The 110,765-nt window shown below is 69.4% G+C and carries 103 protein-coding genes and 5 pseudogenes; 49 read left to right on the plus strand and 59 right to left on the minus strand.

The features are described from left to right. Positions 1 to 61 precede the first annotated feature (61 nt). Positions 62 to 1,354, minus strand: a complete 1,293-nt coding sequence (locus ACFWU9_RS21875; RefSeq protein ID WP_384321049.1) for a phosphoribosyltransferase family protein — start codon at positions 1,352 to 1,354, stop codon at positions 62 to 64. 234 nt (positions 1,355 to 1,588) lie between these two features. Between ACFWU9_RS21875 and ACFWU9_RS21880 the strand changes: the two genes are divergently transcribed. Next, positions 1,589 to 2,686, plus strand: a complete 1,098-nt coding sequence (locus ACFWU9_RS21880; protein WP_384321051.1) for a CapA family protein — start codon at positions 1,589 to 1,591, stop codon at positions 2,684 to 2,686. Positions 2,687 to 2,750: 64 nt separating this feature from the next. Here the strand turns inward: ACFWU9_RS21880 and ACFWU9_RS21885 are convergent, their stop codons facing one another. The 4 genes from ACFWU9_RS21885 to ACFWU9_RS21900 form a co-directional block, all read right to left on the minus strand. Then, the gene (locus tag ACFWU9_RS21885) at positions 2,751 to 3,791 is read right to left on the minus strand and encodes a vWA domain-containing protein (protein ID WP_384320847.1); all 1,041 of its coding nucleotides are present in this window, start codon (positions 3,789 to 3,791) and stop codon (positions 2,751 to 2,753) included. 112 nt (positions 3,792 to 3,903) lie between these two features. Beyond that, positions 3,904 to 5,118 carry a metallophosphoesterase gene (locus ACFWU9_RS21890; RefSeq protein ID WP_384320849.1) on the minus strand — a complete coding sequence of 405 codons (1,215 nt, stop codon included), beginning with the start codon at positions 5,116 to 5,118 and terminating at the stop codon, positions 3,904 to 3,906. 364 nt (positions 5,119 to 5,482) lie between these two features. Next, positions 5,483 to 7,729 (minus strand): MMPL family transporter, encoded by a 2,247-nt coding sequence (locus ACFWU9_RS21895; RefSeq protein WP_384320851.1) that lies wholly within the window; start codon positions 7,727 to 7,729, stop codon positions 5,483 to 5,485. A 172-nt stretch (positions 7,730 to 7,901) separates the two neighbouring features. Beyond that, complete coding sequence (locus ACFWU9_RS21900; protein ID WP_384320853.1) at positions 7,902 to 8,771, minus strand: SDR family NAD(P)-dependent oxidoreductase; 870 nt, start codon at positions 8,769 to 8,771, stop codon at positions 7,902 to 7,904. A gap of 58 nt (positions 8,772 to 8,829) precedes the next feature. On the opposite strand from ACFWU9_RS21900, the gene ACFWU9_RS21905 reads away from it, so the two are divergent. Further along, positions 8,830 to 9,282: a MarR family winged helix-turn-helix transcriptional regulator gene (locus ACFWU9_RS21905; RefSeq protein ID WP_384320855.1), complete on the plus strand. Its 453-nt coding sequence runs from the start codon at positions 8,830 to 8,832 to the stop codon at positions 9,280 to 9,282. A 195-nt stretch (positions 9,283 to 9,477) separates the two neighbouring features. Here ACFWU9_RS21905 and ACFWU9_RS21910 read toward each other — a convergent pair whose 3' ends face one another. Continuing rightward, positions 9,478 to 11,019 (minus strand): MFS transporter, encoded by a 1,542-nt coding sequence (locus ACFWU9_RS21910; protein WP_384320857.1) that lies wholly within the window; start codon positions 11,017 to 11,019, stop codon positions 9,478 to 9,480. A gap of 258 nt (positions 11,020 to 11,277) precedes the next feature. On the opposite strand from ACFWU9_RS21910, the gene ACFWU9_RS21915 reads away from it, so the two are divergent. Both ACFWU9_RS21915 and ACFWU9_RS21920 read left to right on the plus strand, forming a co-directional pair. Beyond that, the gene (locus ACFWU9_RS21915; RefSeq protein WP_384320859.1) at positions 11,278 to 11,793 is read left to right on the plus strand and encodes a carbonic anhydrase; all 516 of its coding nucleotides are present in this window, start codon (positions 11,278 to 11,280) and stop codon (positions 11,791 to 11,793) included. Positions 11,794 to 11,945: 152 nt separating this feature from the next. Further along, on the plus strand, positions 11,946 to 12,761 hold the full coding sequence (locus tag ACFWU9_RS21920; protein WP_384320861.1) for an enoyl-CoA hydratase/isomerase family protein: 816 nt from the start codon (positions 11,946 to 11,948) through the stop codon (positions 12,759 to 12,761). Positions 12,762 to 12,838: 77 nt separating this feature from the next. Here ACFWU9_RS21920 and ACFWU9_RS21925 read toward each other — a convergent pair whose 3' ends face one another. Next, positions 12,839 to 13,780 carry an NmrA/HSCARG family protein gene (locus tag ACFWU9_RS21925; protein WP_384320863.1) on the minus strand — a complete coding sequence of 314 codons (942 nt, stop codon included), beginning with the start codon at positions 13,778 to 13,780 and terminating at the stop codon, positions 12,839 to 12,841. 275 nt (positions 13,781 to 14,055) lie between these two features. On the opposite strand from ACFWU9_RS21925, the gene ACFWU9_RS21930 reads away from it, so the two are divergent. Then, the gene (locus ACFWU9_RS21930) at positions 14,056 to 14,334 is read left to right on the plus strand and encodes a GlsB/YeaQ/YmgE family stress response membrane protein (protein ID WP_384320864.1); all 279 of its coding nucleotides are present in this window, start codon (positions 14,056 to 14,058) and stop codon (positions 14,332 to 14,334) included. A gap of 321 nt (positions 14,335 to 14,655) precedes the next feature. On the opposite strand, the gene ACFWU9_RS21935 is transcribed toward ACFWU9_RS21930, so the two are convergent. The 7 genes from ACFWU9_RS21935 to ACFWU9_RS21965 form a co-directional block, all read right to left on the minus strand. Then, the gene (locus ACFWU9_RS21935; RefSeq protein WP_384320866.1) at positions 14,656 to 15,180 is read right to left on the minus strand and encodes an acyl-CoA thioesterase; all 525 of its coding nucleotides are present in this window, start codon (positions 15,178 to 15,180) and stop codon (positions 14,656 to 14,658) included. Positions 15,181 to 15,214: 34 nt separating this feature from the next. After that, positions 15,215 to 16,114: a spirocyclase AveC family protein gene (locus ACFWU9_RS21940; protein ID WP_384320868.1), complete on the minus strand. Its 900-nt coding sequence runs from the start codon at positions 16,112 to 16,114 to the stop codon at positions 15,215 to 15,217. Positions 16,115 to 16,185: 71 nt separating this feature from the next. After that, positions 16,186 to 17,583, minus strand: coding sequence for an NAD(P)/FAD-dependent oxidoreductase (locus ACFWU9_RS21945; protein WP_384320870.1), 1,398 nt, complete (start codon positions 17,581 to 17,583; stop codon positions 16,186 to 16,188). Beyond that, positions 17,580 to 18,170: a hypothetical protein gene (locus ACFWU9_RS21950; protein ID WP_384320872.1), complete on the minus strand. Its 591-nt coding sequence runs from the start codon at positions 18,168 to 18,170 to the stop codon at positions 17,580 to 17,582. Before ACFWU9_RS21950 ends, ACFWU9_RS21945 begins: the two co-directional genes overlap by 4 nt. A 192-nt stretch (positions 18,171 to 18,362) precedes the next feature. Then, positions 18,363 to 23,168 carry an SDR family NAD(P)-dependent oxidoreductase gene (locus ACFWU9_RS21955; protein ID WP_384320874.1) on the minus strand — a complete coding sequence of 1,602 codons (4,806 nt, stop codon included), beginning with the start codon at positions 23,166 to 23,168 and terminating at the stop codon, positions 18,363 to 18,365. Further along, positions 23,165 to 24,595, minus strand: a complete 1,431-nt coding sequence (locus ACFWU9_RS21960) for an acyltransferase domain-containing protein (protein WP_384320876.1) — start codon at positions 24,593 to 24,595, stop codon at positions 23,165 to 23,167. Before ACFWU9_RS21960 ends, ACFWU9_RS21955 begins: the two co-directional genes overlap by 4 nt. A gap of 41 nt (positions 24,596 to 24,636) precedes the next feature. Further along, on the minus strand, positions 24,637 to 24,870 hold the full coding sequence (locus ACFWU9_RS21965; protein ID WP_384320878.1) for a DUF5988 family protein: 234 nt from the start codon (positions 24,868 to 24,870) through the stop codon (positions 24,637 to 24,639). 505 nt (positions 24,871 to 25,375) lie between these two features. Here ACFWU9_RS21965 and ACFWU9_RS21970 point away from each other — a divergent pair. Continuing rightward, positions 25,376 to 26,428, plus strand: coding sequence for an aldo/keto reductase (locus tag ACFWU9_RS21970; RefSeq protein WP_384320880.1), 1,053 nt, complete (start codon positions 25,376 to 25,378; stop codon positions 26,426 to 26,428). Between the two features lie 109 nt (positions 26,429 to 26,537). Here ACFWU9_RS21970 and ACFWU9_RS21975 read toward each other — a convergent pair whose 3' ends face one another. Further along, positions 26,538 to 26,936, minus strand: coding sequence for a GNAT family N-acetyltransferase (locus tag ACFWU9_RS21975; RefSeq protein WP_384320882.1), 399 nt, complete (start codon positions 26,934 to 26,936; stop codon positions 26,538 to 26,540). Positions 26,937 to 27,075: 139 nt separating this feature from the next. Between ACFWU9_RS21975 and ACFWU9_RS21980 the strand changes: the two genes are divergently transcribed. Next, entirely contained in the window at positions 27,076 to 27,441 is a 366-nt protein-coding gene (locus ACFWU9_RS21980; RefSeq protein WP_384320884.1) for a nuclear transport factor 2 family protein, read from the plus strand. A gap of 78 nt (positions 27,442 to 27,519) precedes the next feature. Here the strand turns inward: ACFWU9_RS21980 and ACFWU9_RS21985 are convergent, their stop codons facing one another. Next, positions 27,520 to 28,086, minus strand: coding sequence for an NADPH-dependent FMN reductase (locus tag ACFWU9_RS21985; protein WP_384320886.1), 567 nt, complete (start codon positions 28,084 to 28,086; stop codon positions 27,520 to 27,522). 85 nt (positions 28,087 to 28,171) lie between these two features. On the opposite strand from ACFWU9_RS21985, the gene ACFWU9_RS21990 reads away from it, so the two are divergent. Continuing rightward, positions 28,172 to 28,684, plus strand: coding sequence for a MarR family winged helix-turn-helix transcriptional regulator (locus tag ACFWU9_RS21990; RefSeq protein ID WP_384320888.1), 513 nt, complete (start codon positions 28,172 to 28,174; stop codon positions 28,682 to 28,684). A 142-nt stretch (positions 28,685 to 28,826) separates the two neighbouring features. On the opposite strand, the gene ACFWU9_RS21995 is transcribed toward ACFWU9_RS21990, so the two are convergent. From ACFWU9_RS21995 to ACFWU9_RS22005, 3 genes are read right to left on the minus strand one after another with little or no spacing between them, the layout of a single operon-like run. Further along, positions 28,827 to 29,579 carry a PIG-L deacetylase family protein gene (locus tag ACFWU9_RS21995; RefSeq protein ID WP_384320890.1) on the minus strand — a complete coding sequence of 251 codons (753 nt, stop codon included), beginning with the start codon at positions 29,577 to 29,579 and terminating at the stop codon, positions 28,827 to 28,829. Beyond that, complete coding sequence (locus ACFWU9_RS22000; RefSeq protein ID WP_384320892.1) at positions 29,576 to 30,325, minus strand: DUF1796 family putative cysteine peptidase; 750 nt, start codon at positions 30,323 to 30,325, stop codon at positions 29,576 to 29,578. Before ACFWU9_RS22000 ends, ACFWU9_RS21995 begins: the two co-directional genes overlap by 4 nt. Positions 30,326 to 30,333: 8 nt before the next feature. Beyond that, positions 30,334 to 31,494, minus strand: coding sequence for a hypothetical protein (locus ACFWU9_RS22005; RefSeq protein ID WP_384320894.1), 1,161 nt, complete (start codon positions 31,492 to 31,494; stop codon positions 30,334 to 30,336). 346 nt (positions 31,495 to 31,840) lie between these two features. Between ACFWU9_RS22005 and ACFWU9_RS22010 the strand changes: the two genes are divergently transcribed. The 4 genes from ACFWU9_RS22010 (at position 31,841) to ACFWU9_RS22025 (ending at position 35,397) form a co-directional block, all read left to right on the plus strand. After that, on the plus strand, positions 31,841 to 32,692 hold the full coding sequence (locus ACFWU9_RS22010; protein WP_384320896.1) for an aldo/keto reductase: 852 nt from the start codon (positions 31,841 to 31,843) through the stop codon (positions 32,690 to 32,692). Between the two features lie 73 nt (positions 32,693 to 32,765). Next, positions 32,766 to 33,005, plus strand: a complete 240-nt coding sequence (locus ACFWU9_RS22015; RefSeq protein WP_384320898.1) for a DUF2630 family protein — start codon at positions 32,766 to 32,768, stop codon at positions 33,003 to 33,005. Between the two features lie 111 nt (positions 33,006 to 33,116). Then, positions 33,117 to 33,995, plus strand: coding sequence for an amidohydrolase family protein (locus ACFWU9_RS22020; RefSeq protein WP_384320900.1), 879 nt, complete (start codon positions 33,117 to 33,119; stop codon positions 33,993 to 33,995). Positions 33,996 to 34,191: 196 nt separating this feature from the next. Then, positions 34,192 to 35,397, plus strand: coding sequence for a cysteine desulfurase-like protein (locus ACFWU9_RS22025; protein ID WP_384321053.1), 1,206 nt, complete (start codon positions 34,192 to 34,194; stop codon positions 35,395 to 35,397). Positions 35,398 to 35,493: 96 nt separating this feature from the next. Here the strand turns inward: ACFWU9_RS22025 and ACFWU9_RS22030 are convergent, their stop codons facing one another. Continuing rightward, the gene (locus tag ACFWU9_RS22030) at positions 35,494 to 36,174 is read right to left on the minus strand and encodes a CGNR zinc finger domain-containing protein (protein ID WP_384320902.1); all 681 of its coding nucleotides are present in this window, start codon (positions 36,172 to 36,174) and stop codon (positions 35,494 to 35,496) included. Positions 36,175 to 36,189: 15 nt separating this feature from the next. On the opposite strand from ACFWU9_RS22030, the gene ACFWU9_RS22035 reads away from it, so the two are divergent. Beyond that, positions 36,190 to 36,882, plus strand: a complete 693-nt coding sequence (locus ACFWU9_RS22035; RefSeq protein WP_384320904.1) for a haloacid dehalogenase type II — start codon at positions 36,190 to 36,192, stop codon at positions 36,880 to 36,882. A gap of 208 nt (positions 36,883 to 37,090) precedes the next feature. Beyond that, entirely contained in the window at positions 37,091 to 38,236 is a 1,146-nt protein-coding gene (locus ACFWU9_RS22040; protein ID WP_384320906.1) for an AI-2E family transporter, read from the plus strand. A gap of 158 nt (positions 38,237 to 38,394) precedes the next feature. Here ACFWU9_RS22040 and ACFWU9_RS22045 read toward each other — a convergent pair whose 3' ends face one another. Together ACFWU9_RS22045 and ACFWU9_RS22050 are read right to left on the minus strand one after the other, a co-directional pair. Beyond that, positions 38,395 to 39,171: a MerR family transcriptional regulator gene (locus tag ACFWU9_RS22045; RefSeq protein WP_384320908.1), complete on the minus strand. Its 777-nt coding sequence runs from the start codon at positions 39,169 to 39,171 to the stop codon at positions 38,395 to 38,397. 4 nt (positions 39,172 to 39,175) lie between these two features. Next, positions 39,176 to 39,334, minus strand: coding sequence for a hypothetical protein (locus tag ACFWU9_RS22050; protein ID WP_384320910.1), 159 nt, complete (start codon positions 39,332 to 39,334; stop codon positions 39,176 to 39,178). A gap of 179 nt (positions 39,335 to 39,513) precedes the next feature. Here ACFWU9_RS22050 and ACFWU9_RS22055 point away from each other — a divergent pair, with 179 nt between their 5' ends. Further along, positions 39,514 to 40,671, plus strand: coding sequence for a serine hydrolase domain-containing protein (locus tag ACFWU9_RS22055; RefSeq protein ID WP_384320912.1), 1,158 nt, complete (start codon positions 39,514 to 39,516; stop codon positions 40,669 to 40,671). A 15-nt stretch (positions 40,672 to 40,686) separates the two neighbouring features. Here the strand turns inward: ACFWU9_RS22055 and ACFWU9_RS22060 are convergent, their stop codons facing one another. Next, complete coding sequence (locus ACFWU9_RS22060; RefSeq protein WP_384320914.1) at positions 40,687 to 41,334, minus strand: DUF998 domain-containing protein; 648 nt, start codon at positions 41,332 to 41,334, stop codon at positions 40,687 to 40,689. A 200-nt stretch (positions 41,335 to 41,534) separates the two neighbouring features. Between ACFWU9_RS22060 and ACFWU9_RS22065 the strand changes: the two genes are divergently transcribed. From ACFWU9_RS22065 to ACFWU9_RS22075, 3 genes are all read left to right on the plus strand, one after another. Beyond that, positions 41,535 to 42,095 carry a DinB family protein gene (locus tag ACFWU9_RS22065; RefSeq protein ID WP_384320916.1) on the plus strand — a complete coding sequence of 187 codons (561 nt, stop codon included), beginning with the start codon at positions 41,535 to 41,537 and terminating at the stop codon, positions 42,093 to 42,095. A gap of 93 nt (positions 42,096 to 42,188) precedes the next feature. Continuing rightward, on the plus strand, positions 42,189 to 42,752 hold the full coding sequence (locus ACFWU9_RS22070) for an exonuclease domain-containing protein (RefSeq protein ID WP_384320918.1): 564 nt from the start codon (positions 42,189 to 42,191) through the stop codon (positions 42,750 to 42,752). Between the two features lie 245 nt (positions 42,753 to 42,997). Beyond that, the gene (locus ACFWU9_RS22075; protein ID WP_384320920.1) at positions 42,998 to 44,005 is read left to right on the plus strand and encodes an NAD(P)/FAD-dependent oxidoreductase; all 1,008 of its coding nucleotides are present in this window, start codon (positions 42,998 to 43,000) and stop codon (positions 44,003 to 44,005) included. A gap of 167 nt (positions 44,006 to 44,172) precedes the next feature. Here ACFWU9_RS22075 and ACFWU9_RS22080 read toward each other — a convergent pair whose 3' ends face one another. After that, on the minus strand, positions 44,173 to 44,769 hold the full coding sequence (locus ACFWU9_RS22080; RefSeq protein ID WP_384321055.1) for a hypothetical protein: 597 nt from the start codon (positions 44,767 to 44,769) through the stop codon (positions 44,173 to 44,175). 307 nt (positions 44,770 to 45,076) lie between these two features. Between ACFWU9_RS22080 and ACFWU9_RS22085 the strand changes: the two genes are divergently transcribed. The 6 genes from ACFWU9_RS22085 (at position 45,077) to ACFWU9_RS22110 (ending at position 51,103) form a co-directional block, all read left to right on the plus strand. Continuing rightward, positions 45,077 to 46,621, plus strand: a complete 1,545-nt coding sequence (locus ACFWU9_RS22085) for a carboxylesterase/lipase family protein (RefSeq protein ID WP_384320922.1) — start codon at positions 45,077 to 45,079, stop codon at positions 46,619 to 46,621. 166 nt (positions 46,622 to 46,787) lie between these two features. Continuing rightward, positions 46,788 to 47,375, plus strand: a complete 588-nt coding sequence (locus ACFWU9_RS22090) for a hypothetical protein (protein ID WP_384320923.1) — start codon at positions 46,788 to 46,790, stop codon at positions 47,373 to 47,375. 196 nt (positions 47,376 to 47,571) lie between these two features. Beyond that, positions 47,572 to 47,997, plus strand: coding sequence for a hypothetical protein (locus ACFWU9_RS22095; RefSeq protein ID WP_384320925.1), 426 nt, complete (start codon positions 47,572 to 47,574; stop codon positions 47,995 to 47,997). Further along, positions 47,990 to 49,333, plus strand: a complete 1,344-nt coding sequence (locus ACFWU9_RS22100; RefSeq protein WP_384320927.1) for a hypothetical protein — start codon at positions 47,990 to 47,992, stop codon at positions 49,331 to 49,333. The genes ACFWU9_RS22095 and ACFWU9_RS22100 overlap by 8 nt, the downstream gene beginning before the upstream one ends. A gap of 100 nt (positions 49,334 to 49,433) precedes the next feature. Continuing rightward, a complete protein-coding gene (locus tag ACFWU9_RS22105; protein WP_384320929.1) occupies positions 49,434 to 50,345 on the plus strand; it encodes a hypothetical protein in 912 nt (303 codons plus the stop codon). Then, positions 50,342 to 51,103, plus strand: coding sequence for a hypothetical protein (locus ACFWU9_RS22110; protein ID WP_384320931.1), 762 nt, complete (start codon positions 50,342 to 50,344; stop codon positions 51,101 to 51,103). The genes ACFWU9_RS22105 and ACFWU9_RS22110 overlap by 4 nt, the downstream gene beginning before the upstream one ends. Before the next feature lie 78 nt (positions 51,104 to 51,181). Here ACFWU9_RS22110 and ACFWU9_RS22115 read toward each other — a convergent pair whose 3' ends face one another. From ACFWU9_RS22115 to ACFWU9_RS22145, 7 genes and pseudogenes are all read right to left on the minus strand, one after another. After that, positions 51,182 to 51,787 carry a DNA-binding response regulator gene (locus ACFWU9_RS22115; RefSeq protein ID WP_384320933.1) on the minus strand — a complete coding sequence of 202 codons (606 nt, stop codon included), beginning with the start codon at positions 51,785 to 51,787 and terminating at the stop codon, positions 51,182 to 51,184. Beyond that, positions 51,784 to 53,013, minus strand: coding sequence for a sensor histidine kinase (locus ACFWU9_RS22120; RefSeq protein ID WP_384320934.1), 1,230 nt, complete (start codon positions 53,011 to 53,013; stop codon positions 51,784 to 51,786). The genes ACFWU9_RS22115 and ACFWU9_RS22120 overlap by 4 nt, the downstream gene beginning before the upstream one ends. 32 nt (positions 53,014 to 53,045) lie before the next feature. After that, entirely contained in the window at positions 53,046 to 53,873 is an 828-nt protein-coding gene (locus tag ACFWU9_RS22125) for an ABC transporter permease (protein WP_384320936.1), read from the minus strand. Beyond that, a pseudogene (locus tag ACFWU9_RS22130) lies at positions 53,870 to 54,175 on the minus strand (ABC transporter ATP-binding protein); the annotation flags it as partial. The gene ACFWU9_RS22125 and the pseudogene ACFWU9_RS22130, both read right to left, overlap by 4 nt. Positions 54,176 to 54,357: 182 nt before the next feature. After that, positions 54,358 to 54,831, minus strand: coding sequence for a DinB family protein (locus ACFWU9_RS22135; RefSeq protein WP_384320938.1), 474 nt, complete (start codon positions 54,829 to 54,831; stop codon positions 54,358 to 54,360). 173 nt (positions 54,832 to 55,004) lie between these two features. Next, positions 55,005 to 55,595, minus strand: a complete 591-nt coding sequence (locus tag ACFWU9_RS22140; protein WP_384320941.1) for a TetR/AcrR family transcriptional regulator — start codon at positions 55,593 to 55,595, stop codon at positions 55,005 to 55,007. A 184-nt stretch (positions 55,596 to 55,779) separates the two neighbouring features. After that, the gene (locus ACFWU9_RS22145; RefSeq protein ID WP_384321057.1) at positions 55,780 to 56,643 is read right to left on the minus strand and encodes a DMT family transporter; all 864 of its coding nucleotides are present in this window, start codon (positions 56,641 to 56,643) and stop codon (positions 55,780 to 55,782) included. A gap of 427 nt (positions 56,644 to 57,070) precedes the next feature. Here ACFWU9_RS22145 and ACFWU9_RS22150 point away from each other — a divergent pair, with 427 nt between their 5' ends. Continuing rightward, positions 57,071 to 57,799, plus strand: coding sequence for a YoaK family protein (locus ACFWU9_RS22150; RefSeq protein ID WP_384320943.1), 729 nt, complete (start codon positions 57,071 to 57,073; stop codon positions 57,797 to 57,799). A gap of 76 nt (positions 57,800 to 57,875) precedes the next feature. Here the strand turns inward: ACFWU9_RS22150 and ACFWU9_RS22155 are convergent, their stop codons facing one another. Next, complete coding sequence (locus ACFWU9_RS22155) at positions 57,876 to 58,382, minus strand: Dps family protein (protein WP_384320945.1); 507 nt, start codon at positions 58,380 to 58,382, stop codon at positions 57,876 to 57,878. A gap of 404 nt (positions 58,383 to 58,786) precedes the next feature. Between ACFWU9_RS22155 and ACFWU9_RS22160 the strand changes: the two genes are divergently transcribed. Next, entirely contained in the window at positions 58,787 to 59,944 is a 1,158-nt protein-coding gene (locus ACFWU9_RS22160; protein WP_384320947.1) for a PP2C family protein-serine/threonine phosphatase, read from the plus strand. A 21-nt stretch (positions 59,945 to 59,965) separates the two neighbouring features. Here ACFWU9_RS22160 and ACFWU9_RS22165 read toward each other — a convergent pair whose 3' ends face one another. Beyond that, positions 59,966 to 61,003, minus strand: coding sequence for an aldo/keto reductase (locus ACFWU9_RS22165; protein WP_384320948.1), 1,038 nt, complete (start codon positions 61,001 to 61,003; stop codon positions 59,966 to 59,968). Positions 61,004 to 61,109: 106 nt separating this feature from the next. Here ACFWU9_RS22165 and ACFWU9_RS22170 point away from each other — a divergent pair, with 106 nt between their 5' ends. Continuing rightward, a complete protein-coding gene (locus ACFWU9_RS22170; protein ID WP_384320950.1) occupies positions 61,110 to 61,664 on the plus strand; it encodes a TetR/AcrR family transcriptional regulator in 555 nt (184 codons plus the stop codon). 208 nt (positions 61,665 to 61,872) lie between these two features. On the opposite strand, the gene ACFWU9_RS22175 is transcribed toward ACFWU9_RS22170, so the two are convergent. From ACFWU9_RS22175 to ACFWU9_RS22205, 7 genes are all read right to left on the minus strand, one after another. Continuing rightward, positions 61,873 to 62,289: an SRPBCC domain-containing protein gene (locus tag ACFWU9_RS22175; protein ID WP_384320952.1), complete on the minus strand. Its 417-nt coding sequence runs from the start codon at positions 62,287 to 62,289 to the stop codon at positions 61,873 to 61,875. A gap of 172 nt (positions 62,290 to 62,461) precedes the next feature. Continuing rightward, positions 62,462 to 64,087, minus strand: a complete 1,626-nt coding sequence (locus tag ACFWU9_RS22180) for an MFS transporter (RefSeq protein ID WP_384320954.1) — start codon at positions 64,085 to 64,087, stop codon at positions 62,462 to 62,464. Positions 64,088 to 64,499: 412 nt separating this feature from the next. After that, on the minus strand, positions 64,500 to 65,489 hold the full coding sequence (locus ACFWU9_RS22185) for a TIGR01777 family oxidoreductase (protein ID WP_384320956.1): 990 nt from the start codon (positions 65,487 to 65,489) through the stop codon (positions 64,500 to 64,502). 163 nt (positions 65,490 to 65,652) lie between these two features. Further along, on the minus strand, positions 65,653 to 66,018 hold the full coding sequence (locus ACFWU9_RS22190) for a DUF4440 domain-containing protein (protein WP_384320958.1): 366 nt from the start codon (positions 66,016 to 66,018) through the stop codon (positions 65,653 to 65,655). Between the two features lie 37 nt (positions 66,019 to 66,055). Then, entirely contained in the window at positions 66,056 to 66,883 is an 828-nt protein-coding gene (locus ACFWU9_RS22195; protein WP_384320960.1) for a tautomerase family protein, read from the minus strand. Positions 66,884 to 67,041: 158 nt separating this feature from the next. Then, positions 67,042 to 67,479: a cupin domain-containing protein gene (locus ACFWU9_RS22200; protein WP_384320962.1), complete on the minus strand. Its 438-nt coding sequence runs from the start codon at positions 67,477 to 67,479 to the stop codon at positions 67,042 to 67,044. Between the two features lie 200 nt (positions 67,480 to 67,679). Continuing rightward, positions 67,680 to 68,669, minus strand: a complete 990-nt coding sequence (locus tag ACFWU9_RS22205) for a helix-turn-helix transcriptional regulator (protein ID WP_384320964.1) — start codon at positions 68,667 to 68,669, stop codon at positions 67,680 to 67,682. Positions 68,670 to 68,761: 92 nt separating this feature from the next. Here ACFWU9_RS22205 and ACFWU9_RS22210 point away from each other — a divergent pair, with 92 nt between their 5' ends. Then, entirely contained in the window at positions 68,762 to 69,160 is a 399-nt protein-coding gene (locus tag ACFWU9_RS22210) for a VOC family protein (protein ID WP_384320966.1), read from the plus strand. Positions 69,161 to 69,518: 358 nt separating this feature from the next. On the opposite strand, the gene ACFWU9_RS22215 is transcribed toward ACFWU9_RS22210, so the two are convergent. From ACFWU9_RS22215 to ACFWU9_RS22225, 3 genes are all read right to left on the minus strand, one after another. Further along, positions 69,519 to 69,926 (minus strand): hypothetical protein, encoded by a 408-nt coding sequence (locus ACFWU9_RS22215; protein WP_384320968.1) that lies wholly within the window; start codon positions 69,924 to 69,926, stop codon positions 69,519 to 69,521. Between the two features lie 311 nt (positions 69,927 to 70,237). Beyond that, positions 70,238 to 70,465 (minus strand): DUF6480 family protein, encoded by a 228-nt coding sequence (locus ACFWU9_RS22220; RefSeq protein WP_384320970.1) that lies wholly within the window; start codon positions 70,463 to 70,465, stop codon positions 70,238 to 70,240. Positions 70,466 to 70,848: 383 nt separating this feature from the next. Then, positions 70,849 to 71,871: a PQQ-dependent sugar dehydrogenase gene (locus ACFWU9_RS22225; protein WP_384320972.1), complete on the minus strand. Its 1,023-nt coding sequence runs from the start codon at positions 71,869 to 71,871 to the stop codon at positions 70,849 to 70,851. Positions 71,872 to 72,304: 433 nt separating this feature from the next. Between ACFWU9_RS22225 and ACFWU9_RS22230 the strand changes: the two genes are divergently transcribed. Further along, the gene (locus ACFWU9_RS22230; protein ID WP_384320974.1) at positions 72,305 to 72,760 is read left to right on the plus strand and encodes a PGPGW domain-containing protein; all 456 of its coding nucleotides are present in this window, start codon (positions 72,305 to 72,307) and stop codon (positions 72,758 to 72,760) included. An 871-nt stretch (positions 72,761 to 73,631) separates the two neighbouring features. Here the strand turns inward: ACFWU9_RS22230 and ACFWU9_RS22235 are convergent. Continuing rightward, positions 73,632 to 74,174: a DUF6368 family protein gene (locus ACFWU9_RS22235; protein ID WP_384320976.1), complete on the minus strand. Its 543-nt coding sequence runs from the start codon at positions 74,172 to 74,174 to the stop codon at positions 73,632 to 73,634. Between the two features lie 735 nt (positions 74,175 to 74,909). Here ACFWU9_RS22235 and ACFWU9_RS22240 point away from each other — a divergent pair. Then, positions 74,910 to 77,579 (plus strand): hypothetical protein, encoded by a 2,670-nt coding sequence (locus ACFWU9_RS22240; protein WP_384320978.1) that lies wholly within the window; start codon positions 74,910 to 74,912, stop codon positions 77,577 to 77,579. Positions 77,580 to 77,840: 261 nt separating this feature from the next. Here ACFWU9_RS22240 and ACFWU9_RS22245 read toward each other — a convergent pair. Next, positions 77,841 to 78,362 (minus strand): annotated as a pseudogene (locus ACFWU9_RS22245) (alpha/beta hydrolase). A gap of 47 nt (positions 78,363 to 78,409) precedes the next feature. Between ACFWU9_RS22245 and ACFWU9_RS22250 the strand changes: the two are divergent. Further along, positions 78,410 to 78,661: a TetR/AcrR family transcriptional regulator C-terminal domain-containing protein gene (locus ACFWU9_RS22250; protein WP_384320980.1), complete on the plus strand. Its 252-nt coding sequence runs from the start codon at positions 78,410 to 78,412 to the stop codon at positions 78,659 to 78,661. A 295-nt stretch (positions 78,662 to 78,956) separates the two neighbouring features. On the opposite strand, the gene ACFWU9_RS22255 is transcribed toward ACFWU9_RS22250, so the two are convergent. Continuing rightward, positions 78,957 to 79,898, minus strand: coding sequence for an oxidoreductase (locus ACFWU9_RS22255; protein WP_384320982.1), 942 nt, complete (start codon positions 79,896 to 79,898; stop codon positions 78,957 to 78,959). 134 nt (positions 79,899 to 80,032) lie between these two features. On the opposite strand from ACFWU9_RS22255, the gene ACFWU9_RS22260 reads away from it, so the two are divergent. Beyond that, a complete protein-coding gene (locus ACFWU9_RS22260; protein WP_384320984.1) occupies positions 80,033 to 80,944 on the plus strand; it encodes a helix-turn-helix transcriptional regulator in 912 nt (303 codons plus the stop codon). Here the strand turns inward: ACFWU9_RS22260 and ACFWU9_RS22265 are convergent. After that, positions 80,917 to 81,900 carry a cupin domain-containing protein gene (locus ACFWU9_RS22265; RefSeq protein ID WP_384320985.1) on the minus strand — a complete coding sequence of 328 codons (984 nt, stop codon included), beginning with the start codon at positions 81,898 to 81,900 and terminating at the stop codon, positions 80,917 to 80,919. The two genes, ACFWU9_RS22260 and ACFWU9_RS22265, sit on opposite strands and share 28 nt — an antisense overlap. A 158-nt stretch (positions 81,901 to 82,058) precedes the next feature. On the opposite strand from ACFWU9_RS22265, the gene ACFWU9_RS22270 reads away from it, so the two are divergent. The 3 genes from ACFWU9_RS22270 to ACFWU9_RS22280 all read left to right on the plus strand — a co-directional run bounded on the left by ACFWU9_RS22270 (position 82,059) and on the right by ACFWU9_RS22280 (position 84,507). Continuing rightward, positions 82,059 to 82,190 (plus strand): hypothetical protein, encoded by a 132-nt coding sequence (locus ACFWU9_RS22270; RefSeq protein ID WP_384320987.1) that lies wholly within the window; start codon positions 82,059 to 82,061, stop codon positions 82,188 to 82,190. 90 nt (positions 82,191 to 82,280) lie between these two features. Then, positions 82,281 to 83,543: a YcaO-like family protein gene (locus ACFWU9_RS22275; protein WP_384320989.1), complete on the plus strand. Its 1,263-nt coding sequence runs from the start codon at positions 82,281 to 82,283 to the stop codon at positions 83,541 to 83,543. Next, positions 83,530 to 84,507: a GNAT family N-acetyltransferase gene (locus ACFWU9_RS22280; protein ID WP_384320991.1), complete on the plus strand. Its 978-nt coding sequence runs from the start codon at positions 83,530 to 83,532 to the stop codon at positions 84,505 to 84,507. Before ACFWU9_RS22275 ends, ACFWU9_RS22280 begins: the two co-directional genes overlap by 14 nt. 213 nt (positions 84,508 to 84,720) lie before the next feature. Here ACFWU9_RS22280 and ACFWU9_RS22285 read toward each other — a convergent pair whose 3' ends face one another. Continuing rightward, complete coding sequence (locus ACFWU9_RS22285; protein WP_384320993.1) at positions 84,721 to 85,701, minus strand: aldo/keto reductase; 981 nt, start codon at positions 85,699 to 85,701, stop codon at positions 84,721 to 84,723. A 222-nt stretch (positions 85,702 to 85,923) separates the two neighbouring features. Here ACFWU9_RS22285 and ACFWU9_RS22290 point away from each other — a divergent pair, with 222 nt between their 5' ends. The 3 genes from ACFWU9_RS22290 to ACFWU9_RS22300 all read left to right on the plus strand — a co-directional run bounded on the left by ACFWU9_RS22290 (position 85,924) and on the right by ACFWU9_RS22300 (position 89,669). After that, complete coding sequence (locus ACFWU9_RS22290) at positions 85,924 to 86,835, plus strand: helix-turn-helix transcriptional regulator (RefSeq protein ID WP_384320995.1); 912 nt, start codon at positions 85,924 to 85,926, stop codon at positions 86,833 to 86,835. A 459-nt stretch (positions 86,836 to 87,294) separates the two neighbouring features. Then, positions 87,295 to 88,074, plus strand: a complete 780-nt coding sequence (locus ACFWU9_RS22295; RefSeq protein WP_384320997.1) for an Atu4866 domain-containing protein — start codon at positions 87,295 to 87,297, stop codon at positions 88,072 to 88,074. A gap of 203 nt (positions 88,075 to 88,277) precedes the next feature. After that, positions 88,278 to 89,669, plus strand: a complete 1,392-nt coding sequence (locus tag ACFWU9_RS22300; RefSeq protein ID WP_384320999.1) for an amidohydrolase family protein — start codon at positions 88,278 to 88,280, stop codon at positions 89,667 to 89,669. Between the two features lie 244 nt (positions 89,670 to 89,913). Here ACFWU9_RS22300 and ACFWU9_RS22305 read toward each other — a convergent pair whose 3' ends face one another. From ACFWU9_RS22305 to ACFWU9_RS22315, 3 genes are all read right to left on the minus strand, one after another. Continuing rightward, positions 89,914 to 90,693 (minus strand): SDR family oxidoreductase, encoded by a 780-nt coding sequence (locus ACFWU9_RS22305; protein ID WP_384321001.1) that lies wholly within the window; start codon positions 90,691 to 90,693, stop codon positions 89,914 to 89,916. A gap of 127 nt (positions 90,694 to 90,820) precedes the next feature. Beyond that, positions 90,821 to 91,660, minus strand: a complete 840-nt coding sequence (locus tag ACFWU9_RS22310) for an SDR family NAD(P)-dependent oxidoreductase (RefSeq protein ID WP_384321003.1) — start codon at positions 91,658 to 91,660, stop codon at positions 90,821 to 90,823. 422 nt (positions 91,661 to 92,082) lie between these two features. Then, on the minus strand, positions 92,083 to 92,682 hold the full coding sequence (locus ACFWU9_RS22315) for a YdcF family protein (RefSeq protein ID WP_384321005.1): 600 nt from the start codon (positions 92,680 to 92,682) through the stop codon (positions 92,083 to 92,085). A gap of 146 nt (positions 92,683 to 92,828) precedes the next feature. Here ACFWU9_RS22315 and ACFWU9_RS22320 point away from each other — a divergent pair. Further along, a pseudogene (locus ACFWU9_RS22320) lies at positions 92,829 to 93,005 on the plus strand (ISAzo13 family transposase); the annotation flags it as partial. On the opposite strand, the pseudogene ACFWU9_RS22325 reads toward ACFWU9_RS22320, so the two are convergent. Together ACFWU9_RS22325 and ACFWU9_RS22330 are read right to left on the minus strand one after the other, a co-directional pair. After that, positions 92,990 to 93,440 (minus strand): annotated as a pseudogene (locus tag ACFWU9_RS22325) (transposase); the annotation flags it as partial. The pseudogenes ACFWU9_RS22320 and ACFWU9_RS22325 sit on opposite strands and share 16 nt — an antisense overlap. 98 nt (positions 93,441 to 93,538) lie before the next feature. Beyond that, the gene (locus ACFWU9_RS22330; protein WP_384321006.1) at positions 93,539 to 93,943 is read right to left on the minus strand and encodes a nuclear transport factor 2 family protein; all 405 of its coding nucleotides are present in this window, start codon (positions 93,941 to 93,943) and stop codon (positions 93,539 to 93,541) included. A gap of 378 nt (positions 93,944 to 94,321) precedes the next feature. Here ACFWU9_RS22330 and ACFWU9_RS22335 point away from each other — a divergent pair, with 378 nt between their 5' ends. Further along, positions 94,322 to 95,275, plus strand: a complete 954-nt coding sequence (locus ACFWU9_RS22335) for an AraC family transcriptional regulator (protein WP_384321008.1) — start codon at positions 94,322 to 94,324, stop codon at positions 95,273 to 95,275. Between the two features lie 203 nt (positions 95,276 to 95,478). Here ACFWU9_RS22335 and ACFWU9_RS22340 read toward each other — a convergent pair. Beyond that, positions 95,479 to 95,689: pseudogene (locus ACFWU9_RS22340) on the minus strand (ISAzo13 family transposase); the annotation flags it as partial. 25 nt (positions 95,690 to 95,714) lie between these two features. Beyond that, a complete protein-coding gene (locus ACFWU9_RS22345) occupies positions 95,715 to 96,572 on the minus strand; it encodes a helix-turn-helix transcriptional regulator (protein ID WP_384321010.1) in 858 nt (285 codons plus the stop codon). Positions 96,573 to 96,805: 233 nt separating this feature from the next. Between ACFWU9_RS22345 and ACFWU9_RS22350 the strand changes: the two genes are divergently transcribed. The 3 genes from ACFWU9_RS22350 (at position 96,806) to ACFWU9_RS22360 (ending at position 99,021) form a co-directional block, all read left to right on the plus strand. Next, on the plus strand, positions 96,806 to 97,678 hold the full coding sequence (locus ACFWU9_RS22350; RefSeq protein ID WP_384321012.1) for a helix-turn-helix transcriptional regulator: 873 nt from the start codon (positions 96,806 to 96,808) through the stop codon (positions 97,676 to 97,678). A 159-nt stretch (positions 97,679 to 97,837) separates the two neighbouring features. Further along, complete coding sequence (locus ACFWU9_RS22355) at positions 97,838 to 98,404, plus strand: flavin reductase family protein (protein ID WP_384321014.1); 567 nt, start codon at positions 97,838 to 97,840, stop codon at positions 98,402 to 98,404. Positions 98,405 to 98,700: 296 nt separating this feature from the next. Beyond that, positions 98,701 to 99,021, plus strand: coding sequence for a hypothetical protein (locus ACFWU9_RS22360; protein WP_384321016.1), 321 nt, complete (start codon positions 98,701 to 98,703; stop codon positions 99,019 to 99,021). A 180-nt stretch (positions 99,022 to 99,201) separates the two neighbouring features. Here the strand turns inward: ACFWU9_RS22360 and ACFWU9_RS22365 are convergent, their stop codons facing one another. Beyond that, positions 99,202 to 100,116 carry an alpha/beta hydrolase gene (locus tag ACFWU9_RS22365; RefSeq protein ID WP_384321018.1) on the minus strand — a complete coding sequence of 305 codons (915 nt, stop codon included), beginning with the start codon at positions 100,114 to 100,116 and terminating at the stop codon, positions 99,202 to 99,204. 114 nt (positions 100,117 to 100,230) lie between these two features. Here ACFWU9_RS22365 and ACFWU9_RS22370 point away from each other — a divergent pair, with 114 nt between their 5' ends. Beyond that, positions 100,231 to 100,647, plus strand: a complete 417-nt coding sequence (locus tag ACFWU9_RS22370; protein WP_384321020.1) for a MarR family winged helix-turn-helix transcriptional regulator — start codon at positions 100,231 to 100,233, stop codon at positions 100,645 to 100,647. A gap of 198 nt (positions 100,648 to 100,845) precedes the next feature. Continuing rightward, on the plus strand, positions 100,846 to 101,676 hold the full coding sequence (locus ACFWU9_RS22375; protein WP_384321022.1) for a hypothetical protein: 831 nt from the start codon (positions 100,846 to 100,848) through the stop codon (positions 101,674 to 101,676). A gap of 273 nt (positions 101,677 to 101,949) precedes the next feature. Here the strand turns inward: ACFWU9_RS22375 and ACFWU9_RS22380 are convergent, their stop codons facing one another. After that, the gene (locus ACFWU9_RS22380; protein WP_384321024.1) at positions 101,950 to 103,158 is read right to left on the minus strand and encodes an acyltransferase; all 1,209 of its coding nucleotides are present in this window, start codon (positions 103,156 to 103,158) and stop codon (positions 101,950 to 101,952) included. Between the two features lie 590 nt (positions 103,159 to 103,748). Further along, complete coding sequence (locus ACFWU9_RS22385; RefSeq protein ID WP_384321026.1) at positions 103,749 to 104,369, minus strand: CGNR zinc finger domain-containing protein; 621 nt, start codon at positions 104,367 to 104,369, stop codon at positions 103,749 to 103,751. 95 nt (positions 104,370 to 104,464) lie between these two features. On the opposite strand from ACFWU9_RS22385, the gene ACFWU9_RS22390 reads away from it, so the two are divergent. From ACFWU9_RS22390 to ACFWU9_RS22400, 3 genes are all read left to right on the plus strand, one after another. Further along, complete coding sequence (locus ACFWU9_RS22390; RefSeq protein ID WP_384321028.1) at positions 104,465 to 104,890, plus strand: hypothetical protein; 426 nt, start codon at positions 104,465 to 104,467, stop codon at positions 104,888 to 104,890. Between the two features lie 89 nt (positions 104,891 to 104,979). After that, positions 104,980 to 106,581 (plus strand): GMC family oxidoreductase, encoded by a 1,602-nt coding sequence (locus tag ACFWU9_RS22395; RefSeq protein ID WP_384321030.1) that lies wholly within the window; start codon positions 104,980 to 104,982, stop codon positions 106,579 to 106,581. A gap of 176 nt (positions 106,582 to 106,757) precedes the next feature. Further along, complete coding sequence (locus ACFWU9_RS22400) at positions 106,758 to 107,525, plus strand: alpha/beta fold hydrolase (protein WP_384321032.1); 768 nt, start codon at positions 106,758 to 106,760, stop codon at positions 107,523 to 107,525. 425 nt (positions 107,526 to 107,950) lie between these two features. On the opposite strand, the gene ACFWU9_RS22405 is transcribed toward ACFWU9_RS22400, so the two are convergent. Continuing rightward, positions 107,951 to 109,048, minus strand: coding sequence for a helix-turn-helix domain-containing protein (locus ACFWU9_RS22405; RefSeq protein ID WP_384321034.1), 1,098 nt, complete (start codon positions 109,046 to 109,048; stop codon positions 107,951 to 107,953). A 511-nt stretch (positions 109,049 to 109,559) separates the two neighbouring features. Between ACFWU9_RS22405 and ACFWU9_RS22410 the strand changes: the two genes are divergently transcribed. Next, a complete protein-coding gene (locus ACFWU9_RS22410) occupies positions 109,560 to 110,615 on the plus strand; it encodes a hypothetical protein (protein WP_384321036.1) in 1,056 nt (351 codons plus the stop codon). The last annotated feature ends 150 nt before the right edge of the window (positions 110,616 to 110,765 follow it).

A 110,765-nucleotide genomic window follows, 5' to 3' on the forward strand; every position in this document is an offset into this window, starting at 1 on the left:
CGACAGCCCCAACGGCCGGCCCTGGCCGGCCGTTGGGGCGCGCGCAGATCACGGGCACAGCTCAGCCGACCGGCGGCGTGCCCCCTTGCGTCAGGTGCCGGATGAACCACGCCGCGGCCAGGTCGGCGACTTGGCCGAGCGCTCCGGGCTCCTCGAAGAGGTGCGTCGCCCCCGGGACAATTTCGATGCGGTTCTCGCAGCGCAGCTCTCTCTGGGCGGCGCGGTTGAGGTCGATCACCTGCGTGTCGTGCCCGCCGACGATCAGCAGGGTCGGCGCTCGTACGTCGCCGAGGCCGTGTGGGGCGAGATCGGGCCGCCCGCCTCGTGACACCACGGCGCCGACCGAGGTCTCCTCGTCCGTGGACGCCTGGAGCGCGGCTGCCGCACCTGTGCTCGCCCCGAAGTAGCCGATCGGCAGGGACTCACGCTCCTGGAGCCAGCGGGTGGCGCCCGCCAGCCTCCGGGCCAGGGTGTCGATGGCGAAGACGTTCGCGCGGTCGGTCTCCTCGGCCGGAGTGAGCAAGTCGAAAAGCAGCGTGCCCAGGCCGACATCGCGCAGGGCCGCCGCCACCGACCGGTTGCGCGGGCTGTGCCGACTGCTGCCGGAGCCGTGGGCGAACATCACCACCGCTGTCGCTCCCGCCGGCAGGGAGAGGTCTCCGGCGAGCCGGACGCCGTCCGCGTCCACCTCGACCTCGGAGGTGACCGGTGCGGACCGGGCCGCCGCCGCTTCGGTCAGGTGTGTGACCACTTCCTCGTCCGTGGTCTGCGAGAAGTCCTGGTACCACTCGCCGACCGCGCTGAACAGGTCGGGGCTGGACAGGCACACCACGTCGTCCGCCGCCCCGCGCACCCTTTCGGCCACGTCCCGCGGAGCCACCGGCACGGCCAGCACCACGCGGGTCGCGCCCTGCGCCCGTGCGACCTGGCACGCGGTGGCCGCCGTCGCCCCGGTCGCGACTCCGTCGTCCACCACGATCACCGTCCGGCCGTCGACGGGCACCCGAGGCCGCCCTTCGCGGTAGCGCCGCGCCCGTCGCAGCAGCTCCTGTTCCTCCGTCTGCTCGACCGCCGTCAGATCTGCCTGCCGGACCCCGCTGCGGCGCACGATGTCGTCACTCACGACTCGTACGCCGCCCTCCCCGATCGCCCCGAACCCCAGCTCGGGGTGGCGAGGGACCCCCAGTTTGCGTACCACGATCACATCGAGCGGGGCGCCGAGTGCCCGCGCCACCTCGTGGGCCACCGGCACGCCGCCCCGGGGCAGGCCGAGGACGACGGGCTTCTCCACCCGCAGGCGCTTCACGCCCTCGGCGAGACGTCGTCCGGCGTCCACACGGTCGGTGAACAGCACAGCGTTCACCCCTCTCTGGGGGGAGACAACATCGACGTCCCTACCTTCGGAGTAGCTCTGATCGAGGCGTTTCGCAACCTGGGTGGATGCGCCGCTGCCTCCGACCGAGCCGGGGCGGCCCTCGGCGCGACAACGGAGTTGGAAACGTCGGTCGCTTCTCGGACATCTCAAAGACGCGACGCACACGACAACACACGACACACAACACACACGGCAGAACGGAGGACCGGCTTGATCACATTGTTCGTCTGCGGCGATGTCATGCTCGGCCGCGGTGTGGACCAGATCCTGCCGCACCCCGGCGACCCGGAACTCCGCGAGGAATACGTACGGGACGCCCGGCAGTACGTGCGTCTGGCGGAGGAGGCGAACGACCCCATTCCCCGGCCGGTCGACTTCTCCTGGCCCTGGGGGGACTCGCTCGACGTCCTTGAGGCAGCCGCGCCCGACGCCCGCGTGATCAATCTGGAGACCAGCGTCACGCGCGGCGACTCGTTCGCCCCCGGCAAGGACATCCACTACCGGATGCACCCCGCCAACCTCCCCTGTTTGCGGGCCGCCCGCCCGGACGTCTGCGTACTGGCCAACAACCACGTCCTGGACTTCGGCCGCCGTGGTCTCCTGGAGACACTCGACTCCTTGGCCGGCGCGGGCCTGCGTACGGCCGGTGCCGGCCCGGACGCCGCCGGGGCGAGCCGCCCGGCCATCGTCCCCCTCGACGGTGGGCGGCGGCTCCTGGTCTTCTCCTTCGGCATGCCTTCCAGCGGAGTGCCGCGGTCCTGGGCCGCGACCGGGTCGCGCCCCGGTGTCGGCTTCGTGGCCGGTCCCTCGGACCCCGCCGCGACCGAAGTGGCCGACCGCGTACGGCGGATGAAGCGTCCCGGCGACATCGCGGTGATCTCGGTCCACTGGGGCTCCAACTGGGGCTATCGCACACCCCGGGACCAAGTCGCCTCCGCCCACGCCCTGATCGACGCCGGAGCGGACGTCGTACACGGCCACTCCTCGCACCACCCCCGCCCCCTGGAGGTCTACCGCGGCAAACTCGTCCTCCACGGCTGTGGCGACCTCATCAACGACTACGAGGGAATCACCGGCTACGAGCAGTACCGCGGCGACCTGCGGCTCCTCTACCTCCTCTCGATCGAGCCCGGCACGGGCAACCTCACTCAGCTGCGGATCGCCCCGCTGCGGGCCCGGCGCATGCGCCTGCGCCACGCCTCGCCCGACGACCTCCGGTGGCTGCGATCCCTCCTCGACCGGCTCTCCGAGGGCTTCCGCCCGTGTGCCGGGCCGGACCCGGAAGGCACCTTCACGCTCCGTGCGGCCTGACGGACCGGCGACCGCCGGAAAGCCCCGCCGGCTCGGCCCGCGGGGCTTTCCCGGAGAACGGGCGTCAGATCATGAGCAGCAGTCGGGTGTGGGGGACCAGCTTGCGGTTCACGCTGGTGCTCTGGACGAAGATGGTGAAGTCGTCGTTGTGGTCGGGCTTGACGCGGACCTCGGTGTCGGGCAGGCCCAGCAGAGTCCGGGCTTCCGGTCCCGTGTAGACACGGTCGGTCTTCTTCTCCAGCACCGCGATCTGCTTCTGTGCCTGGACCTTCTCCACCTTGCTGAGCTGGTAGAACGCGCAGCCGGTGCGGTAGGTGTGTCCGCATTCGCTGACCCACTCGCGGATTCCCGCTTCGCGGGCGACCGGAATCAGCTGGTAATCGGACGGTTCGACCGGGGTGAGGCCGGCCGCCTCTATCGTGTCCTTGTTGACGGCGTCGGCACCCGTGGAGAACACGGCCCGGGACCCGCGGATGCCCTTCGCGCGGCCCACCATGAAGTTCTCGGTCGCCTGCTGAATGACCTGCCCGGCCTCCTCCAGACCCTGCGTGCTCGTGGCGTCCCAGATGGCGATGTTGTCCTTGGGGAAGCCGCACTGCATGGCCTCGCGCTTGCCCATCTGGTCCGGTACGAGGACGGCCAGCGTCCAGTTGTCCGACTGCGTCCGCGTCAGGTTGGCCACCGCCTTGACCAGTTGGCGCGGATCCGTGGCCGGAGCGTCGGGGCCGCGGTGGCTCGCGTTCTCCTGACCGTCGGTCAGCACGAACGTCAAGAAGCTGTGGTCCCCGTAGAGTTGAGCGGTCTGCGCCAGCTCGTTCTGCGACTTCAGCGTGGCCGCGAGCAGAGCCGTCATACCGCCCACCCGGTAGAGCTGCTTGAGGGACGGCATCCGCAGCACGTCCTTGTCGTAGACGACGCACTCCACCTTGTTCGCGAAGACGTACACCGTGACGCGGGTCTCCTGGTCCAGCTCCTTCGACCGGCGGGCCAGATAGGCGATCTGCTGGTCGGCGACCTCGATGACCTTGTCGCTCAGGTGTGACATGGACGAACTGGCGTCCAGCACCAGGGCGACGTGGTTGATGTAGTTCTGCGTTGCGGACATGGAAAGCTCCCCCTTTTTCCCGGCTCGATGTACTGATCGTCTCACCTGCCACTGACAATCGATCTTGGTCAGGGACGACCGACCGTCGCCCCCTCCCTGCCGTGACGTGTGCTCACCGGGCGTCGCGCAGTTCGATCACCGTGATGTCCGGAGGGGCTCCGACTCGGATCGGCGGGAGGGAGGCCCCGACCCCGCGCGAGACGTAGAGCTGGGTGGTGTCGAAGGTGGCCGGCCCGGCGGTGACCGGCTGTGTCAGGGGGACGAGCAGGTTTCCGGGGAAGAAACCCCCGCCGTGGGTGTGTCCGGAGAGCTGGAGATCCACGCCGTGTCGGGCCGCTTCGTGTACCTGGACGGGCTGGTGGGCGAGGAGAACGACGGGATGGGAGGGGTCGCGGTCGGCGAGGGCCTGGTCGTAGTCGGGGGTGTCGTGGTGGCGTCCGCCTTCGACGTCGGTCACGCCCGCCAGGTCGATGGCTCCGCCCCGGTGCGTGATCAGGGTGCGGGTGTTGCGCAGGGTGGTGATGCCGAAGTCGGTGAGGGTGTCGATCCAGGCGTTGACGTCGTAGCGGTAGTCGTGGTTGCCGGTGACGAAGTACGTGCCGTGGGTGGAGGCGAGTCGCGCCAGCGGTTCCGCGTGTCCTGCGAGGTCCTCGGCGCTGCCGTCGGAGAGGTCGCCCACGATCGCGACGATGTCCGGCGCGGTGCTGTTGATCAGACGTACGTTGCGGGCGGTGTGGTCGCGGCCGAAGAACGGGCCGAGGTGCAGGTCGCTGACCATGGTGATGCGCATGCCGTCGAGAGACGGGTGGAGTCGGCGCAGCCGTATGCGCACTCTCTTGATGTCGGGTGGTCCAAGGCCCCGGTGGAAGCCGTAGCCGGCGATGGCGGGAGCGGTCGCCGTGGCCAGCAGGGCGACCGAGCGGGCGAGTACGAGGCGGCGGCCGGCCATCGTCGACGGGTCGGAGCGTGGGGCGGGACCGGCAGGGTCCGAGGTGTGACCGGGGGCGCGCCGTCGCAGCGAGCGTGCTGTGAGATAGGTCGGAATCTCGAGGACGGCGAGGACGAGCAGGAGGTAGGCGGCGCACGCGACCCACGCGAACACGGGCCGGACGAGCCACGCGACGCGTGTGGGGTCGGCGTACTGGGCCGCGAGTACACCGGCGGGGACCAGGGCGGTCAGCGCCACCGCCGCGATCTGTCCGCTACGGCGCAGCCTGGGGGAGGCGGTGACGTTCTTGACGAGCCGCAGGTAGAGGTACCGGTGGGCGACGGCCGCGACGGCGATGCTGGTAGCGGCGACCCCGACCTCTTGCGCGAGGGTGCTCATGCCGCTGCCGCTGTGGAGTGGGCCACGGTGTGGGCGCGGCGAGGGTGGTTGGGCATGGGGGCGGTGGCTCCTGGTGAGGTGTTGGGTGGTGAAGGGAGTGCGGGCATGCGGTTGGCGTCCGGCCCTGTGCGGGATCGGTTGGGGCGGGCCAGGCCGACGTCGTACGCGAAGATGCGAGGTGTCGGCGGAGCGTTCGGGTGGCGTGCTGAAGTTGGCCACCGACCCGGAACGCCTCAAGCCACAGGACGAGTTGAGCCGCCGCGACGACGCGGTCGGCGTACGCGGCGGGTCCGGGTCGGTCCGGAGAGAGAGGGCCGCCCGTCGGCTCCGGGGCGTGAGGCCGACGGACGGGGCTTCCGGACGTTCAGCCGACGGGCGCAGTCGGGTGGTCTGTGTGGGCGGGCACGCCCGGGGCCTGGCCGGTGAGTCCCGCGGCCCGGTCTCGGTCGTCGAGGAGGTGGCGCAGCTTCGCGCCCTCCACATCCACGTTGGGGAGGACCCGGTCCAGCCAGGCGGGAAGCGACCAGGCCCGGTCGCCGAGCAGGGTCATGACCGCAGGGACGATGGTCATACGGACCACGAACGCGTCGAAGAGGACCGCGACGGCGAGCCCCATGCCGATCGACTTCACCAGGGCGACGTCATCGAGGAGGAATCCGGCGAACACCGAGATCATGATGACGGCCGCGGCGGTGACCACCCGAGCCCCGTTCCGGAATCCGGTGACGATCGCTTCGGTGGGCGAGGCGCCGTGGACGTACGCCTCGCGCATGCCGGAGACGAGGAAGACCTCGTAGTCCATGGCCAGGCCGAAGACGACGCCGATCAGCAGAATCGGCAGCAGACTGACGATCGGCGCGGTCTGCTCGACGCCGAACGCCTCCTTGAGCCAGCCCCACTGGAAGACGGCGACCAGCACACCGAGGGTGGCGACCACGCTGAGAAGGAAGCCGAGGGCGGCCTTGAGCGGTACCAGCAGCGAGCGGAACACCAGCAGCAGCAGAATCAGCGCGAGCCCGACGACGATGGCCAGGTAGGGCACCATCGCCTCGCCCAGCTTGGCCGAGACGTCGATGTTGAGGGCGGTCGGGCCGGTCACCATCACCTGCGCGCCGCTCTCCTCCTCCGCGGCCGTGCCGCGTTCACGGATGTCGGAGACCAGATCCACGGTGGCCTCACTTGTGGGGGAACTGCCCGGAACGGCGGTGATCAGAGCGACGTCACCGGCCTGGTTGAAGAGGGGCGGTCGCACGGTGGCGACATCGTCGAGCCCCTCCAGCAGCGCGGTGGTGTCCTTCGCCGCCGCGTCGGGATCGTCGCTGCCGCGCGCGTCGACGACGACGGTCAGCGGGCCGTTGAAGCCCGGCCCGAAGCCCTTGCTGAGGGTGTCGTAGGCCATGCGCTGGGTGCTGCCGGGAGCGGCCATGCTGTCGTCCGGCAGGGTCAGCCGCAGCGACATGGCCGGGAGGGCCAGCACGCCGAGGCCGACGACGGAGGCCAGGAGCATCTTCCAGGGGTGGCGGGTGACGAAGCGGCCCCAGCGGACTCCCGTCGTGGTGCGGCGACCGCGCTCGGCGGCGCGCATCCTGGGTGTGGTCAGGCGCCCGTTGGCCACGCGCGTACCGGTGAAGCCCAGCAGCGCGGGCAGCAGGGTGAGGGCGACGAGGACCGCGACGGTGATGGCGAAGGCCGCGGCCAGCCCCATGGTGGTCAGCATCGCGATACCGATGACGGACAGACCCACCAGCGCGATGATCACCGTCAGGCTGGCGAACACCACTGCGGATCCGGCTGTCCCCAGGGCCCGGCCGACGGCCTCTTCCGGCCGGTGGCCACGCAGCAGCTCGCCGCGGTAGCGGGAGACGATGAACAGGGCGTAGTCGATGGCCACCGCCAGGCCCAGCATGAGGGAGAGCGTCTGCGCGTTGGAAGCCATGTCGACGAACGACGAGGCGACGGTGATCCCGCACAGCGCGATTCCGACACCGACGATCGCGGACAGCAGTGGCAGCCCGGCCGCGACCAGCGACCCGAAGGTGATCACCAGTACGAACGCGGCGACGAGCAGGCCGAGCAGCTCCGCGGCGTTGCTCCCACCCTCGTCCAGAACCGCGTTGCCGCCGAGGCTGACGGCCAGACCCGCTCCCGCCCCCTTCCGCACCACCTCGCGCAGAGCGTCAGAGGCGGCGGTGGTTATCTTCGCCTGCGGCACCGCATAGGTGACCTGGGCGTAGGCGATGGCGCCCGACGCGGAGACCAGCCCGCCGGAGAACGGATCGGCGACGTCGGCCACCTGAGGCGCCGCGCGCAGGTCATCCACCAGCGCCTCCACCTCCGCCTTGTGGGCGGCAGAGGTCAGCTTCTTCCCGTCCGGCGCCTCGATGACCACGCGGGCGGTGGCACCCGCGGCGGATGCCTGCGGAAACTCCGCCTCCAGCAGGTCGATGGCCTGCTGTGACTGGGTGCCGTGAAGGGTGAAGTCGTCGGTCGTACTGCCGGAGACGCTGCTGATGCCGATGCCCGCTGCAATCAGCACCGCGACCCACGCCAGCAACACGCGTCGGCGCTGCCGGAAGGCGAGCCGGCCGAGCCGGTAGAGGAAAGTGGCCACGAAGAGTAACTCCCACCAGGAGAAAGAGGATGTGTGAAAGCGGGCCCGAAAGGTGCCCGATGAAAACGAAGGAGGCCGGTGTGTCCGGCGTGAGCTGCTCAAGGCTGGATCCGCGCCGGGGCCGGCACCCCGGTACCGGCCGGCCTCCTCCTTGAGACGGAGCCCTCAGGTCTCAGCCGAACGCGCGGTCGGCCAGCAGTGCCGTGGTCTGGTCCCACAGCTCCTTCTGTACGCGGGGATCGCGCCCGGGTTCGGGGCACTCCAGCGCCTTGGCGTCGCGCACGGAGAAGTAGCCACCGCTGGTGTGCGCGAACGCGGGGTCGGTGGCGAGCCGGACGATGATGCCCGCGCCCCTGCGCGGGTCGCCGACGCGCAGTGTGTTGAGCGCCCGCAGCAGCACTCTGGATCCGGGCAGCTCACGCCCCAGGCCGGTGGCGTTGAAGCCGGGATCGCAGCAGTTGACCGTGGTCTCCGCGGGATCCAGGTGGCGGGCCAGCTCCTGCGTCCACATGATCGTCATCAGCTTGGTCCGCCCGTAGAGTTCCATCGACGCCCGGCGGGTGTACGGGGCGACATGGCGCAGGTCCTCCGCGGGTGCGATCGACTTGGCCTGCCGGGCCGCCTCGGAGGCGACGTTGACGATCCGTGACGGCGCCGAGTCCCGGAGCCGTTCGGTGAGCGCGTGGGTCAGCACGAAGGGCCCCAGATAGTTGACCGCGGTCATGTCCGCGAGGCCCTCGCCGGTGGTGCGCTGCGAGAAGGCGTGCAGCCCTGCGTTGTTGACCAGCACGTCCACACGCGGGTAGAACGCGGCGATCTCCTGTCCGACCCGTCGAGCGTGGGAGATCAGGCTCAGATCCGCGTGGAAGACGTCCACCGGTACGTCACCGGCCACCGCCTCGATCTCCTTCCTCATGGCGTCGGCCTTGGTACCGGAGCGGGCCACCATGCCGACGCGGTAGCCGCGGCCGGCCAGATCGATGGCAGCGATACGGCCCAGGCCGGAGGTGGCTCCAGTGATCACGGCAACGGGACGGGTCATCACTTCGCTCCAGTCGTGAGGTACCTCATGATTGCTGTGTGGGACGATACCCGACACGATGAGCGAGTACGAACTGAGCGCCGCCGGGACCGGCCCGGAGCAGGTGGGACTGAACTTCCTGACCGTCGCCTACGGCCTGCGCGGAGCGGTGGACCGGCACATGCAGGCGACCGTCGGACTTTCCCTGTCCCGCACCAAGGTCCTCCAGGTCCTGGCCGCGCACGGCACCCTGCACCAGGCCCAGCTCGCCAACGCTCTCGGTCAGGCCCCCCGGTCCGTCACCCAGATCGTGGAAGGACTCGAAAGCCTCGGCCTGGTCTCCCGCACGGACGACACCGAAGACCGCCGCCGCAAGACCGTGTCCCTGACGGCCGTGGGCAGCACCACGCTGGCGGCGGCGGAAGAGGCGGGCGCCGAGGTCCTGCGGAGACTCTTCGGCTCGCTGGACCCGGAGCAGCTGAGCAGCCTGCGGTCATCACTGACCAGCCTCGATACGGCTCTCAGGGACTGAAGAGACCCGGCAACCTCTCCGAGGACGGCACGTGCGTCGGCCCCCTCGGGGCGTAAGACGCTCTGCTCGGCCGGGCGCCTCCCCGGATGCGATGGCCGCCCCGGTCCATGGCGCCCTTTCCCCGACGGCAAGGCCCCGGACGTCGCGAAGGCGTCCGGGGCCATTGACTGCGGGGAGACGCAGGCCGTGTGAGTGCTACGAACTCGGGAGAGGCTTGCGGATTGCGTTCCCCAGCCGGGGCGAGTGGTATCCGGTCGAGGAGCCGGACATCCAGCCTTCCAGGTCCGGTGCCTCCGGCCGGGCGCCTCCGAGTAGGAACAGTCCCGGCAGGGCGAGCGCGCTCGCCCCCGTGAAGGCCAGCATGATCGAGACTGCGAGGCGGAACCCGTCCGTGAAACTGTCCTGGATGGCGGCGAGGTGCACGAGGGCCGGTCCGATCAGGAAGGCGGCTTCGGAACGGAGCAGCTCCACGAGGGCGAACGTCGCACCGATCTGCATCGCGGAGATCGAGAAGCCGGCGAGGAACAGGCCGGGGACCACACCGGCGCCGGCGCCGTATCCCAGGAGGGCGGCGGTGATGGGGACGACAACAGATGCGTTCGACGGGGTCAGGGCCAGCAGAACGGCCGCCGCGCAGACGATGCTGAGGATGCCGGAGAGTGCCATGTAGGGCGTCCAGCGGGTGGCCATCACCTTGTGGAAGATGAGTGCGGAGGCGACGACACCGGCGATCTGGGGAATGAGGAGGACCCCTACGTGGACGGGGGTGTAGCGGGCCTCCTGGAGCAGGTAGATCTGCGTCAGCTCAAGCAGGGTGACGAAGGAAGCCCCGACGACCATCGCGTTGAGCGTTCCCGTGACGGGCAGCGTGTTGGTGATCGGTCGCACGGGCATCAGCGGTCTGGCCTGGGCGTACTGGGTCGCCAGGAGCAGTGCGCCGGCTGCGACGCCGGCAGCCACGGGCGCGATGAACTCCCAGTCACTGAAGCCGCCCCGCGACAGCCAGGAGACGCCGAAGAACGGGAGCGCGGTGGCCGCCAGCGCGAGAGGGGTGGCTGACAGGCTGAGAGGAGAGCCCTTTGCGGGTGGTTCGTTGGGCTCGAAGGTCATGGCGCCGATGGTCAGGCCGATCGCGGCCAGCACGGCAACGGACGTGTAGAGCAGCCGCCAGCCGCCGTAGCTGCCGACCAGTCCTCCGATGAGGGGGCCCGCGGTCACCATGCCGAACAGTCCGATGCTGATGACCGGGGCGGTGGTGGCGAGCTTCTCGACACCGTGGCCGAGGACGAGCGGCGGCAGTGCAAGGACGAGCAGCATCCCCGTGAACAGGCCCTGGAGGATCACTCCGGCCATGAACAGGCCGATCTCTTGCGCGCTCAGAGCCAGTACCGACCCGATCACGAAGCCGGCCTCGCAGAAGATGTACAGCCTTCGGGCCTGGAGCCGTTTGAAGAGTTCCGCGGCCAGCACGGCACCGAACGCGTAGCCCGCGTTCGAGAGCCCGCTGGTGAGCTGTAGCTGGAAAGGGCTCGCGCTCAGTCTCTCCATCAGGATCGGCTCGAAGAGCGAGAGCGCGGTGGTAAGGACGAGGAAGGGGCTCAGAGCGAGTAGGGACAGCGCGACGGCCGCGGGATAACTTCCGGCCAGGGGGAGGCGGGGCGCGTTGCGGGGGACTCGGAAGAGGGAAGAGATGTTCGCCTCCAGGGCGGTCGGGAGCCGCGTATGCGCGCTCGGCACCGAGTTCGATGACGTCCTCGTAGGCGACGCCAGAACGCTCGGGCCGTCGCCTCAGCGTACGAGCTGTTTTGGTATGAAATGAGGCGACACGCCCGAGTCGCCCGGAAGTGCTCGCGGCAGCGGGCGGTGGGTGTGGCTGGTGGACGGCCGGTGGCGGTGGATGGCCTGCCGCGCGTTGGTCGTCGAACGAGGACAGGCGTTACGCGAACATGGGCAGGGGGGATGTGGATGAATTCAAGGCGCGAAGGAGAAGGCCCCATGGGAGCAGTCGAAACCCTGGTGAGCGGGAATGAGGAATTCGCGCGGTCCACGTTCGACGGAACTCTGCGCATGAAACCGAAACTCGCCACCGTCGTCATTGGCTGCGTCGACGCGCGTGTCGATCCCGCGGTGGTGCTCGGGGCGGCTCAGGGAGAGATCATGGCGATCCGCAATGTCGGCGGGCGGGTCACTCCCCGGACCCTGGAGGAATTGATCATGCTCCGTGCCATCGCGGGGACCGTCAACGACGACTTCGATTCCTCCTGGGAACTGATCGTCATGCAACACACCCAGTGTGGTCTCACCAGAATCCACGACCGCACGGAACTGCTCGCCCCGTACTTCGACGTCGCCGAGAGCGACCTCGGGGCGGTGCCCGTCACCGACCCGTACGCGGCGGTCGCACGGGACGTCTCCCTGCTCCGCGCCGACGGGCGTCTGGGAAGTGCGCGTGTCTCGGGGCTCGTCTACGACGTGGCGACGGGAAGAGTAGAGTCGGTCGGCTCCGGCTGATTCGGCTGACATGGATCGAGGTGCCCACCACCTTGTACGGGCTTCGATCTGCCCCTCCCGATTGCCGGGCTGTGGTAGCCCGGCCGGATAAATCCAGTCAGACACGGAGACTGTGCAGCTCTATTCGCGAGGCGCGCAAGTAGTTTGCGACCATGAGCCACTTCACCATCACCAAGCCCTCTCCTTCGTTCTGGCGGGCGTCTTTCAGTAATCCGCCGGTAAACGTCTTCAGTGTGCAAACCATCCTCGACCTGAGGGAGCTTGTCGACGCGGCCGAGCGCGACTCCGACCTCACGGTCTTGTTGTTCGAGAGCGCGAATCCCGAATATTTCTGCGCGCATTGGGATCTCGCGGACGACCTCTCCGGGCTGGCCGGCGATCCGCCCACTCCGACGGGCCAACAGGCTTTCGTCGACGTCCTCATTCGGCTCAGCAAGCTGCCTGTCATCACGGTCAGTTCCATCCGAGGGCGAGCGCGAGGCGCCGGCAGCGAATTCGTCCTTGCGACGGACATCCGCTTCGCGAGCCGCGAACGTGCCACGATCGGACAGTTCGAGATGACCACGGGCGTCGCCCCTGGTGGCGGAGGGGTCTCGCGGCTGCCCCGTCTGGTCGGTCGTGCACGAGCCCTTGAGATCTTGGCTGGTGCGGACGACTTCGACGCCGACCTTGCCGCACTCTACGGCTACGTCAACCGGTCCATTCCTGACGCGGAGTTGGACCGGTTCGTCACCGCTTTCGCCCAACGCGTCGCCGGCACTGACCGCGGTGCGATCGCCGAACTCAAGTCCTGGGTCAACGCGACCACTCTCCCGGAGGACGAGGAGTTCGGGCCCCAGTCCGACGCTTTCTTCTCCCGGGTGGCAGGCCCAAGGGTCAGTGGATGGATCAGTCGGGCGTTCGAGCAGGGGCTCCAGCAGCCCGGAGACCTTGAGGAGAATCTCGGGGCACGCGGATTCGACGTCTAAGGGCTCTTTTGTAACGGACGTGGAGTCGTGGTCGGCACCACCACCGCTGTCACCCCGTTGAACGCGCGCGGCGGCACCTAAAGGCCGGCGAAGGAGTTCTTGTGGAGTTCGAGCCACTGGTCGAATGACTGCAATCGCGGGTTGAGGCTGCGTACCTCGTCCAGTTCCCGCGCGCCGACGAATTCGGCCTCGGCATCACGGTAGTACTGGAACATGTTGGCGAATTCGTCGCTGGTGGGCTGCCCCAGCGAACGGAACTGCTCAATCGTCATCGGCCGGTAGCGCACGGGCTCACCCAGCGCCCTGGTGAAGGCCTCCGCGTGCTGATGCCCTGTCAAGTGACCGCCGGCGATGCTGATCGTCCGGCCGATCAATTCCGCGCCTCGCCGGAAGATGCCGTAGGCCGTGCGTCCGATGTCCTCCGCCGCGATACCTGCCAGACGTGACTCTCCGATGGGGAGCGTAAGGACCAGGTCGCCGTCCTCACCACGCTGCGGACCGAGGCCCTGCGTGAAGGCTTCCCAAAAGAAGGTGGTGCGCAGGAACGTCGTGGGCACGTTCAGTTCCCGGAAGTAGGAGTTGGCCTCGTCCTTGCCGTCGAAGTGCGGGACCGTGAAAGTGCCCTGAAGCTCGGGCACGCCGGAGCCTGCGAGGGCGGGGCGGGTGTCTTCCAGGGTTGACCAGATGACGTGAGGCACTTCGGCGTCCTTCGCCGCCTGCGCCGCTGCTCGGGCCTGGCCTTTTTCCACGTCGGCCGACATGGACGCGAAGAAGTTGGTGACCAGGTAGGCGCCATGGGCGCCCGCGAAAGCCTGCCGTAGTCCGGCCGGGTCGCTCAGGTCCGCTTCCGCGACCGTGGCTCCCGCGTTGGCAAGCTGCTGTGCTCTGTCGGAATCCGCGTCTCGGGTGATCGCGCGTACGGCGAAGGGCGCCGCCGGGTCGTCGAGGATTGCCCGGACAAGACCGCCTCCCTGTCGGCCGGTGGCCCCGAGAACGGCGATGGTTTGTTTGTCGCTCATGTCTTACTTTCTCCGATCTTCGCCCGTTTTTATCTTTTTTGTAGTTTCGCATCATCGACGTCAAAACGGCTGACGACGGTCCCCGGCTTCCCGGCACGGCACACGCGGGGTCGGTCGGCTACCCCAACCGACTCTGCGCGCCGTCCGCGTCCGTCCGTATCGGTTTCCGGACGATCAGGCTCTCTCAGTCCGGGGGAGCCGAAACATGTTTGTTCCGGCGCGAATGGCGCACACGGTGTGGTGACAGTCTTTGTGTGACGAGATGGAGTAGCACCATGGGCATCATCGCGTGGATCTTTATCGGCCTGCTCGCCGGCGCCGTCGCCAAGCTCCTGATGCCGGGCAAGGACCCGGGGGGCCTCATCGTCACCATGCTCATCGGCATCGCCGGTGGTCTTCTCGGTGGCTGGCTCGGCAAGGTCATCTTCGGTGTCGACTCCATCGACGGCTTCTTCGACCTCTCCACCTGGATCGCCGCGATCGTCGGTTCCATGCTCCTGCTCCTGCTCTACCGCCTGGTCATCGGCAACCGACGCTCCCACCGGCACGCCTGATCCACGGGCGACACACCACACCGGCTCCCTCCCCTGTCAACAGGGGAGGGAGCCGGTGTGTCTGCCTCCCACGAGAAGCGAACGGCCCGCACGAGGGGCTGCGCACCGGTGCGGGTGGGGTGTTACGGCGCGGTGGCTGAGGGAGGGCTGAGCTGGCCGAGTGCGCCCTGCAGATCCCAGTTGATCCAGGTCTCCGCGATCTTTCCGTCGTGGAATCGCAGCGTGATCTGACCGGTCGACTGGACCTTCTGCCGCTCGGCGGGATTCCCTGGTACTCACCGGTGTGGCGGCCTCGGACAGCCGACCAGGGCCGTCGTGGACTCAGTCCTCGGGCGAGGGCTCGGCCTCGAACTGCGCTCGGCTGATGTCGGCTCCGAGGTCCGCGGCTGCCTGGACGAGTTCACGGGGCCAGGCGCAAGGCTCGTATCGGCCCCCGGGGCTGCGGCGAGCGCTGGCCCACAACTGTTCGCCACGGGCTACGAGTTCCTCGTCCCCGTCCGGACTCGTACGGTGGTACGTGAACTCGCCCTTCATCAGGTGCATACGGACCCAGGGCACGGTGACGCGGATCGTGACGCGGTCGCCGAACCACAGCTCCTTGATGTACTCGCAGAAGCACGAGCGGGTCAGCATGGCGTAGTCGCCGGTGATGTCGCTGCTGAAGCCGGGGGCGCCGAGCATGCCGGCTTGCTCGCGGCAGCGGCCCTGCCAGTCGATGAGGCGGGCGTAGTAGACGGGCCCGACAGCGCTGGTGTCGCCGGCGGTTACGTTGTGCTCGATCGCGAACCACTGGGTATCGCGCGCGGTGTCAGGACTGCTGAGTTGCGGACTGGGTGAGAGCGTCACGGATGTTCCTCGATCGGTCGGGGGAAGCGTGTGGTCAGTGGCCGCGTAGGAAAGAGGGTGTGTCCAGCGGCGCTGTCGGGTGGGTGAGGAAGAGGCTGACGCTGGTCAGCCAGAGCAGCAGGCTCAGATGCGCGTATCCGATGCCGCTCAGCAGACGCACCGCCACCCGGAGACCCGGCCGACGGAACGTGTCCCCCTGGAACAGCCCGCCCCCGCGGTGCGAAGTGTCGGCGATCCCGGTCAGCAGAACGGTGGGAATGACGAACAGCGCGGCGGAGAGAACCATTTCGGCGATCGGGAACTGGTACCAGTGGCCACCGAACAGCGAGAGCTCCGGGGCCGCTCCGGCATAGGAGTAGGCGCCGGTCCGGATCAGGAGGCTTTCGGCGACGGCGTCCATGACGGCCACCGGGGCCAGCAGCGCGAGGGCGAGTCGCGCCCGTCCCCAGCGCGGTCGCCGCCGTCGGAGCCACCTCACCATTCCCGCACCGGCCCAGATCCAGAGGATGAGCAGGGGGAAGAAGAGCCCGGTCGCGTAGAGCAGTGGCTGTGGCAGGGTGTCGGGGCCGTGCCAGCCCGGCAGATAGGGTCCCCAGCCGGCGACGTGGACGGTGGCGTGGTTGTTGGCGAACCCGCCTCGGTCCCAGTTGAGGACCGGATCGAGCCAGTGGGCCGTCCCGTAACCGAGGAACAGGGCGGCGTGGACGGTCACTTCACCCCGCCGCAGTGCGTCCCGCACGATCCACACCGCGCATCCGCCCACGCCTGCGACGATCGCGCACTGCCCGGCGACGAAGACCCAGCGCCGCACGGTGGACACGTCCTCGGCGGCGTTCCACGACAGGGTCAGCAGTCCGCCGTCGAACAGCCAGCGGCCGAGCACCCATGCCTGGGCGACGAGGCAGATGACGCCCAGTGCGGCCCATGCGGTCACCGGCGCCGGGCGTCCGATACGGCGGCGCGGGGCGCGGGCGCGCGTTGGCTCGACGGGGGGCGGCAGGCGGTTCATGAGACTGCCCGGCCGGACGGCTGTTCGACCGGGCGCCGCCTGCCCCGTATCAGCGTCGCGGCGATACGGGTCACGGCCCGGGGTGCGAGGAGCACCCTCACCCCGGACACCATGTGCATGACGCCGAGGAAGCGGCGGTACATGTCCGCTGAGGCGGGGGCCGATTCCAGCCAGGCGTCCATCAGACGGTGCAGGACCTTGGCACCGGCGGGGAGCGGCCCGGGCTGCCAGCCCCGGTCCATCGTGGTGGACAGGAGCCAGGCCCGGCGGATGATCCGGGCCTGTCGGCGCCGGTGCCCCCGTAGGGCGCGGTGCAGCCCCCGGTGTCCCCGGGCGGTGAGCATGTCGCGCAAGAGGAGTGCCTCGTTGGCGGCGACCGTGATGCCCTGGCCGTAGATCGGGTTGAAGACGCAGTTTGCGTCCCCGACGACAAGAAGACCGCGAGGCCAGCGCGCCAGACGGTGGTACATGCGCCAGGCATTGACGGTGTTGCGGTAGCAGTAGATCGGGGACAGCGGAGGCAGGTTCTTGACGACGTCGGTGAGCCCGATCCGCAGGGAGTCGGCGAACCGCAGGAACCCCTCCTCGTCGCCCGGCGGGAGGTCACCGCCGGCGCCCTGGAGGGTGCACAGGAGCTGCCGGTTCTCAATGGTCAGGCACACACAACCGCGAGACGCCGTGGGGGGACGGGTGAACTCGACCAGCACGTTCCAGTCCAGCTTCACATCGTCCGGGATCGCGTACCTGCGTGTGGCGTAGCCCAGGCGGGGGTCCACCGTGCGGGTACGGGGCCGGGGCAGCCCGCAGGCCGCCATCCACTCGGCCAGGTGCGAACCACGTCCGCCGGCGTCGATCACGAGATCGGCGTCGATCACATGAGGGCCTTCGCCGCCACTGTGCCGGTGCGGTGCGACACGTACGCCGGTCACCAAGTCCCGCGCGGCGTCGTGCACGAGCCCCGTGACCGCGTATCCCGGCCGGTGGACGACACCCGGCAGCGCGAGCACCTCGCGGCGTACGGCCGCCTCCAACATGGGCCTGCTGACGGAGCGGCACATGATGCCGGTAGGGATCGGCGCGGCGAATCCCTCGCCGAACAGCATCCTGGAGCGCAACCCGAAGTCGAAGACCGGGGCGTCCACATCGGCGAGGCCGTCCCAGATGCCGGGGAACAGCTCCTCCATCACGCGCTGGCTGCGAGCCAGCAGGAGGTGCGGATGCCGGGCCTGGGGGGTGCCGCTGCGAAAGGCGCGCTCGGCGTCGGGGGCGTCACGCTCGACAACCGTGACGCGGCTGACGAAATCGGCGAGGACCCGGGCCGTGAACAGCCCGGAGATCCCGCCGCCGACAACGACCGCGTGTCCGGGAGAGACGGCCGAGGGACGCCGCCTCATGACCTCGGCTCCTCGGTGCCGACCGGTCGAGGCATTCCCTCGCCCAAGGCCGCCGGATCCGCCGGAGGAGCGGGAGCACTCGCCAGGTGGAGTACATGCAGACTCATCCCGACGGCGATGATGTTCGCCGTGGCCACCACCGTGACTCCGCCCGACGACATCGAGGAGTGCGGGGCGCTCACGGTGGGCCAGGCCAGCAGGAAGGAGAACCCGTACCCGCTGATGAGCACCGGCAACAGCAGAAGCTTCCGCGCCACCGTGAGCCCGTCCCCCAGGACGTGCAGCAGGCTGCCGACGAACACGGAGGCGGCGGCGAACGCCCACACCGGCGTGGCCACCCCGAACGCCTCGTACAGCACCGGCTGTTCCTCGTGGGGCCACAGGTCGAGGCCGCTGAGCATGCGGGCCGCGGATTCTCCGAAGCAGGACAGCAGGCCCGCGCCCATCAGCAGAGCGAGCGCCACGTCACCACGTCGCCACTCGCGCACCGCCAGCACGGTCATGGCCATGGTCAAGGCGGCACCCACGGGCAGGATGACGGTATTGCCGAAGGAGGAGGCGCCTTCGGCGGCTGCTAAATGCTGCATTGCTTTCCTCTCGCTACGTGGCTTCGGGGCAATGACGATCAAGGCAGCGGCCTGTCCCGGCTCGCGGTACGGCGGGGCGCGCGACGGTCCGGACGCGGTCAGGGGTGCGAGAGTCGCGGACGGGGCGGAGCCACCCCCGCGCGTATCCCGCACCGTGCCGGGTGGAGCGGACCGCCGAAGGAGTGCGCCGCTTCACGGCGTCCACGCCCGATGGTCGACCTCATGGGGTGCGACCTCGTCGATCACGGCGAATACGAGGTCGCTGATGCTGACGAGCACCTGCCCCTCCGGGGTGGCCGCCACCGCCTGCTTCGTTGCGGTCGTGTACCACAGCCGAAGCCCCTCGGGGTGCGCCTGGGCCAGCCCGACATCGGTCTCGCGGGTGAACAGGTCGATGCCCGCGACCGACAGGGGCACGCCCATGCCCTGCGCCCCGCTGGGCTGGGGCGGGTAGCCGAAGAGCCGGGAGAGGGAGTCCAGGAGGAGGGCCGGGATCGCGAGACGGGCGAAGATCCCGTCGGGTTCCAAGCGCGGAGTCCACAGGGCGTCGGCACCGGCCGGGTCCGCGCCCGGCCGGGTCAGGGTGCGCCAGACACCGGAGAGCTGTACGGAGGTGTCGGGCCGTACGGAAGGGCATTCCGGCAGCGCGGGGCGCGGCGGCGGGGGTTGCTGGTGGGGGGCCGGCTGTCGTGTGCCGAGGACGACGTCGACCGAGCAGTGCCTACGATCGCGTGCCAGCACCACACCGTCGGGGGTGGTCAGATCGGAGCGCAGCTCGACCTGTACCCGCCCGTCGTCCGTCCCTGCCGCGCATACGACTCGGCAGCCGGCCGTGGCGTCCGAGGGCTCGACGTACAGCGGCGCTTCGATCGTGAAGTTCCGGAAGCCCTGGACGGAGGTGCCGGGGCGCAGTCGCAGCGCGGCCTCCGCGGCCAGCTCCAGCATCATCACGGCGGGCAGCAGGGGCCGGCCGTCCACCAGGTGCTCCCCGAGATAGCTGTCGCGGCGTGCGTCCGGGGTCCAGGACCAGTGGCCGGGCCCCGCACCGGCTTCGCCGAGGAGCCCGCCGGGAGGCAGTGGTGCCGCTGTCCAGCCCTCGCTGCCGGTGCCGTGCCGGCTGTCGCCGAGCCCGTACAGCGGAACGGGTTCGGGCGGATGGGGGGTGTTGAGTTCGGACAGGAAGGCGGCGGCCCCGTCCGCGCTGCTCATGCCGGTGACCCCGAGGGTGCGGGCGAGGTGGTCGGCGAGGTGCTTGACCATGCCTGTCTGCGCCCACAGGCCCCAGTTGACGGTGAACTCGGCCCCTCGGTCCAGGTGCTCGGCCCGTGCGGCAGCGGCGAGATACTCGTTCGCGGGTGAGTAGTCGGTGTCGCCCGCGCATCCGGTGAGCCCGCTGATCGAGCCGAAGTTGCACCACAGGCGCGGGGCCGGGTCGGCGAAGGCCCGCTTCAGATGGTGGTAGCCGAGGACCTTGACGTCGCGTACCGCCCGGAAGTCGGCCTCGGACTTCTCCTCGACGGGGGCCGAACGGATCACTCCGGCGCCGTGCACCAGGAGGTCCACTCGGCCCTCGTGGTCGTACACCTGCCTGGCCGCCCGCTCGACCTGGGCCGCGTCGCGGACATCGCACACCACGTAGTGGACCTGGTCCTCTCCGCAGAGTTCACGCAGCGTGCGCAGTGTGGAGTGGATCTCCCGACCGCGCAGCAGTGCGTCGAAGCGCCGGTTCGCAGAGGCGACCGAGGTGCCGGGGTGGGTCTTCAGTTCGCCGGCGAGATAGGTGTTTCGCGCCTTGCCCAGTTGATCGTCGCGTGTGTCGAGCAGATCGGCCGGGACCTCGTCCACCGGAGTGGTGCCGAGAAGCCAGACCCGGGGACGCGCCCGGCGAGCCAGCGCGGTCAGGCAGGCCGCGGTGGCCCCGCGCGCGCCGCCGGTGGCGACGACGACACTGTTCCCGTCCAGGGACGGCGAGGCATCCCGGCGGCTTGACGGCAGCGGCGCCGGACACACCTGCTCCACGTAGCGCACGCCCTGTCGGTACTGCACCACGGTCCGATCGCGGTGAGCGGTGCGCTCGGCGGCCAGCTGTGCGAGCGCGGGCTCCGGGGCGGCGTCGGTGACCACGGCGTGGACCGGACAGGGCAGTTCGAGGGCCAGGCTGCGCAGCAGTCCGGTGACCAGCGTCAGATGCGGGTGGGTGGTGTGACCCCGCAGCGGGTCCAGCAGCAGCGCGGCCACCGATCCGTCGGGGGGCGGGGTCATGCGCTGGACGGCGATCAGGAGGCACTCCTGGAGGCTCAACAGCCTCGGGGGAGGCGGCGCGGGCCAGGAGTTGTCCGGCAGGCGGGCGGACCCGATCACCAGCAGATCGAGCGGGGTGTTCGGTATGCGGGCCAGCGCCCCTTCCACGGCTCGGTGTTCACGTCCCGGCGGTACGAAGGAGACGTAATCGCCCGGGAGTGTGCCGGGGTCGGTACTGAGGATGTACGAGCCGCAGGAGCCCGCCTGATCCGCCATGTCCTGTGCGGTAGCCGCGCTGTCGGTCAGGATGAGCGAGAAGGGACGGATCGCGGGCGCGGCCGGGTCGGCCGGCTCCGCGTCGAGCCGTCGCATGGCCACCACCGCGCGGTTCTCCACCGCGCCGCTCTCCGACTGCCGGGAGGTGGAGGGGCTCCGTGCCACCACGATCCGGGGGCCGGTGTCCCGGTTGCCCAGAGCCAGGGTCGGCTCCTCGGCGTACAGCGCGCGCAGGACCGCCACGGCACCTTCGGCGCCCAGGAAGTCGTACGCCTCCTTGGACGGTTCAAGTTCCGGTATCCGCTTATCGGTGCGCTCGTCCCGGGACACACTGCGTATGTGCGCGAGGACGTCCCAGCCGTGCTTGTCGGCCAGCGACCGACGCGTGAGTACGAGGAGGACGGCGCCCTCGTTGATGGGTTCCTCACCGGCGCCGGTGAGTTCCCGGGCGATCGGGCCGCTGTCGCCGTTGACCCCGAAGACCAGGGCCAAGTCCAGCTCGCCCGAGGCCAGGTACCGGGAAGCGGTGTGCAGTGCGGCCTGGGTGGAGGCGCGGCCGGCGTCCAGGGCAACCGCCATGCCTCCCAGGCGGTGCCGGTTGGCGACCTGGCAGGCGATCACATTGGGCAACTGGCCCGGCATGCTGGCGTCGTTGGCCGCGGGAAGCCGCTCGCGCAGAGCGTCCACGTAGGCCGACAGTCGCTCCGGGCCCTGGTGACCGCCCTCCGTGTCCTCGGCGCTGGCCGCGATCAGATCGTCGGCGGCGACCCTGACCGTGTACTCGCTCATGGCACGCGTGGGACCCATGTGCCCGGTGAACACGCCCGTGGTCTCACCGTAGGGCGCCCACAACTCCCCATACTCCTCGACGAATTTAGAAGTCGCCGCGATCGCCATCAAGTGCGTACGGTCGATGCTCCGCGCGGTGACGGGAGGCATCCGCAGCTGCTTGAACGGCGGCAGAGGATAGCTCGCGCCGAAGGTGGGCTGCGGGCCCGCGCCTTCGCCACGCAACCACGCGATGGTGTCCTCACGACCGGTGTGACCCGGCAGTTGGGCGTGCCACCCCACCAGGACCACGGGGTCGCGCGCCGTGGACGTGTCGTCCAGAGCGGCATCGGCCGGGAGCGCGCGCGGGACGGGTCCCTCCCGAGCCTCGGCCCCGTGCACGAGGAGATGGGCGTTGCTGCCTCCCAGGCCGTAGGCGCAGACTCCGGCCGTACGGACCCGGCCGTCACGGCGCGGCCACGGGGTGTCGTGCACCGGTACGGTGAGCCGCCCGGCCCTGACACCCTCGCGCAGTTCCTTGAAGTAGCGCTCGCCCGGGATGGACTGGTGGCGCAGGGCGAGCAGCGCGTGAACCACCGAGATCGCGCCTGCGGCCCAGGCACCATGTCCGACCAGGCACTTGTTCGAGGTAATCAACTGCGGGCTGTCTCCGGCGAGTTCGGCCAGCCCTTCCAGCTCGGTGGTGTCGCCGGCGCGCGTCGCCGTGCCATGTCCGACGATCCAGTCCACGGTTTCGGGACGGGTGGCGTTGACGGCGCGGGCACGCCGAACCGCACGCTTCTGTCCTTCGAGGTCGGGGGCGACGATGCTGCCGACGCCGTCCACGGACGCGCCGAAGCCCCCCAGAAGACCGAGGATCTCGTCTCCGTCGGCGAGAGCACGATCCAGACGCTTGAGGGCGACGATGGCGGCGGCGTCCGAGAAGAGGCTGCCATCGGCCTCGGCGTCGTAGGCGCGTACCTGCCCGCTACGGGAGAAACCCTGTGCCTTTGAGAAGAGGACGAGGTCACGGCGGGGCCCGGTGTTGGTGCCGCCGCAGAGCACCAGGTCCCGTTCGCCCGACAGCAGACTCTTGACCCCGAGGTCGATGGCGTACAGGGCGGACGAACAGGCCGTGTCGACGGCCTGGCACTCGGCCGCCGAGGAGAGGATGCCCTCGCAGGCGGCTCGGATCACGACGTCCGGGAAGACCGAGCGAGGGTCCGCGGGGGCGTGCCGGTAGCGGGGCTCCAGGCGTTCGCGCAGCGCCCCCGGCCGTGGTGCGCCCCGCTCCGCGTCGGTGACGGCGGCGAGCAGAGTGGCTTCCTCGAGCTCAAGACTGCTCGGCGGAGTGCCCACGTAGCAGGCCGTGCGGTCGTCGCCGGCGCGCACCACGTGGTCGAGAGCCTGCAACAGACAGTGGCGCAGAAGACGGGTGGTGCGGCCCCCTCGCGTCCCGTGTTCCCGCTCCTCCGCCGCGAGTCGGGGGTGCGGAGTGAAGTCGCCGATGAACCCGGCGGCGCGCACGTAGGACTTGTCCTCGGCCTTGACGTCGGTGGAGAACCAGTTGTCGAGGGAGAAATGCTCCGGCTCGTCGAAGATGTTCTGATCACCGTGGAGGAGCTGCCAGAACTCCTCCGGGGTGCTGGCCTGGGGGACGACGATGCCCATGCCGACAACGGCGACGGACGAGCCGGTGTCGCCGGGCGTCATGCCGCCGCTCCTTCGGACGTGGCTTTCGACTTTTCTCCGTCGGCCAGCAACAGGAGCAGATCGGCCAGCTTGGGCAGGGTGTTGTACTCCCTGATCCGCAGGTCGGCGGGCGGGGTGGGCAAGCTGTAGCGGTCCAGAATCCTGACCAGGAGTTCGGTCTTCTTGACCGAGGAGATGCCGAGGTCGGCTTCAAGGTGGGCGTCCGCGGTGAAGACCTCTTCCGGGTAGCCGAGGACACTCGCGAACACCTTGCGCAGCTCGGAGAGCAACTGGTCGCGCTCGGGCAGCGCCGACGGGGAGGACGCCGAGGAGGACGGTCGCGCCTCCGGCGCATCGGCGGGTGCGGGAGTCCGTTCCTCCGCGCGGGCGGGTGCCAGGTGCGAGGTCGGGTCCGGCGCGGGAGCCGGGACCGGCCGGGAAGGCTCGGGGGCCCGGACCTGGGCTTCAGGTACGGAAGCCGCGGGCCGCGACGGCTCCTTTCCGGAGAGCAGCAACGCGTCGACGATCCTGCGCGCATCGGTGACACCGGGCGGAGGCCCCAGCAATTCGACGCCTGGAGGCAGGGATTCCGCCGCGCACTCGGTCAGAAGCGCACGGGGCCCGGCTTCCAGGAACGTGCCGATACCGAATTCCGCGTGCAATTCACGGACGGCGGCGAGGTAATGAACGGAATCGGTGAGATGCCGGTCGACGATTCCCCGTACAGCGTCGACATCTCGCACCAGGTGCCCCAGCAGCGGGGACCAGACCGGAATCCGCGGAGCCTTGAGCCGGTAAGTGGCGGTCGCCGCCGCCACCTGGTCGGCCGCTCCGGCGAGCATGGGGTGGTGGTGCGGATACCCCACGAGCAGGCGAGTGGCCTGGATTCCCAGCGCCCGGGCGGCCTTCTCCAGACGCGGCAGCTCTTCGGCATTCCCGGAGACCACAGTCTGCAACGGCGCGTTGAAGAGGGACGGTTGCAGCGTCCAGCCGACCGCCGCGCAGAGGTGCCCGGCACGCCCGGCGCTGATCCGCAACGCGGTCAGCCCGCCCTTGTAGCTCCCCTCCGCGAGCGCGACCTCGCGCTCGCAGACAACGCGGGCCGCGTCGTACACCGACAGACTGCCGGCCGCTGCCAGGGCCGTGAGCTCGCCCGTACTGTGACCGACCAGGACATCGCCCGGGCGGTCCCGCGCCACCAGTTGACCGTACAGAGCAAGACCCGTCGCCATACAGGCGAGATGTAACCGGGTCGGGGTGCGGGCCAACTCCTCGATTCCGGGGCCCTCAGGGTCGTTGAGCAGCACAGAGACCGGTGGAACGCCGTACTCGCGCGCGGCCTGGTCCACCTCACGCAGCATGCCGGAGACCGCGCTGTCCGCGGAAATGCTTTTGAGAACACCTGGTGCGTAGCCGCCCAGGCCCGGGAACTGCACTGCTGTGTACATCGTGATTCCTCCTACGAGATTTGTGGGTACTTCAGTCGCCGCTACTCGGCTATGGCCGTGCTGTAGGTGAAGGAGAAGACCGGCACTAGTCGGCCGTCGATCAGATGGGTTTCACCGGTGGGCTCGAAATGCTGATGCTGTCCGTAGAACTTGACGACGAGCCGCGACGCATCCATCAGAACTCCCGCCGGTATCTGGAAAAGAGTTCCAAGCTCGGGAGGACCACCCACCAGCACGACCGTCGGTTTCGGATCGGTGTCGACCTCGCTGACCATTCACGCACCTCCGCGAAAGGGACCACCGGATTCACCGGCGGGGCGTCTACGGCAACTGCCGGAATCCCGCGCGACATGGCGGCCTCCAACGGTCCGTTGACCTGTCTCCCGTACACGCCGTGCGGGGTGTCGCGGGGCGGGCGGACTCCGGCTACAACTGCCAGTACACCGCTGCCGAGCCGGACCTCACAGGGGATCCGGGTCGTGAATGTGGCGCACTGCGCGCTACATTGCGCGATTGTGAAAAACAGGTCGCGGGCCGGACGATGCTCCGGGGCCGTCGCGTCGGCGCCCGGCCGCGCCGACGCACCAGAGATGCCGCCGCATGCATCCCGACCCGCTAACCGGCAGGTCAGAAAGGGCGCGGTGGCAGTCGTGCATCAGATGGCAGTCTTGTTACCAACCCCGTGGATCTCGTGGATGTTCGGCGGTCCGGGGCAGACTGATCGTGCCGGTCCGCTTCATCGATCGGCTTCAGCCACCGACTTCTGCCAGGGAGCGCACGATGACGGAGTACCGGAACCTCGGCCGCACAGGTGTGAGGGTCAGCCCTCTCTGCCTCGGCGCGATGATGTTCGGGGCCCGCGGCAACACCGACCACGACGACAGCGTCCGGATCATCCACCGGGCGCTCGACTCGGGCATCAACTTCGTCGACACCGCGGACGTCTACTCGGCGGGCGAGTCGGAGACCATCGTCGGCAAGGCGCTGTCCGGCGGTCGCCGGGACGATGTCGTCCTCGCGACGAAGTTCCACGGCGCCTTCGGCGACGGCCCCAACCAGCGCGGCAACTCCCGGCGTTGGATCATCCAGGAGGTCGAGAACAGCCTGCGCAGGCTGAACACCGACTGGATCGACCTCTACCAGGTGCACCGGCCCGAGCCGGACACCGACTTCGACGAGACACTCGGCGCTCTCAGCGATCTCGTCCACCAGGGCAAGATCCGCCACATCGGTACGTCCACGTTCGAGCCGTCGGCGATCGTCGAGGGGCAGTGGATAGCGGAGCGGCGCGGCCGGGAACGGGTGGCGACGGAGCAGCCCCCGTACTCCCTGCTCGCGCGCGGCATCGAGCGCGAGACGCTGCCCGTGGCACAGCGTTACGGGCTCGGGGTGCTCACCTGGGGTCCGCTGGCGGGAGGCTGGCTGTCCGGGCGCTTCCGCAAGGGCGTCGCGCAGCCCGCGTCCAGCCGCTCGGCGCAGCAGACCGAGCGCTTCGACATCACGTCCAAGGAGAACGCGGCCAAGCTGGACGCGGCCGAGAGCCTCGCGCTGCTGGCCGAGGAGGCGGGCCTGACACTGGTGGAACTGGCGGTCGCGTTCGTCCTCGAACACCCCGCGGTCACGTCCGCGATCATCGGGCCCCGGACGTACGAGCAGTTGGAGAGCCAGCTGGCGGCCGACAAGGTGCGCCTCACCCGCGACGTGCTGGACCGGATCGACGAGATCGTGCCGCCGGGCACCAACCTGTCGGCACGGGACGCCGGTTACACGCCTCCCTCGGTCGCCGACCCGGCACAGCGCCGCAGGTCCGCGGCCCCGGCCCAGTCCTACTGACCGGCCGCCGCGCCGGATCTGACGGGCTGCCGCGCCGGATGAGCCGGGGTGTACGGATTTGGCCGGGGTGTACGGCTCCGGGCCGGGCGCTGCGGGGTTTCAGAGGGGTTCAGAGCGGGATCAGCCCCGCGCGGGTCGGCCGGAAGCCGCAGGCGTCGGCGTAGAAGGCGTGCAGAGGGTCCTCGTAGTCGACATGCAGCCACTCGCAGCCGGCCGCCCGCGCCCCTTCGGTCGCCCGCGCGACCAGCGCCGTACCGACTCCGCGCCCCCGGCAGCGCCGGGAGACGACCGTGTCCAGGAGAAAGGCGTGCACCCCGCCGTCCCAGGCGACATTGACGAAACCCACGAGGTGGCCGGCTTCCCTCGCGCAGACCCACCCGAGGCTGTGCCGGCGCAGCCGTTCCACCCGGTCGGGAGCGGGCGCAGGCGGGCCGCCGAAGCCCTCGGCGTGCAGCGCGGCGAGCGCCGCGCCATCCACGTCGCCCCGCCACTCGTACGTGACCGTCATGGCGCGATCGTAGAGCCACGCGACCGGGACACCAGTGGTCGGACCACGCCCGCCCGCCGTCACCGGCATTACCTCGCGGGTAATCGACGCCCCCGCGACCCCACGGAAGAGTGGTGATCAGACGACGGAAGGAACTCACGTGTCCACTCAGAACGACGCTGTCACCCGCTACTTCGCCGCCTGGAACGCCACCGGCGACGACCTCGCGAAGGCCGTGGCCGCCGCCTTCACCGAGGACGGCACCTACACCGACCCGATGGTGGAGGTCGGCGGCCACGCCGAGATCGCGGCGGCCATCCATGGGGCCCACGAGCAGTTCCCGGGGTTCGACTTCAAGCTGTCGGGCACTCCGGACGCCCACCACCGTCTGGTCCGCTTCACCTGGGAACTGGTCTCCCGCGCCGACGGCTCCGCGCCCGCCGCGGGCTTCGACGTGATCACCCTGGCCGACGACGGCCGGATCAGCTCGGTGAGCGGCTTCCTGGACCGGCTGCCGGGCGCCTGACGAGCGCGGGCGGCGATGAGTCCGGCAGACCACCGGGTGTCTGCCGGACTCGGTCCGGGGCTGGGCCGGCTGCGGGGCTCAGGCGGCGGTACGGACCGTCTGGAGCGCCTTCGACCAGCTCACGAGCTGGTCCAGCGTGGTGTCCAGGGCGGCCTTCTGGTGGTCACCGGGCGTGAACACCGAGTAGTTCTCGAAGTCGGTGGCGAGCGTGAGCGCGACCTGCGCCCGCACGGTGGCGACCTGGAGCTCGGACATGATCAGGCGCAGGTGCTCGACCGCGCGCGTACCGCCGACGCTGCCGTAGCTGATGAAGGCCGCGGCCTTGTTGTTCCACTCGCCGTAGAGGAAGTCGATGGCGTTCTTCAGGGCGCCGGAGGTCGAGTGGTTGTACTCGGGGGTGACGAAGAGATAGCCGTCGAAGGAGGCGATCTTCTCGGCCCACGCGAGGGTGTGCGCGTTCGCGTACTGACCCAGGGACGGCGGGATGGCCTCGTCCAGGTGCGGCAGCTTGAAGTCCGCGATGTCGACGAGCTCGAACTCCGCGTCGCTCCGCTGCGAGGCGATCTCCTGTGCCCACTTGGCGACGGCCTCGCCGTTGCGGCCCGGGCGGGTGCTGCCCAGAATGACCGCGATCTTCAACGCCATGACGTGCTCCTGACTTGAGATGTCAACCGACGGTGCCCAGTCTGCTCACGCTTGAAGTCTCAAGTCAAGCGGCTACGATGGTCCCATGAGCGATGAGATCTCCCCGGCAGACGACACGCCGTGGCTCTCCGCCGCCGAGCGGGAGTCATGGGTGCCGTTCAGCGGGATGCTCCTCGGTCTTGTCAGCGCGCTGGACGCGCAGCTCCAGAGTGACGCCAAGATCAGCTTCTTCGGCTATCTGGTCCTGGCGGGCCTCTCCGAGGCGCCGGAGCGCACTCTGCCCATGAGCGATCTGGCGGTCCTCGCCCACGGCTCCCTGTCACGTCTCTCGCACGCCGTGTCCACGCTGGAGAAGCGCGGCTGGGTCCGCCGCAGCCCCTCGCCGGAGAACGGGCGGGTGACGGTCGCGACCCTCACCGACGCCGGTTACGCCAAGATCGTCGCCACCGCGCCCGGCCATGTGGAGGCCGTCCGCCGGCTCGTCCTCGACCCGATCGACGCGGACCAGCTCGCCGCGCTCGGAAAGATCTCCACCGTCATCCGCGACTCGATGGGCTCTCCCTGCGAGTGGCCGCCCCGTCCCGGACCCGCCGGGTAGCGGGACGGCCGACCCGTCGCCCTTGTGCGCTTCTCGGCTGTGCGCGCCGACCTCTCCCGTCAGCCGTAAGGACGACCGGCGATCCCCGCCGGCCTCTCCCGTCAGCCGTAGGTATAACCGGCGATCCCCGCCGGCGGTTCCGTCAGCCGTTCCCGATGTCCTCGGCCGACTCCTCCACCGCCCAGACGCGCTCGGCACGCAGCGGCCCGTTGCGCGCGAGCACCATGCCGTGGTCCGAGGCCAGCGCGGCCAGTTGGGACCCGTAACAGACCACCGCGTCGCGTTTCAGGGACCACTGATCGTCCGTCAGCGTGAAGTCGTGCTCCACCCGCAGGGTGTGACGGCTCGTCATGTCCTGGTAGGCGAGCCCGTACAGATGACTGACGCTGAGCGCCTCGTCCACCGAGGCGGATCCCCATTCGTCCAAGTGCCCGGTGTACGGGAGGTCCGCGTACACCAGCGGCACCGCGCGGCCGAGCTTCGCGGCCACCGCCAGCGCGCGGTCGCGGACCCTCTCGTGGTCCCGCTGATTGGTGCCCATGGGTATCAACAGCAGGGTCTCAAGGGGCAGTTCGGCCAGGCAGGTGTCGATCCCGGTGAGTTCCGTCCCGTCCCCGTAGGGCCCGTCGGGGTGCTCCAGGGCCACGCTCTCGACGCCGAGGAGAGCGCATGCCCGCTCGTCCTCCACACGGCGGGCGCGGTACGCCTCCCGCGCGGTGGAGAATCCGCAGACACTGTCCCACCAGGAGACGGGGTGGTGGGACGCGGGCTCGCCGCCGTACACCGTGACGACCCTCACCGGGGCCGGGAGTTGGGGAATGAGCCCCGCCAGTGAGAGCACGGCGTCGTCGAAGTGCGGCGAGAGGATCACGGTGGCGGGGTGCGGGGGCGTCATGCGGGGTGTCTCCTCGGGTGTGGGGTGGGCCAAAGAGGTTCGGGCGACATCTGTACGGCGCTGAACACCCGGTCCCACTGGGCGTCGTCGCCCTCCCAGCGGCCGGGGGCCTCCGCCACCGTCCCCCAGGCGATTCCCGGCGGGAGATCAGCGGCGTCGGCGGGCGGTGTACGGCGCAGCCACAGCAGCGAGAACCGCTGAGCGGGGTGCGCCGTGGCGATCACATGACGCAGCCGGCGCAGATCCCTCGCGGCGCATTCGTCGAAAGCGTCGTGGTGGACGTAGAGCACATGGGCGGGAGATTCGGCCAGTGCGCGCCAGCGCTTTGCGAGCGCGGCGAACTTGGCCCGGACACCGTCGAGTTGGCGGTCGATGTCGTCCTGGGTGAGGGGCTGCCCGGCGGTCGGCCTGAAGTTGTGGAAGAACCGGATGTCCGAGCCGCGGTCGAGCGCGCAGAGCCCGTCGCTGAAGGGCTCCACCATGCCCGGCCGCAGTACGTGGGCGAAGTCGTCCGCGATGGTCTCGACCACCGCATCGAAGTCGAGGTCGAGCCAGTCGAAGAAGTGCGCCGAGTCGTTCCCGGTGATCCGGCGGATCTGGTAGGTCGACTCACAGTGGTACCCGAGCCCCACGCACACGTCGTACGCGTCGGACTCGGCCGGCCCGGCCGGGGCTCCCACGAGGTCCGTGCCGAGCCCGGCCCCGCGCGCGCCACGTGCCGGGGCAGCCGGTTCCGTCTGCGTCATGGCGGCCCTCAGCCGGCGACGCGCCGGAGCAGGAGGCCCTCGCTGCCGCGTTTGATGAGATAGGCGCGGCCCGCGCAGACGGTCTCCACACGCGGTGGGACCAGCCGGACGCTCTCCGCCTCCCGCCAGGTCGCGGACGCCGCGAGCCAGGGCCGTACGCGGCTGTCCATCGCGTCCGGTTCGAGGGCGACGAAGACATGGTCGGTGGGCAGCCGGTCCAGCAGGGCGAGGTCCTGGCCGTAGTAGAGCATCTCGATGAGCAGATGGGCTCCCGCGCGCTCGTGGCCCTCCCCGGTGAGATCCGCGAGGTCGGCGGCGGAGACCCGCACATTGCCCGTGCCCCTCACCGCCTCCGCGAGCCGCGTCCTGAACAGCGGGTTGGGCTCCGTGGCGTGCACGTGGCCGCCGGCCGCCACCAGACGGTGTGTCAGGGCGCCCTCGCACGCGCCCACTTCGACGAGCGACTCGCCGGTCTCGGCGCGGTGCCCCAATACCCAGGCGGCCGTGGCGTCCAGCCGGTCCTTCTCGTACGGGGAACTGCCGAACTCCCAGGGATCCGCGATGGACGCGGCCTCGTCGTCCAGGCTCGCCAGCAGGGCGAAGAGCCGTTCGCGCTCATCGGCGTCGGCGTGGAAGAAGCGCTCGGTGGCGGGGATACGGGGTGTCTGGACCACGTACTCCGCCGAATCGGCGGAGAGCAGGTGCTCGCAGGCCCGGTTGACGAAGTCGAGCTTGGTGGCTATCAGTTCGCGGTCCAGCGAGCGGTCGAAGTCGCTCACGACCTGGAGGAACGGGGAGTAGCCGACGGCGTGCCGCACATCGCGGTCCGCGCAGCGGATCGCCGTGTCGCGGCCGACCTTGCCCCGGCTCCGCCGGTTGTCCGCCGGCGAGTGGGTCCATAGGCGTGCGTCGCGGTCACCGCCGGCCGCGCTTACGGCGCCGCGTACGAGCTCCGCGAGCGCCACGGGACCGGGCGAACCGGCTCCGTCGTCGGCCGGACGTACGTGCCGGGCGATGTCGGCGAGCCGCTCGGCGGCACTCCGCTCGGCGGGGAAGGCGAGAGTCCGGCCGTGATCGGCGAGGACGAGGGCGGCCTCTCCGTCGGCGAGAACGGACAGGAAGTCGAGTACGGCGTCTTCGGCGCGGAGCACAACAACGATGTCGATCACAGGATCGGTCCTCTGTACGGAACGGACGTGCCGCAAGTGGCACACGCTAGGTCTAGACCACTGCGTGGTGCAAGGGACCTCCCGCCCGGAAGGTTGTGTCTCGGCCTACCCCATTCCGGCCGCGGCCGGACCCGACCGGACACCCCACCCGACGGATCCACGGGCGCCGGCCGGTGCCCGCCGCGGTTGACAGGGGGCTTCCTGGTGAGAGCCTTGAAGGGGTACGGGACGACGAACGGTCCGCGTGGCTGAAAGATGACCATCCCGCCGACGGCGGAGGCGGGGTCCGGGATGCGAGGGCAGTCGGCGGGGACCGGAACGGCTCGACCGAGAGGAGGGGCCCCAGATGGGACCGACACCGGACGTCCGCACCGTCCAGCTCCCCTCGGGAGAACCCGTCCCCGTGCTGGGGCAGGGCACCTGGGGCTGGGCACAGGACCCGACGCGCCGCGCCAGTGAGAAGGAGTCCCTGCTGCTGGGACTCGAGCTGGGACTGACGCTGGTCGACACCGCCGAGATGTACGGCCAGGGCGCTGCGGAGGAACTGGTGGGCGAGACCCTCGTCGGCCGCCGCGACGAGGCTTTCCTGGTCACCAAGGTGCTGCCCTACAACGCGAGCCGGGCGGACACCGTCAACGCCTGTGAGCGCAGCCTGAAGCGCCTGCGTACCGACCGCATCGACCTCTTCCTGCTGCACTGGCGCGGCTCCGTGCCGCTGGAGGAGACCATCGCCGCCTTCGAGGAACTGCTGCGCGCGGGCAAGATCCGCCACTGGGGAGTCAGCAACTTCGACCCCGCCGACCTGCGGGATCTCGCGGAGGTGCCCGGCGCCGACGCGATGGCGACCAACCAGGTCCTCTACAACCTCACCCGGCGCGGTATCGAGTACGACCTCCTGCCCGGATGGGAGGGCAGCGGAGTCCCGTTCACCGTCTACTCACCGGTCGAGCAGGGACGGCTGCTGACGGCCCCGGCCCTCGAAACCGTGGCGGAGCGCCGCGGGGTCACGCCGGCGCAGATCGCCCTCGCCTGGGTTCTCCGCCGGAGCGATGTGATCGCGGTCCTCAGGGCCGGCCGAACGGAGCACGTACGCGAGAACCACGCCGCGCTCGCACTCACCCTGACCGATGACGAACTGGCGGACCTCGACCAGGCTTTCCCGCCCGCCAGGGGCCCGGTCCCGCTGGAGATGCTGTGAGCGGCGGCGGACACCGGCGGGCCGCGCGGCGGCCCGTCCGGGCTTCCGGCGCCGGAGACCGACGGAGGTTGTGATGGCCGACGACATACTGCGGACGATCGACACGCTGGTCGCGGAGGAACGCCACCTCCGTGAACAGTCCCCCGGCAAGGGGCTCGCCCCCGATGAACGCGCGCGACTCCAGGTGCTGGAGGAGCGGCTGGACCAGTGCTGGGACCTGCTACGGCGGCGGAGGGCGGGGGCGGACGCCGGCGAGGACCCGCAGCAGGTCGAACCGCGCCCTGTCTCCGAGGTCGAGTCGTACGAGCAATGAGCTGACCGGGGGACAGGGGGCGGCGGCCCCGGGCCGGGGGAGCGGGCCTCGCGGAAACCGCCGACCGTCCGCCACGAGCGGACAACGACGTGAACGAAAGGGCGGCCCGTCATGGCAGCCAGCACCCAGGACCGGCCGGCCGTCACCTCCAGGCTCGACGCCCACCAGCACTTCTGGAGCCTCGACCAGATCGCGCGCGGCCACTTCCCGTGGATGCCCCCCGACGGCGTGCTGCGCGAGGACCACTCTCCCGAACGTCTGGAACCGCACGTCAGGGCCACGGACGTACGCGGCACCGTCGCCGTCCAGGCGGCCGCGAATCCCGAGGAGACCCAGGCGCTTCTCGACATCGCCCGGACCACCCCGTTCGTACTCGGCGTGACGGGATGGGCGGACCTCGCCAGTCCGGACGCGGCCGACACACTCGAAGACCTCGCCGCCGACCCCAACCTGCTCGCCGTCCGGCCGATGATCCACGACATCCAGGACCCGAGATGGGTGATCAGGCCGGAGGTCCGCACCAGCCTCGGCACGCTGAGCAACCTCGGCCGCCGCTTCGAGGCACTCACGCGCCCCAAACACCTGCCGGCCCTCTGCGAGGCCATCGACGCCGTTCCGGAACTGCCCGTCGTGATCGACCACCTCTCCAAGCCGCACTACCGGTGGGACGAGGACGAACCGTGGCGTACGTGGATGGCCCGCTGCGCCCAACGCCCCGCCACCTACTGCAAGCTCTCCGGCATGCTCACGGAGGTCGGCCCGGTCTGGCACACCAACGACTTCCAGCCGTACGTCGACTTCCTCTTCGAGACGTTCGGGACGGACCACGTGATGTTCGGCAGCGACTGGCCCGTCTCCCGGCAGCGTCTCGAATACCCGGACGTCGTGGACTTCACGGACCACCTCGTGGCCGAGCTGTCGCCCACGGAGGCGGAGGCGTTCTGGCGGGGCAACGCGGAGACCTTCTACGGAGTGGGGCTGGCGCCGTAAGTTGGCGGACCCCGGACCCCGGACCCCGGACCCCGGACCTTTGAGTCCGGAGCCCGGCCCCACGAGCCGCATGCGTCGGTGCCAGATGCCCCCAGAGCTGGGAGAGCCGATGTCGGAGGCGTCTGCGATGATCGGCCACGAGCGCGAGCCCGGAGCGGCCGGAGTGCGTGCCGGGACCAGGAGCGGTGAGGGATTCGTGACGTACGACATCGACGCGGTGCGTGCCCTGTTTCCCGGCCTGCGAGCGGGAATCGCGCGCTTCGACGGCCCCGGCGGCACGCAGATGCCCACGCCGGTGATCGAGGCCATCACCGACGCGCTGAGCAGTCCCCTGTCGGTCAGAGGGTCCGTCGCGCCGGGCGAGATCAACGCCGAGACGATCGTCCGCGATTTCTGGCGGGCGATGGCCGACCTGCTGGGCGCGCCGGAGACGGGGATCGTCGTCGGGCGCAGCGCCACCCAGCTCACGTACGACTTCTCCCGTGTGCTGGCCCGGAGTTGGGCGCCGGGCGACGAGGTGGTGGTGAGCCGGCTCGACCACGACTCCAACATCCGCCCCTGGATACAGGCCGCCGACCGGGCCGGTGCCGTGGTGCGCTGGGCGGACTTCGATCCGGCCACGGGTGAACTGCCGCCCGCGTCCGTCGGCGCCCTGCTGACCGACCGCACACGGCTGGTCGCGGTGACCGCCGCGTCAAACCTGATCGGGACCCGTCCGGACGTGGCCGCCATCGCCGAGCTCACCCACCGCGCGGGCGCGCTGCTGTACGTCGACGGGGTGCACCTCGCCGCGCACGCCTTCGTGGATGTCGAGGCGCTCGGCGCGGATCTCTTCGTCTGCTCGCCGTACAAGTTCTTCGGCCCCCACCACGGTGTCCTGGCCGCCTCGCCCCGCCTGCTGGAAACCCTGCGACCGGACAAACTGGCGCCGTCGACCGACGCCGTACCGGAGCGGTTCGAACTCGGCACCCTGCCGTACGAGTCCCTCGCGGGCACCCGCGCTGCGGTGGACTTCATCGCCGCTCTCGCCTCCGCGACGGCGGGGGACCGGCGCGAGCGCCTCCGGTCCGCCTTCGCGTCGATCGAGCTCCACGAGAGGGCGCTGTGCGCGCGCATGGAAGAGGGACTGTCCCAACTCGACGGCGTGACACGGCACTCACGCGCCGCGCTGCGAACACCCACGATGCTGCTCACCTTCAACGACCGCGGCGCGTCGGACGCCTACCACTTCCTCGCCCGCTCGCAGGTCCACGCGCCGGCGGGATCGTTCTACGCGCTCGAAGCGTCCCGCCGTCTCGGCCTGGGAGACGACGGCGGCCTGCGCGTGGGCCTGTCCCCGTACAACAGCGCGGACGACGTCGAACGGCTCATGGCGGGCTTGTCGGCGTTCCTTCGCTCCTGAGCCGGGGTGGCGTCCGCTACGAGAAGCCGCCGTTCCACGAGGTTGGGACCGTAGCGGGGATGTCCGGCCGGGCCCTGGTCGAACCCCCGTTGGCCGTCAGGCGGTTGGGTCGTGGCCGTTTGCCGTCGTCGACGCGCGTCTGCGGGCTCGGTAGGCCGCCGCCTTGACCCGGTTGCCGCACTCGTCCATCCCGCACCAGGTGCGGCGGGCGCCGCGTGAGCGGTCGAGATAGACGCGGGTGCAGGTGGGACGACCGCACTCCTTGAGATGGGCGTCAGGGTCAGAAAGCACGGCTACCGCCCCTCTGGCTATGTGGGAGAGGACCTCGCCGAGGCTCCCCGACATACGCAGACCGTCATCGCCGAGGCTGATCGTCGGCACCGGCCCGGCCGCCGTGCCGTTGACGATCCTGAGGCTGTCCGGGTCGAAGGGCCGGTCGAGCAGGCGGTCGAGGGCGAGTCGATAGACCGCCTCACGCAGTGACAGCGCGGACAGGAAGGTCGCGTGGTCGGCGGTTACGCGGTCCGGGAGCCCCTCACATTCGGCGACCCATCGCTCAAGGTCTCCCGGCGCGCCCAGACCGTCGAGGGGCAGGTCCCGGCGCGAGACCACCGTGCCCGCCAGATCGAGGGCCGGGTCGCCGCTCACGTACGCGAAATCCACGTCACCATCTTGACCGGTGACGAGGCCGGTGGCAAGGTCGTCACCTGCTGAACCAGTGACGTCGACCATCGGCAGGTCGACCACGAGCACGTCGACCACCAGCAAGTCGGCCACCAGCGAGGAGACCGTATGCCCGAGATCCGTGACATCGACGTCGTCGTCTTCGACGTCCTCGGCACACTCGTCGACGAACCGTCCGGGCTCCGTACCGAGATCCGCGCGGCACTGCCCGAGGCAGCCGACGCGGCCGTCGATGAACTGCTCGTTCTCTGGCAACGCCACGTCGAAGCCGAACAGCGACGCATCGCGCAGGGCCTGCGCCCGTACGCGAACAGCGGGACCATCGACGCGGAGGCCGCCCGACGGGTGGCCGAGCACGCCGGACTCACGGATCCGGCGGCCCTCGCACGGCTGGCGACGGCGGGGCAGCGTCTGCCGCCCTGGAACGACTCGGCAGCCGGTCTCGAACGACTCGCGCAGCGGTTCCCGGTACTCGGGCTCTCCAACGCCGGCCGCACCGCCCTCCTGCGTCTGAGCGCACACGCCGGGCTGCGCTGGCATCAAGCCCTCTCCGGCGAAGCCGCCCAGGCCTACAAACCGGCGCCGGAGGTCTACCGGCTCGCCATCGACACCGCCGGATGCCCACCGGAGCGCGTACTCATGGTGGCGGCCCATGCCTGGGATCTGCGGGGCGCGCGGGCGAGCGGCATGCGGACGGCGTACGTCCACCGACCGATAGGGGACTCACCGACGGGCGAGGACGTCTTCGACGGCCGGTTCGACGGCTTGGACGCACTGGTGACCGCGCTGAGCGCGAGTTAGGGTCCCTCGTCCGGATCTTGCGAGGCTGATCCGAACGAGGGCCCTGGCCCCCACCCCGTCCCGCGACGGAGACCCGCCGTCCTCAACCAGAGCCCCCGTAAGGCAATTCGCGCATCCGGCAGCACCTACAGGAGCCAGGCCCGCCACACACTCGCCGCGGATGACGGCGGTCGCGAGGCGTGGTGGGGGTGCCCATAGGGTGATGCCCATGTCTGCCACGCTTAGCTCCGCAAAATCTCGCGCCGCGCTCCGGACGTCGGCCCTGATCTCCGTCGAATTGCTGGTCATCCTCGTGATGGCCTCAGCGGCTCTCTGGGTCCTGGGGCAGATGTGGTCGGTCGTGTGGCCGCTCATCGTCGGTCTGCTCCTGACCACGCTGACCTGGCCCGTGGCCCGCTTCCTGCGCCGGCACGGATGGCATCCCGCGCTGGCCGCATCGGTGGTGATGGTGCTGTTCTTCGCGGTCGCCGCCGGCGTCCTGGCGCTGATCGCCGTTCCGGTCGCGTCCCAGTCGGGCGAGCTGGCGAGCGGAGTGAGCGACGGCATCGAGAAGGTGCGCGACTGGGCGGCGGGGCCGCCGCTGAACATCGGGGAGGACGAGATCACCGGCGCCCTCGACAGCGCGGCGGCCCGAGTCCAGGGCAGTGTCGGCACCGTGGTCAACGGCGTCGTCACCGGCGTGAGCACGGTGGTCAACGGCGTCGTCACCGCCGTTCTGGCCCTCTTCCTGATGTTCTTCTTCCTCAAGGACGGGCCGAAGTTCCTGCCCTGGCTCACTCGTCAGCTGCCCGGCCAGCTCGCCACCGACGTCCCGGTGGTGTTCGCGCGCAGTTGGGACACCCTCGGCGCGTTCGTCCGTTCCCAGGCGTTCGTGGGCCTGCTCGACGCCGTCTTCATCGGCCTGGGGCTCTGGATCGTGGGCGTACCACTCGTACTCCCGCTGGCCGTACTGACGTTCATCTCCGCGTTCGTACCCGTCGTCGGCGCCCTGTTCGCCGGACTGGTCGCGGTGCTCATCGCGCTGGTGTCGAACGGCCCGACCGACGCGCTGATAGTGCTGGCGATCATCATCGTGGTGCAGCAGCTCGAAGGCAACGTGTTCCAGCCCATGGTCCAGAGCCGCGGGCTCGGCCTCCACGCGGCGGTGATCCTGCTGGCGGTCACGCTGGGCGCCAGCCTGGCGGGCATTGTGGGCAGCCTGCTCGCCGTACCGGCCGCCGCGTTGATCGGGGTGCTCTGGACGTACGTACGCGAACAGCTCATGGACGCACCGGAGGATCCGTCGACGGACCCCTCGACCGATCCGGCGACCGGCCCGCCGGCCACGATCGGTGACGGTGTCCCGGCGTCGTAAACGCGAGAGATCCACGGTCCGACGGACCGTATCGCGACACACAACGTCGCCCTTCCCGACCTGTTGTTGTCAGGAAGGGCGACGGAGATCGTGACCCGTGCGGGGGACACTGACGGCCACGGGATCTGATTGCGGCTGTCCGACCCCCGGAGCGGCCGTCAACGACACGGGAAGTCGACGCCAGCCGCGCGCAGCTTCGCCTCGATCAGCGCGTTCAGCCTGGCGACGGCCGGTACCTGCTCCTCCCGGTGGTGGTTGACCAGTCCGTACCGGGAGGCGGTGTCGGACCGGTTCAGAAAGCCGTTCGGCATCGCCAGCAGCGCACGATTCGCCAGCAGCCTCTCGGCCATCGCGGACGCCAGCTCCTCGATCCGGGGATCGTCCGGATCCCGGAACCGCGCTTCCCAGCCGCGCTTGGTCAGCTCGACGAACTCGGGATCGTCGATCCAGTGCTCAAGCACGCTCAGGAAGCTGTCGAAGACCTCCGGAACCAGCGCCCGGGTCAGTACCAGAGCCTCCCGCTGAGTGGCCAGATAGTCGTCCGTGAAGCCGAGATCGGCGAGCCGGTCCAGGACCGCACAGGCCCGGTCGGGCAGCAGGGCGCGGTCGCCCTGGGCGAGCCGGAGCAGCGTGTCCCGGCGCGCCACGAGGTCTTCGATACGCTCGGTGAGCCGGCGCCGGACATCGTCCAGGGCGGCGGCGAACCGCTCGGGACCGGTGTCGAGCAGCTCACCGATCTCGGCCAGCGGCACGCCCGCCCCGGCCAGGGTCCGGACCTGGACCAGCCGGAGCAGGTCGGTCGATCGGTAACGCCGGTAGCCGGAGCTGTCGCGCTCCGGCTCGGCGACCAGACCGAGCCGGTGATAGTGCCGCACCGTCTTGACCGTGACGCCGACGAACGCCGCCGCCTGACCGATCGTCAGCCCGTCCGCCATCGCCTCAGCCCACCTCCGGACGGTGTCCGGCCACACCCCGGCGAACCGCGTCGGGGCCGGCACGGAAGTCCTCGCGCCAGGTGCGGAAGTCCTCGTGCCCGGTCGGGCCACGGTCGCTTCCGGCCTCGGCGCCCGGCTTGAGGTACGGCTCGCAGTCGATCACAGGGGTGAGGGTAACGCGCGTCCTCGGCTCATGATCACGACAGGGCTTGAGCTTGACCTTGGGTCAGGGTGCAGGCTCGCCGCACGGCCGCGACGAAAGGCCGGCAGCCATCAGGCCGCCCCCGTCGTCGTGCTTCCGAGCCGTGCCGTGCACCCCACCATCGCGAGACAGGAATGACCATGAGCGAGCCCCTCCGGACCGATGCGAACACCACCACCACAGCGCCGGACCGCCCGGAGCTGAGGAAGGCCATCCAGGAGATCGTCGATTCCGGCTTCGCCGGGATTCAGCTGCGCGTGCACGACGAGCGCGGCACGTGGGTCGGCAGCGCCGGGGTGAGCAAGCTGGGTGAGTCCGCCGAGCCGCCGACCGACGGGCACTTCCGGGTCGGCAGCATCACCAAGACCTTCACCGCCGCCCTGGTCCTGCGACTGGTCGCCGAGGACAGGATCGGGCTGGACACCCCGGCGGACGACTATCTGCCCGAATTCGGCCTCGACCGGCGGATCACGGTCCGGATGCTGCTCCAGCACACCAGCGGACTGTTCAGCTTCACCGGCGAGATGTACGAGGACGGGACGATCGTGCCCGGAGGAATCGCCGGAATGGGCCAGGGGTGGATGGACAACCAGTTCCGCACCTACCTGCCCGAGGAGCTCGTACGGATGGCGCTCACCGAGCCCGCGCGCTTCGAACCCGGGACGGACTGGAGCTACTCCAACACCAACTACGTACTGGCCAGGCTGCTCATCGAGAAGGCCACCGCCCGCCCGTACGCCGACGAGATGCGCCGGCTGATCCTGGAACCGCTCGGGCTCACCGGCACCGTGCTGCCGGGCGCCTCGCCGGAGATCCCCGAGCCGCACGCCCACGGTTATTACGGGTACGAGGACGGCGGCCGGTGGAAGGTGGGGGACACCACCCTCTTCAACCCGTCCTGGATCTCCGCCGCCGGCGACATGATCTCGACCAGCCGGGACCTGCACACCTTCTTCTCCACCCTGGTAGGCGGGGGGCTCCTGCCCGCCCCGTTGCTGGCGGAGATGTGCACGCCGCGCCCCACGCCGCTCCCCGCGATGGGATACGGCCTGGGTGTGTTCGTGGAGAGGACGGACGACGGCGGCACCATCCTCCAGCACAACGGCGGCTTCTGGGGCTGGGCGTCGCTCATGTACAGCACGCCCGACGGCGGCAGGACCCTGACCGGCTCCCTGACCTCCGGCGAGGCCGAACTCGACCTGGCGGGCCTGTCGGAGGCGTTCGAGAAGGCGAAGCGGCGACTCGTCGAGGAGGTGTTCGGCACGCGGCCCACCGACGGCGACGGGCGCGCCGCCTGAACCTCCGGCGCAGAATCAGCGCCCCTCGTCGCCCGCCGGCTGCTCCGGACCTGTCGACCGTTCCCGAGCCGGCGCGGGTGCCCCGGACCAGACCCGGCAGGAGATCGCCACCACCAGCGGCCACACAGCCTGAACGAAGGTCACCACCCGCTCCGCGACGCCCGGCGCCTGCCCGTTCTGCAACTCCACCGCGAACCACACGGCGGCGGCGCACATCAGGACGGTCGCCACGACCGCCACCTTGAAGTTCAGCCCCCACGGGACGTTCTTCCCGCCCCGCCTCGCGGCGAGCGCGGGCCAGATCGCGAGCAGTACGAAGCCCGTACCCGCCACCAGCCCGTGCTTCAGCGCCCCACCACTGACGGGCGCGGGCACCAGCGTCAGGGCCACGGCGGACAGCCCGCCACCGGCCAGGGCGAGCCGCCCGGGGAACGCGGCCTCGCGCAGCCCGTGCGCCGTGGCCAGATAGGAGGCCCCCAGCACGATGAGGACGCCGGTCATCAGCCAGTAGCCGCGGGCACCGTAGGACGCCAGGATGCTGAGCGTGTCTCGGGCGGGGTCGTAGGTCGGTCCCTGAAGCCGTTGTGCAATTGTCGAACCGCCGACCAGAAACACAGGGGCGCCTGCCGAAGAGAGCAGGACCCACCAGGGGGCACGTCGCATCGCCCCACCGTAAACATCACTCGCCGTGTCCTCCGGATGACACACACTCGACGGTCAAACCGTCACTAACTGGGCGAAAGGTGGCGAGGGCGGGTGTCTGAGGAGTCAGGCCCGCCCACCCCGGCACAGTCGCGCACACCCGTTCGACCAATACCGAAATGGCTCGCGGGTCCGGGCCGTCACCGACGAACATGGAACCTATGAGTGACCGACCCGCACGATGGACCCAGGCGAACATCTACCCCGACATGTGGGCCGACCCGGACGACGACCCCCGCAACAGCGAAGGGGTCGGTCCGGACGGTGAGCTGGCGACGCTGAAGGAGTTCCTGACGGACTACCGCATGACCCTGCGGATGAAGTGCGAGGGCCTGGACGCGGAGCAACTCGCCCGTCGCTCCGTTCCGCCTTCGACGATGTCGCTGCTCGGTCTGCTCCGCCACCTCGCCGAGGTGGAACGGGACTGGCGGAACTGGATCACCGACGGCGATCCGCTGCCGAAGATCTACGGCGACGCCGGCGGGGACTTCCACGGAGCCGTCGCCGAGGAGGCCGACGTGGAGGCTGCGTACTCCGTTCTGGCGGAGGAACAGGCGGCGACCGACGCCAAGCTCGCCGAGCACCCCGATCTGGGCACGCGCCTCGGCAAGGACGGCATCGCGGTCCGGGAGCTGATGGTGCACCGGATCGACGAGTACGCCCGCCACTGCGGACACGCCGATCTGCTGCGCGAGTGCGTCGACGGACGGGTGGGGCAGTGAGAAGGAACGGGCGAGCGGCACGTAACACATGACCGTGCGGCCCCGCCGAAATCCGGATGACCCGCTACGGGGCGGACCCTAGGCTCACCGCTCATGGAAGCCGACGAGCACATGCTCAACGTGGTTGATGTCGAGGCGACATGCTGGGAGGGGTCACCGCCGCCCGGCCAGGTGAGCGAGATCATCGAGATCGGACTCACGGTCGTCGACCTCCGCGCGGGCGAACGCCTCGCCAAACACCGGCTGTTGGTGCGGCCGGACAGGTCGAAGGTGAGCCCGTTCTGTACGGAGCTGACCGGACTGACGCAGACCGAGGTCGACGGAGGCCTGCCGTTCGCCGAGGCGTGCCGGGCACTGGCCGTCCGGCACCGAACCGCACTGCTGCCGTGGGCGAGTTGGGGCGACTACGACCGTAACCAGTTCACCCGCCAGTGCGGGCAGACAGGTACGGAGTACCCCTTCGGTCACCGTCACACGAACGCGAAGGTCTCCTTCACCGCCTCGTACGGCCTGCGGCGCCGCCCCGGAATGGCCCAGGCCCTGACGGTGGCCGGCCTCCCACTTGAGGGCCGCCACCACCGGGGCGACGACGACGCGTGGAACATCGCCGCGCTGGTGCTCGATCTGGCGGGCCGCGGGGACTGGCCGGTCGACTAGGACCCGCACCTGGAGCCCGGATCCGCCCACCAGGGAACGGCGCGATGCGCGCTCGTAAATCCGTGGGGCATGGCGAGGCCCTGCGGTAGCGTTCCGCGGATGAGCGTGCGACGTACGTGGCGGACTGTGGCTGCCGGGCGCAACCAGGGGTTCTACCAGCCCGGTTGGGAGCTTCTGATCAATCGCGGGGGGACCGTGGCCTTGGTCGGCCCGGACGGGAACGTCGTCAACCTGGTGAGCGAGCGGTGAGCGGCGGCCTGGTGGTCGTCGGCGCCGGCATCGTCGGCGCCTCCGTGGCCTATCACGCGGCCCGGGCCGGTGCCGACGTGACACTTGTCGACGCCGGGCGCCCGGGTGCGGGCGTGACGGCGGACTCGTTCGCCTGGATCGGAGCGTCCGGCGTACGCAGCGGGCCGGCGGCCGCGCTGCGGGCGACGGCGACGGACGAGTACCACCGGCTGGAGGCCGAGCTGCCAGGACTCCCGGTTACCTGGTCCGGCTCGCTGTCCTGGGGCACCACGGACGTGGCGCCGGAAGCGGGCCCCGGGCAGGAGATCGTGGACGCGGCCAGGGTGGCGGCGCTTGAGCCCGCCCTGCGGCAGCCCCCGGAATGGGCCGTCTGGGCACCTGATGACGGCGCCGCCGACTCGGTGGGCGTGACCGAGCGGCTGGTCGCGGGTGCCCGCGCCCACGGCGCCCGGGTCTGTCCGGACACCCCGGTCACCGCGGTCAAGCGGGATGCCACGGGCCGGGTTGTCGGAGTCGAGACGGCAGCGGGGCCGCTCTCTGGTGGGACCGTGGTCCTCGCCGCGGCGGCGGCCACGGCGGCGCTGGGCGCGCCGCTCGGCGTACGCATCCCGGTCGACCCGTCGCCGGCGACGCTCTTCCGCTTCAGCGCTCCGGTCGGTCTGGTCCGCACCGTGGTCAACAACCTGGACTTCGATCTCCGGCAGGTCGCCGCGGACCGGCTGATCGCCGCCGCGGACTCGCCCGAACGGACACTCGCCGCCGTCCGGTCCACGTTCCACGGCGCTGCGAACGTCGAGCTGCTCAGCGCCCGGGTCGGCCTACGCCCCATGCCGGCCGACGGCGAGCCGATCATCGGCCCGGTCACCGGAGTGCCCGGCCTCTACGTGGCGGTGCTGCACGCCGCGGTCACGCTCGCGGCGGCCGTGGGCCGCCTGGTCGCACGGGAACTGATCGACGACACGGCCGAGCCGTTGCTGGCGGGCTGCCGTCTGGACCGCTTCTGAGGGGCCTGGCCTGTCTTCAAGTGCCGCCCGGCCCGCCGACGGACGGCATAACTCTGAAGACAGGCCCATGCAGGGATGGCACGCACCGTCGTCCCGTGGCCGTTGTCGTCCGGTGGCCGGTTTGGTCGACCACCGGACGAACCGTGAAGACGGACTCTAGAGGGCGCCTAGTAGAGCTTGGCGACGGCGGTGCGGGTGCTCGTGCGGAACGGGGCGAGTTCCTCCGAGAGCGTCCAGCCGAGGTGGCCGACCTCCAGGACCGTGACCGTACGGCCGTCGCGACCCACGGAGATCAGATGCGCGTCGGCGGTCCCGACCTCGGGGTGGGACGTGTCCACGTTGTAGACGTCGGCGCCTTCTTCGACAGCGATCCTGCCGTGGTAGAAGGCCTCGCCGACGATGCCGTTCTCCGCGAGCCGGTCGAGGCATCCGGCTATCCGCTGGTTGAGCTTGGTCACCAGTGTCTTCGCCTTGGCCGTGGTGGCGGCGACGGTGGTGGTCTGGCGGCCGGTCGTGTCCAGCTCGGTGCGGAACTCCCGGTAGGAGGAACCGCTCGCCGGGACCACTCCGGCGGTGCACACGGAGCCGTACTCCGGAAGACCCGTCCGCACAGGCTCGGCGGTCCACGGCGTGCTGGCGGCGGGCAGTTGCGACGCCGCCAGGAACTTGGGCGCCGGCGGAGCGGCGGCCGTGGCCGTCGCGAGCGAGGCGAGGGTCAGGCCCGTCACCGTCGCGGTCAGGACGGCGGTGCGGATCGCGTTCATGTTCATTGGTCGGGCTCCCCCGTTGATGGTTGCTGGTGAAACGCCTGACCAGCATCGGCGGGCCCGGACCGGCGCAACAAGACATTCCCCCACGTACGGAACGCCTGGGACAGTTCCACCCCATCTGACGTGCCGTTACCTCCCTGGAGGGGAACGCCCGGCGGAACGACGCGGGAACGGAGCCGGCGGTCGCGCCCTCGTCCGTGGCCGGAGGTTCATGGCTCGCTGTCGGGCACCGGCGACGGGACGGCCGGCCACGGAGTAAATCGTTCGCCCAGGGCACCCCTCGGTGGGACCATCCGGTGTTATGACCGTTGCCGCGCCCCAGCCGTCCGATTCCCCGACCGATCCCGTGGTCCGCACGGCGGCCGGAGCGGTCCGCGGCACTCGCGAGGGGAACGTGGCGGTGTTCCGGGGGATCCCGTTCGCCGAACCGCCTGTCGGCCCACTTCGGTTCGCGGCGCCACGGGCGGTCCGCGCGTGGGACGGCGAGCGGGAGGCGGTCGGGTTCGGACCGCCGCCACCGCAGGCCGGGTTCTTCGGAATGGACGGACGGGCGCGGGAGGCGGCAGGACACGACTGGCTGACGGTCAATGTCTGGTCGCCCGACCCGGGGCCCGGCGCGGGCCTGCCGGTGATGGTGTGGATCCAGGGCGGCGGGTACGTGATCGGCATGTCCGGGCTGCCCGAGTACGACGGCGGTCGCCTGGCGGGGGAGGGCGGCGTCGTACTGGTCACGTTCAACTACCGCGTGGGTGTAGAGGGTTTCGCCCAGATCGAGGGGGCACCGGCGAACCGGGGACTGCTCGACCAGGTCGCCGCACTGGAGTGGGTACGCGACAACATCCGCGCCTTCGGCGGGGACCCGGACCGGGTCACCGTCTTCGGCCAGTCGGCGGGCGCGGGCTCGGTTGCCGCGCTGATGGCGATGGGCCGGGCGCGGGGGCTCTTCCACCGGGCCGTCGCCCAGAGCGTGCCGGGCACCTTCTTCTCGCCGGAACTCGCCGCCGACATCGCCGTCGCCTGCGCCGCCGAACTGGGGCTGCGGCCCACGACGGCCGACCTGTCGGCCGTGGACCCGATCCGGCTGTCCGGCGCCGGTGACGCCCTCACGGCCAAGCTGGCACAGCGGGTGGAGCGTTGGGGTCGACCCGCGCACCGGCAGATTCCGTTCGCGCCCGTCGTCGACGGCGATGTCCTGCCCGCCACCCCCTGGCGCGCACTGGCCGACGGCGCCGGCCGGGGCATCCCACTCATCGCGGGCCACACACGCCACGAACACCGACTGTTCGGACTCATCGACGGCACGCTCGGCCAGGTGACCGAGGAGCAGGCCTCGGAGGCCCTGCGGATGTACGCCCCCGGCCCCGACGGTCCCCGGCGCTACCGCGAGGCCTACCCGTCGTCCGACCCGAACGAGCTGTACGAACTGGTCCACGGGGACTGGCTGTTCCGCATGCCGTCCCTCCACCTCGCGCACGCCCAGCTCGCCGGCGGAGGCCGCGCCCACCTCTACGAGCTGACCTGGCCCGCACCCGGCATGGGCGGTGCGCTCGGAGCCTGCCACGGCCTGGACGTGCCGCTCGTCTTCGGCAATCCGGACGTCGGCCAAGCCGCAGGTCTGATCGGTGACGACCCCGCCAGGGAGGCGGAGACGCTGTCGGCGCACCTCCGCACCGCGTGGACGGCGTTCGCGACCCACGGCGACCCCGGCTGGCCCGCGTACGACACCACGCGGCGACTGACCCAACTCTTCGACACACAACCGGTCTTGGCCCCGTACCCGGAGGAGCGGTCCCGTGTTCTCTGGGAACACCATGTCTTCCCGGCCCTGCCGCTGACCGACCGGTGAACAGATCCATCCGGAAGGGGCGAAAAGACGAGGCCCACAGATGAGTTGGCGGGGACCACCGGGGCCAAGGGTGTGTGCTGTCCATGTGTTCCTCATCACCCACACCACAGCGGCACGGGTTCATCTGGGTAGAGTCCACACCCAACACCCCAGCCGAGGAGCCCTCATGCCCACACAGGAGAACAACACCCTCAAGACCCAGTACGCGGAGCAGGTCGCCGTGGACCTTGAGCGGAACACCGCGGAGCAGGAGCGTATCCGTGCGGAAGTCGCCTCTCTACAGGCGCAGTTGAGCGGTCTGGAGCAGGACCACGAGCTGCTGGTCGGTGTGCGCGCGGCACTCGGCGGCGCCACCGTCGGCGCGAGCGGCGGGAAGTCATCGGCCAAGGCCGGGAGTTCGTCGAGCCCGTCGGCCAGGAAGACCGCACGGAAGAAGACCGCGGCGAAGAGCGGGAGGAAGGCCGCGCCGGCGGGGGAGAAGGCCGCCCCGCTCACCGAGCTGATCCACGAGTATCTGAAGGACCAGTCGGAGCCGCGTACGGCCGGCGAGATCGCGGCGGCGCTCATCGCCGTCCACCCGCACCGCAACATCAACGACAACCTGGTGCGCACCACGACGGAGCGACTGGTCGGACGCAGCCGTGTGGAACGGACCAAGCAGGGCGTCACCGTGCACTACACGGCAGCCCAGCAGGACGATTCCGCCACCGCCTCCGCTGCGTCGGACAAGGAACTCGCGCCCGCCGAAGCCTGATCGGCTCCCCCGAGACCGGACCGAGCCCCTCGCCGCGCATCGTCCCACCACTGCCCACACCCGCGCCGGTGTGTGTCCGTGCGCCGCGACGATCTTGTCGAGCGACGCGACGGGAATTCGGTGTTCCACCAGGTGCGCCGGGTAATTGACCCGCGAAGAGTGAAGAGGGACGAGTCGACTCGGCGGAGGGCACACCGTGGCAGACGGGCAAGAAGCGGTTCGGCTGCATGTGTTCAGTGGCTCCGCCGCCGCCGCCGAGGTCGAGAGCGCGCTCGCCGACGCAGGAATCCAGGGACGCCGACTGGCCGCGCACGGCAGTGTGCCGCTCGCTGAGGTGCTGTTCGCCGCTTCCGCGTCCGTCACCGCGCTGGCGCACCTCATCACCGTGCTCAGGCGCCACTTCAAACGGGGGGTGATGGTCGACGCGCTCGGCGCGGACGGTGTCGTCGTGAAGGCCGACGGATCGCTGCCGCGCGGGCTGGTGATCGTTCGTCACGCCGGCGGCGAGATCGAGGTGCGTGACGCCGAGGGCATCGGACAGGCGCTGCTGGGCGCGATCGGCACCCAGGGTCCCGCCCCGGGGGCACCCGCACCGCCACCCCCAGGGGGTCCCGGTGTCTGAGAGGCCCTACAGCCGCAGCCTGCTGTTCGCGACGTACCAGAACGCCGAACTGGCCAGAGAGGCGATCAGCCTGGCCCGGGTGTTCGCGGACACGGACTTCCTCCGGGCCGCCGACCCCGAGGGAAAAATCCTGCGGGACTGGTCGCGGTTCGTCGCGATGAACGATCGGCTCCGGCACACGCTGGACGGCGTTCTTCTGGCCTACGCAGTTTCGCCGCGCCAGGACGGCACACCGAGGGAGTGGGCCGAGGCCGGCCGACTGGCGGGCCGCGTCGAGGCTTTCGTCCTCCCCTCCACGGCCGTGGAGTGCCAGGTCGTCGAGCAGGAGTCGGACGGCGGGGAGCCGGCGTACCTCATCGCCCTGTCCGGTTTCTGCGGCGAGGTCATGGCCAACGTCTCCTGGGCGCTGCCCACAGTGCTCCAGCACTACGCGAGGCTGCGGGAGAAGCTGGCCCAGGAGCATCTGCGTGAGCTCATCGAGGTCCACGGCCTCGGCAGCCGGGCGATGGAGGAGAGCGACTACATCCAGGGCAAACGGGCCGTCAACGAGTTCGATGCCTGCGTCGAGTCGTACGTACGCACGTGGACGACCAAGGGGGCGGTCGCGCCGAAGTCGTTCCTGCCCCGCGCCGGTTCCCTGCCCTTGTCGGAACGCGGGCGGGTGGGGGAGACGTACGCCGCCTGCACGGCCTTTCTTCTCTCGCACGAGCTCCAGCACATCGAGGGCGGACACTTCCTCTCGGCCGACTCGGTCGCCGCCTTCCCTCCCTTCATGGCGGACCTGCCGGAGGACGTCCTGCGCGAGGTGGAAGCCGACTGCGCGGCGTTCACCCTGACCATGAACACGGCGATCGTCAGGGAGTTCAGCGACGAGGACCGTCCTCACGTGCCGGACTTCGCGGCACTGGCGAGGGACCTTCCGTCGGGTCGTCCCTCGCTGCTGTCCGGGAAGCGGCGCCGACAGCAGCGCGCCCTCGACGAGGTCACGCGTCTGCGCGCGTGTATCAGCCGGGCCGTCGGAGCCATGCTCTGCTTCTACGCGGTGACGGACCTGTTTGCCGTCATGGCCCGGCAGCACGGCGACGAAGCACAGTCAGCCCGATTCGAGCGCGTCGCGGAGCGCAAGGATGTGGTGCGGCGGTATGCGACCTGGCTGCTCGACGGGCTTGAGCAGGACTGGGGGATGCGGATCTGGCACCCCGAGGAAGCCGCACTGTGGACCGGACTCGATCAGCACGTCGAGCATCTGAAACAGACCGTCGTGCCCACCGCCAAGCCGGGACGAGCACCCGGCACTCTCCCCCCGTGGGCGGTGAACCCCGAACACCGGCCGTGAGGGCACACGCCCCGAGCCGCCGACCGGGCCCCGGCCGCGCTCCACCAGGGCGCCACCGGCTGGACCTGCGCCTTCCTGCCCGCCGTGCTGTACTGGCCAGATGAATGCCAAGCACACGCGGGCGTTCGTCGCGCGCGCAGAGCGGCACCGTAGGGCGGCTTCCGGCACGGTCGGCGCCGAGCAGGCCGAACAGATTCGCGCCAGGGTGCGGCTCATGATCGAGATCACGGCGCGGGCCGGTTCCTACCGGAGAGGCCTGGTCAAGGCCGCCGGGCGCCTCAGCCCCGAGGAAGCGGAGATCCTCGCCGATCTGGAGTCCCACGGGCTCCAGGTACCGCAGCTCCGCGACGTGCTGCGCGGTGGGCACGTACTGGTGGACGACCCACGGCTGTACGAGAAGTGGCGGCTCTCCAAGGGCAGTCACTCGCGGCTGTCCAGCCACCATCGCGACATCGACAAGAAGCTCTACCCGGACATCGGGATGCACGGACACGTCGTACGGGAGAAACTGCACGGCCGTACGGCGCAGGGCACCTGGGTGCAGCTGGAGAAGACCCCGGCCGCGTTCGGCGGGCCCAAACTGCCGCGTCCGAGCGACCTGCGGCATCTGATGGACTACGTGGTGTACAGGCTCACCGACAGCAACGTCGGCCCCTGGGGACTGTCCCGGATGACCGAGCGGCGCCCGCTCTACCTCGCGCCGGTGCTGGCGGTGCCCACCTCCCTGACGCCGCCGATCGCGCGGTCCCTCACCCTCGCCCTGCGCCGTATCGAGGCGAACGACGACGTCACGTCCGCGTCCCAGGAACTCGCGGCCCATTTCCCGCCACCCGACCGACCGGATCTGGCCGGCGAGCTGGGCCGGGCGCTGTCCCCCAGGGCCGGCCGGGGCCTGTTCGGCAACTCCGACGTATGGGTGACGCAGACCCCGTCCCGTACCGCCGCGTCCGTACTCCGTGAGAGCCGCGCGGCACCCGCCGTGGACGGGTGGGCCAAGGGAGGTACGTCATGAGCGAGGATCAGAACGGCACCCCTCCGGCGTCGTCGCCGGGGCCCGGCGAGGCGTCCGTTCCCCAGGGTCTTGTCACGGCCGTGGTGGATCTGGTGAACACCGGACCGGTGCTGCTCGGTGCCTACACCATCGCCGAACTCACCGCCGTGGACGCGATCGTGGACTTCCTGGAGGCCCGGCCGTCGGACGACGAACTCACCGAGGCCGTACGCTCGTTGGCCGCACGCCAACTGCTCCTGGCGGGCTCCTCGGGCGAGGAGGTCCAGGTGCGGGGGGACCTGGGCATCGCCGTCGCGTTCCAGCAGCGTGCCAGGAAGGTGCTCGACGCCCGTACGACCGGAACCGAGCCGGGCGAGCCCTGGCGGATCCTGCTCCTTCCCCAGCCCGAGCGCATCTGTCTGATGGTCAGCATCGACGCGCTCGGCGTCCACCAGATCGGCCTGTACAAGCTCGACGAGGCGCTCCGTACGCTCACCGAGTGGCTTCCCCGAGGACCGTCGGCGGACGCCGATCCGTCGGCCGACACCGACGCCCTGCTCAACGGGGCCGAGCGCTCCGCGCTGGTCACCGTGACCGAGTACACCGCGGTGGGATCGGCCGAGACGGCGGGGGACAGTACGGATCTGATCCTGGCCCGCAACGAGGGGCGGCTGCACCTCCTCTCGCCGGACCCGGCGCACCGCGACAAACTGGTGCCGACGAACGCGGGCGGCGACGACGGTGTACGCGACAGGCTGGCAGACCTCCTGGCCGCGTAAGGGTTTCGGCCGGCACGGAGGGTTCTACGGTCGTGCGGGGGGTCAGGCCGGCGTACGCGGAGGGGGTGCCCGGCCCGCTCAGAGCCAGCCGTTCTCGCGGGCGAGACGGGCGGCCACGTGGCGGTTCTCCGCGCCCAGCTTCATCGCGGCGGACGACAGGTAGTTCCGGACCGTTCCGACGGACAGCGAGGCGCGGGCGGCGATGTCCGCGACCGGCGCCCCGTACTCGGCGTACGCGAGGAGTTCCGTCTCCCGGGGCGTCAGCGGCGATTCCCCCGCGGTGATGGCGTCGGCGGCCAGCTCCGGATCGACGTACCGGCCGCCGGAGTGGACGGTACGGATGATCTGCGCGAGGCGGTGCGCCGACACCGTCTTGGGTACGAAGCCGCGTACACCGAGGCTCAGCGCACGCTTCAGCGCGCCGGCCCGTGCGTGGCTGGTAACGATCAGCGAGGCGCACTCCGGCACGGACTCGCGAAGTCGTGAGGCGACCGTCAGACCGTCGGGGCCGGGCATCTGGAGGTCGAGCACGGCGACGTCGGGGCGGTGCGCTCGCGCCATGGCCAGGGCCTCGTCGCCGGTTCCGGCCTGCGCGACGACGGTGATGTCGTCCTCCAGGGTGAGAAGAGAGGCGACAGCGCCCCGGATGAGGTGTTCGTCGTCCGCCAGCAGGACCGTGATCATTCGCCTTCCCCCCACGGGATGTGCGCGGTGAGGCGGAAGATCCCGCCCGGTTTCTGTTCCGTCGTCAGTGTGCCGCCCAGCGCGGCCAGTCGCTCCCGCAGCCCGGCGAGACCGGTACCGGAGCCCGTATCGCTGCCGGTGTCTCGCGGCGCGTCGGGCACGCCGTCGTTCTCCATCACCAGCACGGCCGAGGAAGGACCCGCGGCCCGCAGCGACATCGTGCAGCGGGACGCCCCCTGTGCGTGCCGGAGCACGTTCGTCGTCGCCTCGCGGACCACCCAGCCGAGGGCCGCCTGCACCTCGTCGGGCAGCCGCTCCGCCGCTGCGTACTCGATACGGCAGGTGATCCCGGCCGCCTCCAGGACGGAGCGCGCTCCGGCGAGTTCGGTGTGCAGGTCGGCCGTGCGGTACCCGCGTACCACCGACCGGATCTCCCGCTGCGACTCCTGCGCGATGCGCTGCACCTCCTCCATGTGCTCGACCGCCTCGGGCCGGCCGCGCCGCCCGAGCTGCGCCGCGAGTTCACTCTTGAACGCCACGACCGCGAGGTTGCGCCCCAGTACGTCGTGCAGATCGCGGCCGAAACGCAGCCGCTCCTCTGCGACGGCCAGCCGTGCCTGCGTCCCGCGCGCGGCGGCCAGCTCCTCGACGAGCCGCACACCCCATCCCGAGGCCCGGAACGCGAGGCCCATGAACGGCACGATGAGCGCACTCGCGACGGTGACCACAACCACCAGCGAGCCGGTCAGCCCTGCCGCGGCCGCCCCCGCCAGGGACGCGACCGTCACCGCCCCCACGAGAGACGCTCCGAGCCGGGGCGGCAGCGCCAGGACCGAGGGCCCGGAGAAGAACATCAGCAGCCACAGCAGGTAGGAGACCAGCGCGCGGTCGTCGATCCGGCCCGACGACAGCAGTACGCATCCCAGAGCCGCCATCACCGCCGTCAGGGTCGTGTACGCCACCAACAGACCACCGGGGCGCGGTCCCGCGGCGAGATAGCGGCGCAGGGCGGCGCGGCTGAGCAGGATCTGGATCGCCGCGTGCGCCACGCCGAGCAGGGCGACCGAGACCCGTACGGGTGCGCCGGTGTCCGTCGTCGCCACCCAGAGCGCCCACAGACCCGCCTCGCAGACGGCGAAGAACCCGACACCGCCCAGCGCGGAGCGGCGGTACTGCTCGGGTCCGTCCGGGCCACCGAGCCGCTCCACCCAGTCGTTCACGCTCATGGTCCAGCTCTCCTGTCCTCGGGTCGGGGTGCTCAGTTGCGTGGGCTCCAGCGGAACCATCGCCGTACACCGAGAGCCGCCACACCGGTCCAGGCCAGAGTGGCGAGCACCAGGCGGCCCTGGTCCACGGCGCCCAGGTCGCCCGTCCAGCCACCCCGCAGAAGATCCATGACGGGCGAGAACGGCAGCCACGCACTGATGTCGGCCGCCCTGCCCGGCAGGACCTCACGCGGCAGGAACATCCCCGAACCGGCCATGCTCAGCAGCCAGAAGGGCAGGAACGTCAGCTGCGCGCTCTCCGCCGTCCTCGTGACCGCGGCCGTCAGCGCCCCTCCGGCCATGAGCAGTGCCGCGCCCGTCAGCACCGCGACGACCACCAGATGCGGGGCCGCGGGCGCGGGCGCGTCCAGCGCCACGGTCATGAGGAGGATCAGCAGCACACACTGCACGACCGCCAGCAGCAGGGCGGGGATGGCTCCGGCGGCGAAGATCTCCCAGTCGCGCACCTCGCCCGTCCGCAACCGCTTGAGCACCAGGCTCTCGCGCCGCGTGACGTACACAGTGACCAGATTCGCGTAGACGGAGAAGATCAGTGCCAGCCCCAGCGCACCGGGCAGCAGGACGGTGGCCATGGACAGGCCGGTGTCGCCGAGATCCAGGTCCCTGACCATACCCCGCAAGGAGAAGGCCGTGAGGGCAGGCACGAAGAGCGCGGTGACCAGCGCGGCCTTGTTGCGCATCAGCAGTGTCAGCTCCGCGCGGCCGAGCGCGGCCAGCCGCTCCGCCGTGCGGGTCCGGGGAGGCGCGTCCCCGCCGGCCTCGGCCCCGGCGTCCGGTCGCGTGACGCTCGACGCCGTCATCGACGGGTCCCCTCGTCGCCCAGCTCCTCGGCGATCTTCTTGAACGCCCGTTCCAGCGAGGCCGATCGCGCGTTCAATGCGTACAGGGCCACCCCGGTCCGCTCCGCCCAGGACAGGACTTCGGTCGCGGTGCGCTGGAGATCCCGGGTCTCCAGGCGGACCGTCCGGCCCGCGATCTCGTGGCGGGTCACTCCCATCGGGGCGAGCGGCGGCAGATCGCCGAGGAGAAGCCCGTACGGCAACTCGAAGCTGATCCGCGAGGGCCTCTCGGCGACCGTGTCGGCCACCCGTCCGGTGGTGGCCCGGCCATGTACGGCGTCGAACCTCCGGTAACCGCGCCGCGGTCCGGCGGTCCCGATGACTGTGTTCATGCGCTCCACACTCCCCTCAATACGGGGCGAGCGGCAGTGCCGTCTGTCATGGGTGCACATGACAGATCTCATGGCGCGCCCATGACCACGGAGAAGGGAACCTCAGCGGGCCCTCAGCGGCCGACGGAGCCGTCGGCCTGCTCACGGAGGATGTCGGCGTGGCCCGCGTGCCGTCCGGTTTCCTCGATCATATGGACCAGGACCCACCGCATGGTCGGTGCGGATGCCGGACGCGGGGGGTTCGGGATGGGCAGGCTCAGGTCCGGGCAGTCCGCGATCACGCGGTTCGCCTGCTCGATCGCCTCTCGGTATCCGGCGAGCACCTGCTCCGCCGTCTCCTCGGCGGCGGGACGCATGCTGGCCGCCCAGTCGGCGGAATCCTCGCCCAGGAAATGGAAGCGTTCGACGGCCGTGAGGTGTTTGACCAGTCCCAGAAGGCTGGTGCCCGAGGGCACTCCGGGCGTGCGGACCTGCGGTTCCGGCACCCCCGTCACCTTGCCCGCGATCGCGCTCCGCAGATAGTCGAGAAAACCGACCAGAGTCGTCCTCTCGTCGGCGTCGACGCGCGGGGGCTTCGTGTCGGTCATCCGGATCCCTCCTCAGGGGGCCAGTTCAGTAGGTCCTGCGGGACACGACGATGCCCATGCCCCGTCCCCCTGGCAAAAATCCTTGCCGGACCGGCAACCCGACCTCCCCGGATGCGGCTGGGTTCACAGGCCGGTTCACAGCCGGATCGGTATTGATGTGCCAGACCCTCCGGTCAGGACGGCCAGCGCAGTCCCGCGACGAGAAGGGCGACGAGCAGGCGCGCGTCGTAGCCGGGGTCGCTGTCCGCGCCGATGCAGAGGTTGCCGATGCCACGCATGAGTGGGGGGGCGCCGATGCCCGAGCGGATCTCACCGGAGGCGACAGCGGCGTCCAGCAGCTCGCCGCACACCGGCAGGAGACGGTCGAGGAAGTACGTGTGCAAGGTTTCGAAGCCGGCGTTGTCGGTCTGCATCGCGGCGGCGAGACCGTGTTTGGTGACCAGGAAGTCGACGAAGAGGTCGACCCACCGTTCGAGGGCGGCATACGGCGTCGGGCTGGTCGCCAGGAGGACGGGACCGGCTTCGGCGCAGGCCTCGACCTGGTGGCGGTAGACGGCGATGACGAGGTCCGCGCGGGTGGGGAAGTGGCGGTAGATCGTGCCCATCCCGACGCCGGCCCTGGTCGCGATGTCGCGTACCGGCGCTTCCACCCCCGAGGTGACGAAGACCGCGGCGGCCGCTTCCAGCAGGGCCTGGTGGTTGCGCCGGGCGTCCTTGCGCTTGGACCCCGCCGGGCTTCCCGTTCCTTCGCCGTCGGCGTTCACCGCGACACCCCTCCCGTGTGACAGACCGGAACCAAGATCCGTGACAGTTTCGGAGTGATGTTCCGTTTCACTCTCATGATGGCAGACCGTCCGACCGTGGACCAAGCCGGTCGCGGAGGCCTCGGGGCCGACCCGTCCGTACGCGTCGGCCGGGTGGCACCGAGGTCGCTCGCCACGCTCCCGCTCAGCCGGAGACTTCACGGGTGAGGGGGATGGCCCGGGAGAGATAGAAGGTGCTGACGATGATCAGCGCGATCCCGGCGAGCTGGGGGAAGACCCACCAACCGGTCCGGATGTGCTCGGAGTAGAGCACGATGCCGAGGATGAGGCTGACCGTCGCGTCGCCGATGGTCAGGGCCGGTTGCGAGGCGGCGATGGGACCGGCCTGGAGGGCGTTCTCGAGGAGGAACACCGCGGCGATCCCGCACGCGACGAACCCGTACGTCTGCCAGGTGGTGAGGAACGCGACCAGGCCGTCCTCCGAGAAGGTGTTGGCCGCGGATTTGATCAGCGCCGCGGTCAGCGCGTTGCCGACGGCCGCCGCCGATCCGAGGAGCGCGGCCCTGCGCGCGCCGGACGGGAGTCGGGCGGCGAGGAGCGAGGCGAGTCCCATCGCACCCAGGCACAGGATGATGGCGACGATCCACCAGCCCATCGGCGCGTGCGTCGTGCCGACGCTGGGGTCCGCGGCAGCCACGGCCACGGCGAGTCCGAGGACCAGGCAGCCGATCGCGTACCAGCCGCTGGCCGGCAGCGAACGATGCAGCACGGGCAGGGCGATCAGCAGCGCGAACGGCAGTTCAAGAATGAACACCGGCTGAGCGAGGGACAGCGGCCCCTCGACGAGCGCGAGCGCCTGGAACAGAGCCGCGCAGGCGACGGCGCAGATACCGAGCAGCCATACGGGCTGACGGACCATGTCCATCAGGAGCCGCAGACGGAACGCGTCACCGCGCGGCACGACGAGGGCGGCTTTGCGTTGCAACACCGTGCCCGTCGCGTTGCTCGCGGCTCCCAACAGTGCGAAGAGGACGCAGAGGATCGTCAGGTCGGGCTCCCGGAGGGGTGGCGGTCGGGCCCGCTGGGCGGGGCCGGTCCTCAGCGGACGGAGGGGGACGCGGAGGGGCTGATTCGCCCTCAGCATCACCGACGCCTCCTGCCGGCGGCCGTTCCACCGAGGCAACCCGTCCGTCGTTCACCCGAACGACGGGGTGGGGGAGGGCCGGTGGTAGGGCCCGGTGTCGTGGAACGCGACGAGGGAGGGCGCCGAGGGAGGGCGACGAGCCGGCCTCCGCTGGTGTTCGCGTGGTGGAGCCGCGCCCTCCGCTGCTGGGGAACCGGTCGGCTCGTGTCGGAGCCGGTCATGTCCATGGGTGTCGGTCAGGGTGATCGTGGCCGGCGGTTCGGACCTTCTCGTGACCGTTCCCACCGGTCGTGCGCATTCGTCGGGAACGGCATGGGGAGAGGCACAGCTGATGCGAACCACGGTGAACGAGATCCGGGAGGTGCTGATCCCCGACCTGTCGGGTCGGCACGGCCCGTTGCCGCCGCTGCTTCTCGTGCTTACCGTCGTCACCGGCCTGGTCGACGCCTTCAGTTACCTCGTGCTGGGCCGGGTGTTCGTGGCGAACATGACGGGCAACATCGTCTTTCTCGGGTTCGCCCTCGCGGGTGCTTCCGGTTTCTCGGTGGTCGCGTCCGTTCTCGCGCTGGCGGCGTTCGTGGCGGGCGCGGTGGCCGGTGGGCGGCTGGCTCACCGGGAGCCGAGACACCGCGGCAGGCTGCTGCTGTCCGTCACCGTGGTGCAGACCGCGCTGCTGCTGGCCGCGTGGGTTGTCGGCCTCGTGGCGGATCTGCCGGCCGCCGGTGGAGTCCGGTGGGCCCTCATCGTGCTGCTCGCCCTCGCGATGGGCGCACAGAACGCCGTGGTGAGGTCCCTGGCCGTGCCGGATCTGACGACGACGGTGCTGACGATGACCGTCACCGGCATCGCGGCGGACGGCCGTGCGGGCGGCGGAAGTGGGTCCAGGGCCGGTGTACGGGTCCTGTCGGCGTTGGCCATGTTCGTGGGCGCCCTGGCCGGCGCCGCGCTCATCGTCAACGGGAACAGGGACGTTCCTCTGCTGTGCGCCGCGATTGCGGCGGCCGCCGTGGCGATCGCGCTGGTGCCCCTGCGGCGGGCGCGCGGGACCTGGACCGCTTGAACGGCCTTACGGCGCCTACGGCTTCATGGCCTTGTGCCCGTACGCCTTACGGTCGCAGGCTCCGGGGGAGTGGCGTTCAGACGGTTCGGTTCTCCGCGCTGACCATCCACGCGTGCTTCTCGAAGGTGTCGATGATGCTGTGCAGAAGGTCGGCCGTAGAGGGGTCCTCGCCGTCGATCTGGTCGTGGTAGGTACGCACGGTGTCGACGGCGGCCCGCAGGCGCACGGTGACGAGGTCGACCACGGTGCTGACGCTCTGTTCGCCGGTCGGATACTGCGGCAGCGTGGTGGTGGCCGAGACGGTGTCGGACCGACCGTCCGGGACCGTTCCGAGGGCCCGCATACGTTCGGCGATGGTGTCGGCCGCCTCACGTGAGTCATCGACGATCTCGTCGAGTTGCAGATGCAGGTCCCGGAAGTTGTGCCCGACCACGTTCCAGTGGGCCTGCTTGCCCTGGATGTTCAGCTCGATCAGGTCGACCACGATCTGCTGCATCGCCCGGGCGAACTGAGGGGATGCCTTGAACCCGGTGATGTCCTCATCGGATCGCCGGGAGGACCCGGGGGCGGCGGAAGCGGTCATGACGGCTCTCCTCTGGGGGACGGGTGACGGCGGGCACGGCGCCGGGCGTATGACGGGTCGGCTCCTACCGACCCTACGAAGAACCGCCCCGGGCGCCACTCGGCCGCCGGGCCCTCGCCCCGGGCCGACATGAAACAGCCCCACGGGCAGGGCCGGGTGATGTCGCGGGGGAGGCTCACACGATCGGGCGCGTCCGTCCGGCAACGGGCGTGCGTGTGCGGTGTTTCGGCGGCCGGTCCGGGTGCCCGCCTGTAGGGCGGCCGGTGCTGTGTGGTGTGCGGACAGGTGAGTCCTGTCCGCACACCACACACCCGCTGGTGTTGGTTCGGCGGTAGTGGGGGCCGTCGGGGTGGCCGGGGCAGCTCTCACCGGGCGGGATCGGTTCCTGGCTGTACGGTGAGTTCATGCCGTCCGACGGCGCGAGGCAGCGCGATTCAGAGACGTTGTGGCGGGGCCCGCGCGCGGTCGTGAGCGTGGCGTTCATGATTCTGCTGGTGGTCCTGGCCGCTGATGTGTTCGGCGGCTCGACCGTACGGCTGGGCGGGATCATGCTGGCCCTGCCGGCGCTGGCGGCGGTTTTCACCCGCCCCTGGCCGGTGCTGATCGTCGCCGGTGTGATGCTGCCCGCGTACGTCGTCGCCCTTTCGGTGAACCGACGTCTTACCTGGACGGACGCGCCGGTGGCACTCGCGACGGCGGTGGTCATCAGCATGGCGTCGGTTGGCGCGGCCGCGCTGAGGGAGCGCCGGGAGAAGGAGCTCGCGCAGTCGCGACGGGTGACCGCCCAGACGCAGCGGACACTGCTGCGACCGCTGCCGTCGAGGCTCGGCCCGGTGGACATCTCGTCGGCGTATCTGGCGTCCGACGCGGAGTCGACGCTCGGTGGCGACCTGTACGCCTGCGCGGTGGTGGACGGTCGCCCGCGGGTGATCGTGGGGGATGTCCAGGGCAAGGGACTCTCCACCCTGGAGGTGGTGCTGTTCCTGCTGGCCGCCTTCCGGCAGGCCGCCCGGCAGCATGTGGCCCTGCCCGATCTGCCGACCTTCCTCGACGAGGCGGTACGCCGGGATCTGGCACGGGCCAGGGACATGGTGCTGGAGAGCGGCGACGCCGAGCAGGAGCCCGAAGCGGGGCAGCGGATGCGGGAGTGCTTCGTCACGGTGGTCGTCGTCGAGATCCATGGCGAGGGCGAGGAGGTGCGGATGGTCAACTGCGGCCATCCGGCACCCCTGCTCCTCCATGAGGGCGTCGCCCGGGAACTGCCGTCGTCCAGGCCCGCACTGCCGGTCGGGCTGCTCAGCCTCGACCCCGCCCCCGTGCCGGTCGACACCCACCGCTTGGAGCAGGGCGACACGCTGCTGCTCTACACGGACGGTCTCATCGAGGCCCGTGACAACGCCGGTGTCTTCTATCCGCTCGCCGATCGCATCGGCGCCTGGGCCGGCCGGCCGCCGGCCGCCATGCTCGACGCCCTCCAGGACGACGTGCGCGAGTTTGCCCACCTTGAGGATGACGTGGCCATGGTCACGATCCGGCGTTCCACCGCACCGCCGGCGGAGTAGATGCCAGGTCCCGAACCCGTATCACCGGCTCCCCGCGGCGTCGCCGATGGCGTCGTGGCCTCGGTCGAGGTCGGGCGCCGGGGGCATCCGCTCCCCCTTGACCTGTTCCGCGATGGGGTCGAGCGCGGAGAGTTCGTCGTCCGTCAGGGTGAGGTGGAGAGCCTCCGCGTTCTCCCGGAGCCTGGCGGGGCTGCGCGTTCCGGGGATCGGGACGACGGCGATGCCGTGCGCTTCGGGGCGGTGGAGCAGCCAGGCGAGGGCGATCTGGGCCAGGGTCGCTCCGCGGGCCTCGGCGATGCGGCGGACCGGCGCCAGCAGGGCGGCGTTGTGCTGGGCGTTCGAGGCGTTGAAGCGGGGCATGCCGCGTCGTATGTCGTCCTCGGCCAGCCCTTCGGTCGAGGTGTGGCGTCCGGTCAGGAAGCCGCGGCTGAAGGGCGAGTAGGCGACGAAGCCGATGCCCAGCTCGGCGCAGAGCGGCACCACCGAGTCCTCGTACTCGCGGGTGAACAGCGACCACTCGTTCTGCACGGCCGTGATCGGGTGCACCTGATGGCCGGCGTGCAGCTCCTCGGCGGACACGTTGGACAGGCCCAGGTGCCGTACCTTCCCGGCGGCGACGAGTTCGGCCATGGCCCCGACGGTCTCCTCGACGGGAGTGACGAAGTCGGGGTGGTGCAGGTAGTAGAGATCGATGTGGTCGGTGCCGAGGCGTCGCAGGCTGGCGTCGCACGCGGCACGGACGTACGCGGGATCGCTGCGCACCCCGACGAGTTCACCGGTCCCGGGCGCGCGGACGGGTCCGAACTTGGTGGCGACGGCGAACCTGCTCCGGACGCCTTCGCCCTGCGCCAGGAACTCGCCGATCAGACGTTCGTTGGCGGAGTCGACGCCGTAGTAGTCCGACGTGTCCAGGAAGGCCATGCCGAGTTCGGCGGCGGTCCGTAGCGTGGCGAAGGCCTCGTCACGGTGCGTCGGACCGTAGAACTCGCTCAGCCCCACACAACCAAGGCCGAGGGCGGGTACTTCGAGTCCGGTGCCGCCGAGTTTCAGGGTACGCATGGCAGGTCTCCGTCGGGCATGACATAGAATCGGGACGGGCGTCCCGGTTGGTGAAACTATACGGGACGGCTGTCCCGCTTGCCTACACGGCTGGAGATGTCGCTTGATGAGCAGGCCGATGCGCGCCGATGCCCAGCGCAACAGGGCACGGGTCCTGGCGGTCGCGGCGGAGACCTTCGCCTCGGAGGGTCTCTCGGTGTCTGTCCACGAGATCGCCCGCCGCGCGGGGGTGGGGACCGGCACGGTCAGCAGGCACTTCCCGACCAAGGAGGCCCTCTTCCGGGCCGTGCTGCTCGACCGCATGGAACAGGTCGTGCTACGGGCGAACGCGCTGGCGGGTGGCGAGGACCCCGGCGACGCGTTCTTCGCCTTCTTCACCGTCATGGTCGACGAAGGCGCGGCGAACCGCGGCGTGGTCGACGCGCTCGCGGGAGCGGGATACGACTTCCAGGCGGACGCCGTCGAGAGCAAGTACGACGTCATGGAGGCCTGGCGACGCCTTCTTGAGCGCGCCCAGCACGCCGGCGCGATTCGCGCCGACGTCGACATCGCCGACGTGAAGGCGCTGCTGGCAGGCTGCCTCGACCGGGAACGCCACGCCCCGGACCCGACCGCCCGCGCCCGCATGCTCGCGGTCGTCCGCGCGGGGCTGCGCGCCTGACGGCCTTTCCGGGGTTTCAGAAATAGGCGGCGCGGCACCCTCGCGTACCGGCGACCGCGGCAGACCGACTCTCGCGGCCGGCCTTGGCGCGATCGCGGCGTCCGGGCAACGCACACGACCACACCAAGGCCGCACCCCTGTCACACCGGCCGTTCACCGGCCGGTACGTACTCGACCGCCCTTCCGGAAAAGGACGTCGACAGCGGCTTCAGGCTGCTGCGAGGAAGGCGGTGAGGCCGTCCAGGAGCATGTTGCTGCCGAACTCGGACTGGTCCCGGTTCTCGACGGTGTCGAAGGTCTGGGACAGGGTGATCCGGGTCCGGTCGCCCTCGGGGGCCAGGTCGAGGGTCATCAGGACCAGCTCCTCGCGGTCCGGCACGTTCATGCCGATCACCAGTCGCTTGTTCTCGACGACCTCGGTGTAGCGGCCGGACAGCGGGACGCGGGTGCCGCCGGGGATGACCATGACGGAGCTCCAGCCGCCGCCGGGCCGGACGTCGAGGACGACGTCCTCGGCGCTGGCCCACTGCCCGTACTGGTCGGCACGGGTCCAGGCCGCCCAGACCTGCTCGACCGGAGCCTCCAGGGTGCGGGTGAGGGTGTAGTCGAAACCGGTGGTGGTCATCTCTGTCTCCTTCTGTCCGAACCCGCGGGGTGCGGGCTCACAACTGACGCTCACCAAGAACGTCGGAGCCGATGACACCTTCTCGACACAGCCGGGGAAGATTCTTTTTCTTTTCTCCGTCGCGCCGTCCCGCGCGGGTCCCGGCCCGACGAGGGCGTCCACCCGACCGCCTTCAACGCGGGTCGGGGAGGGCCTCCGTTGCAGCCCCTTCGTCCGGCGGGTGGGCGCGGGGTGACGCTCTGTTGACCATGACGGCGCCGATGACCGCCGCGGCGAGGAGGATGATCGCCGCCCAGGTGATGGCGACGGTGAAACCGTGGACCGTGCCCATGTTCACGATGCGTGTGCGCTCCGCACGGGTCAGAGGCCCCTCGCGCGCCGCCGCGGCCAGATGGCTGGTCAGATACGTCGCCGTGGCCGTGGTCGCGATCGTGTTCAGCAGGGACGTACCGATCGAACCGCCCACCTGCTGCGCGGTGTTGACCGACGCGGAGGTGACTCCCGAGTCCCGTGGGGCAACTCCCATGGTGGCTGTCGAGACGACGGGCAGGAAGGTCAGCCCGAGCCCGAAGCCCAGCAGGATCGTGCCGGGCAGGATGTGCCCCGCGTAGCTGGAGTGGATGTCCAGGAACGTCAGCGAGTACATGCCCCCCGCGCTCAGCAGCAGGCCGGGGACCAGCAGGAGGCGCGGCGCCACGAGGGGGAGCAGCCGGGCGGAGATCTGGGTCGAGCCGATGATGATCCCGGCGGACAGCGGAAGGAAGGCGAGACCGGCGCTGAGCGGCGAGTACCCGAGGACGTTCTGCAAAAAGAACGTGAGGAACAGGAACGCGCCGAACAGACCGATCGTCGTCAGCGCCATCACGATGACCGAGCCGCCACGGTTGCGGTCCCCGATGATGTGCAACGGCAGCAGCGGATCGGATGACCTCGTCTGCCACCAGGTGAACGTGGCCAGCAGGAAGATACCGATGCTCAGGACGGCGAGGACTTCCGAAGAGGTCCACCCGTTCGACTCGGCCCGGCTGAACCCGTACACGATCGCGACGAGACCCCCGCTGCCGAGGACGACCCCCGGGATGTCGAGGTGCGCTCCCTTCGCTCCCGCGCGGTCTTTCAGGAGGGTGAGTGCGCCGATGACGGCGAGAAGGGCGATGAAGACGTTCACGTACAGGCACCAGCGCCAGCTGAGCCATTCGGTGAGGATGCCGCCGAGCAGAAGGCCGATCGCGGAGCCGCCGCCCGCGATGGCGCTGAAGACACCGAAGGCCTGGGCGCGTTCCTTGCCCGACGGGAAGGTCGTGGTGAGCAGGGAGAGAGCGGAGGGCGCGAGGAGGGCGGCGAAGACGCCCTGGAGCGCGCGCGAGAGGTAGAGCATCTCCTGGCCGAAGGACGCGCCGCCGAGGGCGGAGGCGCCGGCGAAACCGATGAGGCCGATGATGAACGTGCGTTTACGGCCGACCAGGTCGGCGACCCGGCCGCCGAGCAGCAGCAGTCCGCCGAAAGCCAGGGTGTACGCGGTGATCACCCATTGGCGGTTTCCGTTGCTGATGTCCAGGTCGCGCTGTGCGGAGGGAAGCGCGATGTTCACGATCGTCGCGTCGAGCACCACCATGAGCTGCGCGGTCGCGATGACGGCCAGGGCCCACCAGCGATGGGGATCGGGTTCGTCGACCGTCGTGTCCGCCGTCGGGTCGGCGGGGTGGCCTCCCGTGGGGCCGGCGGCGTCGGGCGGTGAGTCGCCCGGTCTCCCGCTTCCTGTTCCGCCCGGCGGGTCGGGAATCGACGGATCACTCATCGCTGGCTTCCTTCGCAGTGGACCTCTGCTGCGTGTGTCAGGTGCTCACTATGCAGGACGGAACGCCATAAACAGGACTTTTCTGCCACGCAGGGGCGCCAGCACCACGCGCCCCACCCCCCCCGGGCGGGCAGGGTCTCCGCATGGGGCTGGTGCGACCGACGCGAGGTGTGCTGGCGGCGGGTACGGATCTCCGCCCAGGGCTGAGGGCACCGCCGATGCCGCTCTTCCCGCCCTCTGCCATGCTCGGCAACGCTCCGGAGAGCCGACGGGCCTTCCGGCCGCCCGCGCGACGGCACCCCGCCGGCCGAACGCGCCCTAGTCGTACGTCTTGGAGGCTTCCCCGCTCTCGCGACCGCGCCGAAGCGCCGATCCCGCCCGCACACCAGAGGGCACGAGGCCCGCCACCTGGTCAGGCCGAGTTCCGCACCGCCCGCAGAGTTTTCGTCGCGCTCTCCCGGCGCGCTCGCGCGCGGTGGGCCAAGTCGGCCGCCGCCTCCCGCCAGCGCCCGTGCTCGAACTCGAATCCCGCGTCCAGCAGCCGGCCCGGTGTCACCCGCCTGCTCTTCAGGAGCAGTTCGGTGTCGGTACGAAGCGCGAACGCGCCCAATTCGGCCATCCGCCGCGTCGCCGGCAGGCCGAGCGGCATGCCCCAGGCCTCCCGTAGCGCCCGCATGAAGTCCCGCTGAGGGAGCGGTTCGGGTGCGGCAAGGTTGACCGGACCCTCGATGTCCTCGCGCTCGATCAGGAACCGCACCGAGCGCACGAAGTCGACGTCGTGGATCCACGAAACGTACTGCCGCCCGCCGGCGACCGCACCGCCGAGGCCGAGACGGGTCAGGCCGAGCAGGGCGTCGAAGACCCCGCCGCGGTCCGGGCTCATCACCATCGCGCTGCGAAGCGCGACCTTCCGGGTCGCTGGCGTGTTGGCGATTTCCTGCTCGCGCTCCCAGTTCCGGGCGATCCGGACGCTGTACTCCCAGTAGTCCGGAACGCCCTGCTCCGCGCCGCCGATGATGCCGGTCGCCTCGTCGTTCGGGGCGTCGAACCGGTGGGCGTAGACGGTTGCCGTGCTCATCTGCAGCCAGACCTTCGGTGGCCGCGCCGCCGCCGCGATCGCCTCGCCCACGACGCGGGCGGAGTCGACCCGCGAGGCCATCATCTCGCGCAGGTTGGCCGCGGTGTAGCGACAACTGACGCTGCGTCCGGCCAAGTTGACCACGGCGTCGGCGCCGTCGACGGCCTCGGCCGCCCAGGGGCCGAGCGTACGGCCGTCCCACGCCAACTCGTGTTTCCGCGTCGGCCGCCTGGTCAGGATCACGACCTCGTGGCCTGCCGCCGTCAGCGCACGGTCAAGGACTCCGCCGACCTGTCCCGTTCCCCCGGGAAGAACAATCCTCATCGCGCCCAAGCCCCCTCCGCCGGCTGCTCGGACAAAGCCTACGCCTACTTTTGAACGCGTTCAAAAGTAGGGTGGTCTTCTCTGGAAGCCGTTCGAGAGCGACACCACGATGCCGTGTTGACCGGTTGCGCTTCCGCGCTTGACGGTCGGCGGGCTCAATCACTCAGCTCGTCAAAGTGCCCTGGTGGAAGTACATCCGCCAGCCCGCTTCCGTCGAACGCCACAGAGAACTCCGCCATGCGCGACGCCCTCTGTTGTCCGCGAAGTACGTCAGATGAACGATGCCGGGAGCGAGCACCGCCCCTCTCATCTCACTGACCGTCATCGGCGCCTCCGGGACCACGGACCCCGCACTCGTCACCGTGAGAATCGACGTCGCGTCCCAGCGCCGCCCGGATGCTCCGATCTCGATGAAATCCGGGTCCAGAAGCTCCGAGACCAGGGCGGGCGAAGCGCGTACGACGGGGTCGAGAAGCCGTATCTCCGCTGCTACAGCCGCCTGAACGGCCCGCTCGTTCTCGTCTGCCATGCGCGAACCTTACGTACATGGCATCGGTTCCCGGCTGTCAGCCGGGGATGGTGGTGACGGCGGCGGTGTCGGCGTAGAGCTGGGCGCTGACGAGAGTGCCGTCGGCGGTCTCGAAGAGCCAGAGGTTGTGGAAGACCAGTGTCTTGCCGGTCGCCTTCGGCACGGCTGTGTTCGTCAGTTGCACGGTGAAGTGATCGTCGCCTTCGAGGATCTGGTCCACGCTGGACTTGAAGGACTCCCAGACCTCCGCCCCGCCCGGTACACCCGAGAAGAAGCTCCTGAAGGCATCGGGGCCGGTGAACTCGCCACCGTAGGGGAGAGAGGCGGGCACACTGAGCAGGAAATCGTCGCTGAGCATCGGCAGAATCAGGTCAAGATCGCGGCGTTCGAACAGTCCGGAGAGCGCGTAGGCCATCTCGGGCCTGGTGTAGGCCCTGCCGGCGGCGGACTGGTCGCGGGCCGCCTCCAGGGCCTCGGCGGCCACGGCATCGGTACCGAGCACACCACCGGCGAACGAGAAACTCTCCGGCGGGACCACGGTGATCAGCACCGACACATCGGCCGGATCGATCCCCGGCCCCTCCCGCAGCAACCGGACGAGGGTCTTGCACAGCCTTCGCTTGACCCGAGCCCCACGGTCGGCGCTGTCGGTGATCCTGAAGACGATCCAGTCGTCGGAGCGCGGACCGCCGTGGAAGGCGCGGCTGAACACCATCTCGTTCGGATCGTGCTGGTGGATGAGCTGGAAGTCGTTCTCCGGAGCCACCTTCAGCTCAGCGACCACGGCATCGTGCGCGGCCCGGGAGACGGCTTGGAGGTAGTCGGCGGACTTGCCGCGAGCCAGCGAGATCTCGACAAACGGCATGAGTGGTCCTCTCCTGGGAGGCTCCGACGAACCAGTCAGACCCTTTTTAGGTCCGTGCACCAATTTGCCACCATATGGATCACGCCGCACATAGCGCGGTGCGGTGCCCCCGTGCCCGGTCCCGACGTCGGGGGGCGTCAGGACCGGCCGAGGTCCGGCTACTGGAAGTCGCAGCCCGGGTTGGGGGCATCGGCCGACAGGGGTGCGCCATGAGGGAGGACATACAACACATGCAGGACGACGGGTGTGGTCCCGAGGTTGCGCCCAATGTGAACGTTCTGCGCGCCGGAAGGCTCTGTCAGCGCAGTTCCCGCTTCGTGGACACCGTTGGACTCGCAGGTCGAGTCGAAGTGGCTGAGGGTTCCCCTCTCGACGTAGCCGTACAGAGTGCCGTGATGGAAGTGCCAGCCAGTGCTCTCACCGGCAGGGATGGTGACCCGGCGCAGGATGTAGTCCTTGCCGCCGACCGTGGTCTGCGAAATGATCTTGCCTGTCACCCCGGGGCCGCTCGGTGTCGCCTCCGCGGTGGTGACACCCGCCAGTGTCGCTGTCGCGGCGAAAGCCGCGATCATTCCCACTCGCATGCGCTTGCTCATGTCGATGTCCTTCTCTCCTGACGGTCCTCGCCGGCCGTGGATCGGAAGGCGGAAGACGGAAGACGCGGTGTTGTCGGTGAACTGTCTGTACGGCGCAGCCCCAGGTCTGCCCAGAGCCACCCGTCGCGACACGCCGGCGCATGGCCTGGCCGTTCACCTGACGGTTCGGCACCCAACCAGCCAGAGGCCAGAATTCCGGCTCAGGCTTGACGGGCGCGGGATGCCAGGCGGTCGGCGAACGCGCCCACGAGGTCGCGCAGTTCGTCGGGGCGCTCGATGACGAACGGCCGGTCGAGTGACGCGATCACCGGTGGCAGCCAGTGGAGGCTTTCCGCCCGCAGCTCGACCCGCAGCCAGCGCTCGGTGTCCGGATCCGCGCCCGCCGTGGGCTCGTACTCCTCCAGGCTCGCGACGCTGGCCGGCAGCCGGGCCCGTATCTGCTCGACCGTCCCGTGCACCCGCAGGGTCACCGCGTACCGGTACTCGGCCGTGGCGAACCCCGACACGACACGCTGCGCGGGATCGAGTCCTGCGGGTACTTCGTACGAGCCCGGCAGGGTTCTCGCGCCGGCGATTCGGTCGAGCCGGAAGGTCCGGTCCTCGCCGATGTCGGGGTCCGTACCCGTGACGTACCACCGGCCCGAATGGGCGACGATCCCGTACGCGTGCAGCGGACGTTCGCTGCCCCGGCCCTCCCGGTCGGTGTATCTGATCGAGACGGGTCGTCGGTGGCGTACCGCGTCGGCGAGGGTGAGCAGGACCTCGGCGTCGGGGGTGGCGAACTCGCCGGGAGGAGCGGTGAAAGCGAGGGATTCCAGGACCGTGTCGAGCTTGCGGGTCAGGCGCTCCGGCAGCACCCTGCGGATCTTGGCCGCCGCCGTCTCGCTCGCCGTGTCCGCGGTCGTCATCAGCCCCGCCCGCCGGCCGGCGACCAGCCCGAGCAGCACGGCGAGCGCCTCGTCGTCGCTGAGCATGAGCGGCGGCAGGCGGTACCCGGAGCCGAGCCGGTATCCGCCGTGGCGACCCCGTACCGCCTCCACCGGTACGTCGAGGTCGGTCAGCTGGTCCACGTACCGCCGCACGGTCCGCCCGTCGACGCCGAGCCGCTCGGCGAGTTCGGCCATCGTCCGGATGCCGCCCGACTGCAGCAGCTCCAGGAGAGTCAGCACGCGCCCGGTGGGTCGAGACATGGTCCGAGCCTAGCGCGAATAGTGGACCGATTCTGTCCACTATCTGTCCTAGCCTGCGCAGTGCACCGACTTCATCAACCCGGGAGAACACCATGGACCTCGTCTCGATCCGCATCATCACGAACGACGTCGCGCGCCTCGTCTCGTTCTACGAGAACGCCACAGGGGTATCGGCGACGTGGGCCACCGAGGACTTCGCCGAACTCAGCACCCCCAGAGGCACTCTCGCGATCGCGAGCACCAAGACCGTTCCGCTGTTCGCGCCGGGTTCCGCAACCCCGGAGGACGACCGCAGCGTGATCATCGAGTTCCTCGTGGACGACGTGGACCGCGTGTACGGAAACCTGACCGAGTCGGTCACCGACTTCGTCAACGAGCCCACCACGATGCCCTGGGGCAACCGGGCACTGCTCTTCCGCGACCCCGACGGCAATCTCGTCAACTTCTTCACCCCGGTCACTCCGGAGGCCATCGAGAAGTTCGCCCGCTGACGCGAGACACGGTCGCTCGGACGGGAGCGCAGGGGCCGCTGGTCAGCGATCGACCACCCAGAGCGCGTCCACCGGCCATGATCCCGTGCGAACGATGTGCTCCACGAGCCTGAACACGATGCCCGCCGCATGCGCTCGGTTCCGAGCCCGGCTCCGACCTCAAGGACCCAACAGCGCGTCGTACAGCAAGTTCGCCAACCCGCACTGGCTTCGCCGCCTCTGGATCCGCTGGACCGAGGCAGCTGTTGCGCTGCGGGAGGTCACTCGCGTCGACGATCGGGCAAACGTTGGCGAGCCCGGACCGATGCGGTCCGGGCTCGCGGTGTGAGTACGGCGGTGCGCGTACGGCGATCGGTGGTCAGCCGGCCCAGACTCCGGAGTTCGCCGAGGTGTGACCGAAGTCGAAGATGAAGCGGGTGCCGTCCAAGACGTCGGTGGCGACCACAGTCCACTGGCCCGCCGGGGCGGTCTTCCACGAGGTCTGGCAGGACGAGCCACCGGAGGACGGACGGAAACAGACCGCGATCGTGGTGGTCGTGTTGGGCTTGATGTTGATGTCGTTGCAGTTGCCCGTTGTCAGGAGCGACGAGGATCCGTTGCTCGGGACCCACCGCTGGCCCGCCGGCTTGGAGTAGGACTTCGCGCTGCCGTAACAGGACTGGGCCGTCTGAGGCCCGGCTGTCGCAGTGGACGTGGACGCGGCGGTGAGCCCGCCGGCCGCCAAGGCGGCGGCGGCCCCCATACGGAGCGTGCGTGAACGAATCATGATTCCCCCTGTGGAACGCACCGGTGCTTCCGGCGCTCCACCGAAGGTAAGAACCGTCAAGCCCGTCCGAACAGCCCTGTTCTGGTCACCATTGGTTTAACCATGGCAAATTACTTGTCAGTGCGCATACAAGCCGGGTGAATCCGGCCTCGTCGAGGCAACCGCGGGGCCGGGGCGGTGCTTCCAGGGGCCCGTGTCTCTGCGTCCGCCACGCCCCCGGTGTACGGCCTCCGTGTAGTCGTACGGGAACGCACCCCGGAGACGGGCCACCGGCCGGGGACGCGGTCCTGGCGAGGTCGGTCGGCGGGTTCTTAGTCCTGAACGAGTACCGCGTATCCCACCAAGCCGACGACCAGCATCAGGACCACCACACCGATCGCGATCAGCGGGCCGGCGGCCCACCCGTTCGGCGGGTCGTTTCTCGGCCCGGCCTCGGACGTACTTCCCTCTGCCGGTGGCGTCTCGCCGGGCGGCACACCACCTCCAGGCTCCAGGCCGGGGGTGTTGTCGGGATCGGGGTCGGGATTCGAGGGAGTCATGGACCTTGGGTGCCCATTTCACACTTCGGATAATCCACTAGATATCGGGCATTCGAAGGCCTCCGACCCCGATGCTCGGGGGCTTACCGTGCGCGCGGCCGGCGGGCCTCGCCCACCCCTCGGTGCGTACGTGGGCGGTGGCACCCGGCTGTGGTCGAACTGACGTCCCCTCGGACCCCGAAGAAACGACGGAGCGCGAAAAGAACCCCGCCGTCCGCGGGTCTCGAATCGTCAAAAGGCGCTTGTTGATAGAACGCAGCCGTGGAAAGCCCATGCTGCCGATGGCCTCGCCAAGCGGGTAACAGACAGAATCACACCCGCCCGGCGAGGCACCCATGAGGACAAACAGGCGACCTTCAAAAAACCAATGACCTCTCAGGCCGTCACGGGGTCAGCCTGAGTATCAGGTCGTGGTCGGGGCCCTTGCGGCCGTTGGTCAGCACCCACAGCGAGCCGTCCGGGGCCGACTCCACGAGCCGCAGGCGGCCGTACTGCCCGGTCAGCAACTGCTCCGGCGACGAGCCGTCGGTGGCGATCCGGTAGAGCCGCTCCCCACGCAGCCCCGCGACCCAGATCTTCCCGTCGTGGTACGTCATCCCGCTGGGGGAGGCGTCGGCGGGTTTCCAGGTCGCGATCGGGTCCGTGTAGTCGGGCTCCCCACCGGTGCCCTCCACCTCGGGCCAGCCGTAGTTGGCGCCGGGTTCGACCCGGTTCAGCTCGTCGAGGTTGTGGTGGCCGAACTCGGAGACGTACAGCCGACCCTTGTCGTCCCAGGCGAGCCCCTGCGGGTCGCGGAACCCCCAGCTGTACACCGGCGAGCCCTCGATCGGATTGCCCGGTGCGGGCTCGCCCGCCGCCGTGATCCGGAGGATCTTGCCGCCCAGGTCCTCGCGATCCTGGGCCCGGGAACGCTCGTCGGCTTCCCCGGTGGTCACGTAGAGCATGCCGTCCGGACCGAACCTGATGCGTCCGCCATTGTGGATCTTGCCGCTGGGGATCCCGGTCAGGATCGGCTCGGGCGGAGCCGACGAATCCAGCCGCAGCCGGCTCACCCGGCTGTCCTGCTCGGTCGTGTAGTAGACGTAGATCCAGCCGTCCTTCTCGTAGGTGGGGGAGACCGCCACCCCCTGCAACCCGGCTTGGACGACAGGCTCCGCGATCTCGTCGATCGTCCGGACCTCGGTGAGCTGCCCGCTCGGGGCGACCTTCCGCAGGCGGCCACTCTCGCGCTCGGTGACCAGCGCCGACCCGTCGGGGAGGAACGCCAGGTCGAAGGGGTACCGCAGCCCGCTCACGACCGGTTCCACGGCGGCGGGTTTCGCCACCGGGGCGTCGCGGACAGTCGGGCGCGCCCACCAGCCGAAGAAGGAACCGTAGAAGTAAACCCCGACGCCGGCCGCTGCCACCAGCAGACCAGCTAAACCAAGTACGAGTATTCGTCGCCGTCGCATGGGTTGATCGTAGGAATTTCCCCATGGAGGCATCCACCTCGGATCGGTGACTGTCAGCTGAAGAATTGGATCCGCATTTGATTGATGAAGATCGCCTCGTTTGCCCTACGGACTGTCCCTTATGCGCGGACCGAGCAGCCGACATGCCGAGCCGCGGAAACATCAGGGCCACCATTACGTCATCCAGTTGTGGTCCGGGATTCCCCGCTCTGATTCCTTATTGCCTGGAGAGGCATTTGCGTACCAGGTGCGGAACGGGGCACTGGCCCGAGCCGCGCGTGAGGCTTCCGGTCCGCCTGGGTGCTGGGGTGGCGGTGTGTCCGGGCCCGTCGTAGACAGGAGTCATGAGCGAGGTGACCCATGCCGGCCCGCGCTGATGACGCTGTAGATGACTGCGAGCCGTCCCTGTCCTGCCCGGAGAGATAAGAAGGAGAGTGAGGTGCATAGACAAACTGCTCTTCGTCGGGGGCTCGCGCTCGTAGGAGGAGTGCTGCTTCTGCTCGTCGGTATCGCGCTGCTGGTCCTGCCGGGTCCGGGTCTGCTGCTGGTACTGGCAGGGCTGCTGGTTCTTTCCAATCAGTTTCCTGCGGTCGCCCGCTTTGTCGATCCGGTACGGGAACGAGCGATGTTCGCGGCCAGGGAGAGCGTCTCCTCATGGGTCCGCATCGCGGGAGCCGCCCTCGTCGCGGCGGCGCTTTTCGTGGCCGGCCTGTTCTGGGGACTGATGCCCGAGCTACCGCTGGGCGGCTGGCCTACGGGGGCGGGGTTGATCCTGTCGAGCGTGCTTCTTGTCGCGCTGCTGGTGTACAGCTACCGCACGACGCGTGGTGATCCTCGGGAGTGACGCTGGGGCGGGACGCGGGGACAGGTTGCGTGACCGGCCTGCGGCCGGTCGGTCGATGTCGTGCGTCGTGGACGACGGTCCTCGCAAGCCTGGCTTCGTTCACCTGGTGAGTGACTGCTGCACTTCCTTTGGCATCTCCGGAAGTTGCGTCGAAACGATCAGTGGCCGGTGAAACTGACGCGACGGTTCGGGACGGCGACAAGGGTCTCGCTCCGGTGCACACCGCAGGTGCCTTGTGAGGGTTGCGGAACGTGGTCCTGTCGGGTCCACAGCTCGTGCCTCCGGTTTCGCGCTGACGTTCCGAGTGTGGGACGAAGCGTCGTACTCCAGCTGCGGGTCCGTTCGGTTCACCTGCCGGAACGCCGAGTGCGGACGTCGCACGTTCGTCGAGCAGATACCCGGCTTGACCCGATTTCACGGCCAGCGGACCGGCTGCGATCGGTCTCGCCTTCGCGGGCCGGGCCTGGCGCCCGCGTGGCCCACTTCGTCGGAGTCCCGATCAGCCGCAGGCACGGACCTCAGTCCTCGACGAGTACAAGACCTAGCTCGACGACCGCTGGAACGAGGGCCGTACGAACGCCTCGAAGCTGTGGGGGAGATCGTCCCGCTCGGCTACAAGGGCAGCTACCAGCGAGTTCGCACTTACCTCCGCCGGAAGCGCACCTCGCCTCGGCCCGTGACAGCCGGGCCACCCCCGTACAGCCGCCGGATGGATCCTCCGCCCTCCGGAAACCTTCTCCGCGACCGAACACCTCCGCCTGAAGGCCACGCCAACCGGATCAAGAGGCTCAAGCGCCAGATGTTCGGCGGCGCTGGCTTCACCCTGTTACGCAAGCGTGCACTTCTCACCTGAGAACTAGCTGGCCTGCCGTTACTGCAGGAGCCGGAAGCCGGGCTGCCGAGCCCACGCTCTGAGGAATTCCCCTGAACCGTAGGCGGCAGGCCACGGCTCGGTCATCGTCGCGATGATGCCTGGAAGACCGGTCACAATCGGGACTTGATCCTCAAGAAGTTCGGCATTGGCGATGCCACCGATCACGTCCATGACGGCAGCGGTCAGCAGGGCGGTCGCGACGTGGTCGACCGGCCTGTCGCAGAACGCTATGACGTCGACGGCGTGGGTCGGGGTGAAGCCGATGAGGGGATCCTGGTCGACTTCGTCGGCGTGCTCGGCCTCGAAGATGCCCTCGTCGCCGACGCCAGGTCCCATGAGAGAGACCATGACAGGTCGGCGTCCATCGATGCCCCCGGTGTCGGCGATGCCGAGGCTCTCCGCGTGAATGTTCAGGTCGTACTCGCCGACCCGCTTCTCTTCAAAGCGAGATGAGGAACGGACAAGGAGTTCCCGGAGCCGCTGGATGGATATGGCTGGAACGGTCTCCGCCAACTCAATCACCAACACGGGTCCGCTCATGACGAGAGCCTAGCCAGCCTGGGCTCCCATCCCAACCGGTTCCTCAGCGTGCTCTCACCACAGAGGGTGAGCCAGAACCACAACGCGTGGTCAAAAGCCGCAAGCCGCTGGCCGAGAGCGACGCCGACGCTCTGGTCGCAATGCGGCTTGCACTGTGGTCGTCCGGTGGTTGCCGAGGCTCGTACGCATCAGACGGCGCCTTTGGAACTTCCCCGGTCCCGCCACTCAACTCCGGGTGAGCAGCGATACCTCGGTGGCCGTAGTCAGTGGATCCCGCCACGTGGCTTCGGCTTCGCGTGGGCGCGCCCCAGGTCGCCGCACCAGAGCTCCCGACCGATCAGACACCCGATGAATCCGGAGCCAGCCGTGGACGTTCCTGGCCGTGCCGCGAGGGTTCGGCGGTAACCACGCCCCAATGCCCCTGCCGTACAAGCGCGTTGACGCGACAGCCTTGCGCAGAGTCTTGACAGGTAGGGGCGGGCGCCTCGACTATTCACCAGACATCGGATGTAAGCGTGTGGGTTCGGGGTCTCGGTCCACCCGAGGTACCGCTCCGACGCGCGTAAGTCTTCCAGCGGACGCGATACCCGTCCGTTCGTCACCACCCGGGGCCCGGACTCCCGGCGCGGAGGGGCCCTTTGCCGGGTGTTCGCGCTGCCCGGCCCCCCATGCCAGCCCTCCAGCCCTCCGGTCATCCGTAATGACCTCATCTCCGTACAGGGGAAGGACCCGATCGTGTCACCAGATGGTTCGATCACGCGGCGGCTGCTGCGCCGCGCCGGCTCGGTCGCGGCAGCTCTCGGTCTGATTCTGACGGCGCTCGTCGGCGAGTCCGCCGCCGCCGCGCCTCCCGTGACGCTCTACGCGTCGCCGTCCGGGACGGGTTCGGCCTGTTCTGCCTCGGCGCCGTGTTCGCTGTCCGGTGCCCAGGAGGCCGTCCGGTCCCACCTTGCCGGGGGGTCCGCGGATGTCACCGTCCTGCTGGCCGATGGTGCGTACCGTCTGTCGAGGACCTGGTCCCTGACTCCGGCCGACTCGGGGACGCCGGGTCATCCGGTGGTGTGGAAGGCCGCGCCGGGCGCGCGGCCGGTGATCTCGGGGGCCTCGCGGGTCACCGGTTGGACGCAGCGCGGGTCGAGCGGGGTGTGGTCGGCTCCGGTGCCCGCCGGGAGCGACAGCCGGCAGCTGTACATCGACGGCCGTAAGGTCCCGGTAGCGCAGTCGACTCCCGCGACACTCGGATTCCGCGGCTCGTGGACGGGAACGTCCACGGGCTACACGATCTCCGGCGACCCGGCGGCGATGGCGTGGTTCGGCTCGCTTTCCGCAGCTCAGGTGGCGGGGGTCGAGTTCGCCTACCCCGGTGGCAACGGGCCCTGGACCGAGTCGAGATGCCGTGTGGCGAGCTTCTCCGCGTCGGCTGGCACGTTGAGGATGACCCAGCCGTGCTGGACCAATGTGACCGCCCGGGCGTCCTACGCGCAGGCCAGCGGCGGTCTGCCGTCCATGTCACCCAACACGATGCCCGCGCGCGTCGAGAACGCGCAGGCTTTGATCGGTTCAGGGCAGTGGTTCCTGGACGGCGCCGGCGGCACGCTGTACTACAAGCCGTCCGCAGGCCAGCAGATGTCCGCCCTCGACGTGGAACTGCCCCGTCTGGAGACCCTGGTTCAGGGCGCCGGTACTCTCGCCGCGCCCATTCACGACATCACCTTCAGCGGCCTTCAGTTCTCCTACGCGACCTGGAACGCCCCCTCCACCAGCGTCGGGTTCTCCGACGTGCAGAGCAATCTGCGGATGACCGGCGCGAACAACCAGGGCATGTGCGGGTTCTCCAACCCCGCCGGAAGCTGCCCGTGGGGATCGCTGACCCAACCCCTGGCGAACGTCTCGTTCACCGCCTCCAAGAACATCACCCTCACCGGCAACCGGTTCAGCGGGCTTGGCGGCGCGGGACTCGGCGTGATGTACGGAGCGACCAACACCCTCATCCAGGGCAACGAGTTCACCGACATCGCCTCGACCGCGCTCCTCCTCGGCTGCACGTACGACCCGCTGCCGACCAATCCGTCCGACGCCGCGGGGATCAAGCGGAACTGCACCCCCAACGGAGCCAGCGAGACCGCCGTGATCGGCACGAACGAGATCCTGACCGGTACCACCGTGGCGGACAACGTCATCCATCACATCGGTACCGACTACTCCTCCGCCAGCGGCATCACCCTGCTGTTCTCCCGGAACACGACCATCACCAGGAACAACCTGTACGACCTTCCCTACACCGGCATCACGGCCGGAGTCATCCAGGGCCATGTCAATCAGGCGACCACCCCGCAGAACACCACGAACATCAACAGCTCGAACACCATCAGCAACAACATCCTCCATGACTACCTGTCCGTCCGCAGCGACGGCGGCGCCGTCTACGTCGAGGGGCACCAGGCGGAGTACGTGTACCAGTCGGACGGGACGACGATCGATCCGGTCCGGACTCTGGCCAAGGGCCTTCAGGTCACCGGCAACGTCGCCTACAACGGTCCTACGACCAACTTCACCTACTACAACGACGCCGGCTCGGAATGGATCAACTGGCAGGGAAACGTAGCCTTCCGCGCCGGGGACAAGGCACACGGCGGCTGTAGTCCGACGGGCCACTTCTGGATCACCGGCAACTACTTCTCCGCCGGGATCCAGTCGTACCCGTGTGCCCAGCCCGTCGACACCCACGCGAGCGGGAACACGACCATCCCGTCAGCCCCCAGGCCGTCCGACATTCCCAGCGCCCTGCTGCGCGGCGCGGGCACGGGCTCCGGCTCCTTCACGCCGAATCTCTCCGTACCCGCGAAGATCTTCTACGTGTCGCCCACGGCCGGCGCGACGGAGGTCCTTGTCGCCGGTGAGGGCTTCGGCCCGGCAACGCGCGTGTACATCGGCACGACGCAGGTGGCCAATGTGACCCGCCTGTCGAGCGGGTTCATGGTTGTCCCGGTTCCGGCCGGCACCTCAGCGGGGCAGATCTCCCTCACTCCGCAGGTCCCCGGGTCGATCCGGCTCAACGACGACGACGGCGCCATCACGTACAGCGGATACTCCTACGCGGGAGGCCGCTCGTACGGTGACCACCAGAACGACGTCCACTACGCGACGTCGGACGGGGCGACCGCGTCGCTGACCTTCACCGGCACCAGAGTCACGGTGTACGGCGAACAGAACACCGACCAGGGAAACATCGGCATCAGCATCGACGGCGGACCGCAGCAGGTCGTCAGCACACTGCCGACCGACGGCGTACGGCATGCGAACGTCGCGGTGTACACATCCGGTCTGCTCTCCTCGGGCAGACACACCATCGTGGTGACCAAGCTGTCCGGTCAGTACAGCACCCTCGACGGATTCCTGGTGTAGGGACGGGCGAACCGGGTCCGCCGCCGCACTGGCCGCCGCAACCGTGGGCACCGAGCATCCCTGCTCGGTGCCCACGGTCCGGCGGCGATGTCAGTTTCGCGGTTGCCCGCTGCGGAAGCGTGCCAAGCCGGTGAGGAGACGAACCGCTCTGCCCCGAACCGGAGTTGAGTAACGCCCCACTTACCCGGGTCGCGCTTGGCTCGGGAGAGTCAGGGGCGGCATCGGCCCGGGCGGCTGTCCCGGACAGACGCCGCGCTGCCATCAGCCGCGTGCGGCCCGCTTGATGAGGTCGGCGGTCGCCGTGGGCCGGGAAACGTAGACGGAGTGGCCGGCGCCCGGGACCTCGGCGGTCTGCGCGCCGATTCTCTCCGCCATAGCGCGCTGCGCGGCCGGAGGAATCATCCGGTCGCCGCCGGCGAAGAGGTACCAGGCCGGCTTGCTGTGCCACGCTGCCTCGCTCACGGTGCCGTTGATTGCGTCGAGGCCTCACGTCACCTGTGAGTCCGCCATGAACTGGGCCTGCTCGCACGGCAGATCACCGGTGAAGGAGTCGGCGAACTTGACGCGGTCCAGTGCCAGGAATCCGGTGACCGGCGGCAGGACCGGGAGGATCGTCGGCGCTGGGTCGGCTGTCAGCGTGGCCACCGACTCGCCCTTGTCCGGGGCAAATGCCGAGATGTAGTCCAGCGCGGAGAGCTTCTCGTGTGTGACGGCCTCGGTGATAACCGCACCGCCGTAGGAGTGGCCGACCAGGACCACCGGCCCGGGCACGGACTTGAGCACCTGGCGGTTGGCACGACGGCCACGTTGAAGCCGTCCGCACCGAGGCTATGCGCGATGCCGACCTGGATCACAGCGACGACCTGGAGACCGGCCTTGTCGAAGTCGGCCGCGCGTGGATGCGCATGCTCCAGCCTGATGTCCTGGCCTGGCGCCGGCTGGTCATCGGCGAGGCCGCCCGGCTCCCGCAACTGGCCACCGCCTGGGACGAACACGGCCCCGGCGAAGTCCGCAAGATCCTGAAGCCCCGCTTCCGGGTCCCGGCCGAACGCGGCCTGATGCCCCTGGACCCGGACCCCTAACTCACCGTCGCCTTCTACGCCCGCACAATGATCCCCCCCCCCGTTCGAGATCGCGATGCTCAACATCGACTTCGCCCCCACCCAGGATGTCACCGAGACATACATCCGTGGCGGCGTGAAGATGTTCCTCGCCCTCTACGCCACCACGATCGGCACCACAGCCGACGCAACCGAAGGCTGGGCCGAACACCGGGCGGAGCCGACGGCAGAGTTCTGCGGCTCGTCGGCATCACACCGCACAGACGGTGCGCGCGACGGAATCCAGACGCCCAACAGGTGGGGGCGCCGTCGCCCATCACACAGACCCGCCGGAAAGATAGGTAAGGCCGGTCAGGTTCTCCGCCTCTGCCCAGAGACGCTGACCTGTGCCGGTGTCCGCGGCTTCGATGCTGAGGCGAGCCTCCTTCACCCCCCTGCCGCGCACTTCCGCGAAGCCGGAGGGTCCGAAGTACTGCCCTCCTCGCACAGCAGGCGCCGTCGCCGCGTGGAGCTGGGGCAGCGCTCCTTGCCTGCTTGGCGACTGGAGGAACAACAGGACGGTCCGGGCCATGAGCCGCTCGGCCCGGCCCCGCTCCTCATAGGCCCTTGGGTTGAGGTTGCTGCGGCTCATTCCGGGATGGGCGATCACGCTCAGAACGGGTGAACCGGTGGCACGCAGACGGCGGTCGAGTTCGAGGCCGAAGACGGTCGTGGCGAGTTTGGAGCGGTTGTACGCGCGAGAGGCGTCGTAGGCGTCCCGAGACATGAGGTCGGCGAAGTCGAGGTGGGCGTTCCTGTGGGTGAGCGACCCGACGTTGACCACCCTCGGGGCGTCGGCACGGCCGAGAGAAGGGAGCAGCAGTCCGGTGAGGGCGAAGTGGCCGAGCATGTTGGTCCCCATGTGGAGTTCGAACCCGTCGGCCGTCGTGCGGGCAGTTCCCAGCATCATCACACCGGCGTTGTTGATCAGCAGGTCGATCGCCGGGAAGTCGTTCGCCAACCTTTTCGCGAAGGCATGGACGGATGCGAGCGAGGCCAGGTCGAGCTCGCGCACCTGAAGATCAGCGCCGGGTACCGTGTCGCGGATCGTGTCGAGAGCCCGCCCACCGGCCGTGACGTCGCGCACGGAGAGTACGACCCTGGCGCCGCGCCGGGCGAGCTCGGTCGCCGTGACAAGACCGAGGCCTGAGTTCCCGCCGGTCACGACGGCGACCCTGCCGTGCTGGTGGGGAATGCTGGGGGTGTTCCACGCGGCCATGGCAGGCGCTCCTGGATAGTTCGGGGACCGTTCGGCAGCGACGGTAGGAGCGCCGGGACAACATTTCGTCGTTGCCGTTAGCCTGGGATCCGCAGACCTACCGTGGCCCGCGGCCCGGCGCGCACACTTGCACCATGGCAACCGATCATCCCTACGCACGCGAACTGGGGGATTTCCTCCGTGCCCGGCGCGCCCGGCTGCGCCCGCAGGACGTCGGCCTGGAGCCGGGAGGCCGGCGAAGAGTGAGCGGGCTGCGCCGCGAGGAGATCGCGCTGCTGGCCGGGCTCAGCACGGACTACTACCAGCGTATGGAACAAGGCCGGGACGTACGGCCCTCAGAGGGCGCCCTCGAATCCCTCGCGACCGCCCTTCACCTGAACGGTGACGAACGCCGGCACCTCTTCGACCTGGCCCGCTCCGCCCGGCGGCCCGTCCACACCCGCCCACGCCGCGCCGCCGAGCGCGTACCGGAGAGCACCCGGCGCCTGCTGCGCGTCATGGGCACGCCTGGGCTGGTGCTCGGCCGGCACCTCGACGTACTGGCCTGGAACCCGCTGGCGGAGGCACTGCTGGGGGATCCCGCCGACCGGCCGCCGGCGGAGCGCAACATGGTCGCCGTCCTCTTCCGGGACCCGGAAGCACGCCGGCTCTGCCAGGGCTGGGAGACCATGGCCCGTCAGTACGTGGCCATGCTGCACGCCGCCGTCGCCGACGACCCGGACCACCCGCGTGCCACGGAACTCGTTGGCGAACTGAGCATCCACAGCCCCGACTTCCGGCGACTGTGGGCCCGGCACGACGTCCGGGAGAACGTCCACGGCACCACACTGTTCCTGCATCCCGAGGTCGGCGGAATCACCGTCGACTGGGACACCTATCCCCTGCCCGGCAACCCCGGTCCCGTCCTCCTGGTCTTCACCGCGGAACCCGGCACGGCGGACGAGGAACGCCTCCAACTCCTCGCGTCCCTGCGAGCGACCCGAGACCACAGCCTCCACACCGCCGCGCGGCGATCGGCTCAACTCGCCCGTGACGCTTCCCGATAGCGGCGGGGCGCCAGCCCGGTCGTGCGTTTGAAGGCGTTGCTGAAGGCGCTCTCGGACCTGTAGCCCAGTGCGGAGGCGATCGCCGAGACGGGGGTGTCCTCCTGCCACAGCATGTGCTGGGCCAGCCGCATCCGCCAGGCACACAGGTAGGCCAGGGGCGGAACACCCGCGACCTCCTTGAAGCGCTGGGCGAAGCTGGTACGGGACATGGCCGCGGCGCGGGCGAGTTCGGCCAGTGTCCAGGGGTGGCCAGGATGCTCGTGCATCAGGCGCAGTGCGAGGGAGATGCGCTCGTCGGCAGCAGGGAGCAGCCAACCTGTCGGGAAGGCGTCGGCGTCGGCGCAGGCTTCAGCGTTGGTCAGGAAGACGCGGAGGACCTGGACGAGAAGCAGTTGTGCGAGGTGCTCTGCGGCGAAGGACGACCCGGGAGCGTCGGAGTGTATTTCGCGCAGCGTCTGGTCCATGAGCCAGCAGGTCGCGGATGCTTCGGCCGTGGCTGCGCTGATGTGTATCAGGGGCGGAAGCGCGCTCAGCAGCAAGTCCTTGCCGGTGGTGCTGAGGTCGATGTGGCCGCCGATGGTGACGGCGTCCCGCCCCGCGTCTCCGGCGTGAACGAAGGTCTCGGTGGTCGCGCGAAGCAGTGGCAGCACGTCGATCGGCGGCACGTCCGGGTCGCTCGCGAGGGTGTAGCGGCGGTCTCCGGCGAAGACGGCGACATCTCCGGCCGCCAGGCGGACGGGGTGCTCGATGTCCTCCATCACCAGCCAGATGACGCCTTGGAGTATGACCTGGATCTTGAGTTGGCCGGGCGCCGGAAAAGCCAGGGCCCAGCTCCCCGCGGCGGTGAGGCCACGGGACAAGACGCAGCGCGCGCCGGTGAGTTCGAGAGTCTTGGTGATGGGATCTCGCGAGGTCGCAGACGTCGGGTGGCGTGCGGAGGACAGCGGTGCGGCCATGTGCGGACTTTCGCGCAAGTCGCACGAACGGGCAAGCATTCACATTCTGTTCATCGGTCGTCACGATGAGTGCAGGGCGCCTCCCGTGGCGGGATCCGCGTCCCGGATCGTGGCCGCTGGCCATGCGGCCGGTTCCTCAGTCTCAGGAGGTTGTACTCATGGGCGGATTCCAGGATCGCGTCAAGTTCCACCCGGACGAGGTAGTGCTGTCGCCGGCCGAGCAGGAGACCCTCGCCGAACTCGACGACAAGGATCAGGGCGGCGCCGCCGAGCCGGCCGACGCGAGCTGACACTGTCCGCAGCCAGAGGATTCGCTGACCGCGTGCCGCGGTGGGGAAGACCCGCCGCGGCACGCGGCCGCCCAGCAGACGGGACCTGTCGTGACCAACCCCGCGTACACCGCGGCTCCCCAGTCGGGCGAGCGCGGTCGCTCCCTGGCCGAGGCCTTCGAACGCGCGCGGTCCGCAGCCGCCGCGCTGTCGGTGGAAGTCGACCTGAGGCCCATCCTCGACGGAAGCCCCGGCACCTGGCGGTGCATCCTGAGCCGCGACGGCGAGGACCTTCGTACCGGACTCGGTCTGGGCAAAGGCAGCCGGGACGAAGCCCGAACGGGCGCCCTGTTCGAGGCGCTGGAACACTACCTCTGCGGCACGGAAGGACTGGACCCGGCGGAGATCCGGCCGACCCGCGCCCACGAACTCGCCCAGGGCCCGCTGGCGCGCGACATCGCCGTCCAACTCCTGGACCAGGGTCCGGACGAGCACCTGGGCTGTCTGCCGTACCGGTCGCTCACCGGCGAACCGGACACTTACGTCCCCCTCTTCCTTTCCATGCCCGAGTACCTGCGGGCGGGAGCGCGCGCCCGCCTGGAGGCCGGTGACACCTACGACTACCGTGCGGTCGGCCGCTACTCGGTCAACAACGGCTGGGCCGCCGGCGCCGATCCGGTGGAGGCCGCCGTACACGCGATCAACGAGCTGATCGAGCGGGACGCCCTCTCCCTGCTGCTGATCGGCCAGTTCCTCCGCGAGCGGCCTGAGCGGCTTGCCGTCGTGGACCCGGCGACACTGCCGGACGATGTGGCCGCGCTCCTCGCCTTCGCCAGGGTGCACACGGGACGTCAGGTCCACCTGATCGACATGACCACCGACCTCGGCGTCCCGGCGTACACGGCCTACCTGCCCGCCCCTCAGGGGCAGCCGGCCCGGATCTGCGGGTGGGGCGCGTCGCTGTCCCGTCGGTACGCCATCACGCGCGCCGTGACCGAACTCGTACAGCTCCACAGCACCATGGGCCTTCGTGAGCAGTACGCACACCTCCTGCCCGAGCAGCGCGACGACACCGGCCCGTACCCGAAGCTGCACGCCTGCTACCTGTCGGACTTCACCACCGCCCTGCTTTCTGCCGAACTCAGGGCGTATCAGGACACGGAGACTCCGGACACGCCCCAGGGCCACCTCGACAGACTCCTCGCCGTCCTGCGGAGCCACGACTTGTCCGTCTACCAACGCGACCACCACGTCACGGCGGACCTCGCCGTCGTCAACGTACTCGTGCCGGGACTTGAGCGGTTCATGCTCGTCACCGACGGGCAGGTCGTCGTGCCCGGCGGCCGTGGGATGACGGCCCGTGGACGTGGCTGAACGGCTGTGGCGGCCGCTCGCCCTCACCGACGCGCCCCTTTTGGCGGCGCTGCTCGCGGTAGGCGACGCGGCCGACGGGATCGAAGTGGCCTTCCGCGCTCCGGAAGACATCCAGGCGGACCTGAGTGCTCCAGGCATCGACCTGAGGGGCGGCACCGTATCCAGTTGGTCCGGCGGCGAGCCCGTGGCCTACGCGACCACGCTCACCCGGGAGTACGCCGATCCTGCCCATCAACTGACTCTCGACATCGCGGTGCACCCCGTTCACCGCACTCCACGCACGATCCGTCGTCTACTCGACTGGTGCCGGACAACCGGTGCGCGACGCCATAGCGAGCTGCACGACGGCACCCCGTTGGAGCTTCATGTCCGTACCCATCACGGCCAGGCCTGGCTCGCCGACGCACTGGACGCCGCGGGGTACCGGCGCGAGCGAAGTCACTGGGGCATGCGGCTGGATCTGGAAAGACACCGGCCCATCGGCGCACCGGTGATGCCGACCGGCACGGAGATCCGGCCGTTCGAGGACGCGTTCGACACGAAGTTGCTGGCAGCCCGCAACACGATCTTCGCCGACAACTGGGGCAGCGTCCCGATGACGGCCCGGACATGGCGCCACACGATCACCGCAAGCCCCTACTTCAGGCCCGAGTCCTCATTCCTCCTCCTCTCGGAACACGGCCGCGAGATCCTCTGCTACTTGCTGTGCACCGAGCCGGCGGACCTAGGCACGGACCGTGAGCTCTACCTCGCCAACGCCGGTACGCAGACCGCCCTGCATGGCAGGGGCCTGTACCGCGCCGTCTTCACCCACACCCTCGTCCAGGCGAAGGCCCAGGGCTACCGGTGGGCCGTCGCGGACGTCGACGCGACGAACCCCATGGCGGCCGGAGGCTTTTACGAGCGGATGGGGCTGCGGAGGTTCCGGACCTGGACCACACACGTGCTGCCGCTCACGGCGTAACCGCGGCTGTCACTCGCCGGATGTTCCCGCCGACGTTCTTAGACCGTGGCCACTGTGGCGATCGGTCCTTGTGAGCGTGTCGCTAACGTCGGCTTGATGACCTGGACATCCTCGGACCCACTCTGCGGCGAACTCTGCTTGCGTTGCGTGCAACCCCCGTTGGGGCCCGGTCCGGTATTCGGGCCCCTTGCGGCACACCCGTCGATGCCGGGCTCAGCGGTCGATCGTGGACTCGTTGAAATCGTCATGCCGGGCACCGGTGGCCGGCATGAGGGTGTCGAGCCGCCGCAACTGGTCGGCGGTCAGGACGACGCGGTCGGCGGCGCTGTTCTCCTCAACGCGAGCGACACGACGACTGCCGGGGATCGGGGCGATGTTCCCGCCCTGGGCCACCAGCCAGGTGAGCGCGATCTGCGCGGGGGTGGCACCGACCTCGGTGGCGACGTTCCGTACCTCCTCAACCAGCCGCAAGTTCTGGTGGAAGGCCTCGCCGATGAAACGCGGATTGGTCTTGCGCCAGTCGCCGTCCGGGATCTCCTCCGGAGTGCGGATCTGCCCCGTCAGGAACCCGTGCCCGAGTGGCGCGTAAGGGACCAGGCCGATGCCCAGCTCGCGTAGCAGGGGCAGCAGCTCGGTCTCGACGTCGCGTGTCCACAGCGAGTATTCGGTCTGCAGCGCGGAAATCGGATGCACGGCGTGAGCGCGGCGAATCGTCTCCGGAGAGGCCTCGGACAGGCCGATGTGCAGGACCTTGCCTTCGGCGACCAGCTCGGCCACCGTGCCGATAGTCTCCTCTATGGGGATCCTCCGGTCCACCCGGTGCTGGTAGTAGAGGTCGATCCGGTCGGTGCGCAGTCGCTTCAAGGAACCGTCGACGGCGCTGCGGATGTTGGCCGGACTGCTGTCGAACAGGCCGCTTCCGTCCCCGACATGAGACAGAATGCCGAACTTCGTAGCAAGGACGACCTGGTCGCGCCGGCCCTCCAGCGCCTGACCGACGATCTCCTCGCTGTGGTACGGGCCGTAGCTTTCAGCGGTGTCGATGTGAGTGACGCCGAGGTCCAGGGCGCGATGGACGGCGCGGATGGATTCGGCGTCGTCCAGGCCGCCGCCGGAGAGAAGGGTGCCGGCCATGGACATGGCACCCAGACCGATCCGGGAGACCCGCAAGCTACCCAGCATGGCGTGCTGCATCAGAGAACTCGTTTCTCGTTGAAACTGTCGAAGGACGGTGCATCAGCGCTGAGCGGTGCACAGAGCAGAGCAGCGAGGAAGGGCGTCCGGGGCGACCGGGCGCCGATCTCGCTCTCGCCGACATCCAGCCAACATCCGTTCACCACATGCCGACAGGCTCTGCGAAGAGGGGTACGCGCAGGGACCCCATGGGGGAGGTGGCCCGCGCCTATCCTGGATCTCATGGAAGAGAAGGAGGCCGCGCGGGCGGCCGTCCGCGAGTTCCTCACCACCCGCCGCGCCCGGGTCAGCCCCTCCGAGGTCGGCTTTCCTCCACCGGGAACTCGTCGTCGGGTGACGGGCCTGCGCAGAGAGGAGGTCGCATTGCTTGCCGGGGTCAGCCCGGAGTACTACGTACGGCTCGAACGCGGCAAGGCGACCGGGCCCTCCGCGGGAGTCGTCGACTCCGTCGCCGACGTCCTGCGTCTGGACGACGACGAACGCGCTCACCTCGACCGACTGCTCGCCGCTCTGACGCCCGCGTCCCGCACACGGAGCCGCAGCGCCGCCAACGACCTGGTCACCCCCGGAATCCGAGTGCTGCTGGACTCCATGGACCACCTGCCCGCAGTGGTCTTCAACGGCCTGTTCGACATCCTCGCGGTCAACGCGCTGGGGCGCGCACTTCTCGCCCCCATGTACGACCTGCCCGGGCGGACGAACAGCGCCCGCTTCCTGTTCCTCGACGAGCCCGGGGCCCGGGGACTGTTCCCCGAGTGGGACGGGATCGCGGCCGACACGGTGGCGATACTGCGCATCGAGGCAGGTCGCCACCCTCACGACCCCGCTCTGACCGAACTGATCGGGGAACTCGCGACCCGCAGCACAGCATTCCGGACTCGCTGGGCGGCCAACGACGTACGAACGGCCCGATCCGGCGCGAAGACCTTCCGGCACCCACTCATCGGCGAGGTCACACTGCCCTACGAGACCCTCCGCGTCGACGCGGCTTCCAACCAGGTCCTCAGTGTCTACACGCCCCAACCCGGCAGCCGCGAAGCCGACGCGATCCGCCTCCTGGCCAGCTGGAGCGCCGACGACGAACGGAACAACGTTCCGACAGCAGGAACAAGCGGCCCGAACGTCGACGACTAAGGGAGCTGTGTCCCGGCGGGGGTGCTTGGGAAGTGCGGTGGTGCAGCGGCTTGGGGCCAGGATTCGTGGCGTGTGAGGATCCGGTCGTGGAGTGTGATGTGTGTGGACGGGCGATGTGGCGGTGGTCGGTGTTCATCGATGGCCGCTGGCCGCAGGAGATGGGGGGCGAGGATGCGCGGGTCAGCGTGGCCCGGCGTCTGTGAGTTCTTCCAGTTCGGACCTTGCAGTTTCGTACCAGCCCTCATGTCCTCGGGTGGACCTGGCGGAGACCAAATCGCCTCCAGGGATCGTGGGTGCCGGACACCTGGGACAACGGCGGCCTGGTTCCGACCCCGCCACGCGACAAACCTCGTGGTCAGGCAGCCGCTGCGGCTGCCGAACACTCGCCTCGGACCCGCACCGGCGCTCACCTCGCGCGGCCGGGACCTGGATGGGGCGACCCCACTGAGGAGTAGGCACATGAGCATCACCGACACCAACGTCACCGCCGACACCGCCGCCGCCACCGCCGGCTGGAATGCCGAGGCTCTCGGGGCGATCCTCGCGAATGACGAGGGTCGGCCCATCCTGTTCACCAACGCCCGGATCCTGACGATGGACCCGCTGATCGGGACCATGACCGGCGCGGATCTCCTGTCTGTCGGTTCGCTGCTCGTGGGCGTCGGCCCCGGGATCATCACCGCTGCGGGGGATGACAACGCGATCGTGGTCGACTGCACCGGTATGACCGTCGCCCCCGCCGTCGTCGACAGCGTCGCCCTGGTCGGCGGCCGCGGCCACCGCTCGGAGTACGTCGCGACGCTGACCCCCGGCAACACCACCGACTTCCTGGTGGTGCCCGACGCGCTCGCCGCCGACGTGCCGAGCGCGGTGACCGCCCTGCTGACGGTGCCGGAACAGGTCCGCGCGCTCGTCGCGGCGGGCCGGCCGGTCCAGTGGGCAGGCATGGACGTCCCCGGCCGGGCCACCGCACCCGGGAAAGGGATCCCGGCCGCAGCGGATCTCACCGGCAGCCCGCGCGTCGGCGTCTGGATCGACAGGAACGACTTCCTGCACCAGGAGCTCACGGCCGACGGTCGCTACGACGAGACCCGGGGCGGGCGCCCGCACGCCTACCAGGGCCGCTACTGGATCGACGGCGACCGCGTCGACTACCTGGACGACCTCGGCTTCTGGGCTTACGGAGAGTTCCAGGGCGACGAGCTGCACCACGCGGGCTACGTCATGAAGCTCGGCTGATTCTCCCCGGCCAGCAACTCCACGGTTCCGATCCCCGGGTGAGCGGCACCTGGGGAAACGGCGCCGTGGTTGCCGTAGCGCCGCAGCTGACGCTGGTGTTCGAGCACCTCGGCCGCCTCCCGGCGACCCGCCTTCGCCAGCCCCTTCCCGCGGACGGCGCCCCTCTTCGCGGCCCCGTCCGCCGCATCGGAGGAAGACCTCTCATGAGCATCAACGACACCACCAGCGCCGCCGTGCTCGAAGAGCTCCGGCGTCGGCCCGCCGACCTGCGGCGCGTCCTGTTCACCGGCGCGACCATCGTCACCATGGACGCCGGCCTCGGCATCATCGACGGCGGAGATCTCCTCGTCGAAGGCGACACGATCACCGCTGTCGGCCGCGACCTCGACGTCGGCGACGCCGTGGTCGTGGACGCCGTCGGCACGATCCTCACCCCCGGCTTCGTGGACACCCACCGGCACGCTTGGGAAACCCAGTTGCGCCGGATCATGCCGGACGTCGACGACCTCGGCGGCTACGTCATCGCCACCCTCGCCGGCTACGCCACGGTCTACCGGCCCCAGGACATGTACGTCGGCACCCGGCTGGCCGCCCTCACCGCGATCGACAGCGGTATTACGACGATGCTCGACTTCTCCCACAACTCCCGTACCCGCGAGCACTCCGACGCCGCCGTCGAGGCGCTCATCGACACCGGCATCCGGGGCGTGCACGCCTCCATGGGCCCGCACTTCGGCGACTGGGACCGGCAGTGGCCGAGCGATCTGACCCGGCTCAAGGACCGGTACTTCAGCGGCGACGACCAACTGCTCACGCTGCGCCTGGCGGCCCTGGCCACCGACGAGATCGGAGGACCCACGATCGCGTACGGCCCCGAACTCGCCCGCGCGGCAAGGGAGCTGGGCATCGGGGTGAGCGTGGACGCCGTCTTCGGTACCGCCTCCGCCGACGCGGTACTGCGCTGGGCGAAGGACGGCATCCTCGGCCCCGATGTCACTCTCATCCACTCCACCGGGTTGACCGCCGAGGCATGGAAGGCGATGGGCGGGTCCGGGACCACCGTGGCCCTCGCGCCGACATCCGACGCCCAGATCGGCTTGGAGACCGCGATCCCCGCCGTCGACGAGGCGCTGTCCGCAGGCATCCGTCCGGGGCTGAGCATCGACGTCGAAGTCGCCCTGGCCAGTGACATGTTCACCCAGATGCGGGCGCTGCACGCCATCCAACGGATGCGCGCGGTCAACGCCGTCTACGGCACGGCGCGTCAGCCTTCCCGCATCACCACCCACGACGTCCTCGACTTCGCCACCCTCCAGGGAGCGCGCACCAACGGCCTGGCCGACGTGACCGGTTCACTCACCCCGGGCAAGAAGGCCGACCTCCTGGTCATCCGGGCCGAGGACCTCAACAACATGCCCCTCAACAACCCGATCGGTACGGTCGTACTGGGCTCCGACCCCCGTAACATCACCGCGGTGCTCATCAACGGCGAGCCCCGTAAGTGGGACGGACGCGTCCTCGATGTCGACCTGACCACCCTGCGCGGAGAGGTGCACGCCTCGCGCGAGTACGTACTGAACGCGCCGGCCGTCTAGGAGCGATTCTGCCCGTCTCTTGGTCCCCCGCGCGTTCTCTTCGGCCGGGGGACCACTTGGCGTCCTCCGTGGAGGTCCAGACGTTGGTGCCCGCTTGCGTTCTGGCGCCGTCGGGCTGCCCCGGTGTCCTGATCTCGTGCCCGACCTTCTGCCAGAGCCGACCCACCTTTGTCCGATGTCGGTGATAGGCGTGGCGGGGGAGAACAGCGCTGGGCTGCTCTCCCCCGCCACGCGAGGACGCGGATCAGATGGCCTGCGCGGTAGGCAGGATGGTTATCTCGGTGAGGTTGACGTGACGCGGGACGGCGGCCATGAAGGCGACGGTCTCGGCGACGTCCGCACTCTGCAGGACGTCGATGTCGTGGATGAGGTCTGCCATCAGTTTGGAGGCGTCGGGGTCGGTGACGTGGTCGGGGAGTTCGGTGTCGACCATGCCGGGTTCGATGGTGGCCACGCGGACCATCTTCTGGCCGAGTTCGACGCGCAGCAGCCGGGTGAGGTGGCTGATGTAGGCCTTGGTGCCGGAGTAGACGGAGAACTTCGCCAGGATCCGGGTGGCCGCGATCGACGAGGTGTTGATCAGGTCCGCGGGCTTGCCGACGGCGGCGGACTCCGTCAGGTGCGGCACGAACGCGGCGATCACGTTCATCAGGCCGCCGATGTTGAGGTCGATCTGGCGCTGCCATTCGTCGACCTTGAGCTCCTCGATGCCGGAGACGAGTTGGACACCGGCGTTGTTGAAGACGAGGTCGGCCTTGCCGAAGCGCTCGGCGACCTGGTCGGCGACGTGCTGGACGGCGGTGCGGTCGGTCACGTCGACGGCCAGGGCGAGCGCGGTGCCGCCGGCGGCCTCGATGTTCTTGACCACCTCGTCCAGGCGCTCCTTGCGCCGGGCCAGTACGACCACGGTTGCGCCGAGTTCGGCCAGACGCTCGGCGGTGACGGCACCCATGCCGCTGGAGGCGCCGGAGACGATGGCGACACGGCCGGCGAGAGGGGTGCCGGTGATCAGGGCAGCAGACATCACAAAACCTCAATCTCTTTGATCGGGCGGCTCGGAGAGGGGGAGCCGAGAGGGGAACGGATGCCCGGCCGGCCGGGTCCTTGCGACCGGCCGGGGTGCTGGCGAGTGGCGGGGGCGCCCCGGGGTGTCAGGCGGCGTCGTCGTGGGCGGTGGCGGCCGACTTCTCGCGCCACGGGGCGAGGTCGTCCTGCACCTGCTGGTACTTGACGTCCAGCCGCTCAAGGGTGTCGCGCCCGATGTAGAGGTGGGTGGGCAGCTTCTCGGAGGAGGACACCTCGACGATGAGAGCGGCGCCCTTGACGGGGTCGCCGAGTTGCGCGTGGTTGGCCTGGTCGATCCAGTCCAGCGTCACGTGTGCGGGGGTGTCGTCGTAGTCGGCGATACGGTTCGCGGCGACCGACAGGGAGCTGGCGTCCAGGAAGTCGGTGCGGAAGACGCCCGGTTCGACGACCATCGACTGGATCCCGAAGGGCGCCATTTCGACGGACAGCGCCTCGCTGACGCCGGCGACGGCGAACTTCGACGCGCTGTACAGGCTGACACCGGGCTCGCCCTCGAAACCGGACCGGGAGCCGATGTGCACCAGCCGACCCGAACCCTGCTTACGCATCACCGGCAGCACGGCACGGGTGACGTTGATCAGGCCGAACACATTGAGGTCGAACAGCGAGCGGGCCTCCTCGTCGGTGATCTCCTCCAACGCGCCGAGCAAACCGCGCCCGGCGTTGTTCACCAGAACGTCGATCCCGCCGAACCTGTCCACCGCGGCCTCGACCGCCGGCGGGATGCTGTCGTTGTCCGCGACATCCAGGGCGACCGCGAAGACCCGGTCGGATTTCTTCAGATCGTCCGGCACACGCCCCGGGTTACGTACGGCGACCACGACATTGTTACCGCCTGCCAGCGCGGCACGCGCGATTTCCGCACCAATTCCACGCGAAGCGCCGGTGACAAACCACGTAGCCATGAGAATCCCTTTCGTTGTCTCCCCTGCGGGGGATTTCCTGTTGACGTCAACGAGTCTGTCCGTCGGCTACGGTGATATGAAGGCTGCGCTTTTCCTGGGAGTCCCACACCCACGAAGAGCGACTGCACACCGGGGCGAAGCATGAAGACAGAGCAGCGGGTCTGACGTGTCAACTACCAACGGGCTACCGGATGTAGTTCCCGATGTGGCCGACAGGAATACTCAAAGAGCTCTGGACGCAGTACGTGCCAGGCGTGAAGCCCCCTTGAGCGGGGCGGGATGGGTAGCAGTTTCCGCGGCCTGCTGATCCGTTGGGCAATCCCCGACAACATCCGCGAAGCTCTCCTCACTTTGTGAGGCAGCATCACCTGCTGGCGTTGTCTCAGAAATCATCACCTGTGAGCCCCAGCGACTGCGGGTGTCTACGACGAGACCTTCCGCTCCTCCGTCTTGAGGCCGCGCAGTGTCCAAAGCCCGTACAGAGCCAACAGCGGTTTGACGACCATCCACTCGCCAGGGCGGTAGTCATCCGCGCGCACCAGCCTCTCCGCGAGATCGGGGCGCTGTCGCCGCAAGTACGCACGAGCCTTGAGTGCATGAGCCGTCTGGGAGGCGATCTTGATGCGATCCACGTCTTCAAGCAGTGGGATCACGTTCGTGATGTTCTCCCACGTTGTCGTGCTTTCCTCTTCGAGGAGTACCGTGCCATCGAACTCAAGAACCGACTTCGCATAGTCAGCCATCAGCTGCGCCTCCGTCGCGCCGCTGCCGTTCGCACCGCCGCTGAAGATCACGCGGGTCGAATTCGCACCGCCAGCGGCAATGGAGCGGATTCCAGCGCGGACGCGCCATCGGTTGATCAGGTTCGCAGTCGCTTGGGGGTTCCGGTAACCGCACACCACCACGGCTGTGGAAGCGCCCCTGCTATTCCCGACGAGAGCCCGAGACCAGCGCCAGTTCAACCACTCGCCCCAGGCCAGGACTGCAACTCCACCGATCGCCAGTGCCGTCTTTCGCCGCATGCGACGACGCTAGGACACCTCGGTAACAGGCCGCTGGACCACGAGATCCCTCCCGCAGGCTCGCTGGGCAACTGACCCGGCAATGCCACCGGATCTGCGCGGACACGGCGGGCGACCTCCCGCGCGAGGAGGGCTTCAGCCCGCAGAGCGCCGACACAGGCGGCTCCGACGGCTACCGCACCCGCACCTGAGAAACCGAACTTGCCCGGTTCGCAGCCGAGTCGGGCTTGACGATCACCGTCCGCCACCTGCCCTCCGGCACGTCGGAGTGGGACCGGATCGAACTCCAGCTGTCCTCCCACATCACCTCGTCGGGTATGGGCTTGGTGAGGTTGTCGATCGAGGCGACGTGGATCATGGCCTCGGAGCTGGCTGACAGGGTCTCGTGGTCTCGGGCGAGGCGCCGGTGCAGCCTGATCCAGCGAATGCTTCGTTTCCTGCCGACGACCTTCTTGGCGGCGTCGCTTCCCTGGCCAGTCAGGTCGTAGTTGAGCTGGGCGAGGATTCCCTCGTCGCGCCAGGCGGCGAAGTAGAAGTCGGCGGTTCCGTGGCCCGGGAAGTCGTGCGGGAGGTACTTCCGGGGAATTCCGGCGCAGTTGAGGTAGAGAAGTGCGCTGAACACTTCGCGCAGTTCGACTTTAGCGGCTGTCCCGTCGGTAGGCGTTCGAGGCGGGCGTTCTCCAGGCCGTCAACGTCGGCTCAATCAGGGCCCGTCGGGCGTCGGACAGTTCGCTGGTGCACGGCTTGAGCTCGCTCACGGCGCAGCGTGATGATGAGTACGACGGAGGGGCGGGTCCCGCTGGAACTCGGGCGATTCAACGACCTGATCCGGTTTCGGAGCCCAGGACGAGGGGGTTCAGCCGCTGAAGACGGCCACCGCGTGCGCCGTGTCGATGTACTCCCTGGCCGCAACGATCTTGTCATTCTTGATCTCGAAGAGGAAGTGGTAAACCTGGTTGAGGACTTTGCCGTTGCTCAGCGTGCCCGTCGATTCGGCCTCCACAGCCACCCGATCGCCCTCCGCCGTCACCCCGGTGACGATCATCCGGAGTCCGTCGGGAGTCGATCTGCGGAAATCCGTGATGTGCTTGACGAACTGCTCCTTCGGCATGCCACCGGAGAGACGGAACGATTCGGGGTGCGCCATCACGGTCCACACAGCGTCCTCCCGGAGCAGGGCGAAGGTCGCGTTGATGTCGCCGTCTACGGAGAAGCCCGCCACCAGCCGGTGGGCGATCTCCTTGTTCCGCTCGATGCTCATGAGGGTCTCCTGCTGCGTCGTGGACGGGGCGCGATGCCCCGCCGTGTTCTGTGCCGTGCCGACCGATCCGGGCACGGGTGTCTGCCGTACCGCCTGTCCGCGGACAGGCGGGAGGGCCTGCCGCCCCGATCGCTCCCCTCCACAGCAGCGGGGCTCGTCGGTTCGTCAGCGAAGGTCAGCCGCTGACGCACCGTTGGAACAGTCGGTCGCTCCCACTCGCACGGTCGCCGTGCCGAGTCCTGGGTGAGGGCATAGGGGATGACACGGGTCTCGTGCCGCGATCAGCGACCGCTTCGTCGCTCATGGCCTCCATCCTGTGCCCGACTGCTCGTACTTTGAATGTTTGACAGTCCGGTTTCCCTTTGCGAGCGTGCGGATATGACCGGTGACCAGCTGTCCGAGGTGTTCGACGTCGTCGAAATCCGAGGGCTGAAGTCGGGCGGCTTCACCGCGCGAGGGTCATGGGTGGCGCGTTCCACCCTCGCCGACCCGCTGAAGTTCATCGCGATGGCGCGCGGCAGGGCCCGGCTCATCGCGGACGGCATTGGTGATCCGCTCGACATGAAGCCGGGTGACATCGCGATCCTGAACAGCCGCTCATGGCTGGAGCTCCAGGGCGGCACGGGCGAGGGGCCGTCCCGCGAGATCGAGATGCCGGTCGGCTACTCCTCTTTCCACGATGATGCTGCCAACCTGGTCGACACCGACGACGTCGTCCTCGGCGGGCACATCGATCTCAACCCGGCAGGGGAGGCCCTACTGCTGGAGGCGCTTCCACGAGTCGGGCACGTCCGTGCGTCGGCCGCCGCAGCACCCCGCTTGTGCAGAAGCCTCGACCGGATCCTCGACGAGGTGACCGGCAACCTGATGGGCTCCGCGTTCGCCATCCGACAGCACGGTCAGCTCCTGCTGCTGGACATGCTCCGCGCCTACATCGACCAGGCCGAACTTCCCCCGGGACGGCTGCGGTTGCTGGCCGACGAACGGCTGCGTCCGGCGCTCAACCTCATGCATGCAAAACCCGGGCACCCCTGGCGGCTGGAGGAACTGGCGCGCGCCGCGTCGATGTCCCGGACAACCTTCGCCGCGCGTTTCCGGATCGTGGCAGGAGTACCACCGCTCACCTACCTCAGCCGCTGGCGGATGCTGCTGGCGCAGCGCGCCCTCCGCGAGGGGGACGACCGCATCGCCTCCCTCGCCTCCGTCCTGGGATACGCATCGGAAAGCACGTTCAGTACAGCGTTCAAACGGGAGGTAGGGGAGTCGCCGCAGCGTTACCGGTACCGGATGCGCGACGAGGCGGAAACCCGCGCTGAGCTCTCACGGACCTGATGCCCCGACCGGGACCATGAGTTGTGGCTGTTCCAGCAGACCAGGTCTGTGATCAAGCCCCGGCCCCGAACACAGCGTCAAGACAGAGCAGCCCACCGGCGGGCGCTGGAACAGCACAATGACACCCCCCGGACGCCGCGTGTCGGACAGGTCGATCTTGTGCGGCTTACGCCCGCTTGCGGCGTTCAGCCCAGCACCCCCAACCCTCCGACGTCGGGCCCGACCAGCGTGAGGAGTGCCTCCCGAACGGCTGGGTTCCGGTCGACGACGCGTTTGCGGCCACCGCCGGGCCGGCGGATGCGTCCCAACAGAGCCTCCGGACTTGAGTTCCCGCAGGGTCGGCACACACCATGGCTTCCGACACCCGGCGGCACGGGCAACCGCTCCGATCCCGCCGTGGCCGAAGGACTGCGCCAACCGCCGAACGAAAAGCCACGAGTCAAGGATCCGCACGCCCTGAGCGGGCGTTCAGGGAGCCCAGAAGGGCCAGACCGTCAGCGGACGGAGAACCCGGCTCGGCCTGCAGGATGATGAGTTGTTGCCCCGGCACGCTTCGGATGTCGAAGGCCTCGTGGCGCAGTTCCAGGTCTCCCACGACCGCGTGGCGAACCTGCTTGACCTCGTACGGCGGGACCCGGCTGAACTGGCGGGCCCAAAGGGTGCGGAACTCCCCACTGCGCACCGACAGTTCACCGACGAGCTCCAGAATGCGGGGATCCTGCGGAGCGGTGGCCGCAGTCCGCTGAAGGTCGGCCACCGCACGGTGCCGGGCGCGCTCCGGGCTCCGGTAGAAGGACTTCGCCGCAGGATCCAGGAAGAGCATGCGGAGCACGTTGTCGCTCTGCGCGAAGTCACGGTAGAGAGCGTCGGCCAACGCGTTTGTGGCCAGCAGGTCCTGGGCGTGGCCGATGACGAAGGCGGGCGTCCGCGTCCAGTCCTCGATCAGGTGGCGCAGGTGCGGGCGGACCCGCTCGACACGCTGGGGAGACTTCGTACGACGGGCTGCCGGCGGGGCCAGCCGGAAGAGTTCCGCCCTGTCCTCGTCCCCGAGTTGCAGCACGCGGGCAAGGGCCTCCAGCACCCCGGGCGAGGGGCCGATCTCACGGCCCTGCTCGAGCCGGCTGTAGTAGCTGACGCTGACACCTGAGAGTGCCGCGACCTCATCACGCCGCAGGCCGGGCACCCTCCGCCTGCCTACGCCCGGCAATCCGGCTGCTGCGGGGCTGAGGCGTTCTCTGCGGGATCGGAGGAACTGGCCCAGCCCCCCAACCGGGTCAGGGTGCGTGTGCTTGTCCATGCAGCAAAGGTAGGCGGAAATCGCCGCGCGCAGCTTCGCCGATGCTGGGTGCATTACACCCAGGAATGCAGCTACCCCGGAGGGGAAATGTCGCGCCGGACCGCGGCGCGCCCTGGCGGAGAATCCAGCAGGCAGACGCGGGTGACTACACCTCGCGACTCCGCCGCTACGCGGTGCAATAGTGCGTGACCGGCCGTTCCGATCGGCTGCCGGTCACATCTAGTCTGGGCCGCATGAGCAATGGGACACCTTTGGGGGAATTTCTCCGAGCCCGCCGAGAAGCCCTGAAGCCACACGACGTCGGTCTGCCCGAGTACGGACGGCGCAGGGTTCCCGGACTGCGCAGAGAGGAAGTGGCCCTGCTCGCCGGTGTCAGCTCCGACTATTACATCCGGCTGGAACAGGGGCGGGAGAAGAGCCCCTCCCCACAGGTCCTCGACGGCGTGGCACGGGCACTGAAACTCGACGCGGAAGCAACCGACCACCTCAATCGTCTCTGCCTCACTGCCTCGCAGCGCCCGCGGAACTGGAGTGAGACGGGCGTCAGCCAACAGTTGCTGCAGCTGATGGACACATGGGAACACACTCCGGCTTTCGTCGTCGGCCCGGCCCTCGACATCCTGGCGGGCAACTCCCTCGCCACGGCCCTCCACAGTGGGTTCGGAACGTTCGACAACCTCGCCCGCATGGTGTTCGCGGACCCCGCCGGGCGCGATTTCTACCAGGAATGGGAGCGTGCCGCGCACTCCTGCGTCGCCGAAATCAGAGCTGCGTACGGACACGACCCCGCATCGGCCCGCATTGCGGAAGTCGTCGCCGAACTGTCAGCTCAGAGCGAGGAGTTCGCCGACATCTGGCAGCTTCACGACGTCAAAGGCAAGTCCCAAGAGGGCAAGCACCTCAAACACCCTCAGGCCGGCGACCTGCACATCAAATTCGCAGCGTTCACCGTCAATGGCGCCCCGCACCAGCAACTGGTCGTCTACCAGGCCGAACCCGCCAGCCCGACGGCAGCCGCCTTCGAGACACTGAGATCCATGGCCACCCAGCCGAAGCACGCTCAGGCCGGTGCACCTATGGCGGGCCCCACCGCGGACGAGGAGTAATGGCGCACATCACTACGTAAACGCGGGTGGAGGCTGGTCCTGCCGCACCCAGGAATAAAGCGGCCTTCATCATGGTGCTCCAATCTGCCGACACTCAAGGCGACAGCAATGTGCCGGCCGACGAACCGGCGCGCAGCCCGTACGGCGCCAGGAGCAGACATGACCACCGTCAAAGACCTTCAGCCCCACCCCCTGGACCAGGTTCACCGGCTCATCGAACCCGGCCCCGTCATCCTGGTCACCACCCAGCACCGCGGCGTCCCCAACGTCATGACCAACGGGTTCAACATGATGGTGCGCCACGCCCCGCCCCTGATCGCGGCGACCATCGGCCCCTGGGACCACAGCTACCAGGCCCTCGTCGAAACCGGGGAGTGTGTCATCTCGATCCCGACGGCGGACATGGCCGCCACGGTTGTCGACATTGGCAACTGCTCCGGCGCCGACGTGGACAAGTTCGAGGAGTTCGCCCTGACGGCCGTCGCCGCCGAAATGGTCCAGGCCCCGCTCGTGGCCGAATCCTTCGCCAACATCGAGTGCAGGATCGCCGACAGCAGCCTCGTGGACGCTTACAGCCTTTTCCTGCTGGAGCCGGTGAGGGCATGGACCGACCCTTCACAGCCCGAGCCACAACTCTTCCACCACCGCGGAGACGGAACCTTCACCATCGACGGACCGACCATCGACCTGAAGGACCGCATGACCAAGTGGCAGTACCTCCTGTAAGCGGGCGCGCACGGGATCGCGGCGGCGAAGACGCAAGAGACGACCGCACCCCTGATCCTCACCCCGCCGAGGCCAGCACGCACCATGAACCGACCTCCGGCGCGGGTGAGGCTGCTTCTTTCCCTCCACATCCGGCCGCCGAGTCGACGGGCCAGGGCGAGGGCCTGGCAGGTCTACGACCAGCTTTACGGGTTTTTCGAGACCGACCGTGCCTGGGCGCCAGAGCCCGCTCCCGCACTGGGTCCCAATCTGACGGATGCGGAATGGGAGCGGTCGCAGCCCGTTCGTGTGGGTCAGTGACGGTCGCTCTGGCCGGTGATGAAGACACCCCGCTACGCCAAGCGCGGCAATATCTACCGTGGCACCACAACTGCGGCAGCCCTGGTCGTCCGGCTCCGCGCCTGACGATCGGTTACCGCTCAGACAGCGTCCTCGGCCTCGGCGGGCCGCTGATGGCCGCACGGCACCGTGTCACCGTTCTTGTCGAAGACCTCGGCGTCATGCCCCCGTTCACCCACACCGTGATGTCCTGGTCATGCACGATCACATTGCACGGCGACCGCTCCGGCTCCGCCCCGGGCACCACGGTGAACTCATCACCAGGGCGCATCCAGTGATCGGTCCCCCACGGCTCGACCCACAGGCAGACCATGTCGCCGGTCTCGTTGCTCACGCTCGTCTCGGACACGCTTGCAGCCCAACCAGCAACATGACCAACCGGATAAGCCCTAGGTGGAGGTCGGCTCTACGGCCGCACCTCAGGCCCTCCTGCTGAACCTCTCCTCAGGCTCCGCGAGTTACAGGTTGTTCGAGTAGAAGTTGGCGAGGCGGTCGACGGCGGCGTCGACGTACTCGGGTTCGTCGTACATCTCGTAGTGGCCGGCACTGTCGATCACCATGAGGTCGACGGGATTGGGGGCGAGCTTCCACAGCCGCATGCCGGACTCGTAGGAGCCGGTGTTGCCGATGCGTCCGGCAAGGATGACCTGCAAGGGCTGGGTCATGAGCTGGTCGGCCAGGTGGTACGCGTCGTAGCCCAGCAGCAGCGAGTCGCCGCGTGAGAGGCGGCGGTTCGTGGAGTGTTCGTTCCTGCCCCGCGCGGTTCGGTAGTAGGTGATCGCCTGGGTCGTGTCGAGATCGGTCAGACCGGCCGCTGCGGCCTCTTCCAGGGTGTCGGGCAGCCAGTTCACACGGGTCAGCTCGCCGGAGCGGGTCTCCTCGGTGCGCGCGTCGGCCATGGTGTCGAGCGCGGTCGCCGGGCCGTCAGGCTGGAAGCTGCGGAAGGACGTGCCCATGTTGCCCGGGACGACGGTGCCGACCGCCTTGATGCGGTGATCCGTGCGGGCGGTGTGCACCGCGTAGCCTCCGCCGGCGCAGATTCCGAGGACGCCGATCCGATCCGGTGCGATGCCGGGGATCGTGCTGAGCGTGTCGATCGCGTAGGAGATGTCCTCGCCGCGGCGGTAGGGATCTTCGAGGTCGCGAGGCTCTCCGCCGCTCTGACCTTGGTGCGCGGGGTCGAACACGAGCGCCGCGATACCGCGCGCGGCAAGGCGGGAAGCGTAGTTGGCGCCGATCTGTTCCTTCACGCTGCTGCCGGGCGTGGAGAGCACGACGGCGCGGAGTGGAGCTGCTTGGTCGAAGCTGTCGGGAAGGTGGAGGTCGGCTGCGAGATCGATCGCCCCGCGCGCGATCGTGATGTGCTTGAGCATCCGATGACGCCTTTCGAGTCGGCGTTTGTCCCAGAGTCGGTCAGTACGAAACTGATCTGGTACAGTTTCGAACTAATTCAGGACTGTACCACTTGGGTGGATGGAGGGGCTTGCGTGGCGGTTGACGGGGCGCAGTTGTGGACGCTGAACCAGCGTCTGCTCAGCGTCGTGATGGACGCTTGTAGCGCTGAACTGGCCGGGCTCGGGCTGGAGACGAAGGAGTTCTTCGTGCTGGCCGAGGTGGCCGCGTCGCCGTACCCCGCGGAGCTCGCGGCGGCGCTGATGATCCCTAAAGCGAGTGTGACGGTCTACGTCCGCAACCTCGTCGCAAAGGGGTTCATGCGGCGCGAGATCGACGACGAGGATCTGCGGCGGCATCGGCTCGTACTGACTGCGGAGGGGGAGGCGGCGCGGGACCGCGCGCTTGCGTCGCTCGCGTCGGAGTTCGACCGCAGGCTGGCGAGGATCACCCCGGGGGACCGTACCGAGCTGCAGCGCATGCTCCTGGAGATGCTCAAGTCACCGGAATGAGGCCACGACGACGAGCGGTCGGCCTGCCCTGCGAGGCGGCAGATGGTCGAGTCCGCCCTCGCCGATCCGCGTGAGTTCCGGACTGCGGCGGCTGGCGCCAACGTACCGGCAGGATGGGCTGGGACTCCTCCCGCCGACACCCGCGAGCTCCATGCTGTCTCGGGGCCCGTAGCCTTGCGGCTTGTGAGATCCATACGTATGGAGTGGGAACGCGCCCGGCGCGGGCGGGCCAGGGGCGTCTCGTCGCACCGGGTGGTCCTGGAGCGTGTCCAAGGCTTTCTTGAGACGGGCAGATTCGAGCAGGCCGAGGCCGATGCGAGGGCTCTCGCGGCTTCGCTGCGGGACCGGGGCGGCGATCCCCCAATGATCTCGTGGCTCGCCCGATCCCTTGCTGCTGGGGCGGCCGTCGCCCACGGCCGGGGAGCGGAGCTGCTGCCCGAACTCGAGTCCCTGATCACGGAGTTGGAGCAGACAGCCGGCGCCGACCGGCAGCTGCTGCTTGTGGTCCGGTCGAACCGTGCGGCGGTCCTCGTGCAACAGGACCGGCACACCGAGGCTGAGGCCGAGACGCGCGACATCCTGCGCGGCACAACCCGAATCGCACATCTCGCCGAGATATGGAGGATCGAGCTGAACGCCTTGACCAGCCTGGCTGCCGCATTGAACGGACAAGGCCGTTACGAAGAAGCGGAAGCCATCGCCCGCGGGAACCTGCCGCAGGCGGACCCGCCCATCGCTGCCTTCCTGCTTCGCGCTCTGGTAGACAGCCTGAACGGGCAGAGCAGGTATGAGGAGGCATTGGCAGAGGCCCGTCGGCACACACCGGTCCGGGGCCGCGCGGCGAGTGGGACTCTGGAGCTCGTGACAGCAAGGGCTCTGCACGGCCTCGGCCGTGGCGACGAGGCGGAGACCACCGCCCGCCAAGCGCTGACCGCCTGTGAAGAGTTCCTGCATCCGGCCCACCCTCGTATCGAGGAGGCCCGCAGGCTTCTGGCCGACATCATCGCCGGGGACTCGGACCCGGAATGAGACCGCCGCTACTCAGACTTCAGTGAGACTGGGCGCGTTAGTCGGTGGGTGTCGGCTCTCGTCGGGTTGCCCGCGCGGGTCGTAGGTCGGCCGGAAGCCCAAGTGCCATGCCATGCCTGGCCGCCGCCGTAGAGGCGCCCTCGTCGACGAGCACGCACAGTTGGCTACGGCCGCCCGGCGGGGAGGTACGGCAGGCTCAACGGTCTGCTACAAGGCGGCCATCCTCGTGTCGGCTGTCAACGAGCCGCTGTGACCAGCTTATTCGGGACACTCTCAGGGGCGCATCCCGAACAGGAAGCGAGTCGCTCGCGTACGGCGGACCAGCAGTTCGTACGCGGCGAGGGTGAGGATCAGGGCGATCACCACGAGTACGCCGTACTCAACCAGTATCGGCGCAGACCAGCCGGTCACGAAGTACGCGACGGCGACCACGACCGGCTGGTGCAGGACGTACAGCGGCAGCACGGCTGCCGCGAGATAGCCGTAGAGGCGCCGACGCGCCGTCGGGGTCGGGTTCTGTGCCGCACGCGGTTTCTGTGGCCGCCGACGGTCGAGGAGGCCCGGGATGGCGACCACCAGGCACCATCCGGCAGCACCGAACAGCGCCCGCGAGGCGGTGGCCAGGGGGGTCATCTCCGTGAAGGGCTCGTCGGCCAGGGCAAATCCGGGGCCGGCTGCCGCGAACAACAGGGCGCCGAGCCAGGCCGCCGCCCCCGCGTCGCGCCGCATCACGGTGCGGAAGCGGCCGTCGGCGGCGAGCGCGAAGCCGGTAACGAAGAACAGCAGGTACGACCAGCGGTGCCAGCCCGCGTACTCCTCCTCAAGACGTGCGAAGGCACAGATGGCCGCGAAGGCGAGGGCCGGCAGGAGTATGGCGCCCCGCCGGTGCAGGGTCGTCTCCGCCACCCGGTCGCCGATGCGGCGGACACGATCGCGCGGTAGCCACCGGTGGAGCGGCACCAGCATGAGGGAGAACGCCAGGAGGAGCACGACGAACCAGAGATGGCCGGTCTCGAAGTGCTCGCCCTGGAGGAGGAAGGGGAACTCCTCGGGCGCCAGGTGCACGTCGTAGAAGCGGGGCAGGAAGCCGAGGTACGACTCGTGGTAGCCGGCGTCGGCCGAGCGCAGCCGCAGCCACTGCGGCAGCGGGTTCAGCGCGAGGGTCGCGAAGACCAGCGGAACGCCGAGCCGCAGCAGCCGCTCGCCGGCGAAGCCGCCCGCGCCACGGCGCTGAAGCGAGTGCCAGGCACCGAGGCCGGAGATGAGGAACAGCAGCGGCATGGCCCAGACGACACCGAACCCGGCGATGATCATGATGGCTTCGGTGGTCTCGGCGTTCTTGACGTAGTAGTCGTCGTCGGCAGCGAATACGAGCGCAGAGTGGAAGAAGACCAGCCCGATCACGACCAGCATCCGGATCGCGTCCAGCTCCGGCCGCCGCTCCGGCAGCGGTGCCTGTCCTGGTTCTGTGTGCGTCGCCATGTCTGTGCCCCCCGTCGCCTGTACGCCACCAGTGTTGGAGAGGCGACCGCCGGGCACCACCCCCGCAACGGACTCCGCTGACATCGGAGATCAACTTGCGGTACGAGCCTAGGAGTTGGGTGGCGAAGGCGCGTTGGTCTCAGCCAGGCGCCCTGTGCTTGTCCGTCTGTCGGGTGCTAGGCAGCTCGATCACCGTGATGTCCGATGGGGCTCCGGCTCGGATGGGTGGGAGGGAGGTTCTGACTCCGCGTGAGACGAGGAGCTGGGTGGTGCCGATGGGGGCCAGCCCCACTGCGACCCGCTACGTCACCGGGGCGAGCGGGCCCGTGCCCGGTACCCGAGACGACAGTCGGCAGCGGGTTTCGCCGAGGGGGCTGACGGTCGGCCGGATGGGTCTCGGGCCGACCTGTATGCGAGCGGTGCGGGGGCGCCGAACGGCGTCATGTACCGCTTGGGGGAATGCCAGGGTGCCTCTGGCGCCGGCCTGGCGTGGTTCCGCGACCGTAGTGGAGAAGCCTGCGTCCGGCCGCTCATCGTCGGAGGCCGTTTCTCCGGCCGGTTCGAGACCGGGTGGGCGCGCTTACGGCCGGTTACGGCTGCCGATCGGCTCCGGCGCGGCGGCGGGCGCGTGATGCCTTGAGGTTCGCGGAGTTGCCGCAGGTGCGGACGTCGTGCCAGACGCCGCTGGTGTTGCGGCTCCGGTCGTAGAAGGCGACCCGGCACTCGGGATTGCTGCACACCTTCAGCCGCTGCCACGTCCCGGTGAGCCGCGCCGCGTACAGCTCGATCGGCAGCAGGGCCCGAATCGCGGCGGCCCCGCGCGGTGAGGCCTCGATGCTGACCGAGCCGTCGGTGAAGAGCCTTGCTGTCAGGGTCAGTTCGTGTTCACGCTCCCTGGTGGGGAGGGAGGTTCCGTCGGCGCGCGCGATCAGCGTTTCGCGCAGGTACTCGCGCAGTTCGACGAGGGCGCGCAGTTCCCCGGCGGGTTCGCCGGCGGTGTCGGCGGGCGGCCGGGTGTCGTCCAGGGCGCCCATGTCGCGGAGCCACACGTCCGCCGTGACCGGGTCCGCGAGGAGGTCCGGCTTGCCCGTCCGGGGGACGGCCGCGGTATTGAGCAGTTCCTGTACGAGCCGCAGTCCGTCCGGTGCGAGCTGGACGCGGAAGCGGCCGGGCACCCCTGTCAGGGGCGCGCCCGCTATCAGCTTTGACATGGGTGTACCTCTGTGCTTGCGTTGTTCAGGTCAGATGACATAATCATAAAGCTTATGGTTATGTCGACCGGGTGGTGAAGGGAAGGAGACTTGCCATGGCATCGTTCAAGGACAATCTGGCCGAGAACGTCACCCTTGAGGGGGCGGTCATGAACGGCGTGCTCCAGGGCCGTGAGGCCGTGCTCGCGCAGCTCGCGGTCGTCAGCGGGTTCTACAGCGAGCGGGTCGACCACTTCAGCTTCGACTCGGGCGACTACCACGTGGAGGAGTACGAGGCGGTTGTCGCCGGGCGGCCGATCCGGGCCACTGCGACCATGCACCGTGACGCGGCCGGAAAGATCGACGCGGTCGTCGTCAATCATCGTCCGCTGTCGGCGGTGCTGACGTTCTCACGGTTGATCGCCGAGTCGCCGATCGGAGCCGAGTCGGACCCCGACCGCTTCTACCGCCCCACCGGGCAGACGTACCAGGGCCTGCTGGACTACGCGGACAGGCAGAACGCCACACATCCGGACGCTTAGCCCGGACGCTTGGGGGGTGTCCTCCCCGGGACCGTTTGCAGCGGTGGGCGCCGGGGGCGACGATGAATAGTACGTTCGAGGAGAAAGTGATGGTTGCCTCAGGAATATTCGATTACGTCATCGTGGGCGCCGGCAGCGCGGGTTCCGTCCTTGCCGAACGTCTGAGTGAGGATCCGGCGGCCCGGGTGCTTCTTCTGGAAGCGGGCGGCGAGGACACGAATCAGAACATCAAGGCGCCTGCGGGGGTGGGGCTGCTGTTCCACTCCGAGGTCGACTGGGACTACGAGACCGTCGAGCAGGAGGAAGCGGGCCGGGCCTTCTACTGGCCGCGCGGGAAGACCCTCGGAGGCTCGTCCTCCACCAATATGATGATCTACGCCCGGGGGCAGCGCGAGGACTACGACGCTTGGCGGGACGACCACCACGCGACCGGCTGGGGCTTCGACGACGTGGAGCCGTACTTCGTACGGTCCGAGCGGAACAGCCGTAACGGTTCTCCGCTGCATGGCACGTCGGGGCCTCTGTGTGTGGAGGACCGTCCCTACACCCATGAACTGTCCTACGCGTGGGTGGAGGCCGCCGGGGCCTGGGGGCTGCCGCGCGCCGACGACCTGGCCGGGCCGTCCCCTCAGGGTGCTGGGCTCAGCCAGGTGACCACGCATGACGGCCGGCGCTGGTCCGCCGCCGACGCCTATCTGCGGCCGGCGCTCGGCCGGAAGAACCTGACGGTCCGTACCGATGTCCTGGTGACCGGAGTCGTACTGGATGGCACCCGGGCCACCGGGGTGACCTACCTCCACGACGGGGCCGAGCACATGGCACGCGCCGGGTCGGAGGTCCTGCTGAGCGGGGGCGCCGTCAACTCGCCGCAGCTGCTGATGCTTTCCGGGATCGGCCCGCCCGACGCGTTGCGGCAGCACGGCATTGATGTCGCGGCGGCTCTTCCCGGGGTGGGCGGGAACCTCCATGACCATGTTCTTGCCCCGGTCGCCTGGGAGACGCGGGACACCACCGATGTGATCGTCGATCTTCTGACCCCGGAGAATCTGGAGCGGTGGATGGCGACGGGCGGGGGGCCGTTCGCCTCCAACTACGCCGAGGTGGTCGGCTACTTGTCGGTGACACCCGGCGAACCCCGGCCGGACACGCAGCTGACCGGTGGACCCACCGCGTTCATCCTGAGCGGACAGGAGATGCCGGGGCGGCCTCTGTTCACGACGAACGCGACGCATCTGCGCCCGGGCAGCCGTGGGCGGATTTCGCTGGCCTCCGCGGATCCCCGTGAGTATCCGCTGATCGATCCGCGGTATTTCACCGATCCGCAGGACGTGGACGCGATCGTCCGCGGTCTGCGCGCCGTGATCGAGATCGGAGGGGAAGAGCCGCTGGCCGGGTTCCTGGACCGGCCCTATCTCCCGGCGGCCGCCGACCTGGCGACGCTGGACGACGCGGCGCTGGCCGACCATGCCCGGACCTGGAGCGGTACCTCTTACCACCCGGTCGGTACCTGCGCGATGGGCGCGGGAGAGGACGCCGTCGTGGACCCCGAGCTGCGGGTGCGGGGGATCGACGGGCTGCGGGTGGTGGACGCCTCGGTGATGCCGGCTGTGACCAGCGGCAATACCAACGCTCCGACGATCATGATCGCCGAGAAGGCGGCCGACCTGATCAGAGGCGTTCCCGCGCTCTGACATGCGCCGAGGCCGGGGCCACCGGTGGTGAGGGCGCGGCGGGTGTGCGCCGCTCACGGTCCACCATGCCTGCGCTCGCGGGCCGCCCTGCCGGGGCGCGGGGAGGACGGTCCACAGCACGGGGGTGTCCGGAGGGCATTTGGGGGACGGGTTTCCGGGCGTGATTCGATGTCTCTATGACCAGTGAAATATCCAGCCCTGTCACCGTCGAGTTGCCTCTTCGCAGGTGGGGCCGCCCCGACGCCTCCCGGCACGCCCTGCTGCTCCACGGGCTGACGTCCTCGGCGGCCTGCTGGTGGCGGGTCGCGGACGGTCTGGCCGCGGCGGGCTGGGCGGTCGTGGCTCCCGACCTGCGGGGGCACGGGGACGCTCCGCGCACCGTCCGGTACGACATAGCCGGCTTCGCCGCCGACGTGGTGGCCCTGACCTCGCCGCTTGCGGACGGGGCGCCGCGCCCTTGGGACCTTGTCGCCGGCCATTCGCTCGGGGGTGTGGTCGCCACAGCCGCCGTGGGCATCGAGCCCGGCTGGGCGGCACGGCTGTTGCTGGTGGACCCCGTGATCACGGTCACCGCTGACTTGGCCGCCGAGGTGAAAGCCGAACTGGACGTCCCTCCCGAGGCGCTGCTGGCCGGAAATCCGCTCTGGCACCCGGAGGACGCTTTCCTCAAAGCGCGGGCCGCCCGGCAGACGAGCCCGTACGTGGTGGACAGCTTCTTCCGCCACAACGTCCCCTGGTCGTACGAGAAGGCGCTCGCCGCGACCACCTGCCCGACGACGGTCCTGGCCGCGGACCCGGACCTGGGCCCGTGTTTCACAGCGGCTGAGGGTCTGCGTATCGCGGCGGCCAAACCGGACTTCCACTGGTCGACTGTCCCTGGAGCGGGCCACTCCGTCTACCGCGACAACCCAGAAGCGGTGATCACCGCGGCCCTGACCAGCTGAGCGGAACGGACCACCCCCGCCGGCACGGCCACCGCCCTGGTAGCGGAGGCTCAGCCGAAGGGGCGGACGTTGCCGTTCGGCCTGTTACGGCGAATGCGAGAGGGCACCAGGATGCCGTTCAGGGCAGCACGGTGTTCTTCGCGAACCGCCTGCGGCGCTGGCAGGCCGGCACCGGCCCGAGGTGATCACGGCGCGGCCTGGCGACCTGACGGTACGAAGCGGAAGTCCGGTCGATGGAGGCGGAGTTCGTGCGGGGAACCGGTGTCCGGACGAACTCCGGCCGCCTGCCGGTGTGTTCTGTGGGTGGTGTGTATCGGTAGTTCTGTGCCGGGGGTTGTCAGTCCCGGCGGGGCGCGGTGGGTGGAACGTCCTTTGCCGGCAGGGGCGGCTGGCGGGGTGCCGGTGTTCTGCGTGTGGGTGCCGGGCTATTGGGTGTGTTCGGTGAGTGTCACTTCCCGGGCCAGGCTGCGAACTACGGAGACCTGTCTTACCTGGGGCAGTGTGGCGAGGGCTGCGTCGGCCCGTGCCCGCCCGGAGGGGAGATCGCCGCTCACGGACTCGGCCAGGGCTATGCAGATCTCGCGTTGCGCGATCCATTCGGCCATGTCGGGCGGTACGTCGGCGAGTGCGGACCACATGGAGCGTGTGTCACCGAGGAGGGCGAAGACGCGGCTTTCGGCCAGGCCCAGGCGCCATGCCGGTATCTGGTACATCGTCGGCTGTGAGGTGACGGGCAGCCGGTCGAGAGCCCGGTGGGCGGATGTGATGGCCTTGGTTGCGGCGGTGCGGTCCCCGAGACGCGCGTACGCCCACGCGCGGGCGGCGTGTGCTTCGGTTGCTTCGACGTCCTCGGCCATCCGCAGCACGGTCAGGGGATCGGCTTCCTCGTGTGCGGCGCGGAAGGCGGCGCGCCCGTGGAGCCAGGACTGTACGGACGTGTCGCGGGAGTGGGATCCGGCGAGCCGTGCGGTGCGCCACCACCGGCCGGCGGCCGGTTTGTCTCCGAGTGATGTCAGGGTCATCGCCTGCAGCGCGGAGAGGCGGCAGACGACGGGCCACAGCTGTCCGTTGTCGGGGAGGGCGGTCCTCAAGGCTGTCAGGTCCCCGAGCAGGCGGGTCTGGAGTTCGGGGGCGCTGACGGTCATGTAGTCACGGCCGTGGTCCTCGGCGGTCTCGTGCCAGTCCTCGACGGTGGCGTCGAGGGACGCCATCAGTGTCTGGCGTATGTACTCGGCGAGGGAGTTAGCTCTCGGACGTGCCGCTTTCGCTCCCAGGGCGAGTCCCATTCCCGTCAGCATCGTGCGGCGTCGCACCGGGTCACCTTCCGCCGCGACCGCCACCAGGAAGCCGTCGGCCCCCAGTGCGTTGTCCAGAGCCCGCGCGACGGCGGGTGTGGGTTGCCGCGCGCCTGATTCGAGGTTCCCGATGTGCGATTTGGAGACGTCGGAGCGGGCCGCGAGAGCTGCCAGTGACAGGCCTGCTTCCTCCCGTAACCGCCGTGCCAACTGGCCGAAGGAGTCCATGCCGCCACCTATGCGTGAAGACGCCGATGCGTTGTGGTGCAGACCGTGTTCCGTATGCTAGCCGCGAGTTCCTCTCTCGTTGTAGAGCGCCTTTCCTGACCGTCCGGCAGAACCTGTAACGGGAGGCACGCCTTCCGGAGGTACGGCTCCCGTGCCGGTCCGGCTCGCGGTTCGTGCGGCCCCTTTCCAGGGCGATCGCGGCCAGGAGCAGATCGCCGAGTATCTGGCCGGGAAGGTTTCCGGACAGCCCGGTACAGGCTTCGGCCAGGGCGTCCCACCACGGCAGGGCCAGGGCTGCCGCCCAGCCGGCCATCGAGGTGGTCCGGCACCGTTCCCATTGCTTCGGCCGCTTCGTGAACTTCGTCTTTGCCATGGTTGCAGTGTCGGTGCCCGGCGGGCCGCGGATGAGAGGCGAAGCGTCTTCAAACGTCTTCAGCCGCGGGAACGATCTGGTTCCGGCTTTGATCCTCTGCCAGTCTTCGTATTTCCAGGTCGAGCAGAGGAGTGACGAATGCTTCGTTCAAATTCTTGGAAAGCGGACGGCGGGTGGGCCGTCGACGGATCGGAATTATCTCTTTCCGCCGTCGTCGCCGAGATGAAATCGTTCACGTATCCGGCGGAGGAACTTCCGCTGTGCAGTGAACGCCAGCCGTTCTCACCGTTCAGCGACGAACTCTGCGCGCAGATCGCCAGGGAGGCTCTCACCACACCTGAGAGGCGAGGGAGGCTCACCGACGCGGTTCGGCGGATCACCGGGCAGCGTATGCCCGACCCCGCACAGCACACGACGTTCGAATCGCACGTCGGGCTGACGGCGGTGGACGCGGAACTCGTGACGGGGCTCGTGGCCCTGGGTTTCGAGCCGCACAACTTCGCCGGCGCCCAGCCGACCGGCTACCACCACAACTTCACCCTGCAGTTCGTGGTGGACCGGGCGCACGTCGGCGAAGGCCGTCTGACGGCCGTCCTGCGGGAGAAGACGGACAGGGCCCGCGAACTCGTCGAGAACCATCCCCGGGCACTCGGATTCGTCGAGTCGGAGGTGTATCGCAGCGACTACTCCAGGAGACTGCCGACGCGGCGTATGGCGCCCGACGCCCCGGACCGTCTGCCGTACCGGAATCTCACCTTCCGTGAGGTGGCGGTGCCGACCACCGCCAGGGAGGCCGCGCTCAGCGGTGTTCGGCTTGACTGCGGCCGGGCCGCGGACGTCCACATCAAGATTGCGGGACGTGCCGGCCCGTATTCGGGCGAGCCTCTGGAACAGCGGATCGCCCGGCACAAAAGCTCCCGCGGCCCGGTCGAAATGAGGTTGGGGCAATGTCTTCGCGAGCTCGGCTATTACGAGCAGATCTCGCAGTCGGGCAACTTTCTCTACACGGCGCACTTCGCTGAACTCGGCGACGCGAACAGGGCTTTCGCCGCTCTGGCCGATTTCGGGGCCCGGTACGGCGGGATAGTCGACGTCGTACGGGAAGCATGCACCGCTTTCTGGAGGAAGAGCGTGGTCGCGGAGTCCGGCGAGACGGTATTCGCTTCTGTGCCGCCCCTCCTGACCGGCCGGTGAAATACGCCGTGACGGGCCGCCGGACTCTCCGGCGGCCCGTCACGGGCGCACCCGCCGGGGCCTCTTGTCCGGGGCCCGATGCTCTGCTCCTGGCAGGCGCTGTGTTCCCCTCTGGCCAGCCTTGCTGCGGGCTGCCGTCGGGCCGCGGCG

The sequence above is a fragment of the Streptomyces sp. NPDC058653 genome (genome assembly GCF_042716895.1).
GTDB lineage: Bacteria > Actinomycetota > Actinomycetes > Streptomycetales > Streptomycetaceae > Streptomyces.

What these genes read in the sequence shown, in the direction of transcription:
- ACFWU9_RS22375 (WP_384321022.1), top strand. Translation starts at nt 100,846, where the DNA reads ATGGAGTGGGAACGCGCCCGGCGCGGGCGGGCCAGGGGCGTCTCGTCG.
- ACFWU9_RS22295 (WP_384320997.1), top strand. Translation starts at nt 87,295, where the DNA reads ATGAGCATCACCGACACCAACGTCACCGCCGACACCGCCGCCGCCACC.
- ACFWU9_RS22270 (WP_384320987.1), top strand. Translation starts at nt 82,059, where the DNA reads ATGGGCGGATTCCAGGATCGCGTCAAGTTCCACCCGGACGAGGTAGTG.
- ACFWU9_RS22300 (WP_384320999.1), top strand. Translation starts at nt 88,278, where the DNA reads ATGAGCATCAACGACACCACCAGCGCCGCCGTGCTCGAAGAGCTCCGG.
- ACFWU9_RS21985 (WP_384320886.1), bottom strand. Translation starts at nt 28,086, where the DNA reads ATGGCGTTGAAGATCGCGGTCATTCTGGGCAGCACCCGCCCGGGCCGC.
- ACFWU9_RS22310 (WP_384321003.1), bottom strand. Translation starts at nt 91,660, where the DNA reads ATGGCTACGTGGTTTGTCACCGGCGCTTCGCGTGGAATTGGTGCGGAA.
- ACFWU9_RS22330 (WP_384321006.1), bottom strand. Translation starts at nt 93,943, where the DNA reads ATGAGCATCGAGCGGAACAAGGAGATCGCCCACCGGCTGGTGGCGGGC.
- ACFWU9_RS22090 (WP_384320923.1), top strand. Translation starts at nt 46,788, where the DNA reads ATGCCCACACAGGAGAACAACACCCTCAAGACCCAGTACGCGGAGCAG.
- ACFWU9_RS22135 (WP_384320938.1), bottom strand. Translation starts at nt 54,831, where the DNA reads ATGACCGACACGAAGCCCCCGCGCGTCGACGCCGACGAGAGGACGACT.
- ACFWU9_RS21965 (WP_384320878.1), bottom strand. Translation starts at nt 24,870, where the DNA reads ATGGTCAGCGAGGTCGACACCGATCCGAAACCGACGGTCGTGCTGGTG.
- ACFWU9_RS22035 (WP_384320904.1), top strand. Translation starts at nt 36,190, where the DNA reads ATGCCCGAGATCCGTGACATCGACGTCGTCGTCTTCGACGTCCTCGGC.
- ACFWU9_RS22405 (WP_384321034.1), bottom strand. Translation starts at nt 109,048, where the DNA reads ATGGACTCCTTCGGCCAGTTGGCACGGCGGTTACGGGAGGAAGCAGGC.
- ACFWU9_RS22055 (WP_384320912.1), top strand. Translation starts at nt 39,514, where the DNA reads ATGAGCGAGCCCCTCCGGACCGATGCGAACACCACCACCACAGCGCCG.
- ACFWU9_RS21920 (WP_384320861.1), top strand. Translation starts at nt 11,946, where the DNA reads ATGAGCCACTTCACCATCACCAAGCCCTCTCCTTCGTTCTGGCGGGCG.
- ACFWU9_RS22365 (WP_384321018.1), bottom strand. Translation starts at nt 100,116, where the DNA reads ATGCTCAAGCACATCACGATCGCGCGCGGGGCGATCGATCTCGCAGCC.
- ACFWU9_RS22290 (WP_384320995.1), top strand. Translation starts at nt 85,924, where the DNA reads ATGGAAGAGAAGGAGGCCGCGCGGGCGGCCGTCCGCGAGTTCCTCACC.
- ACFWU9_RS22170 (WP_384320950.1), top strand. Translation starts at nt 61,110, where the DNA reads ATGAGCAGGCCGATGCGCGCCGATGCCCAGCGCAACAGGGCACGGGTC.
- ACFWU9_RS22255 (WP_384320982.1), bottom strand. Translation starts at nt 79,898, where the DNA reads ATGGCCGCGTGGAACACCCCCAGCATTCCCCACCAGCACGGCAGGGTC.
- ACFWU9_RS21885 (WP_384320847.1), bottom strand. Translation starts at nt 3,791, where the DNA reads ATGTCCGCAACGCAGAACTACATCAACCACGTCGCCCTGGTGCTGGAC.
- ACFWU9_RS21915 (WP_384320859.1), top strand. Translation starts at nt 11,278, where the DNA reads ATGGGAGCAGTCGAAACCCTGGTGAGCGGGAATGAGGAATTCGCGCGG.
- ACFWU9_RS21925 (WP_384320863.1), bottom strand. Translation starts at nt 13,780, where the DNA reads ATGAGCGACAAACAAACCATCGCCGTTCTCGGGGCCACCGGCCGACAG.
- ACFWU9_RS22385 (WP_384321026.1), bottom strand. Translation starts at nt 104,369, where the DNA reads ATGTCAAAGCTGATAGCGGGCGCGCCCCTGACAGGGGTGCCCGGCCGC.
- ACFWU9_RS22020 (WP_384320900.1), top strand. Translation starts at nt 33,117, where the DNA reads ATGGCAGCCAGCACCCAGGACCGGCCGGCCGTCACCTCCAGGCTCGAC.
- ACFWU9_RS22315 (WP_384321005.1), bottom strand. Translation starts at nt 92,682, where the DNA reads ATGCGGCGAAAGACGGCACTGGCGATCGGTGGAGTTGCAGTCCTGGCC.
- ACFWU9_RS21995 (WP_384320890.1), bottom strand. Translation starts at nt 29,579, where the DNA reads ATGACGCCCCCGCACCCCGCCACCGTGATCCTCTCGCCGCACTTCGAC.
- ACFWU9_RS22000 (WP_384320892.1), bottom strand. Translation starts at nt 30,325, where the DNA reads ATGACGCAGACGGAACCGGCTGCCCCGGCACGTGGCGCGCGCGGGGCC.
- ACFWU9_RS22235 (WP_384320976.1), bottom strand. Translation starts at nt 74,174, where the DNA reads ATGAGCGGACCCGTGTTGGTGATTGAGTTGGCGGAGACCGTTCCAGCC.
- ACFWU9_RS22260 (WP_384320984.1), top strand. Translation starts at nt 80,033, where the DNA reads ATGGCAACCGATCATCCCTACGCACGCGAACTGGGGGATTTCCTCCGT.
- ACFWU9_RS22155 (WP_384320945.1), bottom strand. Translation starts at nt 58,382, where the DNA reads ATGACCGCTTCCGCCGCCCCCGGGTCCTCCCGGCGATCCGATGAGGAC.
- ACFWU9_RS22210 (WP_384320966.1), top strand. Translation starts at nt 68,762, where the DNA reads ATGGACCTCGTCTCGATCCGCATCATCACGAACGACGTCGCGCGCCTC.
- ACFWU9_RS22335 (WP_384321008.1), top strand. Translation starts at nt 94,322, where the DNA reads ATGACCGGTGACCAGCTGTCCGAGGTGTTCGACGTCGTCGAAATCCGA.
- ACFWU9_RS22400 (WP_384321032.1), top strand. Translation starts at nt 106,758, where the DNA reads ATGACCAGTGAAATATCCAGCCCTGTCACCGTCGAGTTGCCTCTTCGC.
- ACFWU9_RS22215 (WP_384320968.1), bottom strand. Translation starts at nt 69,926, where the DNA reads ATGATTCGTTCACGCACGCTCCGTATGGGGGCCGCCGCCGCCTTGGCG.
- ACFWU9_RS21890 (WP_384320849.1), bottom strand. Translation starts at nt 5,118, where the DNA reads ATGAGCACCCTCGCGCAAGAGGTCGGGGTCGCCGCTACCAGCATCGCC.
- ACFWU9_RS22265 (WP_384320985.1), bottom strand. Translation starts at nt 81,900, where the DNA reads ATGGCCGCACCGCTGTCCTCCGCACGCCACCCGACGTCTGCGACCTCG.
- ACFWU9_RS22190 (WP_384320958.1), bottom strand. Translation starts at nt 66,018, where the DNA reads ATGGCAGACGAGAACGAGCGGGCCGTTCAGGCGGCTGTAGCAGCGGAG.
- ACFWU9_RS22125 (WP_384320936.1), bottom strand. Translation starts at nt 53,873, where the DNA reads ATGACGGCGTCGAGCGTCACGCGACCGGACGCCGGGGCCGAGGCCGGC.
- ACFWU9_RS22410 (WP_384321036.1), top strand. Translation starts at nt 109,560, where the DNA reads ATGCTTCGTTCAAATTCTTGGAAAGCGGACGGCGGGTGGGCCGTCGAC.
- ACFWU9_RS22085 (WP_384320922.1), top strand. Translation starts at nt 45,077, where the DNA reads ATGACCGTTGCCGCGCCCCAGCCGTCCGATTCCCCGACCGATCCCGTG.
- ACFWU9_RS22010 (WP_384320896.1), top strand. Translation starts at nt 31,841, where the DNA reads ATGGGACCGACACCGGACGTCCGCACCGTCCAGCTCCCCTCGGGAGAA.
- ACFWU9_RS22345 (WP_384321010.1), bottom strand. Translation starts at nt 96,572, where the DNA reads ATGGACAAGCACACGCACCCTGACCCGGTTGGGGGGCTGGGCCAGTTC.
- ACFWU9_RS22080 (WP_384321055.1), bottom strand. Translation starts at nt 44,769, where the DNA reads ATGAACGCGATCCGCACCGCCGTCCTGACCGCGACGGTGACGGGCCTG.
- ACFWU9_RS21970 (WP_384320880.1), top strand. Translation starts at nt 25,376, where the DNA reads ATGACGGAGTACCGGAACCTCGGCCGCACAGGTGTGAGGGTCAGCCCT.
- ACFWU9_RS22230 (WP_384320974.1), top strand. Translation starts at nt 72,305, where the DNA reads ATGACTGCGAGCCGTCCCTGTCCTGCCCGGAGAGATAAGAAGGAGAGT.
- ACFWU9_RS22355 (WP_384321014.1), top strand. Translation starts at nt 97,838, where the DNA reads ATGACCACCGTCAAAGACCTTCAGCCCCACCCCCTGGACCAGGTTCAC.
- ACFWU9_RS22115 (WP_384320933.1), bottom strand. Translation starts at nt 51,787, where the DNA reads ATGATCACGGTCCTGCTGGCGGACGACGAACACCTCATCCGGGGCGCT.
- ACFWU9_RS22250 (WP_384320980.1), top strand. Translation starts at nt 78,410, where the DNA reads ATGCGCGATGCCGACCTGGATCACAGCGACGACCTGGAGACCGGCCTT.
- ACFWU9_RS21955 (WP_384320874.1), bottom strand. Translation starts at nt 23,168, where the DNA reads ATGACGCCCGGCGACACCGGCTCGTCCGTCGCCGTTGTCGGCATGGGC.
- ACFWU9_RS22205 (WP_384320964.1), bottom strand. Translation starts at nt 68,669, where the DNA reads ATGTCTCGACCCACCGGGCGCGTGCTGACTCTCCTGGAGCTGCTGCAG.
- ACFWU9_RS22175 (WP_384320952.1), bottom strand. Translation starts at nt 62,289, where the DNA reads ATGACCACCACCGGTTTCGACTACACCCTCACCCGCACCCTGGAGGCT.
- ACFWU9_RS22060 (WP_384320914.1), bottom strand. Translation starts at nt 41,334, where the DNA reads ATGCGACGTGCCCCCTGGTGGGTCCTGCTCTCTTCGGCAGGCGCCCCT.
- ACFWU9_RS22180 (WP_384320954.1), bottom strand. Translation starts at nt 64,087, where the DNA reads ATGAGTGATCCGTCGATTCCCGACCCGCCGGGCGGAACAGGAAGCGGG.
- ACFWU9_RS21975 (WP_384320882.1), bottom strand. Translation starts at nt 26,936, where the DNA reads ATGACGGTCACGTACGAGTGGCGGGGCGACGTGGATGGCGCGGCGCTC.
- ACFWU9_RS22350 (WP_384321012.1), top strand. Translation starts at nt 96,806, where the DNA reads ATGAGCAATGGGACACCTTTGGGGGAATTTCTCCGAGCCCGCCGAGAA.
- ACFWU9_RS22185 (WP_384320956.1), bottom strand. Translation starts at nt 65,489, where the DNA reads ATGAGGATTGTTCTTCCCGGGGGAACGGGACAGGTCGGCGGAGTCCTT.
- ACFWU9_RS22285 (WP_384320993.1), bottom strand. Translation starts at nt 85,701, where the DNA reads ATGCAGCACGCCATGCTGGGTAGCTTGCGGGTCTCCCGGATCGGTCTG.
- ACFWU9_RS22015 (WP_384320898.1), top strand. Translation starts at nt 32,766, where the DNA reads ATGGCCGACGACATACTGCGGACGATCGACACGCTGGTCGCGGAGGAA.
- ACFWU9_RS21990 (WP_384320888.1), top strand. Translation starts at nt 28,172, where the DNA reads ATGAGCGATGAGATCTCCCCGGCAGACGACACGCCGTGGCTCTCCGCC.
- ACFWU9_RS21960 (WP_384320876.1), bottom strand. Translation starts at nt 24,595, where the DNA reads ATGTACACAGCAGTGCAGTTCCCGGGCCTGGGCGGCTACGCACCAGGT.
- ACFWU9_RS22390 (WP_384321028.1), top strand. Translation starts at nt 104,465, where the DNA reads ATGGCATCGTTCAAGGACAATCTGGCCGAGAACGTCACCCTTGAGGGG.
- ACFWU9_RS22220 (WP_384320970.1), bottom strand. Translation starts at nt 70,465, where the DNA reads ATGACTCCCTCGAATCCCGACCCCGATCCCGACAACACCCCCGGCCTG.
- ACFWU9_RS22045 (WP_384320908.1), bottom strand. Translation starts at nt 39,171, where the DNA reads ATGGCGGACGGGCTGACGATCGGTCAGGCGGCGGCGTTCGTCGGCGTC.
- ACFWU9_RS21930 (WP_384320864.1), top strand. Translation starts at nt 14,056, where the DNA reads ATGGGCATCATCGCGTGGATCTTTATCGGCCTGCTCGCCGGCGCCGTC.
- ACFWU9_RS22395 (WP_384321030.1), top strand. Translation starts at nt 104,980, where the DNA reads ATGGTTGCCTCAGGAATATTCGATTACGTCATCGTGGGCGCCGGCAGC.
- ACFWU9_RS22070 (WP_384320918.1), top strand. Translation starts at nt 42,189, where the DNA reads ATGGAAGCCGACGAGCACATGCTCAACGTGGTTGATGTCGAGGCGACA.
- ACFWU9_RS22065 (WP_384320916.1), top strand. Translation starts at nt 41,535, where the DNA reads ATGAGTGACCGACCCGCACGATGGACCCAGGCGAACATCTACCCCGAC.
- ACFWU9_RS22110 (WP_384320931.1), top strand. Translation starts at nt 50,342, where the DNA reads ATGAGCGAGGATCAGAACGGCACCCCTCCGGCGTCGTCGCCGGGGCCC.
- ACFWU9_RS22150 (WP_384320943.1), top strand. Translation starts at nt 57,071, where the DNA reads ATGCGAACCACGGTGAACGAGATCCGGGAGGTGCTGATCCCCGACCTG.
- ACFWU9_RS21950 (WP_384320872.1), bottom strand. Translation starts at nt 18,170, where the DNA reads ATGCAGCATTTAGCAGCCGCCGAAGGCGCCTCCTCCTTCGGCAATACC.
- ACFWU9_RS22305 (WP_384321001.1), bottom strand. Translation starts at nt 90,693, where the DNA reads ATGTCTGCTGCCCTGATCACCGGCACCCCTCTCGCCGGCCGTGTCGCC.
- ACFWU9_RS22120 (WP_384320934.1), bottom strand. Translation starts at nt 53,013, where the DNA reads ATGAGCGTGAACGACTGGGTGGAGCGGCTCGGTGGCCCGGACGGACCC.
- ACFWU9_RS22200 (WP_384320962.1), bottom strand. Translation starts at nt 67,479, where the DNA reads ATGAGCAAGCGCATGCGAGTGGGAATGATCGCGGCTTTCGCCGCGACA.
- ACFWU9_RS21905 (WP_384320855.1), top strand. Translation starts at nt 8,830, where the DNA reads ATGAGCGAGTACGAACTGAGCGCCGCCGGGACCGGCCCGGAGCAGGTG.
- ACFWU9_RS22040 (WP_384320906.1), top strand. Translation starts at nt 37,091, where the DNA reads ATGTCTGCCACGCTTAGCTCCGCAAAATCTCGCGCCGCGCTCCGGACG.
- ACFWU9_RS22160 (WP_384320947.1), top strand. Translation starts at nt 58,787, where the DNA reads ATGCCGTCCGACGGCGCGAGGCAGCGCGATTCAGAGACGTTGTGGCGG.
- ACFWU9_RS21945 (WP_384320870.1), bottom strand. Translation starts at nt 17,583, where the DNA reads ATGAGGCGGCGTCCCTCGGCCGTCTCTCCCGGACACGCGGTCGTTGTC.
- ACFWU9_RS22380 (WP_384321024.1), bottom strand. Translation starts at nt 103,158, where the DNA reads ATGGCGACGCACACAGAACCAGGACAGGCACCGCTGCCGGAGCGGCGG.
- ACFWU9_RS22165 (WP_384320948.1), bottom strand. Translation starts at nt 61,003, where the DNA reads ATGCGTACCCTGAAACTCGGCGGCACCGGACTCGAAGTACCCGCCCTC.
- ACFWU9_RS22105 (WP_384320929.1), top strand. Translation starts at nt 49,434, where the DNA reads ATGAATGCCAAGCACACGCGGGCGTTCGTCGCGCGCGCAGAGCGGCAC.
- ACFWU9_RS21900 (WP_384320853.1), bottom strand. Translation starts at nt 8,771, where the DNA reads ATGACCCGTCCCGTTGCCGTGATCACTGGAGCCACCTCCGGCCTGGGC.
- ACFWU9_RS22195 (WP_384320960.1), bottom strand. Translation starts at nt 66,883, where the DNA reads ATGCCGTTTGTCGAGATCTCGCTGGCTCGCGGCAAGTCCGCCGACTAC.